Origin of the sequence: Oceanicola sp. 502str15 (assembly GCF_024105635.1) — a bacterium.
Taxonomy (GTDB): domain Bacteria; phylum Pseudomonadota; class Alphaproteobacteria; order Rhodobacterales; family Rhodobacteraceae; genus Vannielia.
This window is the reverse complement of the sequence record NZ_WYDQ01000001.1, coordinates 1,070,780-1,181,001: the sequence shown is the minus strand read 5'-3', so window position 1 is coordinate 1,181,001 and position 110,222 is coordinate 1,070,780. Positions and strand designations below refer to the sequence as shown.

At 66.7% G+C, this 110,222-nt stretch carries 112 protein-coding genes and 1 tRNA gene (2 of these 113 running past the window's edge); 41 read left to right on the top strand and 72 right to left on the bottom strand.

Translation table 11 applies throughout. From position 1 onward, the window contains the following. The 6 genes from GTH22_RS05630 to GTH22_RS05605 all read right to left on the bottom strand — a co-directional run. Positions 1-122, bottom strand: partial view of a hypothetical protein gene (locus GTH22_RS05630; RefSeq protein ID WP_252943795.1) — the 5' portion only. 40 nt of this gene lie to the left of the window's left edge; only the first 122 of its 162 coding nucleotides appear in the window; it begins with the start codon at positions 120-122; its stop codon lies off the left edge, out of view. Positions 123-281: 159 nt separating this feature from the next. Continuing rightward, on the bottom strand, positions 282-2,315 hold the full coding sequence (locus GTH22_RS05625; protein WP_252943793.1) for an ASKHA domain-containing protein: 2,034 nt from the start codon (positions 2,313-2,315) through the stop codon (positions 282-284). Further along, entirely contained in the window at positions 2,312-2,806 is a 495-nt protein-coding gene (locus GTH22_RS05620) for a hypothetical protein (protein WP_252943792.1), read from the bottom strand. Before GTH22_RS05620 ends, GTH22_RS05625 begins: the two co-directional genes overlap by 4 nt. Positions 2,807-3,086: 280 nt before the next feature. Beyond that, positions 3,087-4,067, bottom strand: a complete 981-nt coding sequence (locus GTH22_RS05615; protein WP_252943791.1) for a methyltetrahydrofolate cobalamin methyltransferase — start codon at positions 4,065-4,067, stop codon at positions 3,087-3,089. A gap of 37 nt (positions 4,068-4,104) precedes the next feature. Further along, a complete protein-coding gene (locus GTH22_RS05610; RefSeq protein ID WP_252947584.1) occupies positions 4,105-5,019 on the bottom strand; it encodes a methylenetetrahydrofolate reductase in 915 nt (304 codons plus the stop codon). A 25-nt stretch (positions 5,020-5,044) separates the two neighbouring features. Then, the gene (locus GTH22_RS05605; protein ID WP_252943790.1) at positions 5,045-5,350 is read right to left on the bottom strand and encodes a virulence factor; all 306 of its coding nucleotides are present in this window, start codon (positions 5,348-5,350) and stop codon (positions 5,045-5,047) included. 271 nt (positions 5,351-5,621) lie between these two features. On the opposite strand from GTH22_RS05605, the gene GTH22_RS05600 reads away from it, so the two are divergent. From GTH22_RS05600 to GTH22_RS05590, 3 genes are all read left to right on the top strand, one after another. Next, positions 5,622-6,734: a Ppx/GppA phosphatase family protein gene (locus GTH22_RS05600; RefSeq protein WP_252943789.1), complete on the top strand. Its 1,113-nt coding sequence runs from the start codon at positions 5,622-5,624 to the stop codon at positions 6,732-6,734. Between the two features lie 103 nt (positions 6,735-6,837). After that, complete coding sequence (locus GTH22_RS05595) at positions 6,838-7,566, top strand: RlmE family RNA methyltransferase (protein WP_252943788.1); 729 nt, start codon at positions 6,838-6,840, stop codon at positions 7,564-7,566. Positions 7,567-7,620: 54 nt separating this feature from the next. Beyond that, positions 7,621-9,210 (top strand): AMP-binding protein, encoded by a 1,590-nt coding sequence (locus tag GTH22_RS05590; protein WP_252943787.1) that lies wholly within the window; start codon positions 7,621-7,623, stop codon positions 9,208-9,210. Here the strand turns inward: GTH22_RS05590 and GTH22_RS05585 are convergent. Beyond that, complete coding sequence (locus GTH22_RS05585) at positions 9,207-10,124, bottom strand: glycosyltransferase (RefSeq protein WP_252943786.1); 918 nt, start codon at positions 10,122-10,124, stop codon at positions 9,207-9,209. The genes GTH22_RS05590 and GTH22_RS05585 overlap by 4 nt on opposite strands. Positions 10,125-10,357: 233 nt before the next feature. Then, positions 10,358-11,941 carry a glutamine-hydrolyzing GMP synthase gene (guaA, locus tag GTH22_RS05580; protein ID WP_252947583.1) on the bottom strand — a complete coding sequence of 528 codons (1,584 nt, stop codon included), beginning with the start codon at positions 11,939-11,941 and terminating at the stop codon, positions 10,358-10,360. A gap of 185 nt (positions 11,942-12,126) precedes the next feature. Between guaA and GTH22_RS05575 the strand changes: the two genes are divergently transcribed. Further along, positions 12,127-13,683, top strand: a complete 1,557-nt coding sequence (locus tag GTH22_RS05575) for a trimethylamine methyltransferase family protein (protein WP_252943785.1) — start codon at positions 12,127-12,129, stop codon at positions 13,681-13,683. Between the two features lie 19 nt (positions 13,684-13,702). Here GTH22_RS05575 and GTH22_RS05570 read toward each other — a convergent pair whose 3' ends face one another. Next, positions 13,703-14,035: a DUF6477 family protein gene (locus tag GTH22_RS05570; protein WP_252943784.1), complete on the bottom strand. Its 333-nt coding sequence runs from the start codon at positions 14,033-14,035 to the stop codon at positions 13,703-13,705. 228 nt (positions 14,036-14,263) lie between these two features. On the opposite strand from GTH22_RS05570, the gene GTH22_RS05565 reads away from it, so the two are divergent. Beyond that, a complete protein-coding gene (locus GTH22_RS05565; protein WP_371928383.1) occupies positions 14,264-15,400 on the top strand; it encodes a DUF6456 domain-containing protein in 1,137 nt (378 codons plus the stop codon). Positions 15,401-15,548: 148 nt separating this feature from the next. Further along, complete coding sequence (locus GTH22_RS05560) at positions 15,549-16,463, top strand: hydrogen peroxide-inducible genes activator (protein WP_252943782.1); 915 nt, start codon at positions 15,549-15,551, stop codon at positions 16,461-16,463. A 116-nt stretch (positions 16,464-16,579) separates the two neighbouring features. On the opposite strand, the gene GTH22_RS05555 is transcribed toward GTH22_RS05560, so the two are convergent. The 8 genes from GTH22_RS05555 to GTH22_RS05520 form a co-directional block, all read right to left on the bottom strand. Beyond that, positions 16,580-17,665, bottom strand: coding sequence for a 2'-deoxycytidine 5'-triphosphate deaminase (locus tag GTH22_RS05555; protein WP_252943780.1), 1,086 nt, complete (start codon positions 17,663-17,665; stop codon positions 16,580-16,582). A gap of 67 nt (positions 17,666-17,732) precedes the next feature. Continuing rightward, positions 17,733-17,809, bottom strand: a tRNA-Pro gene (locus GTH22_RS05550). Between the two features lie 77 nt (positions 17,810-17,886). Further along, positions 17,887-18,915, bottom strand: a complete 1,029-nt coding sequence (locus GTH22_RS05545) for a MerR family transcriptional regulator (protein ID WP_252943778.1) — start codon at positions 18,913-18,915, stop codon at positions 17,887-17,889. Positions 18,916-18,990: 75 nt separating this feature from the next. Then, positions 18,991-19,293: an integration host factor subunit alpha gene (ihfA, locus tag GTH22_RS05540; protein WP_252943776.1), complete on the bottom strand. Its 303-nt coding sequence runs from the start codon at positions 19,291-19,293 to the stop codon at positions 18,991-18,993. A 192-nt stretch (positions 19,294-19,485) separates the two neighbouring features. Beyond that, complete coding sequence (locus GTH22_RS05535; RefSeq protein WP_252943775.1) at positions 19,486-20,460, bottom strand: beta-ketoacyl-ACP synthase III; 975 nt, start codon at positions 20,458-20,460, stop codon at positions 19,486-19,488. 18 nt (positions 20,461-20,478) lie between these two features. Further along, positions 20,479-21,573: a phosphate acyltransferase PlsX gene (plsX, locus tag GTH22_RS05530; protein WP_252943774.1), complete on the bottom strand. Its 1,095-nt coding sequence runs from the start codon at positions 21,571-21,573 to the stop codon at positions 20,479-20,481. Between the two features lie 24 nt (positions 21,574-21,597). After that, a complete protein-coding gene (rpmF, locus tag GTH22_RS05525) occupies positions 21,598-21,804 on the bottom strand; it encodes a 50S ribosomal protein L32 (protein WP_140014059.1) in 207 nt (68 codons plus the stop codon). 268 nt (positions 21,805-22,072) lie between these two features. Further along, entirely contained in the window at positions 22,073-22,612 is a 540-nt protein-coding gene (locus GTH22_RS05520) for a DUF177 domain-containing protein (RefSeq protein WP_252943773.1), read from the bottom strand. Positions 22,613-22,735: 123 nt separating this feature from the next. Here GTH22_RS05520 and GTH22_RS05515 point away from each other — a divergent pair, with 123 nt between their 5' ends. Further along, on the top strand, positions 22,736-23,158 hold the full coding sequence (locus GTH22_RS05515; RefSeq protein ID WP_252943772.1) for an outer membrane protein assembly factor BamE: 423 nt from the start codon (positions 22,736-22,738) through the stop codon (positions 23,156-23,158). Positions 23,159-23,277: 119 nt separating this feature from the next. On the opposite strand, the gene msrB is transcribed toward GTH22_RS05515, so the two are convergent. Next, positions 23,278-23,670, bottom strand: a complete 393-nt coding sequence (gene msrB, locus GTH22_RS05510) for a peptide-methionine (R)-S-oxide reductase MsrB (RefSeq protein WP_252943771.1) — start codon at positions 23,668-23,670, stop codon at positions 23,278-23,280. Positions 23,671-23,772: 102 nt separating this feature from the next. On the opposite strand from msrB, the gene GTH22_RS05505 reads away from it, so the two are divergent. Continuing rightward, a complete protein-coding gene (locus GTH22_RS05505) occupies positions 23,773-24,504 on the top strand; it encodes a GNAT family N-acetyltransferase (RefSeq protein WP_252943770.1) in 732 nt (243 codons plus the stop codon). A 78-nt stretch (positions 24,505-24,582) separates the two neighbouring features. Here the strand turns inward: GTH22_RS05505 and GTH22_RS05500 are convergent, their stop codons facing one another. After that, positions 24,583-25,131, bottom strand: a complete 549-nt coding sequence (locus GTH22_RS05500; protein ID WP_252943769.1) for a peroxiredoxin — start codon at positions 25,129-25,131, stop codon at positions 24,583-24,585. Positions 25,132-25,416: 285 nt separating this feature from the next. Between GTH22_RS05500 and GTH22_RS05495 the strand changes: the two genes are divergently transcribed. From GTH22_RS05495 to GTH22_RS05475, 5 genes are all read left to right on the top strand, one after another. Beyond that, a complete protein-coding gene (locus GTH22_RS05495) occupies positions 25,417-25,854 on the top strand; it encodes a GNAT family N-acetyltransferase (RefSeq protein ID WP_252943768.1) in 438 nt (145 codons plus the stop codon). A gap of 136 nt (positions 25,855-25,990) precedes the next feature. Further along, on the top strand, positions 25,991-26,944 hold the full coding sequence (gene lipA, locus GTH22_RS05490) for a lipoyl synthase (RefSeq protein WP_252943766.1): 954 nt from the start codon (positions 25,991-25,993) through the stop codon (positions 26,942-26,944). Further along, positions 26,941-27,468, top strand: a complete 528-nt coding sequence (locus tag GTH22_RS05485; RefSeq protein ID WP_252943764.1) for a hypothetical protein — start codon at positions 26,941-26,943, stop codon at positions 27,466-27,468. Before lipA ends, GTH22_RS05485 begins: the two co-directional genes overlap by 4 nt. Beyond that, a complete protein-coding gene (locus GTH22_RS05480) occupies positions 27,461-27,976 on the top strand; it encodes a hypothetical protein (protein ID WP_252943763.1) in 516 nt (171 codons plus the stop codon). The genes GTH22_RS05485 and GTH22_RS05480 overlap by 8 nt, the downstream gene beginning before the upstream one ends. Before the next feature lie 8 nt (positions 27,977-27,984). Continuing rightward, the gene (locus GTH22_RS05475; RefSeq protein WP_252943761.1) at positions 27,985-29,085 is read left to right on the top strand and encodes a cystathionine gamma-lyase; all 1,101 of its coding nucleotides are present in this window, start codon (positions 27,985-27,987) and stop codon (positions 29,083-29,085) included. A 126-nt stretch (positions 29,086-29,211) separates the two neighbouring features. Here GTH22_RS05475 and GTH22_RS05470 read toward each other — a convergent pair whose 3' ends face one another. Both GTH22_RS05470 and GTH22_RS05465 read right to left on the bottom strand, forming a co-directional pair. Further along, positions 29,212-30,099: a cytochrome c gene (locus tag GTH22_RS05470; protein ID WP_252943760.1), complete on the bottom strand. Its 888-nt coding sequence runs from the start codon at positions 30,097-30,099 to the stop codon at positions 29,212-29,214. A gap of 3 nt (positions 30,100-30,102) precedes the next feature. Continuing rightward, a complete protein-coding gene (locus tag GTH22_RS05465) occupies positions 30,103-30,570 on the bottom strand; it encodes a cytochrome c (RefSeq protein WP_252943758.1) in 468 nt (155 codons plus the stop codon). Positions 30,571-30,870: 300 nt separating this feature from the next. On the opposite strand from GTH22_RS05465, the gene GTH22_RS05460 reads away from it, so the two are divergent. Next, positions 30,871-31,785 carry a tetratricopeptide repeat protein gene (locus GTH22_RS05460; RefSeq protein WP_252943756.1) on the top strand — a complete coding sequence of 305 codons (915 nt, stop codon included), beginning with the start codon at positions 30,871-30,873 and terminating at the stop codon, positions 31,783-31,785. A 128-nt stretch (positions 31,786-31,913) separates the two neighbouring features. On the opposite strand, the gene hpt is transcribed toward GTH22_RS05460, so the two are convergent. After that, a complete protein-coding gene (gene hpt / locus GTH22_RS05455) occupies positions 31,914-32,462 on the bottom strand; it encodes a hypoxanthine phosphoribosyltransferase (protein ID WP_252943754.1) in 549 nt (182 codons plus the stop codon). A 70-nt stretch (positions 32,463-32,532) separates the two neighbouring features. On the opposite strand from hpt, the gene GTH22_RS05450 reads away from it, so the two are divergent. Beyond that, positions 32,533-33,027, top strand: coding sequence for a type II toxin-antitoxin system RatA family toxin (locus GTH22_RS05450; protein ID WP_252943752.1), 495 nt, complete (start codon positions 32,533-32,535; stop codon positions 33,025-33,027). 7 nt (positions 33,028-33,034) lie between these two features. Here the strand turns inward: GTH22_RS05450 and GTH22_RS05445 are convergent, their stop codons facing one another. The 3 genes from GTH22_RS05445 to GTH22_RS05435 are packed head-to-tail and all read right to left on the bottom strand — an operon-like array spanning position 33,035 to position 35,150. Continuing rightward, positions 33,035-33,508: a CinA family protein gene (locus GTH22_RS05445; RefSeq protein ID WP_371928323.1), complete on the bottom strand. Its 474-nt coding sequence runs from the start codon at positions 33,506-33,508 to the stop codon at positions 33,035-33,037. After that, positions 33,505-34,002, bottom strand: a complete 498-nt coding sequence (locus GTH22_RS05440) for a phosphatidylglycerophosphatase A (protein WP_252943751.1) — start codon at positions 34,000-34,002, stop codon at positions 33,505-33,507. The genes GTH22_RS05445 and GTH22_RS05440 overlap by 4 nt, the downstream gene beginning before the upstream one ends. Continuing rightward, positions 33,999-35,150 (bottom strand): bifunctional 2-C-methyl-D-erythritol 4-phosphate cytidylyltransferase/2-C-methyl-D-erythritol 2,4-cyclodiphosphate synthase, encoded by a 1,152-nt coding sequence (locus GTH22_RS05435; RefSeq protein ID WP_252943749.1) that lies wholly within the window; start codon positions 35,148-35,150, stop codon positions 33,999-34,001. Before GTH22_RS05435 ends, GTH22_RS05440 begins: the two co-directional genes overlap by 4 nt. Before the next feature lie 182 nt (positions 35,151-35,332). On the opposite strand from GTH22_RS05435, the gene dusB reads away from it, so the two are divergent. The 11 genes from dusB (at position 35,333) to GTH22_RS05380 (ending at position 48,818) form a co-directional block, all read left to right on the top strand. Beyond that, a complete protein-coding gene (gene dusB, locus GTH22_RS05430; RefSeq protein WP_371928322.1) occupies positions 35,333-36,304 on the top strand; it encodes a tRNA dihydrouridine synthase DusB in 972 nt (323 codons plus the stop codon). After that, complete coding sequence (locus GTH22_RS05425) at positions 36,305-37,396, top strand: nitrogen regulation protein NR(II) (RefSeq protein WP_252943745.1); 1,092 nt, start codon at positions 36,305-36,307, stop codon at positions 37,394-37,396. 13 nt (positions 37,397-37,409) lie between these two features. After that, a complete protein-coding gene (locus tag GTH22_RS05420; protein WP_252943744.1) occupies positions 37,410-38,780 on the top strand; it encodes a response regulator in 1,371 nt (456 codons plus the stop codon). A gap of 55 nt (positions 38,781-38,835) precedes the next feature. Next, positions 38,836-41,121, top strand: a complete 2,286-nt coding sequence (locus GTH22_RS05415) for a PAS domain-containing sensor histidine kinase (RefSeq protein ID WP_256471556.1) — start codon at positions 38,836-38,838, stop codon at positions 41,119-41,121. 23 nt (positions 41,122-41,144) lie between these two features. Beyond that, complete coding sequence (locus GTH22_RS05410) at positions 41,145-42,551, top strand: sigma-54 dependent transcriptional regulator (protein WP_252943742.1); 1,407 nt, start codon at positions 41,145-41,147, stop codon at positions 42,549-42,551. A 168-nt stretch (positions 42,552-42,719) separates the two neighbouring features. Continuing rightward, a complete protein-coding gene (locus tag GTH22_RS05405; protein ID WP_252943741.1) occupies positions 42,720-43,292 on the top strand; it encodes a CHAP domain-containing protein in 573 nt (190 codons plus the stop codon). 162 nt (positions 43,293-43,454) lie between these two features. Continuing rightward, positions 43,455-44,831, top strand: a complete 1,377-nt coding sequence (gene trkA / locus GTH22_RS05400; protein WP_252943740.1) for a Trk system potassium transporter TrkA — start codon at positions 43,455-43,457, stop codon at positions 44,829-44,831. A 13-nt stretch (positions 44,832-44,844) separates the two neighbouring features. Then, the gene (locus GTH22_RS05395; protein ID WP_252943739.1) at positions 44,845-46,374 is read left to right on the top strand and encodes a TrkH family potassium uptake protein; all 1,530 of its coding nucleotides are present in this window, start codon (positions 44,845-44,847) and stop codon (positions 46,372-46,374) included. Between the two features lie 158 nt (positions 46,375-46,532). Continuing rightward, entirely contained in the window at positions 46,533-46,766 is a 234-nt protein-coding gene (hfq, locus tag GTH22_RS05390) for an RNA chaperone Hfq (protein WP_074255556.1), read from the top strand. Next, complete coding sequence (gene hflX / locus GTH22_RS05385; RefSeq protein WP_252947581.1) at positions 46,763-48,046, top strand: GTPase HflX; 1,284 nt, start codon at positions 46,763-46,765, stop codon at positions 48,044-48,046. Before hfq ends, hflX begins: the two co-directional genes overlap by 4 nt. Before the next feature lie 58 nt (positions 48,047-48,104). Continuing rightward, entirely contained in the window at positions 48,105-48,818 is a 714-nt protein-coding gene (locus GTH22_RS05380) for a DUF4241 domain-containing protein (protein ID WP_252943738.1), read from the top strand. A 30-nt stretch (positions 48,819-48,848) separates the two neighbouring features. Here the strand turns inward: GTH22_RS05380 and GTH22_RS05375 are convergent, their stop codons facing one another. After that, entirely contained in the window at positions 48,849-51,311 is a 2,463-nt protein-coding gene (locus tag GTH22_RS05375) for a penicillin acylase family protein (RefSeq protein WP_252943737.1), read from the bottom strand. A gap of 80 nt (positions 51,312-51,391) precedes the next feature. On the opposite strand from GTH22_RS05375, the gene GTH22_RS05370 reads away from it, so the two are divergent. Continuing rightward, positions 51,392-52,264: an NAD(P)-dependent oxidoreductase gene (locus GTH22_RS05370; protein WP_252943736.1), complete on the top strand. Its 873-nt coding sequence runs from the start codon at positions 51,392-51,394 to the stop codon at positions 52,262-52,264. Between the two features lie 6 nt (positions 52,265-52,270). On the opposite strand, the gene GTH22_RS05365 is transcribed toward GTH22_RS05370, so the two are convergent. The 4 genes from GTH22_RS05365 to hemB all read right to left on the bottom strand — a co-directional run bounded on the left by GTH22_RS05365 (position 52,271) and on the right by hemB (position 58,007). After that, a complete protein-coding gene (locus tag GTH22_RS05365; protein WP_252943735.1) occupies positions 52,271-54,424 on the bottom strand; it encodes a DEAD/DEAH box helicase in 2,154 nt (717 codons plus the stop codon). Positions 54,425-54,535: 111 nt separating this feature from the next. Then, complete coding sequence (locus GTH22_RS05360; protein ID WP_252943734.1) at positions 54,536-56,155, bottom strand: tannase/feruloyl esterase family alpha/beta hydrolase; 1,620 nt, start codon at positions 56,153-56,155, stop codon at positions 54,536-54,538. Positions 56,156-56,261: 106 nt separating this feature from the next. Then, a complete protein-coding gene (locus GTH22_RS05355) occupies positions 56,262-56,837 on the bottom strand; it encodes a YSC84-related protein (protein ID WP_252943733.1) in 576 nt (191 codons plus the stop codon). 168 nt (positions 56,838-57,005) lie between these two features. Further along, on the bottom strand, positions 57,006-58,007 hold the full coding sequence (gene hemB, locus GTH22_RS05350; protein WP_252943732.1) for a porphobilinogen synthase: 1,002 nt from the start codon (positions 58,005-58,007) through the stop codon (positions 57,006-57,008). Between the two features lie 142 nt (positions 58,008-58,149). On the opposite strand from hemB, the gene GTH22_RS05345 reads away from it, so the two are divergent. Together GTH22_RS05345 and mfd are read left to right on the top strand one after the other, a co-directional pair. After that, positions 58,150-58,665, top strand: coding sequence for a component of SufBCD complex (locus GTH22_RS05345; protein ID WP_252947580.1), 516 nt, complete (start codon positions 58,150-58,152; stop codon positions 58,663-58,665). 108 nt (positions 58,666-58,773) lie between these two features. Beyond that, positions 58,774-62,217 (top strand): transcription-repair coupling factor, encoded by a 3,444-nt coding sequence (gene mfd, locus GTH22_RS05340; protein ID WP_252943731.1) that lies wholly within the window; start codon positions 58,774-58,776, stop codon positions 62,215-62,217. Here the strand turns inward: mfd and GTH22_RS05335 are convergent. From GTH22_RS05335 to GTH22_RS05325, 3 genes are all read right to left on the bottom strand, one after another. Next, the gene (locus GTH22_RS05335; RefSeq protein WP_252943730.1) at positions 62,214-63,461 is read right to left on the bottom strand and encodes a multidrug effflux MFS transporter; all 1,248 of its coding nucleotides are present in this window, start codon (positions 63,459-63,461) and stop codon (positions 62,214-62,216) included. The genes mfd and GTH22_RS05335 overlap by 4 nt on opposite strands. Next, entirely contained in the window at positions 63,458-64,102 is a 645-nt protein-coding gene (locus GTH22_RS05330) for a DsbA family oxidoreductase (RefSeq protein ID WP_252943729.1), read from the bottom strand. Before GTH22_RS05330 ends, GTH22_RS05335 begins: the two co-directional genes overlap by 4 nt. Positions 64,103-64,165: 63 nt before the next feature. Further along, positions 64,166-65,626 (bottom strand): class I adenylate-forming enzyme family protein, encoded by a 1,461-nt coding sequence (locus GTH22_RS05325; protein WP_252943727.1) that lies wholly within the window; start codon positions 65,624-65,626, stop codon positions 64,166-64,168. 68 nt (positions 65,627-65,694) lie between these two features. Between GTH22_RS05325 and GTH22_RS05320 the strand changes: the two genes are divergently transcribed. Then, positions 65,695-66,315 (top strand): helix-turn-helix domain-containing protein, encoded by a 621-nt coding sequence (locus tag GTH22_RS05320; protein ID WP_252943726.1) that lies wholly within the window; start codon positions 65,695-65,697, stop codon positions 66,313-66,315. 26 nt (positions 66,316-66,341) lie between these two features. Here the strand turns inward: GTH22_RS05320 and GTH22_RS05315 are convergent, their stop codons facing one another. From GTH22_RS05315 to GTH22_RS05305, 3 genes are all read right to left on the bottom strand, one after another. Then, a complete protein-coding gene (locus GTH22_RS05315; protein ID WP_252943725.1) occupies positions 66,342-66,608 on the bottom strand; it encodes a hypothetical protein in 267 nt (88 codons plus the stop codon). Positions 66,609-66,710: 102 nt separating this feature from the next. Beyond that, on the bottom strand, positions 66,711-67,655 hold the full coding sequence (locus GTH22_RS05310; protein ID WP_252943724.1) for an alpha/beta fold hydrolase: 945 nt from the start codon (positions 67,653-67,655) through the stop codon (positions 66,711-66,713). After that, on the bottom strand, positions 67,652-69,433 hold the full coding sequence (locus GTH22_RS05305) for an extracellular solute-binding protein (RefSeq protein WP_252943723.1): 1,782 nt from the start codon (positions 69,431-69,433) through the stop codon (positions 67,652-67,654). Before GTH22_RS05305 ends, GTH22_RS05310 begins: the two co-directional genes overlap by 4 nt. A 263-nt stretch (positions 69,434-69,696) precedes the next feature. On the opposite strand from GTH22_RS05305, the gene GTH22_RS05300 reads away from it, so the two are divergent. The 3 genes from GTH22_RS05300 (at position 69,697) to GTH22_RS05290 (ending at position 72,068) form a co-directional block, all read left to right on the top strand. After that, positions 69,697-70,083 carry an ester cyclase gene (locus GTH22_RS05300; protein WP_252943722.1) on the top strand — a complete coding sequence of 129 codons (387 nt, stop codon included), beginning with the start codon at positions 69,697-69,699 and terminating at the stop codon, positions 70,081-70,083. A gap of 109 nt (positions 70,084-70,192) precedes the next feature. After that, a complete protein-coding gene (locus GTH22_RS05295; protein WP_252943721.1) occupies positions 70,193-70,966 on the top strand; it encodes a 3-hydroxybutyrate dehydrogenase in 774 nt (257 codons plus the stop codon). Positions 70,967-70,970: 4 nt separating this feature from the next. Then, positions 70,971-72,068, top strand: a complete 1,098-nt coding sequence (locus tag GTH22_RS05290; protein WP_252943720.1) for a patatin-like phospholipase family protein — start codon at positions 70,971-70,973, stop codon at positions 72,066-72,068. 83 nt (positions 72,069-72,151) lie between these two features. Here the strand turns inward: GTH22_RS05290 and GTH22_RS05285 are convergent, their stop codons facing one another. The 4 genes from GTH22_RS05285 to GTH22_RS05270 form a co-directional block, all read right to left on the bottom strand. Further along, on the bottom strand, positions 72,152-72,382 hold the full coding sequence (locus GTH22_RS05285; protein WP_252943719.1) for a hypothetical protein: 231 nt from the start codon (positions 72,380-72,382) through the stop codon (positions 72,152-72,154). Between the two features lie 140 nt (positions 72,383-72,522). Continuing rightward, positions 72,523-73,302 (bottom strand): DUF502 domain-containing protein, encoded by a 780-nt coding sequence (locus GTH22_RS05280; protein ID WP_252943718.1) that lies wholly within the window; start codon positions 73,300-73,302, stop codon positions 72,523-72,525. A 76-nt stretch (positions 73,303-73,378) separates the two neighbouring features. Next, positions 73,379-74,296 carry a pseudouridine-5'-phosphate glycosidase gene (locus GTH22_RS05275; protein ID WP_252947579.1) on the bottom strand — a complete coding sequence of 306 codons (918 nt, stop codon included), beginning with the start codon at positions 74,294-74,296 and terminating at the stop codon, positions 73,379-73,381. Positions 74,297-74,298: 2 nt separating this feature from the next. Further along, positions 74,299-75,189, bottom strand: a complete 891-nt coding sequence (locus GTH22_RS05270; RefSeq protein WP_252943717.1) for a PfkB family carbohydrate kinase — start codon at positions 75,187-75,189, stop codon at positions 74,299-74,301. A gap of 188 nt (positions 75,190-75,377) precedes the next feature. Between GTH22_RS05270 and rpsB the strand changes: the two genes are divergently transcribed. Together rpsB and tsf are read left to right on the top strand one after the other, a co-directional pair. Then, positions 75,378-76,232 carry a 30S ribosomal protein S2 gene (rpsB, locus tag GTH22_RS05265; protein ID WP_252943716.1) on the top strand — a complete coding sequence of 285 codons (855 nt, stop codon included), beginning with the start codon at positions 75,378-75,380 and terminating at the stop codon, positions 76,230-76,232. A 118-nt stretch (positions 76,233-76,350) separates the two neighbouring features. Continuing rightward, on the top strand, positions 76,351-77,232 hold the full coding sequence (gene tsf, locus GTH22_RS05260) for a translation elongation factor Ts (RefSeq protein WP_252943715.1): 882 nt from the start codon (positions 76,351-76,353) through the stop codon (positions 77,230-77,232). 401 nt (positions 77,233-77,633) lie between these two features. On the opposite strand, the gene GTH22_RS05255 is transcribed toward tsf, so the two are convergent. The 10 genes from GTH22_RS05255 to GTH22_RS05210 all read right to left on the bottom strand — a co-directional run bounded on the left by GTH22_RS05255 (position 77,634) and on the right by GTH22_RS05210 (position 85,537). Further along, the gene (locus GTH22_RS05255; protein WP_252943714.1) at positions 77,634-78,389 is read right to left on the bottom strand and encodes a LuxR family transcriptional regulator; all 756 of its coding nucleotides are present in this window, start codon (positions 78,387-78,389) and stop codon (positions 77,634-77,636) included. Between the two features lie 276 nt (positions 78,390-78,665). After that, the gene (locus GTH22_RS05250) at positions 78,666-79,460 is read right to left on the bottom strand and encodes an ABC transporter permease (RefSeq protein WP_252943713.1); all 795 of its coding nucleotides are present in this window, start codon (positions 79,458-79,460) and stop codon (positions 78,666-78,668) included. Then, positions 79,457-80,194 (bottom strand): ATP-binding cassette domain-containing protein, encoded by a 738-nt coding sequence (locus GTH22_RS05245; RefSeq protein WP_252943712.1) that lies wholly within the window; start codon positions 80,192-80,194, stop codon positions 79,457-79,459. Before GTH22_RS05245 ends, GTH22_RS05250 begins: the two co-directional genes overlap by 4 nt. A 19-nt stretch (positions 80,195-80,213) precedes the next feature. Further along, positions 80,214-80,840 carry an ABC transporter ATP-binding protein gene (locus GTH22_RS05240; RefSeq protein ID WP_252943711.1) on the bottom strand — a complete coding sequence of 209 codons (627 nt, stop codon included), beginning with the start codon at positions 80,838-80,840 and terminating at the stop codon, positions 80,214-80,216. Next, a complete protein-coding gene (locus GTH22_RS05235; protein WP_252943710.1) occupies positions 80,837-81,586 on the bottom strand; it encodes an ABC transporter permease in 750 nt (249 codons plus the stop codon). The genes GTH22_RS05240 and GTH22_RS05235 overlap by 4 nt, the downstream gene beginning before the upstream one ends. 20 nt (positions 81,587-81,606) lie before the next feature. Further along, a complete protein-coding gene (locus GTH22_RS05230; RefSeq protein WP_252943709.1) occupies positions 81,607-82,581 on the bottom strand; it encodes an ABC transporter substrate-binding protein in 975 nt (324 codons plus the stop codon). A gap of 61 nt (positions 82,582-82,642) precedes the next feature. Beyond that, positions 82,643-82,906, bottom strand: coding sequence for a PepSY domain-containing protein (locus tag GTH22_RS05225; protein WP_252943708.1), 264 nt, complete (start codon positions 82,904-82,906; stop codon positions 82,643-82,645). A gap of 13 nt (positions 82,907-82,919) precedes the next feature. Then, positions 82,920-83,360: a hypothetical protein gene (locus GTH22_RS05220; RefSeq protein ID WP_252943707.1), complete on the bottom strand. Its 441-nt coding sequence runs from the start codon at positions 83,358-83,360 to the stop codon at positions 82,920-82,922. A gap of 20 nt (positions 83,361-83,380) precedes the next feature. Further along, positions 83,381-84,346, bottom strand: a complete 966-nt coding sequence (locus GTH22_RS05215) for a YVTN family beta-propeller repeat protein (protein ID WP_252943706.1) — start codon at positions 84,344-84,346, stop codon at positions 83,381-83,383. 3 nt (positions 84,347-84,349) lie between these two features. After that, positions 84,350-85,537: an ABC transporter substrate-binding protein gene (locus GTH22_RS05210; protein WP_252943705.1), complete on the bottom strand. Its 1,188-nt coding sequence runs from the start codon at positions 85,535-85,537 to the stop codon at positions 84,350-84,352. Between the two features lie 317 nt (positions 85,538-85,854). Here GTH22_RS05210 and GTH22_RS05205 point away from each other — a divergent pair, with 317 nt between their 5' ends. From GTH22_RS05205 to GTH22_RS05195, 3 genes are read left to right on the top strand one after another with little or no spacing between them, the layout of a single operon-like run. Then, a complete protein-coding gene (locus GTH22_RS05205; RefSeq protein ID WP_252947578.1) occupies positions 85,855-86,337 on the top strand; it encodes an SRPBCC family protein in 483 nt (160 codons plus the stop codon). Beyond that, positions 86,321-87,268, top strand: coding sequence for a YncE family protein (locus GTH22_RS22205; RefSeq protein ID WP_305884656.1), 948 nt, complete (start codon positions 86,321-86,323; stop codon positions 87,266-87,268). Before GTH22_RS05205 ends, GTH22_RS22205 begins: the two co-directional genes overlap by 17 nt. Next, positions 87,269-88,075, top strand: a complete 807-nt coding sequence (locus GTH22_RS05195) for a quinoprotein dehydrogenase-associated SoxYZ-like carrier (protein ID WP_252943704.1) — start codon at positions 87,269-87,271, stop codon at positions 88,073-88,075. Between the two features lie 30 nt (positions 88,076-88,105). Here the strand turns inward: GTH22_RS05195 and GTH22_RS05190 are convergent, their stop codons facing one another. The 7 genes from GTH22_RS05190 to GTH22_RS05160 all read right to left on the bottom strand — a co-directional run bounded on the left by GTH22_RS05190 (position 88,106) and on the right by GTH22_RS05160 (position 94,410). Continuing rightward, positions 88,106-88,651: a PQQ-dependent catabolism-associated CXXCW motif protein gene (locus tag GTH22_RS05190; protein ID WP_252943703.1), complete on the bottom strand. Its 546-nt coding sequence runs from the start codon at positions 88,649-88,651 to the stop codon at positions 88,106-88,108. Beyond that, positions 88,648-89,511 (bottom strand): substrate-binding domain-containing protein, encoded by an 864-nt coding sequence (locus GTH22_RS05185; protein WP_252943702.1) that lies wholly within the window; start codon positions 89,509-89,511, stop codon positions 88,648-88,650. The genes GTH22_RS05190 and GTH22_RS05185 overlap by 4 nt, the downstream gene beginning before the upstream one ends. Then, a complete protein-coding gene (locus tag GTH22_RS05180) occupies positions 89,471-89,995 on the bottom strand; it encodes a c-type cytochrome, methanol metabolism-related (protein WP_252943700.1) in 525 nt (174 codons plus the stop codon). The genes GTH22_RS05185 and GTH22_RS05180 overlap by 41 nt, the downstream gene beginning before the upstream one ends. 93 nt (positions 89,996-90,088) lie before the next feature. Beyond that, on the bottom strand, positions 90,089-91,888 hold the full coding sequence (xoxF5, locus tag GTH22_RS05175; RefSeq protein ID WP_252943699.1) for a lanthanide-dependent methanol dehydrogenase XoxF5: 1,800 nt from the start codon (positions 91,886-91,888) through the stop codon (positions 90,089-90,091). A gap of 104 nt (positions 91,889-91,992) precedes the next feature. Further along, positions 91,993-92,415, bottom strand: a complete 423-nt coding sequence (locus GTH22_RS05170; protein ID WP_252943697.1) for a cytochrome c family protein — start codon at positions 92,413-92,415, stop codon at positions 91,993-91,995. Between the two features lie 34 nt (positions 92,416-92,449). Continuing rightward, positions 92,450-93,289, bottom strand: a complete 840-nt coding sequence (fghA, locus tag GTH22_RS05165) for an S-formylglutathione hydrolase (protein WP_252947576.1) — start codon at positions 93,287-93,289, stop codon at positions 92,450-92,452. Next, positions 93,283-94,410 (bottom strand): S-(hydroxymethyl)glutathione dehydrogenase/class III alcohol dehydrogenase, encoded by a 1,128-nt coding sequence (locus tag GTH22_RS05160; protein WP_252943695.1) that lies wholly within the window; start codon positions 94,408-94,410, stop codon positions 93,283-93,285. Before GTH22_RS05160 ends, fghA begins: the two co-directional genes overlap by 7 nt. Before the next feature lie 145 nt (positions 94,411-94,555). On the opposite strand from GTH22_RS05160, the gene GTH22_RS05155 reads away from it, so the two are divergent. Beyond that, positions 94,556-95,158 carry a hypothetical protein gene (locus GTH22_RS05155; protein ID WP_252943693.1) on the top strand — a complete coding sequence of 201 codons (603 nt, stop codon included), beginning with the start codon at positions 94,556-94,558 and terminating at the stop codon, positions 95,156-95,158. A gap of 1 nt (position 95,159) precedes the next feature. On the opposite strand, the gene GTH22_RS05150 is transcribed toward GTH22_RS05155, so the two are convergent. Beyond that, positions 95,160-96,173 carry a quinoprotein relay system zinc metallohydrolase 2 gene (locus GTH22_RS05150; protein WP_252943691.1) on the bottom strand — a complete coding sequence of 338 codons (1,014 nt, stop codon included), beginning with the start codon at positions 96,171-96,173 and terminating at the stop codon, positions 95,160-95,162. A gap of 112 nt (positions 96,174-96,285) precedes the next feature. Between GTH22_RS05150 and GTH22_RS05145 the strand changes: the two genes are divergently transcribed. Further along, positions 96,286-97,092 carry a quinoprotein dehydrogenase-associated SoxYZ-like carrier gene (locus GTH22_RS05145; RefSeq protein ID WP_252943689.1) on the top strand — a complete coding sequence of 269 codons (807 nt, stop codon included), beginning with the start codon at positions 96,286-96,288 and terminating at the stop codon, positions 97,090-97,092. Between the two features lie 16 nt (positions 97,093-97,108). Here GTH22_RS05145 and GTH22_RS05140 read toward each other — a convergent pair whose 3' ends face one another. The 13 genes from GTH22_RS05140 to GTH22_RS05080 all read right to left on the bottom strand — a co-directional run bounded on the left by GTH22_RS05140 (position 97,109) and on the right by GTH22_RS05080 (position 109,141). Continuing rightward, positions 97,109-97,459: a hypothetical protein gene (locus GTH22_RS05140; RefSeq protein WP_252943687.1), complete on the bottom strand. Its 351-nt coding sequence runs from the start codon at positions 97,457-97,459 to the stop codon at positions 97,109-97,111. Continuing rightward, positions 97,456-98,088 (bottom strand): hypothetical protein, encoded by a 633-nt coding sequence (locus GTH22_RS05135; protein ID WP_252943685.1) that lies wholly within the window; start codon positions 98,086-98,088, stop codon positions 97,456-97,458. The genes GTH22_RS05140 and GTH22_RS05135 overlap by 4 nt, the downstream gene beginning before the upstream one ends. Positions 98,089-98,118: 30 nt before the next feature. Continuing rightward, on the bottom strand, positions 98,119-100,383 hold the full coding sequence (locus tag GTH22_RS05130; RefSeq protein WP_252943684.1) for a PAS-domain containing protein: 2,265 nt from the start codon (positions 100,381-100,383) through the stop codon (positions 98,119-98,121). Next, positions 100,383-101,504 carry an FIST N-terminal domain-containing protein gene (locus GTH22_RS05125; RefSeq protein WP_371928321.1) on the bottom strand — a complete coding sequence of 374 codons (1,122 nt, stop codon included), beginning with the start codon at positions 101,502-101,504 and terminating at the stop codon, positions 100,383-100,385. The genes GTH22_RS05130 and GTH22_RS05125 overlap by 1 nt, the downstream gene beginning before the upstream one ends. Before the next feature lie 64 nt (positions 101,505-101,568). Then, the gene (locus GTH22_RS05120; protein ID WP_252943682.1) at positions 101,569-102,294 is read right to left on the bottom strand and encodes a response regulator transcription factor; all 726 of its coding nucleotides are present in this window, start codon (positions 102,292-102,294) and stop codon (positions 101,569-101,571) included. Between the two features lie 175 nt (positions 102,295-102,469). Further along, positions 102,470-103,048, bottom strand: coding sequence for an S-(hydroxymethyl)glutathione synthase (gfa, locus tag GTH22_RS05115; RefSeq protein ID WP_371928320.1), 579 nt, complete (start codon positions 103,046-103,048; stop codon positions 102,470-102,472). Between the two features lie 173 nt (positions 103,049-103,221). Next, a complete protein-coding gene (locus tag GTH22_RS22200) occupies positions 103,222-104,388 on the bottom strand; it encodes a hypothetical protein (RefSeq protein WP_305884655.1) in 1,167 nt (388 codons plus the stop codon). Further along, positions 104,385-105,074, bottom strand: a complete 690-nt coding sequence (locus GTH22_RS05105) for a tetratricopeptide repeat protein (protein WP_252943679.1) — start codon at positions 105,072-105,074, stop codon at positions 104,385-104,387. Before GTH22_RS05105 ends, GTH22_RS22200 begins: the two co-directional genes overlap by 4 nt. Then, the gene (locus GTH22_RS05100; protein ID WP_252947694.1) at positions 105,071-105,979 is read right to left on the bottom strand and encodes a VWA domain-containing protein; all 909 of its coding nucleotides are present in this window, start codon (positions 105,977-105,979) and stop codon (positions 105,071-105,073) included. Before GTH22_RS05100 ends, GTH22_RS05105 begins: the two co-directional genes overlap by 4 nt. Further along, complete coding sequence (locus GTH22_RS05095) at positions 105,961-106,911, bottom strand: VWA domain-containing protein (RefSeq protein ID WP_305884654.1); 951 nt, start codon at positions 106,909-106,911, stop codon at positions 105,961-105,963. The genes GTH22_RS05100 and GTH22_RS05095 overlap by 19 nt, the downstream gene beginning before the upstream one ends. Next, entirely contained in the window at positions 106,904-107,275 is a 372-nt protein-coding gene (locus GTH22_RS05090; protein ID WP_252943678.1) for a hypothetical protein, read from the bottom strand. The genes GTH22_RS05095 and GTH22_RS05090 overlap by 8 nt, the downstream gene beginning before the upstream one ends. Before the next feature lies 1 nt (position 107,276). Continuing rightward, entirely contained in the window at positions 107,277-108,200 is a 924-nt protein-coding gene (locus GTH22_RS05085; protein ID WP_252943677.1) for a DUF58 domain-containing protein, read from the bottom strand. Continuing rightward, complete coding sequence (locus GTH22_RS05080) at positions 108,197-109,141, bottom strand: MoxR family ATPase (protein ID WP_252943676.1); 945 nt, start codon at positions 109,139-109,141, stop codon at positions 108,197-108,199. Before GTH22_RS05080 ends, GTH22_RS05085 begins: the two co-directional genes overlap by 4 nt. Positions 109,142-109,430: 289 nt before the next feature. On the opposite strand from GTH22_RS05080, the gene GTH22_RS05075 reads away from it, so the two are divergent. Continuing rightward, positions 109,431-109,640: a hypothetical protein gene (locus GTH22_RS05075; RefSeq protein ID WP_252943675.1), complete on the top strand. Its 210-nt coding sequence runs from the start codon at positions 109,431-109,433 to the stop codon at positions 109,638-109,640. A 90-nt stretch (positions 109,641-109,730) separates the two neighbouring features. On the opposite strand, the gene phoB is transcribed toward GTH22_RS05075, so the two are convergent. Next, positions 109,731-110,222 carry the 3' portion of a phosphate regulon transcriptional regulator PhoB gene (gene phoB / locus GTH22_RS05070; protein WP_252943674.1) on the bottom strand. The gene runs 201 nt beyond the window's last position, so only the last 492 of its 693 coding nucleotides appear in the window; its start codon lies beyond the right edge, outside the window; its stop codon occupies positions 109,731-109,733.

The following is a 110,222-nucleotide window of genomic DNA, read 5'->3' as shown; positions in this document are numbered from 1 at the left end:
GGCGCCGAAATGCCGCCGCGCGGGGATTTGGAGGATTTCGTCGCGGTCTTGATATCGCCAGCAAAGGCCGGGGCCGTAACGAGGGCGACAAGCGCGAAAGCTGCAAGAACGGGTCTGGTCATGATATGGCTTCCTGTCGAAAGATCGTCTGAAAAGGTCTTGGTCATCACGCAATATCGTGATGCTCAACAGGTGGGCGCGCGCCCGGCGATTTTCCAGACCTGGCGCATAAGGTTTTTTGCGCGCCTCCTGAAAGGCACGCAAAACCAAGGGTTTGCCCGTCAGCCCCGCCTGCGCCGCCGCCGTCCGCCCTCACCACCGCTGCCGCCGGTGTTGAACGAGGGCTCGGGCAGGGGCGCCACTTTCGACAGTTCCGGAAAGGGCGCCGTGGCATGGGGAATGCCGTTGGCCGCCACGAAATGCTCCTGAAAGCGCGGCTCGATCGCGGTCTCTACCTTGGTGATCTCGCGCACGATCTTCTGCACCTCGACCCGCGCCGCCTTGTTCAGCAGGGCAATCCGCGCCCCCGTGCCCGCAGCATTGCCCGCGCTCGTCACCCGCTCTAGCGGCGCATCGGGGATCATCCCGAGCACCATCGCGTGTTTCGGGCTGATATGGGCGCCAAAGGCCCCGGCCAGCACGACCCGGTCGACCTCGTCCACGCCCAGCTCGTCCATCAGCAGCCGTGCACCCGCGTAAAGCGCTGATTTCGCGAGCTGAATCGCCCGGATATCGCCTTGGGTGACGGTAATGCGCGGCCCGCCCTCGGCGGTGCCGTCAAAGATCAGATACACGAAGGTGCGCCCCTGCGGCGTGATCCGCGCCGTGCCCGTGGCCTCCGCCGAGCCGATCAGCCCCGAGCGGTCAAGCAGCCCGGCCATCCGCATCTCTGCCACCGCCTCGATGATCCCCGAGCCGCAAATCCCGGTCACCCCGGTGGTCGCGGTCGCCAGATCAAACCCCTCCTCGGTGTTCCACAGATCGCAGCCGATCACCTTGAAGCGCGGCTCCTTGCTCTCGGGGTCAATCTCCACCCGCTCGATCGCGCCGGGCGCGGCCCGCTGCCCCGAGCTGATCTGCGCCCCCTCGAAGGCCGGGCCGGTGGGCGAGGAGCAGGCCAGCACGCGGCGCTTGTCGCCCAGCAGGATCTCGGCGTTGGTGCCGACATCGACGATCAGCGTCAGCGCCTCGGCCTTGTGCGGCGCTTCCGAGAGCGCAACAGCGGCGGCATCGGCCCCCACGTGGCCTGCGATGCAGGGCAGCAGGAAGGCGCGAGCTTGCGGGTGGATCGCGCCGGGCATGAGCGTGGCGGCGGGCAGCTCCAGCGCATCGGAGGTGGCCAGCGCAAAGGGCGCCTGGCCCAGCTCCACCGGGTCGATCCCCAGCGCGAGGTGGTGCATGACCGGGTTGCAGACCAGCGTGATCTCAAAGATCGAGTCGGTCTCCACCCCGGCCTCCTCGGCGCAGGCGCGGGCAAGGTCGGCCAGCGCGCCGCGCATGGCGGCGGTCATTTCCCTGTCGCCGCCGGGGTTCATCATCGCGTAGCTGACCCGGCTCATCAGGTCTTCACCAAAGCGGATCTGCGGGTTCATCACGCCGCTGCTGGCCAGCACCGCGCCACTGGTCAGATCGCAGAGATGCGCGGCGATGGTGGTGGAGCCAAGGTCGATCGCCAGCCCGTGCAGCGGCCCCTCGTAAAACCCCGGCCAAAGCGCCAGCAGCCGGGGCGCGCCCTCGGCCTGATGAACCGCGCATGTCACCTGCCACTCCCCCTTGCGCAGCACCGGCTGAAGCTGTGAAAGCAGGTCAAGGTCGGCCTGCAAGCCCTTGATGCCCCACGCCTTCTCCAGCGCCGTTGCAAGGCGCTCGAAGTCGCCGGTGGGGGCGTGCATGTCGGGCTCTTCGACCTCCACCAGGTAGAGCCGCGTGGCCGGGTCCATCTCGATGGCGCGGGTGTCGGCGCTCTTGCGGATCACCTGCTTGTGCACCTGGCTCTCCGGCGGCACGTCGATCACCACGTCCTTCTCGATGCAGGCCTGGCAGCCCAAGCGGCGGCCTTCCTTCAGCCCGCGCACCCGGTCATAGCGCGCCTCCACCTCGTTCCAGTCGGTCAGCGCATCGGCCTCCACCGTCACCCCATGCTTGGAAAACTCGCCCGATCCGGGGCTGACCTGGCATTTCGAGCAAATCCCGCGCCCCCCGCAGACCGAGTCGAGATCGACCCCGAGTTTGCGGGCGGCGGCCAGAACCGAGGTGCCGGCGGGCACGCGGCCGCGTTTGCCGGAGGGGGTGAAGATCACGAGAGGGTCGGTCATTGGGGGGTGCATCCATCTATGTCGGCGCGGATCAGCCGGGCAAGGTCATCGGGCCGGTCGGCCCAGAAGGGCGGCAGTTGCAGCTCTGCCTTGTCGCGGGTCGCGGTCGGGCAGGGCCCACCTTCCAGCAACGTGCAGGCCACGGTCTCGCCCGGGCGGGCATGAAAGGTGAGCAGTCCCGGCAGGCCAAGGGCGGGGTTGCGCGAGGTGGTCTCGATCCGCGCCGGGTCAAGCGCCGAAAGCGCAACGGAAAGCACCCGGCTTTCACCGTCAAACCCTTCCGGTTCAATCACTTCGGTGGTGATCTTCATCTCGCAGCCCCCGGTTTCCAGATCGGTGCGATAGGTAAACGCCCCCGCACTCCACAGCGTCGGAAACCCCTCATCCTCACCGCTTCCCGCCGTCTGGCTGCGCCGCGACAGGCCAAGGGCAAGCGCCGCGACGGTGCCCAGAACAAGCAGGGCGGTGAGGGCAATCAGGGCAGGTCGCATCGCAGGGCTCTCCGATGAATCGGCCCATGGATGCCTGCTCGCGCGCTGTCTGACAAGGGGAGGACGCACCAGCGGGTGGGCTGGAAAAACGGGCCGCATTGCCCCCTTAAAGGCACGCCGAGGCGGTGCAAGGGGAGGCGTGAAGGCCCGTTCTGGGCGGCGGGGGCGATGCGGCCCTCCATGTCCATGACGTCCAACTTGAGCCACAGGTTCTAACAGCCGGTTAACCGTAGCCCCCGACAGGCCCGATTTAGCCCTTAAAACTTGCATCAAATCCCGATCAGGCCCGCCGACGCCGACGCCCGCCGCGCCCCGCGCCACTCGCAGCCGAAGCCTTTGAGGCCTCGGCAAAGCTCTCGCCCGCCTCGACCGCATCCAGAATGCGCGAAAACCCAATCCAGGCCCCGCCGTTCGGGTCGTGGTTCATCAGCAGGTTGGCGGCGCGGATCGCCTCCATCTCCACCGCCCGCACCGGGTTCATGATGGCGCTGGTCATGCCCGCGCCGATGGCCATGGGCAGGAAGGCGGCGTTGACCCCGTGGCGGTGGGGCAGGCCGAAGCTGATGTTGGACGCCCCGCAGGTCGTGTTCACGCCCAGCTCGTCGCGCAGCCGCCGCACGAGGGTAAACACCTGGTGCCCGGCAGTCGCCATGGCGCCGATCGGCATCACCAGCGGGTCCACCACGATGTCATGGGCCGGAATGCCGAAATCGGCAGCGCGCTCCACGATCTTCTTGGCCACCGCAAAGCGCACGTCGGGGTCTTCCGAAATGCCGGTGTCGTCGTTGGAAATCGCCACCACCGGCACGTTGTATTTCTTCACCAGCGGCAGCACCAGCTCCAGCCGCTCCTCCTCGCCGGTGACGGAGTTCAGCAGCGGGCGGCCCTCGGCCATTTCCAGCCCGTTTTCCAAAGCGCCGGGCACGGAGGAGTCGATGCAGAGCGGCACATCAACAACGGCCTGCACCTTCGCCACCAGCTCCTTCATCAGCATCGGCTCGACAAAGTTGTTGTCGGCATAGCGCGGATCTTCGGCCATCTTGTTGGTAAAGACCGCGCCCGAGTTCACATCCAGCACCGTCGCCCCGCAGGCCACCTGCTCCAGCGCGTCGCGCTCGACGGTGGAAAAATCGCCCAACTCCAGCTCGGCGGCCAGCTTCTTGCGGCCCGTCGGGTTGATCCGCTCACCGATCACGCAGAACGGCTCGTCAAAGCCGATGGTGACGGTCTTGGTCTTGGACTCGATGACAGTGCGGGTCATGGGGCTCTTTCTCAGGGGTTGGCTCTGGCGCGGCGGCTCAGGCGGATTTGGCGGTGGCGGGCGCACCGTTTTCGGCGGCCCATGTGGCGCAGGTCTTGATCCCGCCCAGCGGGAAGAAATGCACCTGCTCGATGTTGGTGGCCCGGCCCGCAGCGCGGGCGCTCGCGAGGCCGGCGAGCACGTCGGAGGGCTCGAAGGGCAGGACCAGCTTGGTCACATCCTTGGCGCGGCGTTGCAACACCCGCAGGGAGGGGCCGACACCGCAGGCGATGGCGAACTTGATCATGGTCTGCAACTTCGCCGGACCCGCAATGCCAATGTGGATCGGCAGCGAAATGCCCTCGGCGGCAAGGTCTTCGGCCCAGTGCACCACCGGGTCCGCCTCGAAACAGAACTGCGTGGCAATGGCCATATGCGCATCGGAGCGCTCGGCAAAATCCTGCTTCCAGCGAAGGGCTTGCATGACGTTCTTCATGCCGCCGTCCGGGTCGATGTCGCGGTTGCCCTCGGGGTGGCCGGCCACGTGAAGGCGGGTAAACCCGGCGCGGTCGAACAGGCCGGTCTCGAGCAACTGCATCGAGTCGGAAAAATCGCCGTGAGGCTGGCTGATCCCGCCGCCCAGCAGCAGGCCCTGGGTCACCCCGGCCTCGCCCTGGTAGCGCGCGATCCAGTCGGCCAGCGTGGCGGCATCGGGGATAATCCGGGCCGGGAAGTGCGGCATCACCTCAAAGCCCTCACCGGCGATGCGCTTCGCCGTCGCCACCATGTCGTAGATCGGGGTGCCGTCGATGTGGGCGATGTAAACCCGGGTGCCCTCGGGCAGCAGTGCGCGGAAATCCTCCACCTTCTCGGCCGTCCGGGGCATCACCTCGATCGAGTAGCCCTGAATGTAGCTCGCCACATCCCCGTTCATCGGGGCGGGGCTCTTGCGGCGGAAGTTGAGGATATTCATGGCGCGCTCCCAGAAACGGATCATGTCAGGCCGATTTGGCCCAGCCGTCATTGGCGATCAGGGCGCGGATCACATCCGGGCCATGCTCGCTGTCCAAGCGCTCGGCGGTTTCCTTGGCCACGGCATCGGGGTCGCCCTCCGCCGTGCCCGAGGGCACCTTGCGCCACTCCGAGAGGTAGGCATCGCTGTCTTTCGCGCCGATCTTCATGGCGCAACGGTCAATCGCCTGCTCAAAGCGCTCGGGCAGCACCGCCTTCGATCCGCGACGGCCCTTGCCGACGATGACCTGTGCGGGGATGTCCCGCCAGTAAACCACGGTGATTTCGGCCATTCAGCCCGTCCCTTCACTTGCCCAAATGGGCACCTCTCAAATCCCGTCTACGCGGAATCTCCGCCCCCCCACGCGCGAATTTCGACATGGTGAGAAGCGGAAACGACAAGCGCCCGTCGCATTCGACCCTACCGGGGGTTGAGGTGTGGTTAAAGGCGCCGGAGCCGTCGAATATTTCATGTTAATCATGAGCAGACTGCGCTCCGGCAAAACAGTTGCTATCGCTGCGCAATGAGCGTTACGCTGGGCCCAACTCGAAATGGAGGGCGTCATGCCCGCGAAGCGTCCCACTGGTGCGGGCGCGTTCCCCAAAGCGGTCGAACCACCTGCACCGCCGGTTGCCGACCCAGTTGCCACCTATGCGGCGCTGGACCTCGGCACCAATTCCTGCCGTATGTTGGTGGCCCAACCCAAGGGCAACCAGTTTCACGTCATCGACAGCTTTTCGAAGTCTGTCCAGCTGGGGCAGGGGCTTGAGGCCTCTGGCCGGATCAGCCGTGCCTCGATGGCGCGCACCGTGCAGGCCATGCGGATCTGCCGCAAGAAGTTCCAGAAACACCGGGTCGAGCGGATGCGCCTCGTCGCCACCGAGGCCTGCCGCCGGGCCGAAAACGCCCACGAGCTGATCGAGTCGGTCGAGCGCGAAACCGGCCTCGCGCTCGAAATCATCCAGCCCGAGGAAGAGGCCCGCCTCGCCGTGGTGAGCTGTGCGCCGCTGGTCTCCACCCGCACCGAGCAGCTCCTGGTCGTCGATATCGGCGGCGGCTCCACCGAGCTTGTCTGGATCGACATCTCCCGCGTCCCCCGCGCCGACCGGTCCCGCGCCATCATGCGGCTGCACAAGGGCTTCGTCACCGAAAACAGCCCGTTTCCCGCCGCCAAGGTGGTCGACTGGATCTCGATCCCCCTCGGCGTTGCCACCCTGCGCGACCAGTTCCGCGACGTGGCCGGCGATGGCGCCCGCTTTGCCCTGATGTCCTGCTACTTCGAGGACATGCTGGCCGAGTTCACCCCCTATCAGGTCGGCGTCGGGCGCGAGGGGTTCCAGATCATCGGCACCTCGGGCACCGTCACCACCGTGGCCGCCTCCCACCTCGGGCTGCGCCGCTATGACCGCAACAAGGTCGACGGGCTGCGCATGACCACGGCCCAGATCGACTCGGTGATCCGCGGCTACCTCATCATGGGCGACGCCGGACGCCGGGCCGATCCGCGCATCGGGCGCGACCGGCAGGCACTCATCATGTCGGGCGCCGCGATCCTTCAGGCGCTGATGCGCGCCTGGCCCACCGACCGGCTCTCGGTCGCTGACCGGGGCCTGCGCGAGGGGCTGCTCTACGCCCAGATGAGCGCCGATGGGGTGTTGGAGGACGGCCCGTTTTGAGCGGCGCTGGGGTGGCACCGACCCTACCTCCCGCCTGTAGGGCGGGTGAGACCCACCAACCGACGATGCTTGCACCAACCGGAACTCCACGCTAACCCGCAGCATGGCAAAGAAACCCACAGGAAAAAACAGCTCCGGACGGGGCATGCGCGACCTTCGAGTGAAGGTGAAATCCGCGCGCGGCCGCAAGCTGTCCTCCACCCTCTGGCTCGAGCGCCAGCTGAACGACCCCTACGTCCAGCGCGCCAAGAAAGAGGGCTACCGGGGCCGCGCCGCCTTCAAGATCATGGAGCTGGACGACAAGTATCGCTTTCTCGTTCCCGGCGCCCGCGTGGTCGACCTCGGCTGCGCGCCCGGCGGCTGGTGCCAGGTGGCCGTGCCCCGCATCAACGCGCTCGGCGAGCGGGCCGGCAAGGCCCAGGGCCGGATCATCGGCGTCGATCTTCAGGAGGTCGAGCCGATCGCCGGGGCCGAGCTGCATGTGCTTGATTTCATGGAAGACGGGGCCGACGATGAGGTGAAGGCCTGGCTCGGCGGCCCGGCCGATGTGGTGATGTCCGACATGGCCGCCGCCTCCTCGGGTCACAAGCAGACCGACCACCTGCGCATCATCGCCCTCTGCGAAGCCGCCGCCTACCTCGCCTTCGACGTGCTCGCGCCGGGCGGCACCTTCGTCGCCAAGGTTCTCGCCGGCGGGGCCGAGGGCGAGCTGCAAAAGCTGCTCAAGCAGCGCTTCGCCAAGGTCGCCAACGTCAAGCCCGGCGCCAGCCGCGCTGACAGCTCCGAAAAATTCGTCGTCGCCACCGGCTTCAAGGCCCCCGAGGCCGACTGACCCCCTTTTCCTCCGTCGCCGCTGCGGGCATCGTGGCGGCCGGGAGGACATGCGATGATCGACACAGAAGGGCGCAGCATAGGCGCGGTCTTTGCCGAGGCGGCTGGGCGTTGGCCCGAGGCCGAGTTTCTGCTGGCCCCCGATGGCCCGAGCCTCACCTACGCCGAGACCCAAAAGGCCGTATCGGAGGCCGCCGCCGGGCTCACCGCCGCAGGCTACGGCATGGGCCACCGCATCGCCGTCTGCCTCGGCACCTGCCCGGCGCATTACATCCTCAAACTGGCGATGAACCAGCTCGGCATCTCCTTCGTGCCAATCAACCCCGATTACCGCCCCGGCGAGCTGGCCTACGTCCTGCAAGACTCCGCCGCCGCCCTCATCCTCGCCAGCCCCGACCATGCGCCCCTCGCGCAAGCCGCCATGTCGGAAATGGAAAACCCGCCCCTTTTCAGCACCTTCGAGCGCACTCTTGATCTCCCGCAGGCAGCCTCCGCACCGCGCCCGGATGTGATCACACCCCAGAGCGAGGCCAGCCTGCTCTATACCTCCGGCACCACCGGCCGCCCCAAGGGCTGCATCCTCAGCCACGACTACGAGCTGCTGATGGGCGCCAGCTACATCCGCCCGCGCGGCGCCATGGCCATCACCGGGGCCGACCGCGTGTTCAACCCGCTGCCCGCCTTCCACGTCAACGCCGGGGTGCTCACCTTCTTCGGCGTCATGATCGTCGGCGCCGCGCTGATCCAGCCCTCCCGCTTTTCCGCCTCCCGCTTCTGGGAAGACTGCACCCAGACCCGCGCCACCGTGTTCCACTACCTCGGCGTGGTGATCTCGGTGCTGATGGCCGACAAGGCCGCCGACCGCAGCCGCCTCGGCACCCTGCGTGCGGGTCTCGGGGCCGGGGTGGAGCCTGCCCTGCATCTCGGTTTCGAGGAACGCTTCGGCATCCCCCTCGTCGAACTCTGGGGCATGACCGAAATGTGCCGCGTCCTGTCGATGGAAGAGGAGCCCCGCCACCCCCACACCCGCGCCATGGGCCGCCCCCGCGCCGATCTCGAGGTGCAGGTCTGGGACGACAGCGGCAAGCGCGTCGCCCCCGGCACCCCCGGCGAAATGGTCATCCGCCACTCCGCCGCCACCCCCAAACGCGGCTTCTTCTCCGGCTACCTCAACAAGCCCGAGGCCACCGAAGAGGCTTGGAAGGGCGGCTGGTTTCATACCGGCGATACCGTCGAGATGGATGAAGAAGGCGTCATAACCTTCGTGGATCGCAAGAAAAACATTATCCGAAGGGCAGGGGAGAACATCGCCGCCGCCGAGGTCGAAAACGTGCTCTTCGAGCACCCCGCCGTCGAGAACGTGGCCGTCGTGCCATGCCCCGACGAAACCCGCGAAGAAGAGGTGCTCGCCGCCATCCGCCTCGCCCCCGGCCATGCGCCCACCGCCGAAACCGCGCAAGCCATCTTCGCCGCCGCCTTCGCCCGCATGGCCTATTACAAGCCCCCGGGCTGGGTGCTCTTCGTCGAGGAAATCCCGGTCACCGGCACCCAGAAAGTCCAGAAACACGCCCTCTTCGCCCCCGGCGAAGACCCGCGCGCCCGCCCGGGCATCCACGACCTAAGGCACCTGAAGAAACGCGGCTAACGTTCTAGCATTTCAGAGATATCCGGCCCCAGGCACCTCAGCGCCGGCACCATCGCCCTGCGGTAGCGCTCCAGCGCGTCCAGCTTCATCCAGTCCTGCGGGGCCGGAATGTCGCGCCATGGCTTGGCGGACCCCACGTAGTGAAACAGCCCCGGCGCCGCCCGCGCCGCCGCATGAGCTTTGCGCTGCGCCCGGCTGAGCGGCCGCTTGTCGGATTTCGCATTGCCCCACAACAGGTTCCATGCCGGCGCAAGATGGGTGATCCGCCCCTTCATCACGTGGTTGATCCAGTCCTGATCCGCAAAATGCGTCTGGTGCTCCGCCCGAAACCGCAGCGCCGCCGCCAGATCGGCCAGCTCGGCAAAGATCGCCTCATGCGCCGGGTCGCCCCCCTCCAGCACCAGAACGCCGGTGTTCACGTAGCTCGCCCCGTCCAGCAGCGGCTCCATCCGGGCGATATGGGCAAACCAGGGCAGGGTGCGCCGAAACAGCCCCCGGCTGCGATGGGCATGCCAGCGCTCCACCGGATAATCTCGCACCGCGCCCATCGGCCTGCCGCCGAGGTCGGCCTGGTGCAGCGCAATGATATCGTCGCAGATCAGCGTGTCCCCATCGAGGTAGATCACCCGCCGCCCCAGCAGTCCTGGCAGGAAAAGCCGCCCATAGGTCGCCGCCGTCCAATGCTGCTCGGCCTCGATCGCGGGCAGCTCCAACCGGGCGCTGTGCAGCCGCGCCTGCGGAAACTCCGCCCGCAGCCTGTCGAGCGGGCGCTCGATCCCCGTCACCTCCCCGAGATGAAACACATGCACCTCCACCGGTCCCTTCCGATGGCTCAACAGCGAATGGAGAGACACCAGCGTCGGCGCCAGAAACCCTGCGTCGCAGACATAGGCCACGGTCGGGGTGTCGGTCATCTCCATCGGGCGATGACCGCAATGACAGGAAAACGGGGCCGCATGGCCACCGGAAATGCGGGCGCAACGCGCCGCTTGCTGCAGGGCAAATCAATTGACTTTCAATAGGTTGCGGAAAAATGCTCAACCATGAAAACACATGCGGGCGTAAATGCCCGAAAACGCTGGAACAAGATGCAAACTGTCTTCAACTCTGGAGCAGCCCGCGCATCAGGTCAATGCGCGGCGCAGGCTCACTCCCACTCGATGGTCCCCGGAGGCTTCGAGGTGATGTCGTAGGTCACCCGGTTGATCCCCGGCACCTCGTTGATGATCCGCGTCGCGGTTTCGCCCAGGAACTCGTGGGTGAACGGATAATAATCCGCCGTCATCCCGTCGACGCTGGTGACCGCCCGCAGCGCGCAGGCATAATCATAGGTCCGCCCGTCGCCCATCACCCCCACCGTGCGCACCGGCAGGATCGCCACAAAGGCCTGCCAGATCTCGTCGTAAAGCCCGTGTTTGCGGATCTGGTCGATATAGACCGCATCCGCCTCGCGCAGAATGTCGAGCTTGGCGGTGGTGATCTCGCCGGGGCAGCGGATCGCAAGGCCCGGCCCGGGGAAGGGGTGGCGCCCGATGAAGCTGTCGGGCAGGCCCAGCTCTCGGCCCAGCGCGCGCACCTCGTCCTTGAACAGCTCACGCAGCGGCTCGACCAGCTTCAGCCCCATCTTCTCGGGCAGCCCGCCCACGTTGTGGTGGCTCTTGATCGTCACCGAAGGCCCGCCGGAAAAGCTGACGCTCTCGATCACATCCGGGTAGAGCGTGCCCTGCGCCAGATAAGCCACGCCGGTGATCTCGTCGGCATGTTTCTGGAACACGTCAATGAACAGGCGGCCAATGATCTTTCTCTTTGTCTCAGGGTCACTTACGCCCTCAAGTTCACCCAGAAACAGCTTCGCCTCATCGGCATGTATAAGCGGCAGGTTATAATGCTCGCGGAACATGCTCACCACCTCGGCGGCCTCGTCCTTGCGCATCAGCCCGTGGTCGACGAACACGCAGGTCAGCTGCTCGCCGATCGCCTCGTGGATCAGCACGGCCGCCACCGAAGAATCCACCCCGCCCGACAGCGCGCAGATCACCTTGGCATCGCCCACCTGCTCGCGGATCTTGGCCACCGCCTCCTCGCGGTAGGCCCCCATGGTCCAGTCGCCGGCAAACCCGGCCAGCTTCACGAAATTCTGGTAGAGCGTCGCGCCATTCGGGGTGTGATGCACCTCGGGATGGAACTGCACCGCATAAAAGTTGCGCGCCACATCCCCGGTGATCGCAAAAGGCGCGTTGGGCGAGGTGCCATAGACCTCGAAGCCCGGCGCCAGCTTGCTCACATGGTCGCCATGGCTCATCCACACCTGCTCTGGCCCCTCGAGGAACCAGCCCTGCAACAGGTCGATCCGCGCCTCCGAGGGCGTCACCTTGGCGCGGCCAAACTCCGCCGTGCCGCCGCCGCCCGAGATCTTGCCGCCTTCGACCTTGCCGCCAAGGTCCTCCATCATCGCCTGCTGGCCATAGCAGATGCCGAGGATCGGCACGCCAAGCTCGTAGACGCTGGCCGGGGGCCGGGGCGAGCCTGTCCGGGTCACCGAGTCCGGCCCGCCCGAAAAGATCACCGCCTTGGGGGCGAACTCGGCCAGAAAGGCGTCATCCACCGTGTTGAACGGGTGGATCTCGCAATAGACGTTCAGCTCGCGCAGACGGCGCGCGATGAGCTGCGTCACCTGGCTGCCGAAGTCGATGATGAGAAGGCGCTCGTGGTGGCGCTCGGGATGGATCATGCTCATGGGCTCAGGCAATATTGCCCCAGCCCAGCCCGCGCAAGCCCCGTAGGGCGGGACTTGTCCCGCCATGGCCCCGCACATGTCGCTTTTCCCCCCGAGGCGGCGCAATCCGGCCTCGCTGTGCCCAATTCATCCGCTATCAGGCTGCAAAGGCATGCGTTTTTGCGGGAAAGGAATCGCATATGGTCGAAGCGGCGGCAGAGGGCAGGCGGCGCGGGCGGGGCGGTGGCGGAGCCGCGCGTCGGGCCGAGCGCACCGGGATGAAGATCGAGGCGGCCAGGTTCATCACCCGCGCCATCCCCAATCTCGACATTCTCAACGAGGAGGCGCTTGAGATCATCGAGCACAACGCCGAGATCGTGCTTGAAGAGATCGGCGTCGCCTTCGTCGAAAACCCCGCCGCGCTGGCCCGCTGGCGCGAGGCCGGGGCCACCATCGAGGGCGAGCGGGTGCATATCCCCCGCGGCCTTGCCCGCAAGCTCTGCGAAACCGCCCCCGGCCAGTTCACGCAAATCGCCCGCAACCCCGAGCGCAACGTCGAGATCGGCGGCAAGAACCTCGTGCTCGCCCCGGTCTACGGCCCCCCCTTCGTGCGCGACAATTCCGGCGGCCGCCGCTACGCCACCATGGCCGACTTCGATAACTTCGTGAAACTCGGCTACATGTCCAAATGGCTGCACCACTCCGGCGGCACCGTCTGCGAACCCACCGACATCCCCGTCGCCAAGCGCCATCTCGACATGCTGATGAGCCACATCACCCTGTCCGACAAACCCTTCATGGGCTCCGTCACCGAGCCCTCCCGCGCGGTCGACAGCGTCGCCATGGCCGAAATCCTCTTCGGCGGCCTCGAAGGCGGGCTGAACGGGCGCTGCGCGATGACCTCGCTGATCAACATCAACTCGCCGCTCACCTTCGATTCGGTGATGATGGGCGCGCTCGAGGCCTATGCCGAGGCCGGGCAGGCCTGCATCATCTCCCCCTTCATCGTCGGCGGCGCCATGGCGCCGGTCTCGGTGGCGGGCACGCTCACGCAGGTTCTGGCCGAGGTCATGGCCGGCGTGGCCTACTCCCAACTCGTCAAACCGGGCGCGCCGGTGATCTTCGGCGCCTTCGTCACCTCGATCGACATGAACTCCGGCGCCCCCACCTTCGGCACCCCCGAAGCCAGCCAAGTAACCTATGGCGCGGGCCAACTCGCCCGCCGCATGGGCCTGCCGTTCCGCTCCGCGGGCAGCTTCAACGGCTCCAAGCTCCCCGATGCCCAGGCCGCCTATGAAACCTCGAACTCGCTGAACATGGGCCTGCTCTCGGGCGTCAACTTCATGCTCCACGCCTGCGGCTGGCTCGAAGGCGGCCTCGTCTCCTCCTACGAGAAGTTCGTGATGGACGCCGACCAGCTCGGCATCCTCCACCGCCTCGCGGCCCCGGTGCCGGTGGATGACAACGGCCAGGCCATGGACGCCCTGCGCGAGGTCGGCCCCGGCGGCCACTACCTCGGCTGCGCCCATACCCAGGCCAACTACAAAACCGCGTTCTGGAAATCCGAAGTGCTCGACTACAAGCCCTTCGAGACCTGGGAAGAGGAGGGCGGGCGCGACACCGCAACCCTCGCCTCCGAACGCGTGAGCAAACTGCTCGCCGCCTACGAGGCCCCGGCGCTCGATCCCGGCACGCGCGAAGAGCTCGAGGCCTTCATCGCCAAGCGCAAGGAGGTGCTGCCCGACGCGATGGCATAGGGCAGCGCCACATCGGCCCCTAGTGCTCCACCGGGGCCTGCGGCAGCAGGCGGGCCTCGGCCAGAAGCGCGATCATCACCTCGACGTGGCGGATGACCGAATAGGTCGACAGGCCGTGCTGCCGGCCTTCCTCCATCTCCGCCTCGGTCTCGATCAGGTCGCGCACCGCCCGCGTCGGGGCGGGCAGGGTGGCCACCCGCATGATCCGCTTCAGATCCCGGCTGCGCGAGTAGTCGGCAAGCCCCAGCCTCGCGGCCCGAATCAACAGCTTGGGCCGGCGGATGCCCCCCAGCGGCCCCTGCGCCTTGCGGGCCTGGTGCCCGCCGATCGTGATGTTTGGTGCGTCGGTCATGTGAAAAACTCCCAGATGTGAGGGCCTCAGCCTCGCACAACCTAAACGGGTGTTGCGCAATCTCCGATTGAGCGAGCGCAACGTCAGGGATTTTTCATGAATTTTAGACAAATCTTGTTTTCACGACGCATTGTTAACTTCTGAGTAACTAATTCTTCTCTAGGTTGAGCTGGCTGGAGTACATTTATACCGCCGATTGGCCTGAGGGGATTGGGACAGATGACCGGGATTGACGGAGATATGGAGCCCTCCAAAGCCGTGCCCCAATGGGTGCCCAGAAGCGCCCTGCACTACCTGAAACACACCGAAGCGGGCCAGAGCATACGCGGCCTTGCGCGGATGGAAGGGGTACATGCCTCGACCATACTCAGGCAGATCAGGCGGTTTGAACAGCGTCGTGACGATCCGCTTGTCGATGAGGCGCTCGCGCGTCTCGGGCAGGCACATTTCATGCACCACGACGCCACGGGCCAGCCCCGGGCCGCCAAGGAGACCCTGTCCATGAGCCGCCACTTCACCCCCGACCGCAAGATCTGTGACGAAACCACCGTGGCCCGCGAGGGCCGCCGCATCCTGCGCCGCCTCTGCGAAAGCGGCGCCGTGCTCGCCGTCGCCGCCGACCTCGAAAAGGCCGCCGTCGTGCGCAGCCTCGCCGATGGCCGCTCCACCCGCACCGCCGTGGTCGACCGCGAGGTCGCCCAGGCCTTCGCCCTCAAGGAGTGGATCGCCCTGCGCAAGCCGGGCCGCGTCGCAAGCTACACCATCACCGCCACCGGCCGCGCCGCGCTCAAGCGGATGCTGGCCGAGACCGAAGGGGCAGGGGGCGGCGCGCGTGGCTTCGCCGAGGCCATGACCCCCTTCGCCCTCCAGCACGCCGAGATGGAAGAGGCCGACGCCGGCGAAGACCGTCCCCGCAAGCTGCGCTACAACCGCGCCGAAAGCCCGGTCACGGCCCTGTCGCGGCGGCGCGAGAAGGATGGCAAACCCTTCCTCTCCGCCGATCTCGTCGCCGCCGCCGAGCGCCTGCGCGAAGACTTCGAGATGGCCCAGATGGGTCCGCGCGTTGCCCAGAACTGGGACAACTTCCTCACCGGCGGCACCCGCGGCCAGTTCCAGTCCGCCTCCGGCCCCGCCAACGGCCCCGCCGCCAGCCGCGCCCGGGTGGCCGGCGCGCTGCGCGATCTCGGGCCGGGGCTGGGCGACATGGTGCTGCGCTGCTGCTGCTTCCTCGAAGGGCTGGAAGCGACCGAAAAGCGCATGGGTTGGTCGGCCCGCTCCGGCAAGATCGTGCTGCGGATCGCGCTGCAACGCCTCAAGCGCCACTACGAAGAGACCCACGGCCCCGAAGCCCACATGATCGGCTGACCCCGGCAGCGGGTGCACGCTGGGGGCGCGCACCCGCCTGAGGCCGCCCATTGCGGCGCAGCCTCATCCCGTTGCGGTCGCGCCCATCTCGCCGATCCGCGACATAATTGGAAGTTGCATTCTTTCCGCGTTCCGATTAGCTGCCCTTATGAATCTCACCCTCCGCCAGCTCCGCTCCTTCGCCGCCCTCGCCGACACCGGCAGCTTCGTCGGCGCCGCCGAGGTGGTGCATGTCTCCCAACCCGCCCTCAGCCAGCAGATCAAGGAGATGGAGGCCCAGACCGGCTTCCGCCTCGTCGAGCGCCAGCCCCGCCGCGCGGTGCTCACTCCGGCCGGCCACGAGCTTCTCGGCCACGCCCGCACCGTGCTCGCGGCAATGGATACGCTCGAACAGGCCGCCCGCTGGCGCGACGGCCTCGGCGGGCGGCTCTCGCTCGGCGTCATCCCCACCGTCGCCCCCTACCTCCTGCCCGTGGCCCTGCCGCTGATCCGCTCGCGCAACCTCGGCCTCGAACTCCAGGTCCGCGAAAGCCAGACCGACCCGGTGCTCGACGCGCTTGAATCCGGCCGCCTCGACGCCGCCGTGGTCGCGCTGCCCTCGGGCCGCCCCGGGCTGATCGAGGAGCCGCTGTTCGAAGATCGCTTCCTGCTCGCCGGCAATGCCGCCACGCTCGCAGGGCAGGGCGCCGGCATCCGCCCCGACGCGCTCGACCCCGACCGCCTGCTGCTGCTCGAAGAGGGCCACTGCCTTGCCGATCAGGCACTCGAGGTCTGCGCCCTGCGCCGCGCCGACACCCGCGTCGACCTCGGCGCCTCCTCGCTGGCCACACTGGCCGGGCTGGTGGCCGAGGGCTTCGGCTTCACCTTCCTGCCCGAACTCGCCGCCGCCTCCGAACTCGCCGCCTCTCCCAAGCTCGCCCTGCGCCGCTTCTCCGCCCCCGAACCCTCCCGTCGCCTCGGCCTGCTGCGCCGCCGCACCGCCACCGACGACGGCTGGTTCACCGCCCTCGCAGACCTCCTGCGCGACGCCGGCCGCTCCCGGCTCGCAGAGGTGCCGATCTAGGCGCAACTGCTTAATTTTCTTGCTGAAAATACTCAACCCGACAGCGCCACCCGGCACCACACCGGCGCAGGCTCACGCCGCCAGCCCCCCCGTAGGTCGGGACTTGTCCCGACGTGCTAGACGCGGAAATGCTTCGACAGCTTCAGCCCCTGGCCCTGATAATTCGAGGCAATCTCGGCACCATAGAGCCGCTCGGGCCGCTCGGCCATGTGCTCATACACCAGCCGCCCCACAACCTGCCCGTGCTCCAGCACGAAAGGCGCCTCGTGGCAGCGCACCTCCAGCACCCCCCGGCTCCCGGCACCGCCCGCCTCGGCATGGCCGAATCCGGGGTCGAAGAACCCCGCGTAATGCACCCGAAATTCGCCCACCAGCGCCAGATAGGGCGCCATCTCGGCTGCATACATCGGCGGAATCGTCACCGCCTCGCGGCTGACAAGGATGTAAAACGCCCCGGGATCGAGGATGATCCGCCCCTCATCGGTCTCGATCCGCTCCCAGAACTCCGCCGCCGGATATTCCCCGATCCGGTCAAGGTCGATGATCCCGGTGTGCGGCTTGGCGCGATAGCCCACCAGCCCGCCCGGCCCGGGCCGCAGATCGACCGAAAACCCCAGCCCCTCCGAAATCACCGCCGCGCCGCCATCCACCAGCGGCACCTCGCCGTGCAGCGCCCGCAGCGCCGCGTCATCCAGCACCGCCTGGCCCCGGCGAAACCGCAGCTGGTTCAGCCGCATCCCCGGCCGCACCAGCACCGAAAAGCTGCGCGGGCAGATCTCGGCATAAAGCGGCCCCTCGTAGCCCGCCGGCACCCGGTCAAACTCCACGCCCTCGTCGGTGACAAGCCGCGTCAGCAGGTCCAGCCGCCCGGTCGAACTCTTGGCGTTGGCCACCGCCGTCAGCCCCGCCTCAAGGCTCAGGCTCTCCATCAGCGGCACCAAATACACGCAGCCCTTCTCCAGAACCGCGCCCTGCTCCAGCGAAACCTCATGCATCCCGAACTCTGCAAGCCGCTCCGCCACACTCGCGCCCTTGCCCGGCAAAAACGAGGCACGGACCCGGTAAGCCACGGTTCCCAAACGCAAATCAAGGCTCGCGGGCTGGATCTGGGCAGAGGTCACCTCGGGCGTACCCCGCAGGGCCCCCCGCGCAATCATCGCCGCAATCGCCTGTCCGGGCAGCACACCCAAGGGCTCGTTCATCCGCACTGGCTCCCCTTCATGCAACAACGCCCGCAACCCTCTCGGGTGCGGGCGGTGATGAAACTTTTGGTCGGGCTAGCAGGACTCGAACCTACGACCTTCCGTCCCCCAGACGGACGCGCTACCAGACTGCGCCATAGCCCGACGTTCGGGCTTTTTAGACGATTCTGCGGACCATGCAAGGGGAGATCGGGGCGGGTTCGAAGGCAGCGGCGCGGGCCTCAGCCCATCCGCGCCCGCAAGGCCCGCAAGCGGTCGTAAAGCGGGCGAAGCTGGTCGCCGTCCAGCGCCTCCTGCGGCGTCGCCTCAGCGGCGCTCTCGTCAGGCGCGGGCGCTTGCGGGGCAGGCGGAGCAGGGGGCACGAAGGCCACCGGCTCGCTGGCCTCCTCCTCCTGCGGCGCAGGGGCACGGTCAGGCATCTCCGCCGCGCCCACACCCGCAAACCTGTGATCTTCCGGCTCCGGCTCGGCTTCCGCGTCCGCCTCATCCACCATTTCCGCCCCGGTTAGCGGCAAGGGCCCCGGCGTCACCGGCGGAACCGTGGTTTCCCGCCCCGACATCGGCTTGCGAATGAAACTCGGCAGGCCCAGAGCCTCATCCTCCTCCGCCGGCGGCGCTGATTCCCCGGCCGCACTCTCGGGTTCGTCTGGCTCGGAGTCATCGGCAAAGAGATTCTCCACCGCCTCAACCGCATCCTCCGCCGTCTCGACCTCCACAGCCGGGGCAGGGGCCTCGCCCGTCATGTCCACCGCAGCCTCCGGCCCGTCGCGCAGAATATGCACCTCCGCAGCAGGTGCAGGCACCTCGCCGCTCACATCCACCGCGTCAAAATAGCCCTCCGGCTCCGGCTCCGCCGCAGGCGCAGGCGCCTCGCCGGTGATGTCCACCACCGCCGACTTCACCTCCGGCGCCACCTCGGCCACGGGTTCAACCGCTGCCTCCACCGCAGGCGCAGACGCCACCGCCTCCTCGCCATCCACCGGCGGCGACAGGTCGGCCACGGCCTTCACCCCGTTCTCCCGCAAAAACTTCTGTGCGCCCTTGATGGTCAGCCCGTCCTCATGCAGCAGCTTGCGGATCCCGCCCAGCAGCTCCATGTCGGCAGGCCGGTAATACCGCCGCCCGCCAGCCCGCTTCAGCGGCTTCACTTGGGTAAACTTGCTTTCCCAAAAGCGCAGAACATGGGTCTGAACGCCAAGCCAGTCGGCCACTTCGGAGATGGTGCGAAAGGCGTCAGGCGCTTTTCCCATGGGCTGTTGCCTCGCTCTTGTCCCTCGATCTCTCGCGCGCGCAATGCCTTCTAGGGCAGGGCCGCGCCTGCCGGCTTACTTGCGGTTTCCGTCCGCAACCCGGTCTTTCATCAGATGGCTGGGGCGGAAGGTCAGCACCCGGCGCGGGCTGATCGGCACTTCCTGCCCGGTCTTGGGGTTGCGCCCCACGCGGGCCGCCTTGTCGCGCACCGAAAACGTGCCAAAGGACGAGATCTTGACGCTCTCGCCCTTCACCAGGGCATCCGACATATGGGCCAGAACCGTTTCCACGAGCTGGGCGCTCTCGTTACGGCTGAGGCCCACCTCACGAAACACCGCTTCGCTCAGATCCATCCGCGTCAACGTCTTGCCGGCCATGTGTCGTCCCCCGTTGGTTTCGGGGGAGGATGGGGCAGAGGAATTTCCGAGTCAATATCAGCAGCTTGGAAGCTGCTGTTTATTCACCGTTTTTGGCTGATGCCGGCGTATGATGCGGGATTATGCACAGGTTTCGGCCCTGTGCGCGCCGCTTTGCGCGCCCCTCCGGGGTGAGTCGCGGCCTGCCCGTGGCTACCAGCGCAGCACCACCGAGCCCCAGGCCAGCCCGCCGCCGATCGCCTCGCAGACCACGATCTGCCCGGGCTGGATCTTGCCCTCCGCAACCCCGACCGACAGCGCCAGCGGGATCGAGGCGGCAGAGGTATTGCCGTGGTCCTGCACCGTCACAACCACCTTGTCCATCGACAGGCCCATCTTGCGGGCGGTGGCCGTGATGATCCGCAGGTTGGCCTGATGGGGCACCAGCCAGTCCACATCGGCATCGGTGAGCCCGGCCTTCTCCACCGCGGTATGCGCGGTGGCCGCCAGCTTCTCGACCGCATGGCGGAACACTTCCTTGCCTTCCATCCGCAAAAAGCCCGTGGTCCGCGTGGTCGACACCCCGCCATCCACGTAGAGCAGCTCGCGATAACGCCCGTCGCTGTTGAGATCTGTCGACAGAATCCCCCGGTCCGCAACCGTGCCCTCGCCCTCGGCGGCCTCCAGCACCAGCGCGCCCGCGCCATCGCCAAACAGCACCGCCGTCGCGCGGTCTTCCATGTCGAGCAGCCGCGAGAAGGTCTCGGCCCCGATCACCAGCACCCGCTTGGCCTGTCCGCCCAGAATGAGCCCCTGCGCGTTGGAAAGCGCAAAGACGAATCCCGCGCAGACCGCCTGGATGTCGAAGGCAAAGCCGTGCTGCATGCCCAGTTCGGCCTGCACCATGGTCGCGGCGGAGGGAAAGGTGAAATCGGGCGAGGAGGTCGCCACCACGATGGCATCTATGTCCGCCGGCTCCAGCCCGGCCTGCTTCAGCGCGGCCCTCGCGGCCTCTGCGGCCATCTGGCTGGTGGTCTCTCCCGGCGCGGCAAAATGACGGCGCTCGATGCCGGACCGCGACACGATCCACTCGTTCGTCGTATCCAAGCGCTCTTCAAACCAGGCATTCGGCACCACCCGCTCGGGCAGATAATGCCCGACGCCCCTTACAACGGCCCGAACCACCATGCTCTCAGATGCCTTTTCTCATTCGTTATGCGGCGCATCCTGCCCCGCGTGGCCCACACTTGCAAGGCGGGCGGCCAGACGCTCGCTGAAGCGGCTCTGGGCCAGGGTGAAGGCCAGTTTTATCGCCGCCGAAACGCCGGTGGCATCGGCTCCGCCATGGCTCTTCACCACGGTGCCGTTGAGGCCCAGAAACACGCCGCCGTTCACCCGGCGTGGGTCGATCCGCTTGTTGAGACGCTTCAGCGAGGTGAGCGCGAGCAGCGCGGCAAGCCGGCTGAGCGGGGTGTGCTTGAAGGCCTCGCGCAGGAACTGACCGATCAGCTTTGCGGTGCCTTCGCCGGTCTTCAGGGCGATGTTTCCGGTGAACCCGTCGGTCACGATCACGTCAACCCGGTCGCTCGGAATGTCGCCGCCCTCCACGAAGCCGATAAAGTCGAAGTCGTTCTTCGCGGCGGCATCCTCGATCAGGTCATGGGCCACCTTCAGCTCGGCGCGGCCCTTGTGCTCCTCGGTGCCCACGTTCAGCAGGCCCACCCGCGGCCGGCTCAGGCCCATGCCGTTGCGGGCATAGCTCATGCCCATAAGCGCATATTGCAACAGGTCCTGCTGGTCGGCCCGAATGTCGGCGCCCACGTCGAGCATGATGTTGAAGCCCTGAGGGTTGCGCGAGGGCCAGAGGCAGGCAATGGCGGGGCGGTTCACGCCCTCGATCTTGCGCAGCCGCAGCATCGACACGGCCATCAGGGCGCCAGTGTTGCCGCAGCTCACCGCCACCGAGGCCTCGCCCTTTTCCACCGCCTGAATGGTCGACCACATCGAGGTGTCCTTGCCATGGCGCATCACATGGCTCGGCTTGTCGTCCATCCGCACAACGCCCGTGGCATCGCGGATCACCACCCGGCTCGCCAGCCTGCGCTTCTCCACGAGGGGGCGCAGCTCGGCGGCGGGGCCGTGCAGGATAAAGGCAATATCGGGATTCTTGGCAGCAGACTTCGCGATCCCGGCCACCACCGCGGCCGGGCCGGCATCGCCGCCCATCGCATCGACAGAAATAACAACCCGGCCCGAAAGGGCCGGGAGCTGAGGGGCATCGGATGGGGCGGCGTCACTCATGTCCGCGCGCGCGATCCTTCACACTCAAGCAGCGTCTTCGTCGAAGTCGATCTCGTCGGCCGCGGCGACAACTTCCTTGTCGGCATAGTGGCCGCAGGCACCGCACACGTGGTGCGGACGCTTCAGCTCGCCGCAGTTGGAGCACTCGGCGGGATTGTCGGCCACCAGCGCATCGTGCGAACGACGCATGTTGCGGCGCGACTTGGTGATCTTATTCTGTGGGACAGCCATGTCACAACCTCGGGTCTGGGCAGGGCGGGTCTCGCCCCTGCATCTTCGGGAATCTCGTCCGGCGCGTCATACGCCGCCCCGCCGCACCGATCAAGCGCCGATCGGCAGGGAGGCGGCAAAATACGAAACTTTTGCACAAACGCAAGCAGAGAGTTCCCCCACGCGCCCCAAACCGCACCCGGCATGGGGCCTCGCACGCCACCCCTGCATTTTCTTGCTGCAAATATCTCCCGCCGGAGGCCCAAAATCTCTTCCGGCGCGGCGGTGGCTACTCTTCCATCCGCTTCTTCAGCTCGGCGAGGCCCGCAAAGGGCTTCACCTTCTCCTCGGTCATCGGCTCGGCGCCGGGCTCGGTGAACACCGCCTCGCCCAGCTCCACCCCCTCGGCCCGCGGAAAGGCGGGCAGGGCGAGCGCCAGCGCCTCCTGCATCACCTCGTCGAGATCGACATTGGCCGGCAGCGGCTCGGCCTCGTCATCCTCGGGCATTTCCGCCTCATCCTCGTCGGGAAAGGTGAAATCGGCCAGATACCGGCGCACCACCTTCTCCTCGATCCGCGTCGTCACCGGCTCCAGCGTCACCACGCAGCTCTGCACCACGGTCGCGCCAAGCGCCCCGTCGAGCCGCCAGTCCTGCTTGCCCACCGGCGTCAGCGTCCCGGCAAAGCGCAGCTTGCGCAGCGCCAGCAGGCCCAGCGCCGTGCCGATCCGGTCCAGCTCCCCTGCATCGGGCACCCGCTCGAAGGCGGTCGGCTGCCCCGTGCCCAGATCCGAAAGCCGGATCACCCCGGCCCCGCGTCCCTCTGCCATGCGCTTCCTTTCTTGATGTAACCTCGATCCTTCTGTAAGCCGATTAACAGACAAAAGAAACTGAGGCACGAGGGGATGATGGCGGCTTTGAGGAGGGCAGGCCCTGGCGCGGCAAAAGGGCTGATGCTTCTGGCGCTCGTGCTGTCGATGGCCGCATGCAGCGCCCGGATGCGCAATCACGGCTATACGCCGTCGGATGCGGATCTTGCGCAGATACAGGTGGGCGTGGACACCCGCGAAAGCGTGATCGAGGCGGTGGGGTCTCCCGCCGGCTACGGCGTGCTGCGTGAAACCGGCTACTACTACCTGTCGGCGCGCACCCGCACATGGGGCCCGCGCGAGCCCGAATTCGTCGATCGCCAGCTTCTGGCGATCTCCTTCGATCCGAGCGGACGGGTGAGCAACATCGAGCGCTTCACCCTGCGCGACGGCAACGTGGTGGCGCTCTCGCGGCGCGTGACCGACAGCAACATCAAGGGCGTGAGCTTCCTGCGCCAGCTGCTCGGCAACCTCGGCCGCTTCCGCGCCGAAGACTTCCTCGACTGATCCGGCAGGCGGGTGGGCCACAGCCCACCCCTTGCAAACCCGCTCACCCACCTCGCAAAACCCGTAGGGTGGGTGCAACCCACCCCCTCACAAGGGATGGTGGGCCAACCAAGACAACCTCACTCCTCCGGCTCGAACTCCAGCGCCACGCCGTTCAGGCAATAGCGCAACCCCGTCGGCTCCGGCCCGTCGGGAAACACATGCCCCAGATGCGCCGCGCAGCGCTCGCAATGCACCTCGGTGCGGGTCATGAAAAACTTCCGATCCACGCTCTCGCCCACCTCGGCCCCCTCGATCGGGGCCCAGAAACTCGGCCACCCGGTGCCGCTGTCGAACTTCTGCGCCTGGTCGAACAGCGCCGCCCCGCAGCAGACGCAGCGAAACCGCCCCGGCTCCTTGGGAAAATTATCGTGGCTAAAGGCCCGCTCGGTGCCATGCTTGCGCGTCACCTTGTAGGCCAGCTCCCCAAGCTGCGCCCGCCATTCCTCATCGGATTTCTCGATCTCGGCCATCTGCTTCGCTCCATCTTCCGGTCACAACTTGCGCCTATGCTCGCGCCGGACATATCTAGGGTCATAGCCGAAAAGCGCAATCATGCGCGGGGAGCTGGGGTGATGCGCGAGCTGACAAAGGGCCGTTACCGGGTGCGCCTGGCCGGGGAAGATGACCTCCCGGCCATCTTCGCCCTGCGCGGCGAGGTGTTTCGCGGCGATGCGGGCGCCGCCGACGCCGATGCCTTCGATGCCCGCGCCATGCATGTTCTGGTCGAGGATCTGGCGCAGGGACGGCTGGCCTGCTGCTTCCGCCTGCTGTCGCAATCCGGCGGCGCCGAAATCGCCAGCGGCTACACCGCCCAATTCTACGACACCGCGCCCCTTGCCGGCTACGAGGGCCGGATGCTCGAAATGGGCCGATTCTGCATCCACCCCGGCTTTCGCGGCGACCCCCACGTGCTGCGCACCGCCTGGGTCGGCATGACCGACTACATCGACACCCACGATGTGCGCCTGCTCTTCGGCTGCTCCTCCTTCCACGGCACCGACCCGGCAGTCCATATCGACGCGCTCACCCTGCTGAAACAGCGCCATGTCGCGCCGCCCCGCTGGCGCCCCGCGATCAAATCCGCGCAGGTCCACCGCTTCGCCGATCTCCCCGCCCACGCGCCCGACAAGCGCCGCGCCCAACTCCAGATGCCGCCGCTCCTGCGCAGCTTCCTCATGCTCGGCGGCTGGGTCTCCGACCATGCGGTGGTCGATGACGACCTCGGCACGCTTCATGTCTTCACCGGGCTCGAGATCGCCGCCATCCCGCAAAACCGCGCCGCCGCCTTTCGCGCCACCGTCTGACCCGCGCATGAAAAAAGGGCGCAGGATCTCCCCCGCGCCCCTTGGGTGGGGGAAACCCCACCAATCGCCAATCGGCGCTTAGGCAGCCACCGCCGCGTTGGCCTCTTTCAGCCAGGTCAGCACCGTCTCGGGAGACGACACGCCATAGGGGTCTTCCCCATGGTTGTCGCACAGCCCCGGCTCCTCGAACCAGGCTTCCACCACGCCGTCCCTCACCACGGCGGCATAGCGCCAGGAGCGCAGCCCGAAGCCGAGGTTGTCCTTGCGCACCAGCATCCCCATCCGGCGGGTAAACTCGCCCGATCCGTCAGGGATCACGCCCACGTTCTTCAAGTCCTGCGCCTTGGCCCACTGGTTCATCACGAAGCTGTCGTTGACGCTCATGCAATAGATCGCATCCACACCCTGCTCGGCGAAATCGGCAAAGCCGTTCTCGAAACCGGGCAGCTGGTAGGTGGAGCAGGTCGGGGTGAAGGCACCGGGCAGCGAAAACAGCACAACCCGCTTGCCGCCAAAGTAATCCTCGGTGGTCTTGTCTTCCCAGCGGAACGGGTTGGGGCCGCCGATGGCCTCGTCGCGCACCCGGGTGTGGAAGGTGACAGTGGGGAGTTTCATTCCGGTTTTCATGGGTTTGCCTCGCAATGTTCATCCAGCGACACCCATGGGGAGAGCCGACCGGACCCGTTAAATCCAATCTGCCGCCCCACCGGGGCAGCCCTCCTCCTGCGACCTGCCTAGAATGATTCCAACCGGCCCGCAACCGCCCCCCGGACGGCCATGCACCCCGCGCATGGCTTGCCCCGCACCCCATGCAAACCGCCCCCGCAGGGCCCCGCAAATGCCCCCGCCAAAACCTCTCCTCACCGGCGCGCGACGCGTGGACACTTCCGCCCCGCCGCTCTAGGTTGCCCCATGTCCACAAGCTACCGCCCCGGAACCCCGGAAGACGCCACCGCCTGCGCTCGCATCATCCGTGGTTGGGGCGAAGAGGTCGACTGGATCGACCCGATGGACGACCTCGCCCCCATGTCCGCCTTCTGGGCCAAGATCTTCGCCCGCCACCCGGTCTGGATCGCGCTGGAAGCCGGCGAGGTGGTCGGCTTCTCCAACCGCGAAGAGCGCCACCTCTGCGGCCTCTATGTCGACCACCAGGCGCGGGGCAGGGGCGTCGGCAAGCGCCTGCTCGATCTCGCCCGCGAGGATCAGCCCCGCATGATCGCCTGGTCCTATGAAGACAACCGCGCCGCCCGCCGCTTCTACCGCCGCGAAGGCTTCGTCGAACGCTGCCGCGAGGTCGAGGAGGGCACCGGCCTGATGAACGTCGAGCATCTCTGGACCCGGCCCGCCTGATCCGCCCCGCCTCCCGCCCGGGCACATGCCCGGCAAAACCCAGCCCTGCGCCCCCCGCATGGCTCCCCCGGCAGGTCTTTCCCCGGCAGCCCCCACGCGCTATCTAAGGCAAAACGCGCCCCGAAAGGCCCGAAGCATGACCGACCAAAGCCCGCCCCGCCTGCGCCACCCCGAAAAGGCCCGCAGGCCCGACAATCCCCAGCCCCGCAAGCCGGACTGGATCCGGGTCAAGGCGCCCACCTCCAAGGGCTACCACGACACCGCCAAGATCATGCGCGAGAACCGCCTGACGACCGTGTGCGAAGAGGCCGGCTGCCCCAACGTGGGCGAATGCTGGAGCCAGGGCCACGCCACCATGATGATCATGGGCGAGGTCTGCACGCGGGCCTGCACCTTCTGCAACATCGCCACCGGCAAGCCGCCCGAGGCGCTCGACGTGTTCGAGCCGGGCCGGGTGGCCGATGCGGTCAAGAAGCTGGGGCTGAACCACGTGGTCATCACCTCGGTCGACCGCGACGATATCGAGGACGGCGGCGCCGAACACTTCGCCATGACCATCCGCGCCATCCGCAAGCAGGCACCGGGCACCACCATCGAGATTCTCACGCCCGACTTCATCCGCTGTGACCCGAAGGTGCTGGAACTCGTCGTCGAGGCCCGCCCCGATGTGTTCAACCACAACCTCGAAACCGTCCCCGGCCTCTACCCCGAGGTCCGCCCGGGCGCGCGCTACTTCCACTCCCTGCGCCTGCTGCAAAGGGTCAAGGAGCTGGACCCGTCGATGTTCACCAAATCGGGCATCATGGTCGGGCTGGGCGAAAACCGGCAGTCGGTCATCCAGGTGATGGAAGACATGCGCGCCGCCAACATCGACTTCCTCACCATCGGCCAATACCTGCAACCGACGCCCAAGCACCACGCGGTGGACCGCTTCGTGACCCCCGAGGAATTTGCCTCCTACGAAAAGGCCGCCTACGGCAAGGGCTTCCTCATGGTCTCGGCCAGCCCGCTCACCCGCTCGTCCTACCACGCGGGGGATGACTTTGCCCGCCTGCGCGAAAACCGGCTGGCCAAGCTCGCCGGGGCATGAGGCGGCCCTCTTTCGCTCTGCTGCTCGCCGCAACCCTGGCCGCCAGCCCGCTTGCGGCGGCGCCCCGAGAAATCGGCGACTGGCGGCTGAGCGCGCACAGCACCGCAACGCCCGGCGCGGTGCAATGCTCCGCCGCCCTGAAGGATGAGGCCGGCGCCGTGCTCGCCCTCTTCGGGCCGGGCGACGTGGCAGGCCCGCGCCTCACGCTCACCCTCGCGCCCGCGCTGCGCGACACCATCCCGCTGCCCGACGGCCCGCTCTCGCTTGCCTTTCGCGCCGCCGGCCAGCCCGCCATCCTGCTCGACGGGCAGATTGCGCCCCTCGGCCCGCTCTTCGAGTTCACCCATTCCTTCGCCAGCGCCGAAGAGGCGCTCACCTTCGGCCGCGCCACCGCATCGGGGCGGCTCACCGTCTTCCATCCCGAGGCCGGGGTGATCGCCCGCTTCACCACCGCCGAGGCCGCGCCGGCCATGCAGGCCCTCGCCCGATGCACCCCCGCCACGGAGGCCCCGCCCGATGAGTAGACTGACCGCCCTCGCAACGCTCCTCGCCCTGCTGCCGCTCCAGGCCAACGCCGAGGGCTGGACGCTGCACAAACGCCCCGCCGCCGGGCCCGGTGCGGGGCAATGCGCGATTCAATCCCGCGGCGAGAACCGCTCCCTCATCGAGCTGTCGATACGCGATGCCGCCCGGCGCAAGTACGATTTCCGCCTCGCGCTCTTCATGGAGACGGGCGCGCGCAACACCATCCCCCATCCCGATGGCGAGATCTTCCTGTCCTTCGCCTCCTCGGGTCAGAAAAGTACGCCCATCACCGGCAGGCTGCGCACCTCGGGCGAGACCGGCATTTTCCTGCACGACTTCGCCAGCCTCGACGAGATGCGCCATTTCGTGACCGAGATCGCCCGCGGCCCCACGCTCTTCGTCGCCGGGCCCAACGCGACACCCCACACCGACCTTCTCGCCCGCTTCACCCTGTCCGACAGTGACAAGGCGATGAACTGGCTGCTGTCCTGCAACTTCATGCCGTAGGCCCCGTGATGACCGATTCCAAAGCCGCCGAACTGCTGCACCTGCGCGGCCAGAGCCTTGCCAAGGGCGATCCCATCGCCCCGCCGATCACGCTGGCCTCGATGTATCACCTGCCGGGCACGCCGGGCGGCGTGCCGGGCTACGGGCGCTCCGACCAGCCCACATGGGAGGCCACCGAGCACCTGCTGTCGCACCTCGAAGAGGCGCCCGCGCTGCTCTTTCCCTCCGGCATGGGCGCGATCTCGGCCGCGCTCTTCGCCACGCTGAAGGCGGGCGACCGGCTGCTGGTGCCCTCGGACGGCTATTACAACGTGCGCAAACTGGCCGACGAGTTTCTCGCCGGGTTCGGGGTGGAGGTGGTCGAACGCCCCACCACCGGCTTTGCCGAAGGCGGCTTCGCGGGGTTTTCCGTGGTCTTCATCGAAACCCCCTCCAACCCCGGGCTCGATTTGATCGACCTCGCCGCCACCTGCGCGGCGGTGCGCGGGGCAGGGGGCCTCACCGTGGTCGACAACACCACCATGACCCCGCTCGGCCAGCGCCCGCTGGAGCTTGGCGCCGACGTGGTGGTCGCCTCCGACACCAAGGCGCCGGGCGGCCATTCCGACACGCTGATGGGCCATGTCGCCGCCCGCGACCCCGCGCTGATGGAGCGCGTCCGGGCCTGGCGCACCGTGGCAGGCGGCATTCCCGGCCCCTTCGAGGCCTGGCTGCTGCACCGTTCGCTCGAAACCCTGCACCTGCGCTTTGCCGCCATGTGCGCCAGCGCCGAGGCCATCGCCCCCCGCCTCGCCGCCCATCCGGCGGTCACCCAATGCCGCTACCCCGGCCTGCCCGAAGACCCCTCGCACAATCTCGCCGCCGCGCAGATGGCGACCAACGGCTTTCTGATCGGCCTGACCCTCTCCGATGAGGCCAAAGCCGAAGCCTTCATCGACAGCTGCCCCTTCCTGCGCCCCGCCACCTCCTTCGGCGGCGTCCACAGCTCCGCCGAGCGCCGCGCCCGTTGGGGCGATGCGGTGGCCCCGGGCTTCGTGCGCCTCTCGGTCGGGACCGAGCCGGTGGAGCCGCTTTGGGCGGCTCTGCGGGAGGCGCTGGACGGGCTTTGAGGTCGCTTGGGGTTTGGGCCGCAGGCGTCGCGTTGGGGCCGTGCTGTTGGAGTGGGGGCCAGCCCCCACACCCCCGGAGATATTTTCAGCAAGAAAATGAGCAGGGGCGGGGCAAAGTGACCGCGGTCAGTTCGTTATGGCGGGGACAACCTTGAGATAGGCGGCAATCGCGGCGCGGTCCTCGTCGGTCAGCTTGGCGGTGCTTTCCACCACCACTGCCATTTCGCCGCCTGCGGTGTCGAACTCGGGCGTGAAGCCGCTCTTGAGGTATTCGGCAATATCACCCTCCGACCAGTCCAGCCCGCCGGGGGTGATGTTGGGGATGTTGCCCTTGCCGTCGGGCGAGGGGGCGCCGGCGAGCCAGTCGCCGGTCCAGCCGCCAAGCGCGTTGCGCGGGGTGTGGCATTCGCCGCAATGGGCCATGGCCTCGACAAGGTAGCGCCCGCGGGTCTGTTCTTCGGTCAGATCGCCCTCGACCTTCCAGCCCTCGCGCATGAACAGCAGCTTCCAGCCGCCGAGGCTGCGGCGGATGTTGAACGGAAAGCCGACCTCATGGGGCTGGCTCGGGGTGGCATCCGCGGGCAGGGTTTGCAGGTAGGCGTGGATATCGGCCACGTCCTGCATCTCCGCCATGTCGTAGGAATTGTAGGGAAAGGCCGGAAACAGGTGCTCGCCGCCGCGCCCCACGCCCTGTTTCATCGCCCGGGCCAGCTCGCGCAGGCTCCAGCCGCCGATGCCCTGCTCGGAGGGGCTGATGTTGGGCGCCAGGAAGGTGCCGAAGGGCGAGGGAAACTTCTGCCCCCCCGCCAGCACCAGCCGCGCCTCGCCCTCGGCGCCCGGCGCGGCATGGCAATTGGCGCACCCCGCAGCCCAGAACAGGCCCTCGCCACGCGCCGCATCGCCCGTCAGCCCGGCCACCTCCTCCTCGGAGATATCGCCCGGGATGGTCACGACCCAGAACACGGCGGCGCCCACGAGCGCCACCGCAATTCCCCATCTGATCACCGGACGCATTGCTTATTCCGGGGCGCGATAGGCCTTGTGGCAGGCCCCACAGGCCTGGCCCATTTCTCCCATCGAGGCCTGCAGCGCCTGCAACCCTTCGCCGGCCGCCGTCTGCGCGCCCTCGGCGGCGGTCACCAGTGCGGCACCCTTGGCCTTGAAGTCGTCGTAGTCCTCCCAGATCGCGGGCAGGGCACGGCTGCCCTCGGTGGTCTCGCTGTCGATCCCGGCTTCCCACATTTCGTCCGCCGTCACCTTCACAGCCGCGTCATGCACCGCCGTCGCGGCCTCGCTGGCCACCGTGGAGTCAAAATCCATCTCGCCCTTGGCCATCTTGCCGAGGGTGCCGAGGTTCTGGCCCATCACCTTCATCAGGTCTTCACGGGCTTTCTGCTGTTCCATCGCATGGCTGGCGGCAAAAGCGGTTCCGGCGGCAAGGGATGCGGCCAGGACAAGGCTGATGCGCTTGGCTGTGGTCTTCATGAAATCCTCCAACTGTTGGTCTACCGTGTAAGGGTCAGTGAGCCCGAGGCTACACCAGCACCCGCGCCCGGCCTGTCTGTCATTTCCGCAGCCGATCGGTGCGGTCATGCACAGACTGGCCTCCGCCTGCGCACCACGGCAAGCAGTTTCTCCGCTCCGGGGCCTATCTCTCTCAGATGTTATCTCCATGACATGAAAATGACTTTCACCTTCGGCCCCCGGCGCGGTTTTCCTTTTCACATCGCCCCCGGCTGCTAGACTTCGGCCGATTTCAGACCGCGCATTCAAGGAGCCCTCCGCATGAAGCCCTTTCTCACCGCCACCTTCCTCCTGCTCGCCACCCCACTCGCCGCCCAGAGCGCCGAAGAGGTCGAGGCCGCCCGGCAGGCCTATAACGATGGCCATTGGGCGCTCGCCCTCACCGTGCTGATCCCCGCGGCAGAGGCCGGCCACCCCGATGCGCAAAACGTCTATGCCATTGCCCTGAAGGACGGCGAGGGCGTGGAGGCAGACCCGGAGGCCGCGGTGGAATGGTATGAGAAAGCCATTGCACAGGGCCACCAGAAGGCGATGAACAACCTCGCCCACCTCTACCAATGGGGCGCCGGCCCCGTGGCGCAGGACTTCGAAAAGGCCCGCGCGCTCTATGAGCAGGCGGTCGAGGCGGGCTACGGGCCGGCAGGCAACGGGCTGGGGCTGATCTATGAAAACGGGCAGGGGGTCGAGGCCGACATGGCCCGCGCGGTCGAATATTACACCCTCGGGGCCGAGGCGGGCGAGCGCAACGCCGCCTACAACCTCGCCAATTCCTACCGCACCGGCAACGGGATCGAGGCCGACATGAGCCTTGCCCTCAAGTATTACACCCAGTCCGCGCTGGCCGGTCATCCGCCGGCCTGGAACGCGCTCGGCCTGATGTATCAGCACGGCATGGCCACCGAGCCCAACGCCGAGGCCGCCTACCTGGCCTTCCGCGAGGCGGTGAACGGCGGGCTCGGGCTGGCCGGGGTGAACCTCGGCGAGTTCGTCACCTCCACCGAAGGCTGGTGGCAAGATCCGGTCGAGGGCTACGGCTATTGCCTCTGGGGCATCAACAACGCCGCCGATTCCGATCGGGAGAACTTCATCCAATCCTGCGAGCCGCTGGTCGAATATCTCTCGGTCGAAGAGGAAGACGCCGCCAAGCGCTTTGCCGAGGGCATCGGCGCCGAGTGAAATCTTGTGATCACAACACCGCGCGCTCCGTAGATTAATGCGCGCTATGTCATTTGACGTCTGCACAGGCTGTGTACGGCCTGTGCACGCATTGTGCCTGTGACATTTTCAAGATTAACGGGGCGAAATTAACCTTCTTCGCCGGTGAAGCGCACCTTGCCGATATAGGGCAGGTCGCGGTTTCTCTGGGCAAAGTCGATCCCGTAGCCGACGACAAATTCGTCAGGAATTTCAAAGCCGATCCAGTCTGCCTTCAGGTCGATCTCGCGCCGGGTCGGCTTGTCGAGCAGGGCGATGGTGCGCAGCTTGGCCGGCGCGCGGGCCTTCAGCATGTGAATCACGTGGTGCAGCGTAAAGCCGGTGTCCACGATATCCTCCACCAGCAACACGTCGCGTCCCTGGATCTCGCCGCGCAAGTCCTTGAGAATACGCACTTCCCGGCTGCTTTCCATCCCGTCGCCGTAGCTCGACGCCTCGATGAAATCCACCTCCACCGGCAGTTCCAGCTCGCGCACGAGGTCGGCAATGAAGACGAAGGAGCCGCGCAGCAGCCCGATCACCGTCAGCTTGTCGGTGCCCTTGAACTCGGCCTCGATAAAGCGGGCCAGCTCCTCGATCCGGGCGGCAATCGCCTTCGCCGAAATCATCTGGTCAATCACGTGCGGGCGGTGCGGCATGTCTTCCCCTTGCATTCTCCGGCGCGTTCGGGCTCATTCTGGCGCAATCCGCTGCCATGTTACAGGCCTCATGACCCGTCATTCCGAGACCCGCCAACTCCCTTATTCCGTTCAGGAAATCTATGATCTGGTTGCCGATGTGGCGTCCTATCCCAAGTTCCTGCCCTGGACCGCGGCCGCCCGCATCCGCTCGCAAAAGCCGGTTGCGGCCGACGAGCTGGAGCATGGCCAGCAGCGTTTCGGCCCCTGCGAGATCATGGAGGCCGATCTGGTCATTTCGTTTAAGGTTTTTCGTGAGACCTTCCTCAGCAGGGTCTGGCTCTTCCCCGAGGCAAAGCGCATCGAGACCCGCTACATCGACGGCCCGTTCAAGCATATGCGCTCGGTCTGGCAGTTGAAGGCGGTGAAGGGCGGATGCGAGGTTCATTTCGAGGTCGACTTCGAATTTCGCAACCGGATCCTGCAAGGCGCAGCCGGGATGTTCTTCAACGAGGCCATGCAGCGCATCGTGCGGGCCTTCGAGAAGCGGGCCGATGAGCTTTACGGGGTGAAGAACGGCTCATAACGCGCTGTTATTGCGGAGATAGTTTCGATATCATCAGGCGCAGGGCATGGTTAACGGTAGCTTGACGCACCGCGCTGCGTCCCAGCGGTCCAAACTCCACCGTCTCTGTGATCACAAACGTGCCCCAAGCCAGCCCAAAGCACACCCGCCCCTCCGGCTTTTGCTCCGATCCGCCCGGTCCGGCAATGCCGGTAACGGAAACCGCAAGCGTGGCCGTCGAGCGCTCCAGCGCCCCCCGCGCCATCTCGCCCGCCACTTCCTCCGACACCGCGCCGTGGGCTTCAAGTGTCTGATATTTCACGCCAAGCATCTCCTGCTTGGCGGCGTTGGAATAGGTCACAAACCCGCGGTCGAACACGTCGGAAGAGCCCGCAACCTCGGTGATCGCCCCGGCAATGAGCCCGCCGGTGCAGCTTTCTGCCGTGGCCAGGGTGGCGCCGGATTTGCGCGCAATCTCAAGCAGTTCCAGCGCAATGCTCACATCAACACCCCATGCGCCAGCGCCGCCAGCGCCACCACCACCAGGGCCGCGAACACGCCCGCAATCACATCGTCCAGCATCACCCCAAGCGCATCCCCGCGTCGGTCGGCCCAGCCCACAAGCCAGGGTTTGGTGATGTCGAACAGCCGGAAAAACACGAAGGCCGCCACCCATCCCGGCCACAGCCGATACAGCTCCGCGCCCATCATCGTGGCCCCGTAAACCACTGGAAACAGGGCAATCCACTGGCCAGCCACCTCGTCGATGACAATCTCCGAAGGGTCATGATCGGCCCGCCCGCGCGTCTCCTCCGCCGTTGCCCAGAGCCCCAGCGCAAAGGCCGTGAGGGTCGCCACCGCCAGCCCCCAGAACCCAGCGTAATGCGCAATCCCGTAGCCCACCGGCAGCGCCGCCAGCGAGCCCCAGGTGCCGGGGGCAGGGCGCAGGTGGCCGACCCAGAAAAACGTGGCGATCCCGTGGGTTAGAGCCTTCATGCCGGCACCAGTACAACAGTGGCCATCGCCGCGATCCCTTCTTCCCGCCCGGTGAACCCGAGCCGCTCCGAGGTCGTCGCCTTCACCGAGACCCGCCCCACATCGCACCCCATGATCCGCGCCATCTCGCCCCTCATCGCCGCCGCATGTGGCCCGATCTTAGGCCGCTCGCAGATCAGCGTGAGGTCGATATTGCCGAGGGCAAACCCGCGCTCGGCCGCCAAGGCCACGGAATGCTTCAGAAAAATCTCGCTCGCCGCGCCTCTCCATTGCGGGTCGGAAGGCGGAAAATGCTGTCCGATATCCCCCTCGGCCAGCGCCCCGTAGATCGCATCCGTCACCGAATGCATCCCCACATCGGCGTCCGAATGCCCCTGCAACCCGCGCCCATGCGGCACCTTCACGCCGCAAAGCACCACATGGTCGCCATCCCCGAAGCGATGCACGTCAAACCCGTTGCCAACCCGGATATCCATCTGATCTTCCCTCAAAATCCGTTCCGCCCGGGCAAAGTCCTCGGGGTGAGTCACCTTGATGTTGCGGTCCTCGCCCGCCACCAGCGCCACCCGCAGTCCCGCGGCCAGCGCCACCTCCACATCATCGGCCGCCGTAGCGTCATGTGCCCCATGCGCCGCCCGGATCGCCTCGAGCGTAAACCCCTGCGGCGTCTGCGCCCGCCACAGCCCGTCCCGCCGCTGCGTGCCCTCCACAAAGGCCCCCTCGGCGCGCCAGAGCGCATCGGTCACAGCCAGCGCCGGGGCCGCGCCATCGCAGGTTTCCAGCGCCGAAATCACCCGCGAAATCAGCGCCTTCGACACCAGCGGCCGGGCCCCGTCATGGATCAGCACATGGGTCGTTTCCGCCGGCAGTGCCGCCAGCCCCGCCGCCACCGATCCGGCCCGGCTTCCGGCCCCGACCACCCGCGCCACCCCCTCGGGAAGCGCCGTTCTGGCCAGGTCGTGGTCATCCGCGCCGATCACCACCGTCACGCTTGCCAGTTTTTCATGCGTTGCAAAAACACCCACCGTGCGGGCCAGTAACGGCATTCCGCCAAGGCTCTGGTATTGTTTTGCAATATCACCACCAGCGCGGGTTCCACGCCCGGCGGCGACGATCAGGGCTGCGATATGGGAGGCGGGCGTAATCACGCAAACCCTCTACGCTTTGCCGGTTGCGGGGGCAATACAAAGCGCTTTCAAAGCCGAGACTGCCTAAAAATGCATCGCTTTACGTCTGGACCGGCAAAACCTGCGCCAGAGCCTTTGCAATCCGCCCGATCCGTCCGATATGTAGCAATAGTTGCTCAAGGATTAAGCATTTGTCCGTTTCCGTGGCAGAACTAGCCCTGACCCCACCCGTCCTGCTGGCCCCGCTGGCCGGCATCACCGACCTGCCGTTCCGCCAGTTGGTGGCGCGCTTCGGGGCCGGGCTGGTGGTATCCGAGATGGTCGCCAGCCAGGAAATGGTCCAGGCCAAGCCCGGCGTGCGCGAACGCGCCGAGCTGGGCTATGGCGAACAGGCCACCTCGATCCAGCTCGCCGGGCGCGATGCCACCTGGATGGCCCGCGCCGCCGCCATGGTCGAGGAGAACGGCGCAAGGATCATCGACATCAACATGGGCTGCCCCGCCAAGAAGGTCACAGGCGGGCTCTCCGGCTCGGCCCTGATGAAAGACCTCGACCACGCCCTCAGCCTGATCCGCGCCGTCATCGGGGCCGTCAGCGTGCCCGTCACCCTCAAATGCCGCCTCGGCTGGGACGATGGCCAGATCAACGCCCCCGAACTCGCCGCGCGCGCCGAGCAGGAGGGCATCGCCATGGTCACCGTGCATGGCCGCACCCGCTGCCAGTTCTACAAGGGCCGGGCCGACTGGGCCGCGATCTCCGCCGTCAAACAGGCGGTGACGATCCCGGTCATCGCCAATGGCGACATCACAGATGCCACCTCCGCTCGCGCCGCCCTCAAGGCCTCCGGGGCCGATGGGGTCATGGTCGGACGCGGGGCGCAGGGCAAGCCGTGGCGTCTGGCCGAGATCGCCCATTCGCTGGGGCAGGGGCCGCGCCCCGCCATCCCCAAGGGCACCGCGCTCACCGCCATGATCCAGGACCACTACAGCGACATGATCGACTTCTACGGCGCCCCCCTCGGCACCCGCGTCGCGCGCAAGCACCTCGGCTGGTACATGGACGAGGCCGCCACCCCGCCCGAGCTGCGCCGCCGCATCCTGACCGAAACCGACCCCGCGGCGGTGCTCGACCTGATCCCGTCGATGCCCGCCACGCAACAGAGCGAGGCCGCCTGAATGCCCGGAGAAGATCTCATCTGGGTGTCGCTCCCGGTCCCCGCGCTGATCCTCGACGACAAGGATCAGATCGTCGCTATCAACCCGGCGGCCGAAACCTTCCTCAACACCTCCCTGCGCTCGCTCGAAGGGGCCCATGTCTGGGACAAGATCATGGTCGCCGCCCCGCTCGAAGACGGGTTCGATCGGGTGCGCCGCAACCAGTCGGCGCTCTTCGTCAACGATGCCGAAGTGGGCACCGGCGAGCGCCCCCCGATGCATTGCAACCTCCAGATCGCCCCGATGAACGACGACACCGGGCGGCTGCTCATGCTGATTTCGCCCCGCGAGATCGCCGGCAAGCTCGGCCGGGCGCATTCGGTGCAGGCCACCGCCAAGAGCGCGATCGGCATGGCCGAAATGCTCGCCCATGAAATCAAGAACCCGCTGGCCGGCATCACCGGCGCGGCACAGCTCATCTCGATGAACCTCTCCAAGGACGACCTCGAGCTGACCGATCTGATCGTGGCCGAGAGCCGGCGCATCGTGAAGCTGCTGGAGCAGGTCGAGCAGTTCGGCAATGTCCGCCCGCCGATGATGAAGGCGGTGAACATCCACGACATCCTCGACCGCGCCCGCAAGTCCGCAGAGGTCGGCTATGCCGCCGGGATCACCTTCATCGACGATTATGACCCCTCGCTGCCGCCCACGCTGGGCGATGCCGACCAACTGCTGCAAGTGTTTCTCAACCTCTTCAAGAACGCCGCCGAAGCCTCTGAAAAGATGGGGCCGAAGCACGAGGGCACCATCAAGATCCGCACCTTCTACGACCTGTCGCTGCGCCTGCGCGGCAAGGACGGCAAGGGGGCCGCGGTCCCGCTTCAGGTCGAGATCACCGACAACGGCCCCGGCCTGCCCGAAGAGATCGCCGACGAGGTCTTCGAGCCCTTCGTCTCGGGCCGCGAAAACGGCACGGGGCTGGGGCTGGCGCTGGTGAGCAAGATTGTGGGCGAACATCATGGCTGGGTGCAGGTCGATTCCGTGCCCGGCAAAACCGTTTTCCGCGTGTCGCTGCAAGTGGCGCCGGATTTGAGCAATAGCGAATACTATTAAGGAGCAAGGGCCGATGGACGGAACGGTACTGGTCGCAGACGACGACCGCACGATACGCACGGTGCTCACCCAGGCGCTCACCCGCGCCGGGTGCCGGGTTCATGCCACGTCTTCGCTGGTCACGCTGATGCGCTGGGTCGAGGAGGGCAAGGGCGACCTGGTCATTTCCGACGTGGTCATGCCTGACGGCAACGGGCTGGAAACATTGCCAAAAATATCCGCTGAGCGGCCCGGTCTTCCGGTCATCGTGATCTCGGCGCAAAACACCATCATGACGGCCATCCAGGCAGCCGAGGCCGAGGCCTACGACTACCTTCCCAAGCCCTTCGACCTGCCCGACCTGATGAAGCGCGCCTCGCGGGCGCTCGAAAGCAAGCGGCGCCTCGCCTCGCAGAAGAGCGAAGCCCACGATGTGCCCCAAACCGACAGCGACCTGCCGCTGGTGGGCCGCACACCCCAGATGCAGGGGCTCTATCGGCTGGTCGCCAAGGTCATGAACACCGATCTCCCGGTGCTGATCACTGGCGAGAGCGGAACCGGCAAGTCCTTGATTGCGCGAGCAATTCACGACTTTTCCGACCGTCGCTCCCTGCCGTTCGTGGTGGTCTCGCCCGCTGATCTGCAAGGCGCCGACGGCCCGGCGCAGGTGGTGGCCCGCGCCCGTGGTGGCTCGCTTCTCTTCGACGAGATCGCCGACCTCGATGACGAGGCCCAGGGCCGCATCGTGCGGATGCTCGATGCCTTTGGCGACACCGCCCCCCGGGTCATGAGCACCTCGCAGGGCAACCTGATGGACCGGATGGAAAACGGCGGCTTCCGGCAGGATCTGTTCTACCGTCTCGGCGGCGTCACCATCAACGTGCCCGCCCTGCGCGAGCGGGTCGACGACATTCCGCTGCTGGCCGAGCACTTCCTCGCCCGCTCCGAGCAGGGCAGCGCGCCCCGTCGCATCGCCCCGCAGGCCATGGACCTCGTGCGGGCCTACAGCTGGCCGGGCAATGTGCGCCAGCTCGAAAACACCATTCGCCGCCTCGTGGTCACCGCCACCGAGGAGCAGATCGGCCTGGCCGACGTTGAAGCCGTGCTCTCCTCCCAGCCCGAAATCGAGCCTCTGGTGGGCGGCGGCGATGGCGAAAAGCTCTCCTCCTCCGTCGCCAAGCACCTGCGCCGCTACTTCGACCTGCACGGCGGCGCGCTGCCCCCGCCGGGCCTCTACACCCGCATCCTCAAGGAGGTCGAACTGCCCCTGATCGAGATCGCTCTGGATGCGACAGGGGGAAATCAGGCCAAATGTGCCGATTTGCTGGGCATCAACAGAAATACCCTCCGCAAGAAGATAAATGACCTCGATATTCAGGTGACACGCCGCCGCAAATTGATGTAAAAGGGCAACATAGCCGTGGCACAAGGGTCTCAGGCCCTCGGGAAGATCACGGAATATGGCGGTATGTCCCTTCGGGGGCACAAGATATGTGAGGCTAGCGGTGGGCTCCTCCGCACGAGCGTTTGGGTGGGAACGCCTGATAAAACTGCGCAGATTGCGTCGCTTGCGCAATGCGGCGACGCTTGCGCTGGTGGTTCTCGGCCCGGCGCTGGCAATCGGCACGTACCTGACTCTCGGCCCCTTCGGGCAGGGCGCCAACTCGCCTGCGCTGCGGGCGATTCTGCTGGCCGATATCGTCTACGTCCTCATCGTCGCCGCCCTCGTGCTCTGGCAGGTCGCCAAGCTGGTCGCCGCCCGTCGCCGCAAGTCGGCCGGCTCCCGGCTGCACCTCCGCCTCACCGGCGTCTTCGCCCTGATCGCCGCCGTGCCCACCATTCTCGTGGCGGTCTTTGCCGGCCTCACCATCAACCTCGGGCTTGAAAGCTGGTTTTCCGACCGGGTGCGCGAAGTCGTCGGCGCCTCGCTGGAGGCCGCGCAGGCCTACAAGGGCGAGCATCGCCACGATCTCGAGCAGGATGCCGTGGTGCTCGCAGGCTACCTCAACGTCGCCCGCGCCGCCCGCGGGGCCGTGAGCGACGGGCAGATCCGACAGGTGCTGGGGCAGGGGCAGGCCCAGGTGCAGCGCGGGCTCCGCGAGGCCTTCGTGATCGACGGCACCGGCGAAATCCGCGCCCGGGGCGAGCGCAGCTACCTCTTTGATTTCGAGAAGCCGACCGAGGCCCAGCTCGACTCCGCCCGCGAGGGCGAAACCGTCATCATCGAAGACTGGGAGAACGGCGAATTCCGCGCCCTCCTGCGCCTCAACGCCTTCCCCGACCGCTACCTCTACGTCTCCCGCGATGTCGACGGCCAGCTGCTCGGTCTGCTGGATGACACCGAAGAAACCGTGACCGTCTACAACCAGCTCGAACAGGAGCGCGGGCGCAGGCTGTTCGAATTTGGCGTTATATATCTGGGGTTTGCCCTCATCCTCATCCTCGCATCTGTCTGGCTCGGCCTGTGGTTCGCCGAGCGCCTCAGCCGTCCCGTGGGGCGTCTGACCGGGGCGGCGCAACGGGTGGGCGAGGGGGATTTCGACGTTCGCGTCATCGAGGAATCCGGCGACGACGAAATCGCCATGCTCGGCCGCATCTTCAACCAGATGACCCGCCACCTGAAGGGCCAGCGCGACCGCCTGCTCGATAACTCCGCCCGTATCGAGGAGCGCCGCCGCCTGTTCGAGCAGGTGCTGTCCTCGGTCACCGCCGGCGTCATCGGGCTCGACCCGGCAGGGCAGATCGAGTTCATGAACCGCTCCGCCCTGACCCTGCTGGATCTGGAATCCGAGGCCGACCCGCATGTCGCCGTGGGGCAGGTCGTGCCGGAGTTCGCCGGGCTGCTGGAGCGGCTGCGCACCGGCGAAAAGGAAGTGACCCGCGAAGAGATCCGCCTCAACCGCAAGGGCAAGCTCGAAACCCTGCTGGTGCGCATGGCGCGGCGGCGTGGCGAGAACGGCGAGGTCGAGGGCTACGTGGTGGCCTTCGATGACGTGTCCGAACTGGTGACCGCGCAGCGCATGGCCGCCTGGGGCGACGTGGCCCGCCGCATCGCCCATGAAATCAAGAACCCGCTGACCCCGATCCAGCTGTCCGCCGAGCGCATCCGCCGCAAGTTCTCGCCCATGGTCGCTGATGAAGCCGAAAGCCTCGAGCAGCTCACCGGCGTCATCGTCCGCCAGACCGGCGACCTGCGCCGCATCGTCGACGAGTTCTCCAAATTCGCCCGCATGCCCGAACCCGACCGCAAGCCCGTCGACCTCTCGACCGTGCTGCGCGACGCGGTGCTGTTGCAACGCGAACACATGGGCGAGGCCATCAAGTTCGACGACAGCACCGGTGGCGTGGTGGCCGAGCTTGATGAGACCATGGTGAGCCAGGCGCTCATCAACCTCATCAAGAACGCGGGCGAAGCGATTGAAAGCCTTCAGGAAAAAGGAGCCCCTGAAGGCCATTCACCCGAGGTGCGGGTGCAGCTCTATACCGAAGGCTCCGAGGCGGTGGTCGAAGTGGCCGACAATGGCATCGGCCTGCCCGAAGACCGCGACCGCCTGTTCGAGCCCTATGTGACAACAAGAGAGAAGGGCACCGGCCTCGGCCTGCCCATCGTGAAGAAAATCATCGAGGAACATGGCGGCAGCCTTGAGCTCAACGATGCCGAGCCGTTCACGGAAGGGGCGCACCGCGGCGCCCTCGCCGTGGTGCGGCTTCCGCGCAGCGTCGAGATCAGTGCAGCCGCCGAATGAAAAGAGAGGAAGGAAGAGCAGAGATGACCGATATTCTGATTGTAGACGACGAGCGTGACATTCGCGAATTGGTGGGCGACATCCTCCGCGACGAGGGGTTCCAGACCCGCCTCGCGGGCAATTCCGATGACTGCATGGCGGCAATCAACGAGGCGCCGCCGGCCCTGATGATCCTCGACATCTGGCTCAAGGACAGCCGGATGGACGGCATCGACATCCTAAAGGCCACCAAGCGCGACAACCCCGATATCCCGGTGGTCATCATCTCGGGCCACGGCAACATCGAAATCGCCGTGGCGGCGATCAAGCAGGGTGCCTACGACTTCATCGAGAAGCCCTTCAACATCGACCAGTTGATGGTGGTGATCCGCCGCGCGATGGAAACCTCTCGCCTGCGCCGCGAAAACAGCCAGTTGCGCCGCAAGGAAGTGTCGGTCACCGATATGGTCGGCAGCTCGACGGCCTTCAAGGCCCTGAAGAGCCAGCTCGACAAGGTCACAAAGTCCAATGGCCGGGTCATGCTCACCGGTCCCGCCGGGGCGGGCAAGGAGGTGGCCGCGCGCTACATCCACGCCAATTCCTCCCGCGCTTCGGCCCCCTTCATCTCGGTCAATTCCGCCTCGATCGAGCCGGACCGGATGGAAGAGGTGCTCTTCGGCCGCGAAAGCGATGCCCGCGGCGTGGAGCCGGGCCTGCTGGAAGAGGCCCACGGCGGTGTGCTCTATTTCGACGAGATCGCCGACATGCCCCTTGGCACCCAGAGCAAGATCCTGCGCGTGCTGGTTGATCAACAATTTCAAAGGGTTGGCGGCTCCGACAAGGTGCGCGTCGACCTGCGGGTCGTCTCTTCGACCAACCGCGACCTCGAGGCCGAAATCGCCCGCGGCACCTTTCGCGAGGAGCTCTATCACCGGCTGAACGTGGTGCCGATCCGGGTGCCGGGGCTGGAAGAGCGGCGCGAGGACATTCCCGAACTGGCCCGCCATTTCATCGCTGAGGCCAATGCGGGGCAGGGCCTTTCGGCCCGCGAGCTCTCCGAAGAAGCCGAGGCGCTGCTCCAGACCATGCATCTGCCGGGCAACGTCCGCCAGCTCAAGAACATCATCGAACGCGCCCTGATCCTTGGGGAAACCACCGATCCGATCGACGCGCGCGAGCTGCATGGCGGCGAAGCGCCCGATGATGACGAGGGCCGGGTGGTGCTGTCCGGCGGTCTGGCGACCCTTCCGCTGCGGGAGGCGCGCGAGCTGTTCGAGCGCGAGTATCTGCTGACCCAGATCAACCGTTTCGGCGGAAACATCTCGCGCACCGCAACCTTCGTGGGCATGGAGCGCTCCGCCTTGCACCGCAAGCTGAAGTCGCTCGGCGTCGTCACCTCCACCAAGGCCGGTGCACGGATTGCCCATATAGAGAGCCAGGCCGCCGAATAGGCCTTAAAAAACGCCAGTCCACGGCCCTCATCCCCCGTTCGGAGGGGGATAAGTGGCGGATTTTCGCCAGTTTCCGTGTGTAAGCCCGATACAGTTAACACGCGAACTTGAAAATTGTTCCTAATTCGGTGAACAAACTCTCAAGCAAAAACAAAATCTGAGGGACCGATGAGGCTGGGGACACTGAAACGGGCAAAAGCCCTGCGACTTCCGATGCTTTGCGCCGCGCTGCTTCTGACCGCCGCCTGCGGCGCACAGCGCACCACCGAGACCTTCTCCACCATGACCGCACCGCAGCTCAAGCCCGGGCTGCTCGACCACGCCATCTCGGAGGCCCGCAGCCTTCGTGCGCGCGGGGCTCGCGTCTGGTGTGTTCCCTTCGCCCGCAACGCGAGCGGTGTCGAGATCCGCGGCAACGCAAACACCTGGTGGGGCAGCGCCCATGGCACCTACGCCCGGGGCCGGACCCCGCAGGTTGGCGCCGTGATGGCGTTTTCCGGCACCCGCAAGCTGCCGATGGGCCATGTGGCCGTGGTGTCCAAGGTGATCTCGGATCGCGAAATCGAGATCAACCACGCCAACTGGAAACGCAACCAGATCTCTCTCGGCATGTCGGTGATCGACATCTCCGAGCAGAACGACTGGTCTTCGGTCAAGGTGCAGAGCCAGCCCAACGCCTATGGGCGCGCCTACCCGATCGACGGGTTCATCTACCCGGTGCAGGTGTCGAGCGCGATCTGATCCGCTCACGCCCCGCGCAACAAAGCCAAGCCGTCCTCCCGGGCGGCTTTGTGCTTTGAAGGGCAGGGGGCACGGGCCCATTGCGCCCGTTGACCCGGCCAGAGCCCCATGCCAAGCAAGGCATCGAAGAGAAGCGGCAGGCCCCGGAGGGCACAAAGAGCCATGAAGGTCATTATCTGCGGCGCGGGCCAGGTCGGTTGGCAGATCGCGCGGCACCTCTCGGGCGAACGCAACGACGTGACGGTGGTGGACAACAACGCCGAACTGGTGCGCCGTGCGACCGACTCGCTGGACGTGCAGGGCATCCATGGCCACGCCAGCTATCCCGACATCCTCGACCGGGCCGGCGCGCGCGACGCCGACATGATCATTGCCGCGACCCACTCCGACGAGGTCAACATGGTCACCTGCCAGGTGGCCCATTCGGTGTTTTCGGTGCCCCGCAAAGTCGCCCGCCTTCGCTCGCAGAGCTATCTCACCGCGATCTACTCCGACCTCTACCGCCGCGATCACATGCCGATCGACGTGGTGATCTCGCCCGAGCGCGAGGTGGCCGAGGCCGCGCTGCAACGCCTTGCCGCGCCCGCCGCCTTCGACACCGAACGGTTTCTGGGCGGGCGGGCCCAACTGCTCGGCATCCACCTCGATGACGACTGCCCGGTGCTCAACACGCCGCTGCGCCAGCTGACCGACCTGTTCTCGACCCTGCGCGCCATCGTCGTGGGCGTGCGCCGCAAGAACAAGCTCTTCGCGCCCAACCCCGGCGACCAGCTCTTTGCCGGCGACCAGGTCTATGTCTGTGCCAACACCGACGACACCACCCGCACCATGGAGATCTTCGGCAAGGTGCTGCGCAAGCAGGAGCGCGTGGTGATCGTGGGCGGCGGCAACGTAGGCCTCGCCGTGGCGCAGGCGCTCGAAAAGCGCACCGACCGGATCCGCGCCAAGGTGATCGAGCGCTCGCGCCCCATTGCCGAACGTGCCGCCGATGCGCTCGAGCGCACCATCGTGCTGCACGGGGACGGGCTCTCGCGCGAGCTGCTGATGGAGGCCAACATCGACAAGGCCGACGCCGTGCTCTGCGTCACCGATGACGACAAGGTCAACCTGCTGACCGCCGTGCGCGCAAAGGCCAATGGCTGCCCGATGGCGATCTGTCTGGTCAACGACCCAACCCTCGTGCCGCTGATGAACCCGCTCCACGTCGATGCGTTCATCAACCCGCGGGCCACCACCGTCAGCTCGATCCTGCGCCACATCCGTCATGGCCGTGTCCGCGGGGTCTATTCCATCGGCGATGCCGAGGCCGAGGTGATCGAGGCACAGGTGCTCTCGACCTCGCCGCTCTCGGGCCAGCGCATCCGCGACATCGACTTCCCCGAGGGGGTCTGCGTGGGTGCGTTGATGCGCGGCGAGAAGTACATCAAGCCGGTCGCCGAAACCCGGATCGAGGAAGGCGACGTCATCGTCATCTTCGCCATGGCCGACGACGTGCCGGAGGTGGAGCGGCTGTTGCAGGTCTCCATCGACTTCTTCTGAGCCCCGCCCGCTGATGCGCCGCGTTCTGGAACTGCCGCTGATCGTGATCCTCATGGGGATCTGCGCGCTGATGATGTACCTTCCGGTGTTCCACGCGGTCACGGTGCGCGACTGGCTCTCGGCACGCAGTTTCTTTTACGCCGGCACCCTGTTTCTGACCCTGGTCATCTTTCTCGGCGTCGCCACCTACCACATGAAGCCCCGCAGCCTCGCCCGCAGCCACCTGACAGCGCTGGTCGCGGCCTATGGCCTGCTGCCCTTCATGCTCGCCTGGCCGTTCTACGAAGCGGTGCAGAACACCTCCTTTTTCAACGCGTGGTTCGAGATGGTCTCCTCGCTCACCACAACCGGGGCCACCCTGTTCGAGCCCGAGCGGCTGCGTGACACGCTGCATCTGTGGCGGGCCACCGTGGGCTGGATGGGCGGGCTCTTCATCTGGGTCACGGCGGCGGCCATCATGGCCCCGCTCAACCTCGGTGGCTTCGAAGTCACCTCCATGGCGCGCCCCGGCTCGGGCGCAAAGCGTGACCGGGTGCTCGATGCCGACAAGCAGACAGACCCGCGCGAGCGCCTCCTCAGGCTCTCTCTGCAGATGGGGCCTGTCTACATCGCCCTTACCGGCGTGCTCTGGATCGCGCTGGTGGGCGCGGGCGAAGACCCGCTGATCGCCATTTGCCATGCCATGAGCGTGCTTTCCACCTCGGGGATCTCCCCGGTTGGCGGGCTGTCGGAGGCGCAGTCGGGCATGGTCGGCGAGGCCCTGATCCTGTGCTTCTTCGTCTTCGCCTTCAGCCGCAAGTCTTTCTCGCCGGGCTATGGCATGGGGCTTGATCGGGTCAACGCCGTTTACAAGGATATCGAAGCCCGCATGGCGATCTATTGCATCATCCTCGTGCCCTCCGCCCTGTTCCTGCGGCACTGGATCGGCGCCTTCGAGGTCGATGACGTGGCCGATGTCGGCGCGGCCCTGCGCGCGCTCTGGGGCGCTGTGTTCTCGGTCGCGAGCTTCCTCACGACGACCGGGTTCACCAGTGGCGAGTGGGGTGGCACCGAAACATGGTCGGGCCTGCAGACGCCGGGCATGGTGCTGATGGGGCTGGCGCTGGTGGGCGGCGGCGTGGCCACCACGGCGGGCGGGGTCAAGCTGCTGCGGGTCTACGCGCTCTACAAGCACGGACACCGCGAGATCGAGAAGCTGGTGCATCCCCATTCGGTCAGCGGCGCCGGGGGCACCTTCGGCCGGCACATCCGGCGGCAGGGCGCCTATATCGCATGGCTCTTCTTCATGCTCTACGCGCTCTCGCTGGCAGGCGTTTCGGGCATGTTGGCGGCCACCGGGCTCAGTTTCGAGCAGTCCATGATCCTGTCGCTTTCGGGCCTCTCCACCGCCGGGCAACTTGCCGAGGTCGGGGGCGATGCGGCGATCAGCTACGTGCAGATCAGCGACACCGCAAAGGCCATTCTGGCCGGCGCAATGGTGCTGGGCCGGGTCGAGGCCCTGGCCCTGATTGCCCTGCTCAATCCCGAATTCTGGCGCGCCTGACACCGCCGCACCACACCCCCGGGGACTCCCTGAATTTGGGGGGTGGAATCTTGCAGATTCAGCCTCCATAGTGCTGACGTTGACGGGGGCTCCAAGTCCGAGGCAGGGCTTCCGGTAACGTGCGTGACCGAAGCAACGACAAGAACAAGGCAATTGAAATGGCCAGTGACAAACAAAATTTGCAGGATGCATTTCTCAATCATGTGCGGAAGACAAAGGTCCCGGTGACGATCTTCCTCATCAATGGGGTGAAACTTCAGGGCGTGATTACCTGGTTCGACAACTTCTGCGTCCTCCTGCGCCGCGACGGACAATCTCAGCTTGTCTACAAGCATGCGATCTCCACCGTCATGCCGGCCCAACCCATCAGCCTCTACGAGGGTGAAGAATAGCGGAATTTCACGATACCGCGGAGCAGCCCACACGGGCGCTTGTGCTCCACCCGGACATCCAGACAGACCCCGAGCGCCGCGAGGCCGGGCCAGCCCTTGAAGAGGCGATGGCCCTCGCGCTGGCGCTTCCGGGGCTGGAGGTGGTGGCCGGAGAGGTCGTGAACGTGCGCCAGCCGCAGCCCGGCACGCTCTTCGGCACCGGCAAGATGGACGAGATCAAGGCGCTGATTGACGGCCATGACATTGCGCTCGTGCTGGTCGACGGGCCGGTGACGCCGGTGCAGCAGCGCAATCTCGAAGAGGCCTGGAAGGTCAAGCTGCTTGACCGCACCGGGCTGATCCTCGAAATCTTCGCCGACCGCGCCGCCACCCGCGAAGGCGTGCTTCAAGTCGAGCTGGCCGCGCTTTCCTACCAGCGCACCCGCCTGGTGCGGGCCTGGACCCACCTCGAGCGGCAGCGCGGCGGCCTCGGCTTTGTCGGCGGCCCCGGTGAAACCCAGATCGAGGCGGACCGTCGCGCGATCGACGAGGCGATGACGCGCATCCGCCGTCAGCTCTCCAAAGTCACCAAGACCCGCGCCCTGCACCGCGCTTCCCGCGCCAAGGTGCCGTTCCCCGTGGTCGCGCTAGTGGGCTATACCAACGCCGGAAAATCCACGCTTTTCAACCGCCTGACCGGCGCGGACGTGATGGCGAAGGACATGCTTTTCGCCACGCTCGACCCCACCATGCGGGCCATCGAGCTGGCCGGCGGGGTCAAGGTGATCCTCTCCGATACCGTGGGCTTCATCTCGTCGCTGCCCACCGAATTGGTCGCCGCCTTCCGCGCCACGCTGGAAGAGGTGCTGGAGGCCGATCTCATCCTGCATGTGCGCGACATCGCCAGCCCCGCCACCGAGGAGCAGGCCTCCGATGTGGCCCGCATCCTCACCAGCCTCGGCGTGCGCGAAGACGTGCCGCAGCTCGAACTCTGGAACAAGTCCGACCTGCTGGAGCCCGAACAGGCCGAGGCCCTGCGCAATCAGGCGAGCCGCCGCGACGAGGTGCTGGTGATCTCCGCCGTCAGCGGCGCAGGCCTCGACGAGTTGCAGGAGGCCGTCACCGCCGAACTGGAAGGCGCGCGCATCACCGAGCGTCTGAAGCTCGCCTTCGCCGATGGCCGCCAAAGGGCATGGTTGCACGAGCACGACGTGGTCGAATCCGAAGTCCAGACCGAGAAGGGCTGGACCTTGGATCTTCGCTGGTCGCCGCGCCAGAAGGCCGAATTCGACCGGCTCTAGCGGGGCGCGAACATCGCGAACCGCCCGCCCGGGCGGGCCGCGCAGGAACGGAGGCGGAATGCTCAAGAGCCAAAGACACTATTACTGGATCGGCGGCGGCATCTGGGCTGCCCTCATGCTGGGCGGTGGCATCTTCGTGGTGGTGACAAGCCTGCGCGGCGACGGAACCGCGCTGTCCGACGCGCTCGACATCGAAACCTTCGAACAGGCCGCCATCGTGACCGAGCCACCCGGGCCTCAGAACGTGCTCGTGACCGAAGCGGGCGAGGTCGATATCGGCCCCTCCGGCCTCACACTCACCGACCCCGTGGCCGAGCCCGACCGCCCGCCGTTCGACATCGACGTGCCCGAGGGCCGGTATCAAACCCTGATCTACCGTCACGAGGATGACCCGCGGGTGATCGGCATGGTGGCCCTTCGCCTGTCCGACGCCCCCGTCACGTTCTGGGAGCGGCCGGGCCGCAAGAGCCATCCGCTCGACTTCGAGTTCGGCGTCGATGAGCTGGTGGCCCTCGGAGATGCCGAGGCCGTCGCGGCGCTCGATGCCGATGCGGTCAAGGCCGCCCTCGAACAGGGTACAGGCCCCGTGCCCTACGCCACGATCAGGTCCGAGGGCCGCGACGTGCTGCTCTTCGATCCGAGCTTCGAGACCTTCTCCGCCGACACCTACGCCGGGTATGACGCAGATGGAAATCTCGCCATTCTGGTCAAGGACTACGGCTACTTCGGCTCCCGCGCCGCGCTGGAAAAACCGACCGAAGAGCGCCCGTAGGGCGGGACTTGTCCCGCCGTTCCGCCGGCCTCACTGCGCCGGCGTCAGCACCGTCACCCCCACGTTGGCTGCCCGCGCCAGCTCCGGGTCGAGCGACATCGGAATGTACTCGCCCCGCCGCCACAGCGCACCGAGGTCATCGTAGTGGCGCGACAGCGGATGCCCTGACTGCCCGGTTGCCGTGATGAACACCGAACTGTCCGGGTCGGAAAAGTCGTAGACCCCTCGAAACCCGGCACCATGGACGTTGGCATAGGGGTCCGGCTCCGTCCCCTTGGTGCGCCCGCGCAGCAGGGTGAAATCGCCGCCCGAGGTGCTCTGGTGGATGTTCACGATCCACTTCAGCACCGGCACGTCGCCCAGCACCGCATGGTCGTGCAGCGCTTCATGGGCATCGCCCCATCGCAGGCTCTCCAACTGGGTGCCGTAGCGCTCCGCAATCCACAGCAGAGCCTCGTCCAGCGCGATGCGGGCAATATCGGTGCAGCTCTCCTGCGCGGTCGACTGCACCACGTCGCACCACACCGCCGCCCCGTCGACATCGCGAAACACACGCTCGAGGAACAGCGGCTCGGGATGGACGAACTCCGCCGAAAGCGGCCCGAGCTCGTCGCGGATCAACCGGCCCTGCAAGTGCCGTAGCCAGGCCGCAAAGATCAGCGGCTCTGGCAGGTGTTCGCTCATCTCACCGTTCCAATTGGCCAGAAGCTCCAGCGCCTTCTGCCGCTGCCGCTCCGGCGTGCCCTCGGGGGCGGCTTCGCCGGTGAACCAGAGGTCGCGGGCGATGAGCGGCAGCAGGGTGCGGGCGGTCACGCTCACGGTGTCGAGCTGCGCGTCGATGAAGCTCTCGCGGGTGTGCACCTCGCGGGTCTGCATCAGCCGGGTCCAGCGCTGGATGCGCTGCGTATCCCCCCAGTTGAAACTGACGTGTTCGGGGAAGGGGCGATCCACGGTCTTGTTGTTGGTATTGCCCAGAATACCGCCTTCCGGGTCGATGAACTCGGGGTTCCGGTCGTACGGAATGCGCCCCGCCCAGCGGTTGGTGGCCTTCCACCCCAGCGCAGGCATCCGGCCCTGGCTGTCATGGGCCGGGTTGCGGCTGGGCATGGCCCCGACCATCTTCAGCGCCACCCGCCCGGGCTCCGCGAGCGTGAGGTTCTGGGCCGGAGCGATGTACAGCTCCATCGCGGCAATCGCTTCTTCGATCGAGTGCGCCTTCTGCAGCCCCAGCGCCGCCTGCATCGAGGTGTCGCGCGGCGAGAGCGCCGTCCATCCCAGCGCGCCCACATGGCCCGCCGGGGTGACACTGGCGAGGTTGTAATGCGAGCCCGGCAGCACCGGCCCGTTCTCGGTGCGCCTCAGGGTGATGGTGATCGGCTCTGCATCCTTGATCCGGATGATCGAACTCTTGGTCGAGAAGGGCTTCCATCCGGTCGGGGTGCGATATTCCTGCGGGTTGGCCGGGTTCAGCTCTTCCATGAACACGTCCTGATCGTCGAGGTAGGCCGAGGTGATCCCCCAGGCCAGTGCATCCGAGCGCCCCGAGAGCACGAAAGGAATGCCCGGGATCGTCCCCCCGATGACACCGCCGGTCGAAAGCTCGATCCGCGCCAGATACCAGACCGTCGGCGCGGTCAGTTCGAGATGCGGATCGTTGGCCAGGATCGAAGCCCCCGCCGCAGAGCGCTTCGGTGCCGCCGCCCAGGCGTTGGACGCGCCGGCAAATATCCGCGGTTTGATCGGCGACATGCGATCGAGCGCATAGGTTTTCCACGCCGCCTGCGGCCCGTCAATCGGCATCAGGCTGGCGTAATCGGGAAGGGCGGCGGCGCCGGGGCCGGGCACGTCCGGCAGGATGTCCGCCAGCCGTTCCTCGGGCAGTTGCAGCGACACCCGCGCCCGCAGGACCTCTTCCGAGAGCTGGCCGGTGAGCTGCAGGGCCATGATCTTGCCGAGCGCCACCGTATCGGCAGGCCGCCATGGCGCGATCTCGCGGGAGAACAGGAAGAACTCGGGCGCCCCGCGCCCCAGCGCGCCTTCGTTCACCGTGGCGATCCAGGCGTTGATACCGGCCGAATAGGCTTCCAGCGCCGCCCGCGTCTCTGCATCCAGCGAAGACACGGAGGCCGAAGCCGCCTCGTACAAACCAAACCGCCGCAACAGCTCGTCGGTCTTGGCCGTGCGCACCCCGAACAGCTCCGAGAGCCGCCCCTGCGCCGCGCGCCGCGCCATTGTGATCTGCCAGAGCCGGTCCTGCGCATGGGCAAAGCCGAGGCCAAAATACACGTCCTCATCCGAGGAGCCGAAGATATGGGGCACGTTGGCGTTGTCGCGCACGATCTCGACAGGCCCCGAAAGCCCCTCGACGGTGAGGCGGGCGTTGTAGTCGGGGATCGAGCGCGAGGCGAGATAATAGGTGACGCATCCGATCAGAAACGCCAGCAGCAACCCGCCCGTGACAATCCGCAAGAGCCAGCGAAAGATCCGTGCCATGTATGTCCCTCGGTTGACCTTCAGCCCCTGCGGAGTAATCAGGGTGCAAGCGTAATGGAACCCTGCGGGAGGATAAAGACATGGCGAAGGTGGCATTTCTCGGACTTGGAGTGATGGGCTACCCGATGGCGGGACATCTGGCGAAGGCAGGGCACGAGGTGACGGTCTACAACCGCACCTTCGCCAAGGCCGAGAAGTGGGTGGGCGAACACGGCGGAAAGGCCGCCCGGACACCGGCCGAAGCCGCTGCCGGTCAGGATTTCGTCATGGCCTGCGTCGGCAATGACGACGACCTTCGCGCCGTCTGCGTGGGCGAGGGCGGCGCGCTGGCCGCGATGAGTGCCGGCACTGTCTTCGTCGACCACACCACTGTCAGCGCCTCTGTCACCCGCGAGATGTATGCCGCCGCCGAATCCGGTCAGGTGAGCTTTGTCGATGCGCCGGTGTCTGGCGGGCAGGCGGGCGCCGAGAACGGGGCGCTTGCGGTGATGTGCGGCGGCGACGCCGGGACCTACGAGCGTGCCGAAAAGATCATCGCCGCCTACGCGAAGAATTGCCAGTTGATGGGCGAGAGCGGCGCCGGGCAGCTCACCAAATGCGTCAACCAGATCTGCATTGCCGGGCTGGTGCAGGGCCTTTCCGAAGGGCTGAACTTTGCCATGAAGGCCGGTCTGGACACCAAGGCCGTGGTGCAGGTCATCAAGGACGGTGCGGCGGGAAGCTGGCAGATGGCCAACCGCTACGAAACCATGGTGGACGACCACTTCACCCATGGCTTCGCCGTGGACTGGATGCGCAAGGATCTCGATATCTGCCTGTCCACCGGCAACGAGATCGGCGCCGCCCTGCCGGTGACGGCTGTTGTCGACCAGTTCTACAAGGACGTTCAGTCCATGGGCGGCGGGCGGTGGGATACCTCCTCGCTCATCAAGCGACTGAAAGCCTTCGACTGAGCGCGGTCAGCTCTTTCCGCGCTTCGGCCCGGAGGGTTTGCCGGCAGGCTTGCCCCCGGGTCGCCCACCGGGCTTGCCGCCCGGCTTCCCAGCAAACTTGCCGCTCGGCTTCCCGCCGGGTTTGCCGCTGAACTTGCCACTTGGTTTGCCTCCGGGCTTCCCGCCCGGCTTGCCCAAGGGCTTGCCCCCGGGTTTCCCGCCAGGCTTTCCATCAAACCGACGCGGCGGACGATCGCCCCCGGTGCCATCGGCATCGCGGGCGCGGTTCTTCTTGCTGTCGGCCCGGCCCGGAGGGGGCGGAGGGCCCTTGCGGTGCGGTTTGCCCATCGGGGCGCTCGGATCAGCCGCCCCGGAGCGATATCCCGAGGCTGCGGAGCCGTGGCGCGCCTTGCGGGGCTTGTCCGCACGCGGTTCGCTGTCGCTTTCGGGCGCAGGCGTCGGTGCGGGCGCGTGAACCGGGGGCGCATCCTGAACGGGGGCTGGAGCCGGGGCAGGGGCCTCACGCGGCGGTTCCGCCCGTGCGGCGCGTTCTTTCTTCGGACGCGCGGGCTTGTCGAACTTCGCGGGCTTGCGCTGCGGGCGATCCACCCCTTCAGGCGCGGCATCCAGCTTCACCAGCCGGGTGCGCCCCTCCAGTGTCATCTCCGACCCGAGGTGATCGAGCAGGCGCTTCACCGCGCTGTCCCGCACCTGCACATAGCTTTCGTCCGGCCCGATGCGGATTGCGCCAAGATCGTCCCGGGTCAGCCCGCCGCCCTTGCAGATCATCGGCAGCAGACGCCGCGGCTCGGCCCCCTGGTTGCGGCCCTGCGACAGCGAGAACCAGGTAGACGCGCCGAACTCCTCGCGGGGTTTGGGCTTCTGATCGTCGCCCGAAAGCTCCTCGGGGGCCGAATGCTGGCTGGCGTAATGGCGCAGGAAGGCTGCGGCGAGCTGCTCGGGGCTGAACCGCTCGGTCAGCCGCGTGATGGCCTCTGCCTCTTCCTCGCGCGGGCCGTCCTCCCAGACCGGATCATCCAGCATCCGCTCCGCATCCCGCGCCTGCACGGCCTCCGCCGAGGGCGGATCGGCCCATTTGGCGGTGAGCTGGGCCATGCCCAGCACCCGAAGCGCCTTCTTGCGCGAGCGCGGGGTCACAACCAGCACGCTCACCCCCTTGCGCCCGGCCCGGCCGGTGCGGCCCGAACGGTGCAGCAGGGTTTCATGCGAGCCCGGAAGCTCGGCATGCACCACCAGATCGAGGTTGGGCAGGTCGATCCCGCGTGCGGCCACATCCGTCGCCACGCAAACCCGAGCGCGCCCGTCCCGCATGGCTTGCAGCGCGTTGGTGCGCTCCTGCTGCGAGAGTTCGCCCGAGAGCGCAACAACCTTGAAGCCCCGGTTGGCCAGCCGCGTGGTGATGCGTCCCACGGTTGCGCGGGTGTTGGCGAAAACAATGGCGTTGGGCGCCTCGTAGTAGCGCAGCACGTTGATGACGCAGTGCTCGAGGTCACGCTCGGCCACGGCCATCGCCAGATATTCGATATCGGCGTGCTGCGAGGCTTCGGACTTGCTCTCGATGCGCACCGCATCGCGCTGGTAGCTCTTGGCCAGCTCGGCAATGGCACGCGGCACCGTGGCCGAGAACAGCAGCGTCTGGCGCTCTGCGGGCGCCTCGCCCAGAATAAACTCCAGCTCCTCGCGGAACCCGAGATCCAGCATCTCGTCGGCCTCGTCCAGCACCACGGCGCGGATCGCCTGCATTTCCATGGAGCCGCGCATGATATGGTCGCGCAACCGGCCCGGCGTGGCGACGACGATATGCGCCCCACGCGCCAGCGCACGCCGTTCGTCGCGCATGTCCATCCCGCCCACGCAGGAAGCCACGACCGCGCCGGCCTTGGCGTAGAGCCAGCCCAGTTCGCGCTTCACCTGCAGCGCAAGCTCGCGGGTCGGGGCGATGACAAGCGCCAGCGGCGCCTCTGCGGCGCCAAACACCTCGGCCTCGCCCAACAGGGTCGGGGCGATGGCAATGCCGAAGCCCAGCGTCTTGCCGGATCCCGTCTGGGCGGAAACCAGAAGATCCGCCCCGGCATAGGCCGGGTCGCCCACGGCCTCCTGAACGGGGGTGAGAGTGGTGTAGCCACGTTCGGCTATGGCATCGGCAAGAGCTTGTTTCACAGAAAGGGTCCGGGGAGAGGAGCGTAAGAGCGCGTCTCTACAGGCCTGCGGGCGCGCTGTATAGCGGTTTAATACGCAGGACCGCTTTGAGGGGGCCCTGCGTGGTTTGTCTCACTCCGCGCAGTGGAAGGCATCGCCCTCATGGCGCAGGACTTGCGGCCATGGGCAAAGCACGCGCTCCTTGCCTGCGTTTTCGCCCGCTTCCGGGTTATCGGCCCGAAACGCCGTTGGCACCGCCTCCGGCGCGCTGTCCTCCTCGACCCACGCAATCAGCGCACCCAGCAGGTCGGCGCTGTCGGCTGCGTTGCCGCCCCTGCCATGGGGCATCCCGGGGATGGCATAGAATCGCGTGAACTCCGGGGCCGCCGAGTTGTTTTCCCTGAGCTTGCCGTACCAGTCGGAGGTATCGTTGAACGAAAACACCGGATCGGCGGTGCCATGAAACACCACCAGTTTGCCGCCCGCAGCCTGCAATTCTGACAGATCGGGATTGTCGGCATTGGGCGGGCTCATCACCTGCATGGGGCTTTCGGGGAACTCCGCCGTCAGCGCATCGACCTTCGGCGGCTCCATTTCAAAGTCGTAGCCCAGCAGATAGGCCTCAAGCGCCTCGGGGCTGCCTTCAACCAGGGTGGGCGGGGTCGAGAAGACATGGGCGAGTGACCCCGCGCCCATCACCGCGATGATCGGCTTCATGCCCCAGGGCGGCACGGTGCTTTCGATCTTCCAGAACCGCCAGTTGCCCGAAGCGATGCCCGGATCCCACGACCAATCGCTGTATAGCACCTCGCCTGCGCCATTGGTCGGCCCGTCGTGGATGGCCACCAGCGCGGCAACCTGATCCGCGCTCAGGCAATCGCTGTTCTGCCCGGCAGCGCAGACCAGCACGGCCGGGCCGAAGGCCTGCTGGCAGGCGGAGGTATCGGCAACCACACCGTCTTCCAGCCCGTCGAGCCCATCGCAGGCGGCGTTGATCTTTTCGGCCACGAGCGACAGATCATCCTTGCTGAAGCTCTCCGCCAGGCTCGGCGCGACCGAGCGGAATTGCTGCACATCCCAGGCATGCTGAATCGCGGCGCGGGGCAGGCGGAAACCGGGATAGCCCGCCAGTATGCCGTCAAAAGCCTCGGGCATCCGTTCGGCGGCAACCATCGCGTGGCGCCCCCCGTTGGAGGTGCCATAGCCATAGACATGCGCCGGGGCCTCTCCATAGAAAGCCTCCGTCAGTGCCAGCGCCACGGGGTGCAGCTTGGCAACGGCGCCATAGCCGTAATCACGGCGCGCCTCGAAATCGAGACCGAAGAGGTTACCCCCCACCAGGCCGGCATCGGGGTTGGCCTTGCCGTCATGGCCCGCATTGGAGCTGACCACCGCAAAGCCACGCTCCAGTGCCGGCGTGCCAACGCCGGTGCCCGTGCCAAGCGCCGCAACAACCTCGCCATCATTGCCGCCGTTGAACTGGTGCATCAGCCGACCCTCCCACCCTTCCGGGAGCCGCAGCTCGAAGCCGATGGCATAGGCCTTGCCGTCTGCCCCCGTGCGCTCGCCGAGGCTGCCGCGCAGCAGGCATTGCGCCACGCCGGATTTCTCGTCGCCTTCGGGCAGGGCAACCGCCTCGCGGATCGTCACACCGGCGGGGGCCGCCCCGGCCATGTCGGCACAGTCGGTTGCGGCCAAGGCGCCAACGGGTGTCAGGGCCACAAGTCCTGCGGCCAACGTCAGTTTCTTCATCTGATAGTCCTCCCGCCCACAGGGTACGCCCGCGCGCGCGGAACTGTCATGACAAAAAAGGGCGCCCCGAAGAGCGCCCTCTGAAAATGGGAATTCCGGCCCGCGATCAGGGCAGGATGCGGTTGTACTTGGTGCCTTCCAGCGTCGCCCCGAGGATCAGCCCGGCCTGTCCGAAAACCACGGCGATGACCGGCGCCAGCGCGGTGAGGGTCTCGGCAGAGAGGTTGCCGGCGTTGTCGTTCAGCGCGTATTCGGCATCCGCGCCCACCGACCATCCGGTGGAAGTGCGGAAATCGCGCAGCGCGGCCGGGGTCATGAAAAACAGGGCGTGGGCGTATTGCTGCGCGCCGATCTGAAAGCCGATGTTGGCCTGAAGCGCGGCGTAGTAGTCGACGGTCGCATTGTTGATCCGCAGAGCGCCTCGGCCGTAGCTGCCGCCCACCCCGAACCCCGCCTTGGTGACGAGCGGCATGTAGAGCACGCCGGAAGATTTCTGCTCAAGATCGGCGGTGCCGGGGTAGCGCGAGAAAAGGTAATTTCGCGTGCTGTCCACCCGCGCGTCGATCTTGGCACCGTTGTTGGTGCCCACGCCGTTGCCGCAAGCCGAAAGCGCGGTGGTCGCGCCGAGCCCGGCCAGAAACACACGTCGGTTGAAGGGAGTCCGATTGGGGTGGTTGCTCATGATATCCGCCTGTCCTTAAGCCTCGATCCGGCTGTTTTACGCCGGTTTTAACTATCTATAGGGGCCTTGAGCTGGCTTGTCACCACAAGTTGAGGCGAAATGGGCGGTTTTTGGCCGCCTGAAAGCGGCTCGGCCGTGCATGGGGCAGGGACAGGCGCTGGCGCGCCGTCAGCCTGCCTTCAACCGGCGCGCCATACGGGGGGCGTAATAGGTGAGCACGCCCATGCAACCGGCGCGTTTGAACGCCATCAGGCTCTCTACCATCACCTTCTCGCCGTCGATCCAGCCGTTCTGCGCGGCGGCCTCGATCATCGCGTATTCGCCGCTCACCTGATAGGCGAAGGTGGGCGCGCCAAAGCTGTCGCGGACGCGCCGGATGATGTCGAGATAGGGCAGGCCGGGCTTGACCATCACCATATCGGCCCCCTCGGCCAGATCGCGTTGCACCAGCCGCAAAGCCTCGTCGGAATTGGCCGGGTCCATCTGGTAGGTGTTCTTGTCTCCGGTGAGCGCGGCGGAAGCGCCGACGGCATCGCGGAACGGGCCGTAGAAGGCGGAGGCATACTTTGCAGCGTAGCTCAGGATCGAAACCTTGGTGTGGCCTGCGGCTTCAAGGGCGGTCCGGATCGCGCCGATGCGGCCATCCATCATGTCGGATGGGCCGAGAATGTCGGCTCCGGCATCCGCCTGGGCCAGCGCCATCTTCACCAGCGCCTCGACTGTCTCGTCATTCACGATCTCGCCGTCCACGACAAACCCGTCGTGGCCGTTGATGTTGTAGGGGTCGAGCGCGATGTCGGTCATCACCGCGATCTCGGGGGCGGCCGCCTTGATGGCACGGATCGCCCGGTTGGTGAGGTTCTCCGGATCCCAGGCCATGGCGCAATCCTCGGTGCGCGCCTCGGGGCCAGTGTAGGGAAAGAGGCAGATCGCCGGAATGCCGAGCTCGGCGGCCTCCTGCGCGGCCTCGGCCACGAGGTCCACCGTCAGCCGCTCGACGCCCGGCATCGAGGGCACCGCCGTGCGCTCGCCCTCGCCGTCGCGCAAGAACACCGGCCAGATCAGATCATCCGCCGTCACCGCGTTTTCGCGCACCAGACCACGCAACGCAGGGGTGGTGCGCGTGCGCCGCAAACGGGCGGCAGGGAAGGGGGCGACAGTGGGACGCATGGGTTTGCCTCGTATTTCAGCCACACAAAGGGCCGTGCCATGGATTTTGCGCCGCGACAAGGCTTCCATTCCCGGCAGAGGTGGCTAGATTGCGCCAACTTCGACAACAGGCCGATAGCGGCCGGAGGGGCAGACACAGGTGCTGGACTGGTACGAGACCGTCTTCGAGCTGATCGACATGCGATCCTTCTCGAACCTGTGGTACTGGATTGCCCTCGCGGTGATGTGGTCGACCTCCTCGCACTTCGTGCTCGGCGTTCCTTGGGACCTGGTGCAACGCGCCAAGCGCAACGGCGGCGATGCCGAGGCCGACCTGCACGACATGGTGCGCGTCAACGTCAACCGCATCCTCTACATCGCGGACCAGGCCGGGCTCTGGCTGATCGGCATCATCTTCTTCACTCTGTCGTCGCTGGCGATCATCGGCTTCTGGTATGGCTCCGAATTCAGCCAGGCGGTGTTCCTGCTGGCCGCGCCGATGAGCCTTGTCCTCGGGCTCGGGGTGCGCTGCGCCCGGGGCATCCGCGCCGCCGACGGTGACGGTCTCTACGACCGGATGCACCGCCAGCGCTTCATCACCCAGGTCATCGGGATGCTGTCGATCTTCGTCACCGCGATGTGGGGCATGTTCCAGAACCTCTCGATCGGGGCGATCTGAGGCAGGCGGAGCACCGTGGGGGGCCAGCCCCCCACACCCCCCGGAGATATTTGACCCAAGATGAAGAGCAGTTGACACCGGCCCACAGCGGGGTAGGTCAGCCTTCTGATGGCTGACACGACGCGCATAACACTGGGCGGCGCGCCCGAGGGATTCGACGCGCTATTGATCGCCCGCGAGCTGGAACGTGGTGCGCCGGTGGTGCATTGCGCCCGCGACGACAAGCGCCTGGCCGAGATGCGGGCGGCCCTGGCCTTCTTCGCGCCCAACGTGCCGGTGATCGAATTTCCCGGCTGGGACTGCCTGCCCTACGACCGGGTCTCGCCCAATGCCGACATCTCGGCCCGCCGCATGGCCACGCTCTCGGCGCTGGCGGGCGGCATGTCGGGCAAGTTCGTGCTGCTGACCACGTTGAATGCGGCCACCCAGCGGGTGCCCGCGCGCGATCTGGTGGCGCAATCGAGCTTCGTGGCCACAGTGGGCGAGCGGGTGGACGAGGAAGCGCTGCGCGGCTTTCTGGTGCGCATGGGCTTCAGCCAGGCGCCCACGGTGCTGGAGCCGGGCGACTTTGCCATCCGCGGCGGTATCATCGACATCTACCCGCCCGGCGACGGCGGGCCGGTGCGGCTGGACCTGTTCGGCGATGTGCTCGACGGCGCCCGCCGGTTCGACCCGGCCACCCAGCGCACCACCGAAAAGCTCACCCGGATCGAGCTTTCGCCCGCCTCCGAGGTTGTGCTCGACGAGGCCTCGATCACCCGGTTCCGGCAGAACTACCGGATAGAGTTCGGCGCCGCCGGCTCGGATGATCCGCTCTACGAAGCGGTCTCGGCGGGTCGCAAGCACGCCGGCTTCGAGCATTGGCTGCCGCTCTTCCATGACCACCTCGACACCCTGTTCGATTACCTTCCCGATTCCGCAGTCGTGCTGGACGACCAGTTCACCCCGGCCCAGCTGGCCCGGTGGGAAAGCATCGTCGACAGCTATGACAATCGGCGCGAGGCGGCATCCTCGAAGGCGCGGGTGGGCGGAAGCTACAAGGCGGCGGCCCCCGGGGCGCTCTACCTCGACGAAAGCGCCTGGAACAGGGCGATGCAGGGGCGCCGGGTGATCCAGCTTTCGCCACTCCCGCAGGGGTCCGGGCCCGGTGTGCTGGATGCAGGCGGGCGGATCGGGCGCAACTTCTCGCCCGAGCGTCAGCAGGAAACCGTCAGCCTTTTCGGGGCCTTGAAGGACCATGTTGAAGCGCAGCGCCGGTTGGGCCAAGTGGTAGTCGCCTCCTATTCCGAAGGCGCGCGCGAGCGGCTCTCGGGGCTGATGTCCGACGAGGGGCTGGAGGGCGCAACCCCGATCACCGACTGGCGCGATGTGCCGGAGGGCAAGGGCGGCGTCTACCTTGCGATCTTGCCGCTCGAACACGGCTTCACCGAACCCGGCCTCACCGTGATCTCCGAGCAGGACGTGCTGGGCGACCGGCTGATCCGCGCGCCCAAGCGCAAACGTCGGGCCGACAACTTCCTGACCGAAGCCCAAAGCCTGAGCCCCCGCGATCTGGTGGTGCACGTCGATCATGGCGTGGGGCGCTACATGGGGCTGGAGGTGGTCAACGCCATCGGGGCCGATCACGAGATGATCCACCTCGAATATGCCGATGCCGCCCGCCTCTACCTGCCGGTCGAAAACATCGAGCTGCTCTCGCGCTACGGCCACGAGGAGGGCCTGCTCGACAAGCTGGGCGGCGGCGCATGGCAGGCCAAGAAGGCCCGCCTCAAGGAACGCATCCGCATCGCCGCCGACAAGCTCATGCGCACCGCCGCCGAGCGCCTGCTGCGCAAGGCCCCCGTGCTCGAGCCGGTGCCCCACGCCTGGGAAGAGTTCTCGGCCCGCTTCCCCTATACCGAGACCGACGACCAGCTTAAGGCCATTGCAGAGGTGCTTGAAGACCTCGAAGCCGGCCGCCCGATGGACAGGCTGATCTGCGGCGATGTCGGTTTCGGCAAGACCGAAGTGGCCATGCGGGCCGCTTTCGTGGCCGCCATGCAGGGCAAGCAGGTCGCCGTGATCGCCCCCACCACGCTGCTCGCCCGCCAGCACGCCAAGGGCTTTGCCGAGCGCTTCCGGGGCTTCCCGCTGAAGGTGCGCCAGCTGTCGCGCTTCGTGCCCCCCGCGCAGGCCAGCGACACCCGCAAGGGGCTGGCCGATGGCACCGTGGATATCGTCATCGGCACCCATGCCGTGCTGGCCAAGACCATCCGCTTCAAGGATCTCGGCCTGCTGATCATCGACGAAGAGCAGCACTTTGGCGTCGGCCACAAGGAGCGCCTGAAGGAGATGCGCTCGGATATCCACGTGCTGACGCTCACCGCCACGCCGATCCCGCGCACACTTCAACTTTCGCTCACAGGTGTCCGGGATCTCTCGATAATCGGCACCCCGCCGGTGGATCGCCTGGCCATCCGCACCTATGTTTCGGAGTTCGACCCGGTCACGGTGCGCGAAGCCCTGCTGCGCGAACATTATCGCGGCGGACAGAGCTTTTATGTGGTGCCGCGCCTCTCCGACCTGCCCGAGATCGAGACCTTCCTCAAGGAGCAGGTGCCCGAGGTCAGCTATGTGGTCGCCCATGGCCAGATGGCGGCGGGCGAGCTGGATGACAAGATGAACGCCTTCTACGATGGCAAATACGGCATCCTGCTGGCCACAACCATCGTTGAAAGCGGGCTCGACATCCCGACCGCCAACACCATGATCGTGCACCGCGCCGACATGTTCGGCCTCGCCCAGCTCTACCAGATCCGGGGCCGGGTGGGCCGCGCGAAGACCCGCGCCTACGCATATCTCACCACGCGCCCGCGCATCCCGCTCACCACCACGGCCGAGAAGCGCCTGCGTGTGCTCGGCTCGCTCGACAGCCTCGGCGCGGGCTTCACGCTGGCGTCGCAGGATCTCGACATTCGCGGTGCCGGCAACCTCGTGGGCGAGGAGCAGTCGGGCCATGTGAAAGAGGTGGGTTACGAACTGTACCAATCCATGCTCGAGGACGCGATTGCCAAGATCAAATCGGGCGAGGCCGAGGGGCTGCTGGACGACGACGGGCAATGGGCGCCCCAGATCAACCTCGGCGTTCCTGTCCTGATTCCAGAACCTTACGTGCCTGATCTTGATGTGCGCCTCGGGCTCTACCGGCGCCTCTCGTCGCTCGCCACCAAGGTCGAGCTGGAGGGCTTCGCCGCCGAGCTGATCGACCGTTTCGGCCCGCTGCCCAAAGAGGTGAACACCCTCATGCTGATCGTGCGGATCAAGGCGATGTGCAAGCGCGCCGGGATCGCCAAGCTCGATGGCGGGCCCAAGGGCGGCACGGTGCAGTTTCACAATGACAGGTTCGCCAACCCCGCCGGTCTGGTCGAGTTCATCCAGGCCCAGAACGGCATGGCGAAGATCCGCGACAACAAGCTGGTGGTGCGCCGCGACTGGGCGAAGAACTCCGACAAGATCAAAGGCGCCTTCGCGATCGCCCGCGACCTTGCCGAGAAGATCAAGAAAGCCGGTTAAGCCGCTGTTTCGGCGTCATCTTCCGGCTTCCGTTCACCCATCATGAGCATCAGGGCTAGCGAGATGAGCCCGCAGATCAGACAGCCGATGATGATCGGCGTCACACTGCCATGAAGCATCAGCCCGATCGGCACAGCCACCACAACCGATGTCGCCGTGGAGAGCGCTCCGATAACCGATGAGGCCGTACCCGCCAGCCGCCCCATCGGCTCCAGCGCCAGCGCGTTGAGGTTCCCCATCGTTAGGCCCATCTGGTAGAAGATCGAGATCACCCAGACCACGTAGAGCGCAAAATGCGCGGTGTCGCCCATGGGCACGAAGAGGGTCAGCACCACCACCAACGCCGAAAAGGCGCTGACAACGATCAGCGTGCGCAGCACCATGCCACGCATCCCGACCCGCATCACGAAACGCGCGTTGACGAGCGAGGAGGTGCCCGCACAGAGCGCGATCAGGGCGAACCACACGGCAAAGCTGTCGGCTTTGTCGAAGACCGTCTCGAAGATCGGCTGGGTGGTCGAGATGATGGTGATGAGTTGGGCAAAAATGAAGACCTGCACCGCCACCGTGTAGCGCACCGTGCGGTTGGAAAGCACGGTTTTCACGCCGGCCGCTATCGTGCCGACCCGGAAGGGCACGCGGCGTTCGCGGGGCAGGGTCTCGGGCTGGCGTATGGCCAGCCAGAGGGTCGAGGCGCTGATGAAGACCACGAAGGCGAGGAAGATCGAGCGCCATCCGCCGAGCGCGATGATCTCCTGTCCGATCAGCGGCGCGAAGGCCGGAAACAGCGAAAACACGAGGAAGATGAAGGAGGTGAGCCGTGCCATCTCGCGGCCCGAATAGAGGTCTCGCACAATGGCCAGGCCCACGATCCGGGGGCCGGCCGCACCGAGGCCCTGAATGACACGCGCCGCAAGAACCATTTCGAGCGAGGGGGCCATCCAGGCCAGGAGCGCGCCGCCAATGTAGAGCACCGCGAAAAGCAGCACCGTGTTCTTGCGACCGAAACTGTCGGAGATCGGCCCTGTGATGAGCGTGCCGAGCCCCATGCCCAGCATGAAGCTGGTCACGATGAGCTGCACCCGGTTCGGGTTGTCGGGCGAAAGCTCGTCGGCGATCTCGGGCAGGGCGGGCAGCATCGCATCGGTCGAAAAGGCGATGGTGGCAAAAAGCATCGCCATCAGGGCCAGAAACTCGGTCTGGCTCAACTTTCGGGCCGCCGGTGCGGCCGTCTGGTTCGTCATTGAGGTCGTCCGATCTGGCTGTTGATCTCGTCGATCAGCTTCAACCAGAGATCGGGCGGCTGACAGCCCGGCACCACGTGCTGATTGGCAATGATGTGGGTCGGCACTCCGGTGATACCGCGCTCGCGGGCATGGGCATCGCGGGCACGAATGTTGTCGGCATCCGCGTCACCGCTCAGGAGCCGCTGGATCACCGCGGCATCACAGCCCGCAGAATCCGCGATATCGGCCAGCACCTCGTGGTCTTCAATGTCGCGGCCCTGCATGAAGTAGGCATCGAAAAGCATTGAAACGACAGGAACTTGCCGCTGCTCCAACCCGGCCCAATGGATCAGCCGGTGGGCATCAAGCGTGTTCGGCGTGCGCTCGATGGCGGCGAAGTTCAGCATCAAACCGGCCTCTTCGGCGGCCTCCGCGATCCGGCCATAGATCTCTGCCGCCTGCTTCTTGCCGCCGAATTTGCCTTCCAGATAGGCCCGCCGGTCCATCCCGCCCTTGGGCATGTCCGGGTTCAGCTGAAACGGGTGGTACTCGATGGTGAACGGATGCTCCCCGGCCTCGCCAAGCGCCCTGTCGAGGAGGGTCTTGCCGATGAAGCACCAGGGGCAGATCGGGTCGGAGAAAATGTCGAGTTGGATCATGGGGTAGATGTGTCACGCAGATGAGGGAGGGGGAAGTGTCTTATGGCCGCAGGAAAGGTGCGTTCATGCAGGGTCCAGGGGCAGATCACGCAAGAGCTTGCGGTTGAGCTTGCCATTGGCATTGGTCGGAAGCTGCGCGATCGGGGTAAAGATGCGGGGGCATTTATAGCGCGCCAATCGGCTGGCCGCGAAGGCTGAAAGGTCTTCAGTGTCAAGTGCTTGCGGCGCGACGTAAAAGCACCTTACAACCGTCGTGCCCGGCTTCACCTCCACCTCCACTGCCGCTGTGGCCGTCAGCTCTGGGTGGGCCGTCATGGCAGCTTCCACCTCCAGCGGAGAGACCCTGTAGCCGCCCGCGTTCATCATATCGTCATTGCGGCCCAGGTAGGTGATCGCGCCGTCCTCGGCTTCGGCCACCGTATCGCCGGTCATGAACCAGTGGCCCTCGTAGCGGCTCGCGGTTTCATCCGGCGCGTCAAGATAGCCCAGCATCAGGCCGGGATCGCTGCGGTGGATGCCAAGCTGCCCGTCGGCCCCCACGCGAAGGCGGCGACCGGGTTGCGGGTAGCCAGTCGCGCCCGGCGGAGCGGGGCGGGCCGGGCAGCCGGAAACATAGGTGGAGCATTCCGACATCCCGAGCGCCTCGTAGACCTCGCAGCCGGTCGCTGCCTTCCATGCTTGGGCCAGCGCATCGGGCAGCTTCTCACCGGCCGAGAGGCCATGGCGCAGCCTGGGGGCGGAAATCGCGCCATGCTGCCTGAGCATCTGCCGGTAAACCCCCGGCGCCGCAGCAAAAATCGTGGCGTCGTGACGTGCCATCAAAAGCGGCAACTGCTCTGGCCGGGTGCCGGAAGCCAGGATCACCGCGGTCGCGCCGCGCGCCCAAGGGTCCATCAGCCCAGTGCCGAGCGTGTAGGTCCAGTTGAAGGCCCCGGCATGCAGCAGCCGGTCGCTTGGTTGAAGGTCATACCAACCCTCCCACATCATCCGCCGCGCCCAGACAGCACGATGGGCGTGCATCACGCCACGGGGGCGGCCGGAGGTGCCGGAGGTGTAGATGATATAGGCCAGCCGCTCGGGGTCGCCCATCTGCGGTGGCTGGTGGCCTTCGGCGCCATGAAGCTCCACCTGCGGCATGACCGGGGCAGGGTGCTCGGGCAGGGTCACGCCATCGCCCGCTATCACCAGCGCCGGTGACAGTTCGGCGGCAATTGCCGTTATCTCGGGGCCGGTCAGCGCGGCCGAGGTCGGAACCGGCACCATGCCGGCCCAGATCGCCCCGAGATAGGCCAGCGGAAACTCCACCGTGTTCCCCAACCGCAAGAGCACCCGGTCCCCCGGCACGAGGCCGCGCGCCGTGAAGGCGGCGGCAATCGCGGCAACCCGCGCTTCCAGCTCGCCATAGCGCCAGCGCTGCGCCTTTGAGGCGCCGGCAATCACGAGTGCGGTCTTGCCCGGTGTCTCCTTCGCCGCCGAAAGCACGTAGGCGGCCATGTTGAAGGGGCTGGGGCAGGGGGCTGACATGGCCTGCTTGCTAGCCCCGCCTTGTGCCGCTTGCAAGAGCCGCCCCTGCGCCCTAGAACCTGCGCTCCATGGGGAATGATCCAAAGAGCCTGATCCGCATTGCGCGGGAAAGCGGCCAGCAGGCCGAGGCGGAACCGCTCGATCTGGGCGAGCGGGTGCGCAGCCTGCGCACCGCGCAGGGCTGGACGCTGGAACAGGCCGCCCGTCAGGCCGGGCTGGCCCGCTCGACGCTCTCCAAGATCGAGAACGGCCAGATGTCCCCCACCTACGATGCGGTGAAAAAGCTCGCCGAAGGGCTGAAGATCTCGCTGCCCCAGCTTTTCACGCCCCCCAGCGACGAGCGGGTGAACGGGCGGATGGCCGTGACCCGGTCCGGCGAGGGCGATCATCAGCTCACCCCTACCTACGAGCACGATCTGCTCGGCTCCGCGCTGACCCAGAAGAAGATGCTGCCCTACCGCGCCCGCATCCGTGCCCGGCAGATGGAAGAGTTTGATGGCTGGGTGCGCCATGACGGCGAAGAGTTTCTCTACGTGCTGACCGGCGTTGTCACGCTCTACACCGAGTTCTATGCGCCGGTGGACCTACGCCGCGGTGACAGCGCCTATTACGATGCCACCATGGGGCACAACGTTGTGTCGGTGAGCGATGAGGATGCAACCATCCTGTGGGTCACATCCCTGTCCTGAAGCTGTGTGAAGGGCCTATGCCGTGCTCAGGCTGCCTCCGCCGCGGCGATCCTGCGCCCGCCGAAGCGTCGCAACATGTCTTCCACGCCTTCATCCGCCTCCCGCAGGGTCAGATCGTGGGTCGCGGCGAGGTAGGCAACAAAGAGCGAGCGGTTTCCACGAAAGCGCTGCAGAGCAACCGCATCGACGTGGGGATAGAGCGTTATGATCTTCGGCAAGGCCTCCGCCCAGTTCTCGAAGAGCTGTTTCCAAGCCATCGAATATCCTCCCAGATCGTCCAAAGCGTAGCCCATTTACCGATTCCCATCAATTCGCGTGGTGGTTGATGAGGCCAGAGCCTAAGAACGCTTGCTTAACGCGCAGTTAACGGACGCAGTGCATCCGCGCTGCGCCCCTCAGCGGATAAACTCGGCGATGGTTTCGGCCAGCCCGGCGGTGATCGGAAGCGACGGGTCTTCGTAGGTGGCATAGGGCTCACCGGCGACATCGTCCTTCAGCATGTGGGTCATCTGCGGAAACATGCGCAGCTCCGCGCCCGGCGCGGCACCCGAGAGCGCCGTGGCGTCCACCGTCGTGATCTGCACGTCCCGCTCGCCCTGGATCACCAGAACGGGGCCGGCGTAGTCGCGGGCCAGGAGCACCGGATCTTTTGCAAAGAGGTTGATCAGAAAGGCCTGGATACTGTCGCGCCACGGCTGGCGCAGAACCAGGCTCAGACTGTCCACATCCACCCGCTCTCCACGCTCCAGTGTCGACAGGATGCGCTCCATCTCCGCCTCGTAGGGCTTGGCCTGAGGCTGGCGGGCAAGCTGCTCGCGCAGGATCACCGAAAGCCGCCGCCCCGGCGCGGCCAGCAGCACCAGCCCGCAAATACCCTCGGCCCCGCCCGACGCCGCCGCGAGCGACACCAGCCCGCCCTCGGAATGCCCCGCCAGCCAGACACATTCGCGCCCGAGCCTCCCGGCCAGCACCCGGGCCCAGCCCGCGGCATCCTCGGCATAGGCCTCCACCGTCACCGCCTCGGGATCGGCGATGGCCGTCTTGCTGCCGAAAAGCCCGCGCTTGTCGATGCGCAGGCTCGCAACGCCTTCCGCCGCCAGTGCCTCGGCCAGCAGCCGGTAGGTCTGCGCCCCGCGCCCGGTGGAAAACCGCCCGTCCCGGTCGATCGGCCCGGAGCCGGGCACGATCACAACCCCGCTCTGCGCGGCCTCCGGCAATAGTAACTCGCCCTGCAGCGGCCCCTCGGGGCCGGGGATCTCGAGGGTTTCGGCAAGAGCCGCTTGCCCTGCGTTCAGGCCGACGGTGAGCGTCAGCGCCGCCAGCAGGGCAGGGCGGATCACTCCTCCTCCCACCACCAGACGTCAGGCAGGAACCCGGCCCAGTCGCCATAGGCGGGGAGGTGGTCGGCGTTGTAATGCATCTCCTTCTTGAAGGCGAGGCGCGCCTCGGGGCTGTACCAGATCGGGATCACGTAGCGCCCCGCCGTCAGCACCCGGTCCAGCCCGTGCACGGCAGCCAGAAACACCTCGCGGTCGTCAGTCTCCAGCATGGCCTTCACCATCGCCTCCGCGGCAGGAGAGTTCATGCCCATCCAGTTGCGGCTGCCCGGCTCGCTCACGCCCTGCGCCCCCCAGTAAAGGATCTGCTCGTTGCCCGGCGACATGCTCAGCGGTCGCGTGTACCAGGTCATCTCGAAATCATAGGCGTCGGTGCGCTCCTTGTATTGCGCCCGGTCGATCGCCTCGATCGTCACCTGCATCCCCAGCCGCTTCAGGCCTTCCACGTAGAGCTCGGCGATGTTTGCGGGCTGCGGAGCGCCGCTCTGCAACAGGATCTCGAAGCCGAAGACCGCCCCCGCCTCGTTGCGCAACACCCCGGCGTCATCCACCGCCCAGCCGGCCTCGTTCAGCAGGTCCAGCGCGGCGCGGATGTTGGCCCGGTTGCGCGCAGAGCCGTCCCCCTCGGGCAGCGTGTAGCCCTCCATGGTGCCGGGGGGCAGATCCTCGGCGAAGGGCGCCAGAAGCTCGGCAACCTTGCCGCTCGCCGGGCCGGGCTCCATCGCCAGCTCGGAGTTGCAGAAGTACGAGCAGATCCGCGGATCGCCGCCGTCGTTGAGCTTGTCGGAGATGAACTCGTAGTTGAAGGCGAGGATCATCGCCTCGCGCACGCGCCAGTCCTCGAACAACGGCAGGCGGGTGTTCATTACCAGCCCGGTAATGCCCGAGGGTCGCTGGTGCGGGATCAACGCCTTGACCACATCGCCCGACTGCACGGCCGGAAAGTCATAGGAGCTGTTCCACTTGGCCACGTTGTTCTCGCGATTGTAGCTGAGTTCCCCGGCACGGAACGCCTCGAAGGCCACGTCGCCATCGCCGAACCACTCGTAGCGCAGAGTCTCGAAGTTGTGCTGCCCGCGGTTGAACGGCAAATCCTTGCCCCACCAGTCGGGGTCGAGCTTGAGCGTCACGGAGCGGCCCGGGTCGATGGTGTCGATCACATAGGGGCCCGAGCCGACCGGAACACGCATCGAGGCCTCGTCGAAAGTGATGCCCTCCCAATCGTCCTTCTTCAGGATCGGGCGCATCCCCATCAGCAGCGCAAGCTCGTTGTCGGCCTCGTTGAAGGTAAAGCGCACCCCGCGCTCCCCAACCTTCTCGACGCTGGCAACCTTGGCCCAGGCGGTGTGGTAACGCGGGTGGCCGAGCGTACCGAGGGTCTCGTAGGACCAGATCACATCGTCCACCGTCACCGGCGAGCCGTCGCTGAACTTCGCTTCCGGCCGCAGGGTGAACTCCACCCACTCGCGGTTCGGCCCGGTCTCGATGGTTTCCGCCAGCAGCCCGTAGAGCGTGAAGGGCTCATCGTAGCTGCGGCCCATCAGGGTCTCGAACCCGAAGATCCGCCACACGTAGGGCGCCCGGCCTTTCAGGATGAAGGGGTGCATCGAGTCGAAGCTGCCGATCTCGCTTTGCACATATTCGCCGCCCTTCGGCGCGTCCGGGTTCACGTAGGGCAGCGAGGTGAAATCGGGCGGAAGCGCCGGCTCACCATACATGGCGATTCCGTGTTTTGGCTCGGCAAAGGCGAATCCCCCGACGGAAACCAGTGCCAGGGTCATGCAAACCCGTGATGCTGCTTGGAAAAAATCATAAGCCATATTGGCAACAATCCCTGTCTGCCCTTGTTTCTTTGACCCGAAACCTAACGGCGGAGTTCAGCCTTTTCAAACTTTTACCTTGGACATACGCGCTGGAACGCGTATAAAGAGGGCACTGCTCGATAGGTTTCTTGCCTGTATGAAACCTGCCTCAATAACTTGCGCCCGCCTTGTGCGGGCGCTTTTTTTTGGCCATATCGGAGGGTCGAAATCGGAGAGGTTCGATGACGCGGAACGAGTGTATCGCCGCCTATCACGAATACATCGACTGCCTCAATCGTCAGGATTGGGCAAAGCTCGGCAATCACGTTCACGAAAGCGCGTGCCACAACGGCCGCCCGCTCGGGCTCACCGGCTACCGCGAGATGCTCGTGGGCGATTTTCGCGCCATCCCCGACCTTCGGTTCAACATCGCCCAGCTTGTCGCGGAGCCGGGCCACATCGCCGCAAGGCTCGCCTTCGATTGCACCCCCGTGGGCGATCTCTTCGGGCTGCCCGTCAACGGGCGGCGGGTGCAGTTCTGCGAGCATGTGTTCTACGCCTTCCGCGAGGGACGCATCCACACCGTCCACTCGCTGATCGACACCCAGGCCATCGCCGCCCTGCTCTGAACCCGACAAACTGACGCAGCCCCGGAACGTCTTTCGACATTGGCCGTTTCTTTTGCAGGTGCAGCATCTATGCTTCGCACCGACAGAATTCCAAACAAGGAGAAGAGAGATGTCTCTCACTGGCAAAACCGCCGTCATCACCGGGTCCAACTCGGGGATCGGGCTGGGAGTCGCGCGTTCGCTGGCCGCCGCTGGCGCCAACGTGGTGCTCAACTCGTTCACCGACCGCAAGGAAGACCACGCGCTGGCCGAAGAGATCGGCAAGGCCCATGGCGTCGAGGCGCGCTACATCAAGGCCGACATGTCCAAGGGCGAGGAGTGCCGCAAGCTGATCGAAGAGGCCGGCGCCTGCGACATCCTCGTGAACAACGCCGGCATCCAGCACGTCGCCCCGATTGACGAGTTCCCGGTGGAGAAATGGGACGCGATCATCGCCATCAACCTCTCCTCCGCCTTCCACACCACGGCTGCGGCCCTGCCGCTGATGCGCAAGGCAGGCTGGGGCCGGGTCATCAACATCGCCTCCGCCCATGGCCTGCGCGCATCGCCCTACAAATCGGCCTATATCTCCGCCAAGCACGGCATCGTCGGCATGACCAAGACGGTCGGGCTGGAAACCGCGAAAGAGCCGATCACCGCCAACGCCATCTGCCCCGGCTACGTGCTCACCCCGCTCGTCGAGGCGCAGATCCCCGACACGGCGAAGGAATACAACATGAAGGAAGACGAGGTGGTCGAGAAGGTCATCCTCGAAAAGCAGCCCTCCAAGGAGTTCGTCACCGTCGAGCAGCTTGGCGGCCTTGCCGTCTTCCTCTGCTCCGATCACGCCTCGCAGATCACCGGCACCACGATTTCCGCCGATGGTGGCTGGACGGCGAGCTGAGCCCATGGCCAAGAAAAAGAAGGTCGCCATCAACCTCGCGCTTCAAGGGGGAGGGGCCCATGGCGCCTTCACCTGGGGCGTGCTCGACAGGCTGCTCGAAACCGGCGAGTTCGAGGTGGCGGCGATCTCCGGCACCTCTGCCGGGGCGGTGAACGGCGCGGCGCTGAAGGCCGGGCTTGTGCGCGGGCTGGCCGACGGAAGCGTCGAGGAGGGCAATCAGGTGGCCCGCGACAACCTCGACTGGCTCTGGGAGCGGATGGGCGCCTTGCCCGACAACGCGCTCACCCACTGGCTCGCCCCCTTCGCGCCCTCCGCCGAGGTGGTGAGCCGGATGCTCGAATATTCCCCCGCCTACCTGATGCAGGAAACGGCCGCGCGCATCGCCTCGCCCTACAGCCTCGGCCCGCTTTACGACAATCCGCTGCGCAAGGTGGTCGAAACCTTCGATTACAACCACGTCTGCCATGAACGCGGCCCGGACTTCTTCGTCTCGGCCACCAACGTGCGCACCGGGCGCATCCGGGTGTTTCGCGGCGACGAGATCACCCCCGAGGTGATCCTCGCCTCCGCCTGCCTGCCCACCGTCTTCCGTGCGGTGGAGGCCAAGGACCCGGTCACGCTGACCGAGGAGTTCTGGTGGGATGGCGGCTACACCGGCAACCCGGCGCTCTTCCCGCTCTACGCGGCGCACCTGCCCGATGACATCATCATCATCAACATCAACCCGCTGGAGCGCGAGGAAATCCCCCAGACCCCGCAAGACATTGCAAACCGCGTCAACGAAATCAGCTTCAACGCCTCGCTGATGAGCGAGTTGCGCGCCATCGCCTTCGTTCATCGGCTGATCGAGAGCGGCACCGTGCCGGAAGGGGCCATGAAGAACGTGCGCGTTCACATGATCTCCGACGACGATCTGATGAACGACTTGTCCGTCGCCACCAAGACCGTGCCCAACCCCTATGTCATGAGCGAGCTGAAAGAGGCCGGTCGCCGGGCGGCAGCGCGGTTTCTGGGGGAACACGCCGGCAAGGTCGGCAAGACCAGCTCCATCGACCTCGCCGCGATCTATGGCGATGGCCTCGGGCGCACCTTCGACAGCTAGGGCGCGGCACCCCTCAGGGGCAAACAACGCGAAAGGGCCGCGACGGATAACTCCGCGCGGCCTCGACCGGTCTGCAAGGTCGTTTATTGTGCGACGGCGATCCCGAAGAGGATCAGCGCCGTGATCGGTACGATGATGTCGTGGCTGCCCGCCGCTGCGGTATCGGCGGCAATCGCGTCACGGCTCACCAGCGGCTCTTGCGAGGTGCCGGCATCGGCTGTCACGGTCGGCTCCATCACCGGCTCATTCATGCCACCGGCAAAGGCCGGGGCGGAGAGGGCAACGGAAAGGAGGCCTGCGTACATGAGTTTCATAGGGATTTTCCCACTTTTTTTGTCTGCTCAAGGCGAACTTAGGCATAATCCTGCGACCTGCAACAAACTGCATCGGCTCACCCACAAGATGTGGCGGTAATGTCGCAATATTGCCGCAATGGGTGGCGGGCGGTGCCCTGTCAGGCCGCGCCCTTCTTCTTTTCCACCTCTGCCACCTTCTCGGCCGCGCCGGGCAGGGTGGCCGCGATCTTGTCGGAGGGGTAGACCAACCCGGCCGAGATCACCAGCTTGGCAGCATCTTCCACCGTCATGTCCAGAATGATCACATCCGAGCGCGGCACGAAGAGCAGGAAGCCCGAGGTCGGGTTGGGCGTGGTCGGCAGGAAGACCGATAGCATCTCCTCGTCGGGCGGCACCTTCTTGGCCACTTCGCCCTTTGCCTTGGTCGAAATGAAGGCAATCGCCCAGATGCCCGGGCGCGGATATTGCACCAGGCAGGCCTTGTCGAAATTGGTCTCGGTCTGCGCAAACACCGTCTCGGCGATCTGCTTCAAGCCGTTGTAGATGGAGCGGACCACCGGCATCCGGTCGACGAGGCTCTCGGCCCACCGCAGAAAGCTGCGGCCCATGAAGCCCTTGGCCAGCCAGCCGACGAAGATGGTGAAGAACAGGAACACCACCACCCCGACACCGCGAATGTTCACCCGGATCGGCTCGCAGCCGTCGCAGTTGAAATAGCGGTTGATGAGGGTTTCGGGGTGATAGGCCCCGGGCACGAAGGGCATCACCACGCCATCGACCCATCCCACTACCGTCCAGATCAGCCAGATGGTCACGGCAACGGGCCCGACGACGACGAGGCCGGTCAGGAACGACGAGCGCAGGCCCGAGAGCCAACCGGGGCGCCGGTAGGGTTTCGGGTCAAGCGGGTTTTCGGGCGGCGGTGGCGTCTTTGCCATCGGGGATTGGGCACTCCTTGGGCGGTTGCATCAGAAGTATGCGCGCGAGAGGGGCGGGACAAGGGAGGTGAGGCGATCAGCCCCGCGAATTCGCACGAATTCCGGCGATTTCGCCTGCGATTTCAGCAGCCAGCCGGGCGTTGTTGCGCACAAGGGCGATATTCGCGGTCAGCGAGCGCCCCTCGGTGGCATGAAAGATCCGGTCGAGCAGAAACGGCGTCACGGCCTTGGCGGCAATGTTCTGCGCCTCCGCCGCCGCCAGCGCCTCTGCGATCACCGGGGCAAGTTCGTCGGCGGAAATCTCGGCCTGCACCGGGATCGGGTTGGCCACGAGCTGCCCGCCATCCAGACCCATCTGGCCGCGCACCACATGAGAAGCGGCCACTTCCCTCGCGCTGTCCGCCCGCAACGGCGAGGGCAGGCCGGATCGGCGCGACCAGAAGGCCGGAAACTGGTCCTGACCCATGGTGATGACCGGAACGCCAAGGGTTTCAAGCACTTCCAGCGTCTTCTTCAGGTCCAGGATCGCCTTCGCCCCGGCCGCAACCACGCTCACCGGCGTCTTGGCCAGCTCCTGGAGGTCCGCCGAAATGTCAAAGCTCAGCTCCGCCCCCCGATGCACCCCGCCGATGCCGCCGGTGGCAAAAACCTCGATCCCCGCCAGCCGAGCGCCGATCATGGTGGCGGCCACGGTGGTGGCCCCGGTGCCGCCGGACGCGACGCAATGGGCAATATCGGCCCGAGAGAGCTTGGCCACGTTCTTCGCCTGGCCCAGAGCCTCGAGCTGCTCTTCCGTCAGCCCGGCACAGACCTCGCCCTCCAGCACCGCGATCGTGGCCGGAACCGCGCCGCCAGCGCGAATGTCATCCTCCACCGCGCGGGCGGTTTCCACGTTCTGCGGGTAGGGCATCCCATGGGTGATGATGGTGCTTTCGAGCGCCACCACGGGGCGACCTTCTGCAATGGCATCAGTGACTTCTTCGGTGATCTTCAACTTCACAGGCGGGTTTCTCCGGAAACATAGGCGGCCGTGACGGCCTGGGCATGAGCAAGCGCCTCGGCCCGGCCGTCACCGGCGGCCTCGGCGGCGATATGAGCGGCCATGAAGGTGTCACCCGCGCCGGTGACGCGTTCCACCATCACCGGCGGCGGGCTGGCCACATGCACGCCCGCCTCCGAGGCATCGCAGGTCGCCGCGCCACCGTCCGTCACCAGCACCCGGCCCGCGCCCCGCGCCACCAGCGCCTTGGCGGCGCTCTCGGCATCGGCAAAGTCCCGTTGGGCCAGCAAACCCGCTTCCTCGCGATTGAGATAAAGCGTGGTGCCCGCATGGCCGAGCAGCGGCAGCAACCGCTCCGCCTTGCCCGGCGAGGCCGGCGCAACCCGCAGGTCGGCGGCGGCAAACAGCGGGCTGGCGGCGATCTCGGCCAGCAATGTCTCGGTCAGGTTGCCATCCAGCGCGATCAGCCCGGGGTAGGGGGCCTGCGCCGACCCCAGCCGCCCGTCGCCCAGCGGCGCCAGAATCCGCGCTCCCGCCGCCTCGAGCGAATGGGCATCGGCCAGCGCCGCCACCAGCCCGCCCGCGCCCTCGATCGCCATGTAGGTATCGGTTGGCAGATCATCGGAGCGATGCACCATGCCGGTGTCCAGCCCCAGCAACTCGCAGCGCGCCACCAGCTCGTCGCCCGGCCCGTCGCGTCCGACCGAACTGAGCAGCACCGGCGAAAGCCCGGCCCGCCGCAGCGCCATCGCGATATTCAGCGCCACGCCGCCGGGAATCCGGCTGATCCGCCCCGGCACATCCGCCCCCAGCCGCATCGAGGCGGGGGTGCGGCCGATCACGTCCCAGAGGACGGAGCCGATGCAGAGGATGGAAGGCGCAGACATGCCCGCGTTGTGGCAATCTGCGTGCATATAGGCAAGGGGCTTGCCAACCCCCGCGAAGCTCTCTATACGCGCGCTCACTTCACAGGCGGGGTTTGGGCCTTGCGGGGAGACATCCCGCACAGGTCCGCCGGTTGGGCACATGCCCTCACAGCCCCGCCGAGGCGCAAACCGGAAAAGGAACATTGGACATGGCGCTCCCTGAATTCTCCATGCGTCAGCTGCTTGAAGCTGGCGTTCACTTCGGCCACCAGACCCAACGATGGAACCCCCGCATGGGCGAGTTCATCTACGGTGACCGCAACGGCATCCACATCCTCGACCTGACGCAGACCGTCCCCATGCTGGACGCCGCGCTCAACGTCGTGCGCGAGACCGTTGCCAAGAACGGCCGCATCCTCTTCGTCGGCACCAAACGTCAGGCACAGCGCCCGATCGCCGAAGCCGCCGAGAAATGCGCGCAGTACTACATGAACCACCGCTGGCTCGGTGGCACGCTGACCAACTGGAAAACCGTTTCCCAGTCGATCCAGCGCCTCAAGGCCATCGACGAAGAGAGCGCCATCGGCTTCTCCGGCCTGACCAAGAAAGAGCGCCTGGGCATGGAGCGCGAGCAGCAGAAGCTTCAGGCTTCGCTCGGCGGCATCCGCGAGATGGGCGGCCTGCCCGACCTGCTCTTCGTCATCGACGTGAACAAGGAAGACCTCGCCATCGCCGAAGCCAAGAAGCTCGGCATCCCGGTCGTGGCCGTGGTCGACACCAACTGCTCGCCCGATGGCATCGACTACATCATCCCCGGCAACGATGACGCCGCCCGCGCCATCGCGCTCTACTGCGACCTCGTGGCCCGCGCCGCGCTCGACGGCATGACCGCCCAGATGGGCGCCGCCGGCGTCGACATCGGTGCGCTCGAAGAAGCCGCCGTGGAAGAGGCCCTTGCCGCCGAAGCCGAGGCCGCCGCTGCTGCAGCGCCCGCCGAAGAAGCCGAAGCGCCCGCCGAGGCCCCGGCCGAAGACGCCGCGGAAAAGACCGCAGCCGAGAGCTGAAACAGATCAGGGCAGGGGGGCCATATGCGCCCCCCGCCCGAACTGTCATCAAACCGACAAACGGGCGGTGCACTACCGCCCGGACCGACTTCAATAAGATCTCCCGAAGGAGCATGACATGGCAATTACCGCTGCACTGGTAAAAGAGCTGCGCGACAAGACCGGCGCTGGCATGATGGACGCCAAGAAGGCGCTGACCGAGGTTGACGGCGACATGGAAGCCGCCATCGACTGGCTGCGCACCAAGGGTCTGGCCAAGGCCGCCAAAAAGTCCGACCGCACCGCCGCCGAGGGCCTCGTGGCCGTCGAGGTCGAGGGCGGCAAGGGCGTCGCCGTCGAGGTGAACTCCGAAACCGACTTCGTGGGCAAGAACGCCGAATTCCAGTCCATGGTCGCCGGCATCGCCAAGGCTGCCCTCACCGTTTCCGACATCGAGGCCCTGAAGGGCGCCGACATGGGCGGCAAGACCGTGGCCGACACGCTGACTGACAAGATCGCCACCATCGGCGAAAACATGTCGCTGCGCCGCATGGCCTCCGTCGAGGGTGCCTCCGTGGTCAGCTACGTGCACAACGCCGCTGCGCCCGGCATGGGCAAGATCGGCGTGCTCGTCGCGCTTTCCGGCGAGAACGACGAGTTCGGCCGCCAGGTCGCCATGCACGTCGCCGCCGCCGACCCGCGCCCGGCCGCTCTGAACGAAGCCGAGCTCGACCCGGCCATCGTCGACAAGGAGCGCACCGTGCAGATGGACATCGCCCGTGAAAGCGGCAAGCCCGAGCAGGTCATCGAGAAGATGATCGAAGGCCGGATGAAGAAGTTCCTCGCCGAGATCACGCTGCTCAACCAGGCTTTCGTCATCAACCCCGATCTGACCGTGGCCGAGGCCGCCAAGGAAGCCGGTGTCGAGATCACCGGGTTCGTTCGCCTCGAAGTGGGTGAAGGCATCGAGAAGAAGGAAGAAGACTTCGCCGCAGAGGTTGCCAAGGCAGCCCAGGGCTAAGCGTCCCGAGACCAAACAGGAAAGGCCGTCGATCCCACAGGGTTCGGCGGCCTTTTTCTTTGCCCGAAGGCCTGTGGTACGGCCCTGGGAAGGACCGCACCACAGAAAACGAACGAAGTGCACTGCGTCATATTGGGGATGAGGACAGGCAAGCCCCCGTTCGAAGTGCCGGCCCGGCGGGCGAAAATACGCCACCAGGCCGACGATCCGGTTTCCCGGAGCGGCTCGGGCTCCCCAGTATCGTGAGGCCGCCTCTGCCGCGAGTTCCTTGGCTAATGCCACCACTCACGGAACGACTTCAAAATGCCAAGTACCGTTAGGGAAGGGAAGCGGGGGCAGGGCGGGTCGCCGTTTTATTCACGGTAGTTTCACGCCCATGCCCAAAGCCGTGAAGACCGCGCTCAAGCCCCGGCTTCAACGAGATAAATCTGGTTCAGCATGCTCGCTTTCAGCACCGCCTGCGCCGTGGTTTCCACCCCAAGCGCCTCACGGGCCAGCCGCAGGTGCTTTTCCACCGTCGAGGGCGTGAGCCCCATGATGAGCGCGATATCCGCCGTGGTCTTGCCATCGCCAACCCATTCCAGCGCCTCGCGCTGGCGCGGGGTCAGCGGGCGTCGATCAATCAGTTGCGGCAGGTTGGCAATCTTTAAATGGGCAACGTTGTTCAACGCCCAGATCTCCCGGCCATCCCGGGCCCAGATCTCGTCCACCTCGTCCTGACCAACGCCCGGTTGCGGCACAAGGCTGATCCCGGCACGGCTGCGCAGGTTCGACATCGGAAAGCTCAGCGTGATACCGGCGCGCAGCTCATAGGACTCGTTGAGCCTCTGCACCCGCTGCTCATCGGCGTCCATCAGCCCGGCCGCGGCCCGGTCGGCCACCCAGCGCCACGAACTGGCCCCGGCATGCTGGATGCCCCAGCGCACCATCGGCGCGTGATAGTAGAGCCCGGTGTCGAGGAAGGCCGCCATGTAGTTCGGATCGAGCGTCGACAGAATGGTGATGTCGGCACGATCGCCCAGGTTCAGGCCCGAGCGGTGGGTGGTGTAGCCGTAGAACAGACGCGGAAATCCGTAATGCGCCATCGTCTCCTTGAGACAGGCCCACAGCTCATCGACATCGCGACAAGCGACAATCTTTTCAACGGCATTCAACATCAGCGCACAAACCGCAGCACGGGCCAGCATCCCGTGCAAACGTCCCTCGTTATCCCCAGTGCTTGACCTATGGTCTACAACGCAGGATGTCGAGAAATCCGGCGGAGTTCTGTGCGCATTTTCAGGGGAGTGGTTAATTCGTGAATAAGTTGAGTCGTCTTTTCCTGAGGGAGAGTTTTGCGCGAATACCGTAGGTTAACCAACATACCTCAACCCGCTTACATTACATAATACCGATTATGGGATAACCGTATACGACCTTAGGCGTAGTCCGCATCACCCCCCTTTCCGCCGCATCAGCCCCCGCGACGGGTCATACCCAACCAGCGCCCCGGCAAAGAATACCACGAAGCACCCGACCACCACCGCCAACGCCCAGAGGTTTGCCGCGCCATAGAGCGAAAAGCGGATCAGCTCCACCGCATGTGTGAACGGGTTCCACGCGCAGATATCGCGCAGCAGATCCGAGCTTTCGGCCATCTTCCACAGCGGGTAAAGCGCCGAGCTCAGGAAGAACATCGGGAAGATCACGAAGTTCATCACCCCGGCGAAGTTCTCGAGCTGCTTCACCGTCGACGAAATCAGCATCCCCAGCGCCCCGAGCATCAGCCCCGACACCACCAGCGCCGGCAGAACCAGCAGATATCCCTCCCAAGGCAACCGGATACCGTAGAGCGCCGCAATCCCCAGAAACGCATAGACTTGCAGGATCGACACCGCCACGCCCGCCAGCAGCTTGCAGAACAACAGCCACCAGCGCGGCAGCGGCGAGGTCAGCAGCAGCCGCATCGACCCCATCTCCTGATCGTAGACAAGGCTCAGAGAGCTCTGCATCCCGTTGAAAAGCTGTATCATTCCGCACAGGCCCGGCAGGATGTAGACCTCGTAGGTGATGTAGGTCTGATACGGCGGAATGATCGAAACCCCGAGCGCAGCCCGAAACCCGGCCGCAAAGATCACCAGCCACACCAGCGGGCGCACAAGCGCCGAAAGGAAGCGGGAGCGCTGATGCACGAAGCGTGCCGCCTCGCGCCGCACGATCGCCCAGAGCGCTGTGAGATAGCCACTCACGCGCCCTGCCCCACGGCCGCGTCACGGGCCGTCATCCGCATGAAGGCGTCCTGCAGCGTGCCGCTGCCGGCCAGTGTTTCGGCCCGGTCCTGTGCCAGCACCCGGCCCTTGTGGAGCACCACCACATCATCTTGAGGCGCGATCTCATCCACCAGGTGCGTGCACCAGAGAACGCTTAAACCTTGACCTGCAAGCATATGAACATGCTCGGTAATCGCGATCCGGGATGCGGTGTCGAGCCCCACCGTCGGCTCGTCGAGCAGCAGCAGTTCCGGCCTATGCACCAGCGCCCTCGCAATCTCCATCCGCCTGCGGTGCCCGCCATTGAGGTTGCGCACCTTCTCCCCGGCCCGCTCCCGCATTTCCAGCCGGTCCAGCGCCCCGTCAATGCTGGCCTGCGCCGCGCGTCCCGAGAGCCCGTGCAGCGCCGCGAAGTAGCTCATGTTGCGGGCCACTGTCATATCGAGATCAAGCGTCGGCTGTTGAAACACCACGCCGATCTTTGCCAGCGCCGCGCGCGGTTCGCGGGCCATGTCGTGCCCGGCCACCCGGATCACGCCCTGCCGTGTCACCAGCAGCCGGGTGAGCAGCGCAAAGAGTGTCGATTTCCCGGCGCCGTTCGGCCCCAGCAGCGCACAGAACCGCCCCGCCTCCAGAGAAAAGCTCACCCCGTCCAGCGCCCGCTTCGGCCCGTAGCTGAACGATACGTCTCGCAGGGTAAGCGCCTCGCTCACGCCGGAAAAATTCGCTTTGTCAGGGCTTTACGCATCTGAGGTGATCCTTTTCCTCAGGATGCAGCACCGCGGGCCTGCCTTCAAGATGCGCAATCCTCCCCGCCAGCCGCTCCGCCTCTTCGCGGGCATGGGTCACAAGCAGCACCGCCGGGCGCACTTCAGCGATGAGCGCCTCTGTCAGCCGCATCATCCCCTCGGCCAGCTCGGCGTCGAGCGACACAAAGGGTTCGTCCATCACCAGAAACTCCGGAGCCCCCGCAAAGGCCCGCGCCAGCGCCAGCCGTCTCTGCTGCCCGAGCGAAAGCTGCCCCGGAAACAACTCGGCCCTGTCGCCGATCCCGACCCGCTCCAGGGCCTCCCGCCCTTCCGCCTCGCTCAAGCCCCGGTGCACCAGCGTCAGGTTCTCCAGCGCCGTCCGCCAGGGCAGCAGCGTCGGCTCCTGAAACACCACCCCCATCCGTTGCGGCCGCTCCACATGCCCCTCGAACTTCCGGTCGATCCCGCCGACGATCCGCAGCAGCGTACTCTTGCCCACGCCCGAAGGCCCTAGCACCGCAAGGCTCTCGCCCTGCCCCAGCTCGAAGCGCACCCGCCCCAGAACCTGCGTGTCGCCAAACCTCTTGCTGTGGATATCGACCGAAATCATGCCGCCCGCCACCGGCGCACGCGGCGCTCCCAAGGCTGTAGCGCCAACCATTCAACGGCCAGCATCACCGCGATGAAGGAGAAGGCGTAAACCAGCACCATCGCCACGTCGAAGAGCTGAAAATACAGGTGAATCTTGAAGCCGACGCCCGAGGAGCGCCCGAGGAACTCGACCACCAGCACGATCTTCCAGATCACCGCGATCCCCGAGCGGGCCGCTGCCGCCATATAGGGCGCAAGCTGGGGCAAGACCACGTGGCGCAACCGGTCGATGAAGGGCATCCGGTAGACCGCGGCCATGGCGTCGAGGTCGGGCGAAAGCGCCCGCGCCCCCTCTCTTATGACCGTGGTCACATTCGGGATCTTGTTCAGCGTCACCGCCGCAATGGCCGCCGCCTCTGTCAGCCCGATCCAGAGATAGCAGAGCACGATCAGCACCAGCGCCGGCAAGTTCAGAAACACCACCAGCCAAGGGTCGAGCCATTGGTTGACCCACTCGCTGCGCCCCATCACCACGCCCAGCACACAGCCGACAGACATCGCCAGCACAAAGGCCCAGGCCACCCGCAGCAGCGTATGACCAAGGTGATACAGCAACTCCCCCGAAGCCAGCGCCTTGCCGAAGGGCGCGATCAGCGCCCAGGGCTGGGGCAGCACGGTGGGGTCGGCGGTGAGCGCCGCCGCGACGATCCAGAGGCCGAGCAGCCCCAGAAGCGACAGCGCCGTCGCGCCGACCCCGCGTGTCATCTACGCGCCCTTCTCATGGCCTACTCGTCATCAAGAAACAGCCCCTCGGGCAGCGAGGTCGCCTGCCCCACCAGTTCCTCTCCGCCAAGCTCGGCCATCACCTTCAGCAGCGCATCGGCCCCGGCCCGGCTCACCGGCTGGTCCAGCGGAATCCCGGCGATGAAATCGGCCTTCAGGGTCTCGAATTGCGCATCGTTCTGCACGTTCATCTGGTCTCGTACCGCCTCCCATGCGGCATCGTCGCTGGCTAGCAGGTCCTTCGCATCGCGGCTGGCCCGGTAAAGCGCATGGCCAAGGTCGGGGTGCTCGGCCAGAAAGCTCTCTTTCAGCACATAGCCCAGCAGAGGCGTCTCCGGGTCAAGCCCCAGCCCCCGGCTGGCGGTATCGACCGAAATCAGCTCGCGCATCCCGGCGGCTTTCATCTTGGCAAGGAAATGCCAGAAGTTGATCGCCCCCTGCGTCTCGCCCGAAAGCCCGCTCTTGAAGATCAGCGGCGGCGCGCCGAACACCTGCTCGGTCTCGGCCTTCAGGTCCATGCCGTATTCCTGCTGCGCATAGGCCCGCAGGATCAGCCAGCTCTTGTCGAGCGGCCCGCCGGCAATGCCGATCTTGGCGCCCTTCAGGTCTTCGAGGCTCTGCGCGGTGCTGTCTTCCGGCACCACAAGCCCGCCAACCGCCTTGGAGTAGGGCACCACGACATAGTCCTTGCCCGCCGCCCGCTGCCGCGCCACCCAGATCCAGTCGGCCACGGCCACATCGGCCGCGCCGCCCTCCAGCGCCACGCGGGTCGCGCCATTGTCGGCATAGCTCTGGATCTCGAGGGTGAAGCCGTTCTTCTCGTCCAGCCCGTTCTCCTTGATCGTGGTCAGCTCCCAGTTGACCGTCCCGATCTCCAGCGTCGCCAGCCGGATGACAGGCAGATCCTGCGCCAGCGCACCCATCGCTCCGGCAATCACCGCGACCCCGGAAAGGGCAAGTGTTCTCAATGTCTTCATGGCATTTCCTCCCTTTGTTACGCCCCCTGCCCGCGTCATGCGTCGGGGGCAGAGCGGCGGCCTATTCGGCCCGGCGCCCGGTTTCGTTCAGATCCGCATCAAGCGTGATGTCATATTGCTGACCGCCCTCACAGATCACATCGTCCAGATCGTAGCCACCATCCTCTTCCATCTCGATGTCCTCTTCGGCCATCTGACACTTCATCTCGGTGAGCTTCATCATGATCTTCTCGACCGTCTCCGCATCGGGCCCCTCGCCATGGGCCTCGGCAAAGGCCGGGGCAGCAAGGGCAAGGGCAGCAATCAGGGTCAGCGCATGTTTCATCCGGGTCTCCTCCCTACTGGATGTTGAACGTGACCATCTGGCTCTCCCCGGTGCTTCCGGGAATGCGCAGCACGTGGCTGCCTGGCTTGATGGCGACAAAAGAGATTTCGGCGGTTCCGGCAGCGTCAAACTCAAGGCTCTCAACCGCCATCGGGCGAATTTCGATCTGGTTGATGACGATCTCGTTCATCCAGATCGCGCGGAAAAAATCCGGCCCGCTGATCGCCAGTTCCGCCGAGCCGTCGGCGGTGATCATCAGCTTGTAATAGGCCCCCGATTGCAACGTGTAGCTGCCCTCCGCCGAAAGCGGCTGCCCCGAGGCCAGCGTCAGCTCGATCGGCTCGCCCCGGTTGCAGCTCGCCAGAAGCCCGGCAAAGCCGAGATCATTGCAAAGCGGCGCGGCCCCGGCGGGGGCAGCCATCAGCAGGGCGAGGGCGGCAAGATGTCGTTTCATCGCAAAATCCTTCCCAAATCTCATTCCGGCGTCACCACGGCGCCCCAGGGCTGTTGCCCCACCTGCACGGACTTGATCGCCTCCTGCGCCTCCACGTCGATGATCGTCACATCGTTGGAATTGCCGTTTGTGGTGATCAGAAATTCCTCCCCCGGCGTGAAGGCCAACTGCCACACGCGCTGCCCGACGAGGATGTATTTCTCCACCTCCATCGTCTCGATGTCGATCACCGCCACCCGATTTGCCGGGCCAAGCGCCACGAACAGCCATTTGCCGTCCGAGGTGGCCTTGGCTCCCACCGGTTGCAGCCACTCCGGCAGCACGCCCGCCACCTCGAAACCGATCTTCTGTTTCAGCTCCGGGGCCTCACCCGTCATGTCGATCGCGCTCACCGTGCCGCCGATCTCTGAGGTCACGAAGAGCCATTTGCCATCGGCGGTAAACTCGGCATAGCGCGGGCGCTGGTCGACAAGGATGTTATGCTTGATCGCATAATCCCCGGTGTCGATGAAATGCGCCATGTTGGTGGTTTCCGAGGTGTTCACCACCCATTTGCTGTCAGCCGAAATCCCCATTCCCTCGGGTTCCACCCCCACCGGCACCTCGGCCAGCACGGTGTGGCTCTCGGTGTCCACCACGGTCACAAGGTTGTCGTCCTCATTGGCGATATAAAGCGGGTTGCCGGAGGGGTGCAGCACAAACAGCTCCGGGTCCGGCCCGCTCGGCAGGGTATAAAGCTCCTCATAGGTCTCGGTGTCGAACACCCGCACCAGATCGTCATCGCTGGCGCAGACATAGAGCAGCTTGCCATCGGGGCTCATGGTGATCCCGCGCGGACGGTTTCCGGCGGCAAATTCCTCCAGCACCTCCCAGCTTTCGCTGTCGAGCACCGTCACAGTGTTGCCCCGCTCGTTTGAAACAAACACCTTGCCCGCCAGCGCCGGGCCGGCGGTGGTGATGAGCAGGGCAGCCAGCAGCATTCTCATGATCTATCCTCCAAAGGCCGTGCAGGCGCTCTCCGGCGCGTCCAGCCCGAGCGTGTCGAGCGGCGAAACCTGATGCAGAAAGCCCTCCTGCGGTGAGACGCTGGCTGTGATCCGCCCGTCAAACAGCAGGATCGGCTGGCGCAATTGCCCGTTCCACGAACGGAAAGTCAGCGGCACGCCCTTGAAGGCGGCCACCTCGAAATCGGGGCCGAGCAGGTAGTCGCGCAGCGCGGCAGGCTCGTTGGTGTTGGCCCGCGTCACCGCCTCGCCCACCACCCGCAGCGCCAGCCACACCTGATAATCCTCCTCGCGCATGTAGCGGCCGGAAATCTCCTCAAAACGGTTCTGAAACTGGCTCGCGCCCCAGGCTTCCTGCGCGCCATGGAAGGTCACCGGACGCAAGCCCCCTGCCCCCATCACCGGCGCGGGCGTCCAGAGGTGAAATGGCAGATATGGGGCAAAAAGGTCGGAGCCATCGGCGGCGATCACGATGTCATGGTCCTCCGCACCCTGGCTGAAGACCGGAATCTGCCGTTGCACGAGCACGTGGCCGGAATCCGTGCGCCTCGCGCCGCCGGTATCCTCGAACTCACGCTCCTCCACGATCCGCGCGCCAAACTTGGTGGCCGCGCGGCGGTAGGCCTCCGCCTGCGCCAAGTCCGCCGGGTTGGAGCCGTGGATCAAAAACCACTCGGGCCACTTCTTCCACACCGCGAACTGCGCCACCGCATCGGCCTTCATCGCCATGGAGGGCGCGATATGCAGCAGGTTGGCGCGGCATTGCTTCGAGCGCAGCGCCACATCATCGGCCCCCGCGTTCAGTACCAGCCGCCCCTCGCCCGCCATATCGGCCAGCCGCAGCACATCCTCGCCCCGCGCCAGCACCACGATGATCTTCACGCCGCGCTCCAGCAGCGCCGCAAAGGCCGCATCCGCCTCTTCCGGCGGGGCCGAGACGGTTTCGGTGCTGTAGCTGTGGCCCAGAAACCCGCCGGTGGTCATGTTGTCTTCGGTCGCCAGCACCGCCCCGGCAAAGCCCATGTCCTCGGGCACCGTCTCGAAACGCGAGATCGGCGCCAGCGTCGGGTAGTCGATCCGGAAGACAGCCGCCGCCACCTCCACCGCCCGCGCGGCGGAGGCCGTCACGGCCACGGCCCAGAGGGCCAGCAGCGCGGTGCAAAGGTATCGCAAATTTTCCTCCCTGCGCCGCCGTTCCTCCGCGGCGCTGTGCCCAGAGTGACAGACACCAGCCCCTGCCCCTACCGATACTTTTGGCGCATTGCGCACCATCGCATACCCCGTAGCATTCTTGCGAAGACCGTGCCCCGCCGGTGGCCCGAACCTCGTGGTTCAGGCGCCGCATTCGCCAATTTGCCCCGGAGGAGCGGGGCGGCGAGATCCGTCCGGCGCGGTCACCCAAGGGAGGAAAGACACCCGTGCCAAACCGCACCCGCCGCGCGCTGATCCTTGCCGCGCTCACCGCCCCCGCGCTCGCCGCGCTGCCCGCCATGGCCCACGGGCCTACCCGCCAGAAGGTTACGCTGACCATGGAAGTCCCCGCCGCGCCCGCCGAGGTCTGGGAGGTGATCGGCAGTTTTCAGGATATGTCCTGGCACCCGGCGGTGTTTTCCACCACCGGCGAGGGCGGCAACGAGATCGACGCCACCCGCCGCCTCGTGCTGGGCGAAGAGGGCGGCGGCACCATCGACGAGGTGCTCTACAAGTACGACCCCGAGAAGATGACCTATTCCTACCGGATCACCGAGGTCGCGGTCGAAGTGCTGCCCGTCACCAACTACTCGTCCCACCTCACCGTCAAACCCGGCGCCAATGGCGGCTCGCTGATCGAATGGCGCGGCGCCTTCTATCGCGGCTACCCCAACAACGATCCGCCCCCCGAGCTGAGCGACGAGGCCGCCATCGCCGCCGTCTCCGCCGTCTATCAGGCCGGGCTCGATGCGCTGGCCGAGCGCTTTGCCGGCTCCAACTAGCCTTACCCGTTCCCTCCCCACCCTCGCCGCGGCGCTGCTTATCCACCCAGCCGCGGCGGGGGATCTTGCCTTTGTCACCAACCAGTCGTCTTCCGACCTCTCGGTGATCGACCTCACCACCCGGACGGAACGCGCCCGCATCCCGGTGCCGGGCCAGCCCGCCGGGGTGGTGGCCCATGGCGGCATGGTCTGGGTCGTCGCGCCCGAGGCCAAATCCGTCCGGCGCTTCGCCGCGGATGGCACACTTCAGGCCGAAACCACCCTCAAAGGCGGCCCCACCGGCATCGCGCTCGATCCCGCGCGCGAGCGCATCTTCGTCTCCGACTGGTTCAATGCCCGCATCTGGGTGCGCGACGCCACCAGTCTCGCCCCGATCACCGAGCTTGCCACCGGCGCCGCTCCCGCCGGGCTGGAAATCTCGCCCGATGGCCGATGGCTCGCGGCGGCGGTGCGCGATGCCCATGAGGTTGCCATCTTCGAGGCTGAAACCCTCGCCCCCCACGCCACCCTCCCCGCCGGAACCCGTCCCTACGGGCTGGGGTTCGATCCGTCCGGCAGGCTCTGGGTCGGCAATGTCGGCTCCAACGATGTCAGCGTCATCGACCCCGCCGCCGCCCAGCCCATCGCCAACCTGCCGGTGGGCGAGCGGCCCTATGGCATCGCCTTCGCCCGGGGCCGCGCCTTCGTGACAAACCAATATGCCGATACGGTTTCCGTGATAGACTTGGCCAGCCTCGCCCCGCTCACCACCCTCGATGTGGGCGAATACCCCGAAGGCATCGACGTGGCCGCAGGCGGGGCGCAGGTGGTGGTGGCGGGCTGGTTCTCCAACACGCTCACCGTGATCGACGCCGCCAGCCTCAAGGTGCTGGCCGAAATTCCCACCGGCGATGGCCCCCGCGCCTTCGGCCGTTTCGTGATGGAGGATTAGATGAAACGCCTGCTCCTGCCCGCGCTCCTCGCGCTCGCCAGCCCGGCCCTCGCGCTTGATCCCTCCTGGCCCGACCTTCAGGCCGCGCTCTACGAGGGCCGCGCCCTGCTGCCAGGCGACGACGTCATCGCCATCGACGCCCCCTACCGCAGCGCCGACGATGCCCGCACCCGCATCGCCGCGCAGGTCGCCGCGCCCGAAGGCCGCCAGCTCGCCTCCCTCACCGTCATCCTCGATGAAAACCCGATGCCGGTCTCGGCGGTGTTCTCCTTTACCGAGCCCCTGCCCCGCTTCACCTTCGAGGCCACCTTCCGCGTCAACGGCCCCACGCCGCTGCACATGGTGGCCGAAACCACCGATGGCGCGCTCTGGGTGTCCGAAACCTTCGTCAAGACTTCCGGCAAGGGTGCCTGCTCGGCCCCGCCCGGCACCGACCCGGAGGAGGCGCTGGCCACCCTCGGCAACATGGAAATCGCGCTCTCTCCCCTGCCCTCCGAGTCCGCGCTCGACCGTCTCGGCGCGCTGGCCCACGGGCAGAAACAGGTCGACATCGACGTGAGCCACCCCAGCCATTCCGGCATGCAGATGGACCAGATCTCGCTGCTCTACATCCCCATGCGCTACGTCGAAAACCTTGATGTCGAGCTCGACGGCGGCGCCTATGTCGACATCACCGGCTCGATCTCGCTGTCAGAAAATCCCTCGGTCTCGCTCTCCGTGCCCCGCGCCGCGGGCCACATCGGCGTCACCATGACCGACACCGACGGCACCACCACCCACGCCGAACGCGCCCTGGCGGACTACTGAGCAAGTCCGGCACTGAAACGAAAGGCGCGCCTAGCCGCCCGGCGCCGGCGTGACCACCTCGAGCGGAAAGTCGTAGAACGCCCAGCCATCGGTGCCCTCCGGCAGCCAGTAGACTTCCGAATACCCCCACTCCAGCGCCCGCTTCGCCGCGTTCCAGCTCATCCAGCAGTCCGCAAGACAGAAGAACACCACCGGATGCGCGGTGTTGCCCTCCGTGGCGCTCTCCAACCCGTCACGAAAATACTGCGCTGTCACCTCGGCAATCGCGCCATAGCCCACGTTCGGCAGCCAGATCGCGCCCGGAATGCTCTCACGCGGCTTTTCCCGCCAGATCGTGCCCTCGGGCAGCCCCTCGGGCTTGGGCGCGCGGGGCAGCACGTCGATGAAGGCAACGCCGCCGACAAGCCACAACTCGTGCGCGCCCTCCGGCCCCAGCACACGCCCGCCCGCGAGGGTCTCGGGCACCGGGGCGCGATAATCTTCCATCCGGTAATCGTCGGGTTCCCTCACCTGCGCCATCGCCGGCGCGGCGAGCACCGCCGCCACGACAAGCGGCAGCAGCGCCCGGGGCCTCATTGCCCCGCGTCCAGCATCCCGTCGCCCATATCGGCGAGCAGCGGCACGCCCGCATCCCGCAGGATGGCGTTGATCTCGTCCTGATGACGCCGGATCAGCGAATTCAGCTTGCGCTGCCAAACCTTGTCGCCCTGCCGCACCCCCATGGTGATGCGGAAGAACAGCCGCGGCGGCAGCTCCTCCTTCAGCAGCGGGATCACCTTGAACCCCGGATGCGCCTGCTTCACCAGCGGCCCGCCAATCGGGCCCCAGAGAATGGCCGCGTCGATATCGCCTTCTTCAAGGTCGTTCAGCATGTCGACGGTCGGAGATTCCACCCGCCTGTCCACCGTCAGGTTGTAGGCTTTCGCCCGCCCGATCAGCCCGTTGCGGGCCATGTGGGTGGCCGGAGGGCTGCCGGCGACAATGCCGATCCGCGCCTCCTTCAGGGCCGGGTCCGAAAGCGCCTCCACCGCCGCCAGCGGCCCGCCCTCGGGCACGATCAGCACGTAGACCGAGGTCATGTAGTGGTTTGTGTTCAACACCAGCTCATGGCCCTGCGCATAGCCCATCACCACGTCGCAGCGATTGGCCCGCAGGGTCTGGCGGATGAAGCCGGTCGCCATCGGAAACCATGTGTATTCCACCGGCAACTCCAGCTTGGAGGCAATCAGATCCGCCAACTGGTTCTCGTAGCCGCTGCCATCCTCCATCGACATCGGCGCATTCGCCGGGTCGGCACAGACCCGCAGCGCGGTCTTGCTCACGAGGTCCGAGGTCTGCGCAACGGCGGAAGAGGCCAGCAAAGCCAGCCCCGCCGCCCATGTCAGCGCCCTTGCCCTACATGCCAAGGCAGGCGTTCTCCGCTTCGCGGATCGCATCGGTCTTGTCCTCCCGGCCGCCGGGGCGACCACGTGGCACGGCCTCGGTGCCGCGCGCCTTGAGGTAAACATAGATGTCGTCGAGATAGCACATGACATTGGGGTTATCGCCGAAGGCGGGCATCACCGAGTTCTCGGAGGCATTCACCTTCTGGCGCCCATTCACCACCACATCGACGAAGTCGTAGTAATCCATGTCGATGGCGGAATCCTTCAGCGCCGGGGCGTAGGAAGACCCCATGCCCTCCGGCCCGTGGCAGACGTGGCATTCCGAATGGTAGCGGCGAAAGCCCGAATAGGTCAGCCAGTCCACCTTCTTGCCATCCTCCGTCACGTTGTAGGTGGGGATGTCATCTTCGGTGTAGTAGCGGCCGTCTTCCTCATAGGCGACGGAGATGTTGTCGGTCTCGGCCTCCTGCGCGGCCAGCGGAGCGGCCAGGGCTGCGATGAGTGCAGAGGCGACAAGGGTGCGCATCGGTTGCATGAATGTCCTCGGAGTGGTTGGTGTGAAGCGGCTGGCGCTTCGGGTTGGTCGGTGCCGCCACACCGAAGGGCGGCGGCACCGTAAGCCGGGGTATCAGTCCGGCAGGGAGAACACGGTCAGCTGACCGCCGAGCGCGGTGTAGTCGCTCAGTGCCGCATAGCCGCCCACGGCGCCAAGGCCGTCGTTGGGGTTGGTGAGGCCAGCCGCAAGGCCGATCCCTGCCCAGCCACCGATGCCCGAAAGAACCGCGACATACTGCTTGCCGCCGTGCTCGTAGGTCATCACGTTGCCGATGATGCCGGAGGGAGTCTTGAACTTGTAGAGCTCCTCGCCGGTATTGGCATCAACCGCCTTCAGGTAGCCTTCCAGCGTCCCGTAGAACACCACGTCACCCGCGGTGGCCAGAGCGCCCGACCACACCGAGAACTGCTCGGGCAGCGACCACTTGATCTCGCCGGTGGTGTTGTCCCATGCGATGAAGTTGCCCATGCCGCCATGGCTGTCCGGCGCGGGGTACATCGACAGGGTGGCGCCCACGTAGGGCTGGCCCGCGGTGTAGCTCACCCGGAACGGCTCGTAGTCCATGCACACGTGGTTGGTGGGCACATACATCAGCTCGGTCTTGGGGCTGTAGGCCGCCGGCTGCTGGTCCTTGGAGCCAAGTGCCGCCGGGCAGATGCCGGTGGAGTTGACGTCCTCGCCGTTCTGCTCGGTGGAGTATTGCGCCACCACTGCAGGCCGACCGTAGGTGTCGGAGGCCGGGTCCATGTCAACGCCCGTGGTCCAGTTGACCACCGGGTCGAATTTCTCGGCCACCAGCAGCTCCCCGGTCACGCGGTCGAGCGTGTAGCCCAGACCGTTCCGGTCGAAGTGGGTGAGCAGCTTGCGCTCCTCGCCGTCGATCTCCTGCTCGGTCAGGATCATCTCGTTGATCCCGTCGAAGTCCCACTCGTCATGCGGGGTCATCTGGTAGAACCACTTGGCCACGCCGGTGTCGATGTCGCGCGCCATGATGGTCATCGACCAGCGGTTGTCACCGGGCCGCTGGGCCGGGTTCCAGGTCGAGGGGTTGCCGGTGCCGTAGTAGAACAGGTTCTCGTCCATATCGGCCGAATACCAGCCCCAGGTCGTGCCGCCGCCGATCATCCACTGATCGCCTTCCCAGGTGTTGGTGCCGGAGTCGGTGCCAACCGGAGTGCCCAGATGGGTGGTGTTCTCGGGATCGACGAGAATATCCTCATCGGGGCCCATCGAATAGGCACGCCAGACCAGCTCGCCGGTCTCGAGGTCATAGGCCGTGGTCGAGCCACGCACACCGAACTCGCCGCCGGAGATGCCGACGATCAGCTTGTCCTTCACCGGCAGCACGGTGGCGGTGTTGGTCTCGCCCTTGGAGGCGTCGCCATTCATCACCGACCAGACTTCCTCGCCGGTCTGGGCATCGAGCGCCACAACCTTCGTGTCGGCCTGGTGCAGGTAGATCTTGCCGTTGGCATAGGCCACGCCACGGTTCACCGTGTCACAGCACATCACCGGAATGACGTTGGGATCCTGCTTGGGCTCGTACTTCCAGATGATCTTGCCATCTTCGTTGAGATCGAGCGCGTAAACGATGTTCGGAAACGGCGTGTGCACATACATCACGTCGCCAATCACCAGCGGGCTGCCCTCATGGCCGCGCAGAACCCCGGTCGAGAAGGTCCAGTTGGCCTGCAGGCCGCCAACGTTCTCGGCGGTGATCTGGTCAAGCTCGGAGTAGCGCTGGTTCTTGTAGTCGCCGGTCTGGATCGCCCATTGCGCGGCGTTGTCCATATCCGCGATCAGCCCGTCGTTGGCCAGCGCGCCACTGGCGCACATCGCTGCGACGGAGGTCAGAGCAAGTAGCTTTCTCATAGTCTCATCTCCCATTTGGTTGGTATGCCGCCAGTGCCCATCTCACTGGCTGGCGGAATGGCCCGGCAATTCGTGTCCTCCTCGCGCCGGGCAAGAAATTCTGGTCAGGAACCCTCCCCTTCTTCTGCTGCCGCACCGTCCTCTGCGAAGGTCGCGAGGTAGGCGAGCACATCGGCCACATCCTGTTCCTTGCGCAGTCCGGCAAAGGTCATCTTGGTGCCCTTCATGAAATCCTTGGGCTTGGTCAGGAAGGCGGCGAGGTTTTCCTCGGTCCACTCCAGGCCACCGGCGGCGGCCTCCTGCATGGCATCGGAATACTTGAAGCCCTCGTGGCTGCCGGCAGCGCGGCCGATGATGCCGTTCAGCACCGGGCCCTGCTTGTCCTTGGCATCCGCGCCCACGGCGTGGCAGGCCTGACATTTGCGAAACACCTTCTCGCCCTTGGCGGGATCACCTGCCATGTCCTGTGCTCCGGCCACGGAGGCGGCAAGCGTCAGGCTGGCGGCGGCGAGCAGTCTTGCGATCATTGTAGGTCTCTCTCCCTGTTGGTCCTGCGGCCCATCAGCCGCACAATCTCTCCGCATGCCAGGCAACATGGTCGCCCGCGAAGGTCGTCACGAAAAAATACGAGTGGTCGTAGCCGGGCTGCATCCGGATCGCGCCGGGTTGCCGCCGCTTCACCATCGCCCCGGCCAGCGCCTCGGGCTTGAGCAGGTCCAGAAACTGGTCGCTCGCGCCCTGATCCACGAGAATCTCGCCCTTCCAGCCCTTCTCTTCGAGCAAGATGGTGGCATCATGGTCGGCCCACGAGCTCTCGTCGTCGCCGAGATAGGCGCTGAGCTGCTTGCGGCCCCAATCCGAGCGCGTCGGGTTGGCGATCGGGGCAAAGGCCGAGAGGCTGTCGAACATCTCGGCATTACGCATGGCAATCGTAAGCGCCCCGTGCCCACCCATCGAGTGGCCCGTGATCCCGTGGCGGTCCTCCAGCGGGAAGTTCTCCATGACCAACCCGCGCAGCTCGCCGGTGATGTAGTCGTACATCCGAAAATGCGGCGACCAGGGCTCGCGCGTGGCGTTCACATAAAACCCCGCCCCCTGCCCCAGGTCATAGGCCTCGTCATCGGCCACACCCTCGCCGCGCGGCGAGGTGTCGGGAAAGATCAGCGCCAGCCCGTGCTCGGCGGCATGTTCCTGAAACCCACCCTTGGTCATGGCGTTCTCATGGGTGCAGGTGAGGCCGCTCAGGTACCACAGCACCGGCACCGGCCCCTCCTCGGCCTGGGGCGGCAGGTAGACCGCAAAGGTCATCTCGCAGCCGCAGGCGTTGCTAGGGTGCTTCGCCACGATCTGACGCCCGCCGAAACAGGCCGTCTCGGAGATCACCTCCAGCGCCATCAATATTCCACCACGGCGCGGATGGACTTGCCCGCGTGCATCAGCTCGAAGCCCTCGTTGATGTCCTCGAGCTTCAGCTTGTGGGTGATCATCGGGTCGATCTCGATCTTCCCGTCCATGTACCAGTCGACGAACTTGGGCACATCGGTGCGCCCCTTGGCGCCGCCAAAGGCCGTGCCCTTCCAGACCCGCCCCGTCACCAGCTGGAACGGGCGGGTGCTGATCTCGGCGCCCGCGGGCGCCACGCCGATGATCACGCTCACGCCCCAGCCCCGGTGCGAACATTCCAGCGCGTCGCGCATCACCTTCACGTTGCCGGTCGCGTCGAAGGAGTAATCCACGCCGCCGATCTGGTCGAAATCCGTCTTGGTGATGTCGACGATCGCCTGCACCGTGTTGTCTACCTTGGAAGGGTTAACAAAGTGCGTCATGCCGAATTTCTTCGCCATTTCCTGCTTGTCGTCGTTCAGATCGACCCCGATGATCTTGTCGCAGCCCGCCATCCGCAGGCCCTGGATCACGTTGAGGCCAATCCCGCCGAGACCGAAGACCGCCGCCGTTGACCCAATCTCAACACCTGCCGTGTTAATGACGGCGCCGATGCCGGTGGTCACTCCGCAGCCAATGTAGCAGATCTTGTCGAAAGGGGCGTCTTCGCGCACCTTGGCCAGCGCGATTTCGGGCATCACCGTGTGGTTCGCAAAGGTGGAACAGCCCATGTAGTGATAGATCGGGGTGCCATCGAGCATCGAGAACCGGGTCGTGCCATCGGGCATCAGGCCCTGGCCCTGCGTGCCGCGAATGGCGGTGCAGAGGTTGGTCTTGCCGCTGAGGCAGGAGGCGCATTGCCGGCATTCCGGGGTGTAGAGCGGGATGACATGGTCGCCCGGCTTCAGCGTGGTCACACCCTCGCCGACCTCCAGCACAACCCCGGCGCCCTCATGGCCCAGAATGCTCGGAAACAGCCCCTCCGGGTCGTCGCCCGAGCGGGTGAACTCGTCGGTGTGGCAGATGCCGGTGGCCTTGATCTCCACCAGAACCTCGCCCGCCTTCGGGCCCTCGAGGTTCACCTCCATGATCTCAAGCGGTTTGCCGGCCTCAAGGGCCACGGCAGCACGTGTCCGCATCAATTTCCTCCCAGAACTTATCGGCACATCTGTTTCCGATGAGGCTAGGAGCAGAGCCTATAGCGAACAATGCAGACCAAGGTTGGTATTGGGGTCGGTAGACAACGGTGCGCTTTGGAATACAGTGAGCGAAGGGAGGACAGGCATGAAAACAAGGGCTCTCACCGCGCTGCTTTTCGCGCTCACCGCCACGCTGCCCGCCGGGGCCGCGGATTTCTCCGATCCGACATGGCCCTGCATCCAGCGCAAGATCGAAAGCCTCTCGCCCGGCCTGATGTGGCCCGCCGCGCCCGACACCCCCGCGCTCTCGCCCGAGCAGGAGGCCGCCGTGACCGAGCTGGTCGGCTATCTCACCCTGCGCCGCCTGCCGCTCGAAGAAACCCGCCCCCAGCTCGACGCCTTCACCAAGGCCCATGGCACCGACCCGGCCCTGATCGGCCATGTCTTCACCCGCGCCTTCGCCAAGCTCAACACCCTGCGCAGCCGGATCATCGAGGGCATCGGCGAATACTCTCTCGGCCAGATCGACCTCGCCGCCCGGATCGACGCCGCCCGCAGCCAGATGAGCGCGGAAATGGCCAAGGAGGCGCCCGATTACGACCTTGTCGACAAGCTCGAAGAGCAGGTCGACTGGGACGAGCGCATCTACACCGACCGCCGCACATCGCTCACCTATGTCTGCGAAACTCCGGTGCTGCTGGAAAAGCGGCTCTACGCCATCGCACAGATGCTACAGAGCGAACTCTAGGCTATTCCCACTCCAGCTCAGTGAAGGCCACCGTGGCGTTGCGCTTGTTATAGGCGTCGAACAGCGCCCAATGCGCCGCCTCGCCCTGCGCGATATGCTCCACCGCCTCGCCCAGCCGCTCGCCCGCCGCCACGGCGGCGCGGGTGTCATCGCGCAGCACCTCCAGATAACGGCGCATCGGGGCCAGCGCCGCGCCCATCGCCAGCACCGGGCCGCCATGGCCGGGCACCACCCGTGCCCCCTGCCCCTCCAGCGCGTCCAGCACCTCCAGCCAGCCCAGCACCGAGCCATCAAGCGCGGGCGTGTGCCGGTCAAACACCAGATCCCCGGCGATCACCACATCGCCCAGCCTCACCGTCAGGTCGGTGCCGGTATGGGCGCGCGGCCATGCGCGCACCTCCAACAGAACATGACCAAGGTCAATTTCCATCGCCGCATCCACCGGCACCGTCACCTCCGGCACCGAGGAGCCAACAAAGCCCGCCCCGATCAGCCCGGCGAAACTCTCTTCGTAATTCTCCGCCCGGTCGGCCAGCGCCCGCGCCAGCCCGGCATGGCCCACCACCTCGGCCCCGGCAAACACGCCGGCCCCGAACAGGTGGTCGGGGTGCATATGGGTCAGCACCACATGGCTGACCGGCAAGTCCGTCACCTCGCGCAGCGCCCGCCACGTCGCCTCGCCCACCCAGCGCGCGCCGCCGCTGTCGATCACCGCAACCGCCTCGCGCCCCACCACGAACACCACGTTGGACACATCGCCCCGGTTCACCCCGTCCGGCTCGGCCACCGCGCCCATGTGCACGAAAAGCCCCGGCGCGACCTCCTCGAAATCCAGCACCTCGCCCCGCGCCGCGCAAAACGGCGCCCCCGCCCGCCATGCGCCCTCGGGCAAGGCCAGCCGCCCCAGCGCCGCCTCGCAGCCCGCGCGGGTTGTGGCCTCGGCGCCCGGCACAAGCGCATCGCGGCAGATCTGCGGTTCACCCAGCAGGCAAAGGGTTACAAGCGCCTCGAACATGGCCCCAGCCTCCCCCCTCGCCGCCCCCCGCGCCACGCCGACCATCGGATCAGTGCCCGGGCGGGCAAAACCTGCTATACTCGCGCCATAGCGCGTCACCGGGAGGAGACTCATGCGCCTTGCCATAGCAGCCCCCGCCGCCCTTGCGGCCCTCATCGCCCTGCCCGCCCTCGCGGCAGAAGACAACCCGCTGACGCAGAGCGAAAGCTGGGAGGCGCTCCAATATGACGTGCTGGGCGAGGCCACCCCCGCCGATGGTGCCGGCCTTTTCACGGTCGATGCGCCCTACCGCGCCAATGACGCCGCCACCGTCCCGGTGCATATCGTGCAAACCGATACCGCCCCGGTCATCGAAAAGGCCATCGTCGTGGTCGATGAAAACCCGGCCCCCGTTGCCGCCACCTTCACCTTCGGTGCCCAGATGCACCCGCTCGATCTGGAGCTTCGGGTGCGGGTCAACCAATACTCCAACGTCCGGGTCATCATCGAAACCGCGCAGGGCCTCGCCATGCAGGGCCGTTTCGTGAAGGCCTCTGGCGGCTGCTCGGCCCCCGCCACCTCCGATCCCGAGGCCGCGCTTGCCAGCATGGGCCAGATGCGCCTGCGCAGCTTCGGCCCCGCGCCGCAGATGAGCACGCCCCGCCGGGAAGCCCAGATCATGATCCGCCACCCCAACTACTCGGGCCTCCAGCGCGACCAGATCACCCAGCTCTTCGTTCCCGCCCATTTCATCGACACGCTCGAGGTGCGCCAGGGCGACGATCTGCTCTTCACCATGGAGGGCGGCATCTCGATTTCCGAGAACCCGGTGTTCCGCTTCAGCTATTCCGACAACGGGGCCGCCGACATCGTGGTGCGGGCCACCGATACCGAGGGCAATGTCTTCGAGGAGCGTCTGCCCAAGGACGAGGCAAGCTGAGCACGCGCCGCGCAGCTCAGAAACAGAGGATCTCCGCCTCCGCCTGCGACCGCCTCAGCTCCGCCACCAGCGCCTCGGCACTGGCAGCACTGCGGAAGATCGCCATGCGCTCGCCGCCGACCTGGCGCATCGACAGCACGGTCTCGGCCTCCACGTAATCCTCATAGGGCAGGATCGAGGCGACAACGTCGATCGAACAGGCGCATTTTTCCAGCACCTCCCGGCTCTGGCCATTGGTCTGCATGCAGGCAAACACGTAGTCGGCCCGTGCGGCGGTGGGGTAATCGTTCAGCCGCTCCGCCACGCTCTGCGCCCCGGCGGGCAGGGCCATCAGCGCGGCGCAGCTCAAGGCCAGCAGGCGCCTCATTCGGCCAGGCCCTCCAGCACCATCTGCGAGCCATAGGTGTCCCCGGCCTCCGCCCCGAGGCTGCGATACCACCCCGGCGCGTCTTCCGACATCACCACCGTCATCGTCAGCGTGCCGAACCCCTTCATCCGCTCGGCATTCGGGTCGCCCTCGAAGGGGTGCATAACCACCGTCACCACGCCATCCGCCTCGGTGATGTCGGCGGGCGAGATCAGCGCCTCCTTCACCCGGTTGCGGATGTAATAGGGGCTGCCGCCGGTGCTCTCGGCCATGTCGCGCACCACCGTCTCGACGAAATACATGATCACCGGGTTGCCCACGCTGGCCGGAAACTCTCCGAGCCCGCGGTGCTTGCCGTCCTGCACGAACTTCAGCTGCGCCTTCTCCGGCGCCCCGCCGTCCAGCGACAGCACGATCTCGCCGGTGTCGCGTGCTGCCGCATCGGGCAACAGGGCGTTGCTCACCTCGCGGCGATAGCGCAGCGCCTCCCCGGTTTCGAAGCGGTCGAGCGTTCCCTCCTTGAACAGCAGGTCATAGGCCGCGGTGTCCATCGGGTCCGCAGCCCGAAGCGGCGCCGCAAGCGCCAGCGCCACGAGCCCTCCACCAAGTGCCAGGCATAGCTTTCGCATAGGTCGGTTCCTCCCGGCTCAAAGCCTATCTCACGGGGCCGCGCCGTCACGGGATACTTTTGTCGGTGCCATCCCCTGCCCCATCGCCGCCCGCGCCTTCCAATGCATCAGCGGCCGGAGGCGCGACAGGTCGACAGGTTTGGGCAGTACCGCAAAATCCTGTTCCACCCCGGTCTGCGCCAGCTCGGGCGAACGGTTGGCGGTGATCATGATCGCCGGCACCTGCTGCCCGGTCGCCGCGCGCAGCGCCCGGATCGCCTCGGTGCCGGTGTCGGCCCCGTCAAGCTGGTGGTCGGCCAGCACGATATCGGGCGCAAGCCCGAGGTCGCGCACCATCTCCAGCGCCTCCGCCGTGCCCCGCGCCGCCAGCACGCTGGCGCCCCAGCGCTCGAGCTTGCGGGTCGTGGCATCGAGCACCGCGGCATCGTTCTCCACCACCAGCACAATCAGGTCCATCTCCGGAAAGTCGCCCTCCCCCGGCGACATCACCGCTTCCGCAATCGGCGCCTGCGCCGCCACCGCCTCCATCTCGATCGAAAAGACCGAGCCGACCCCGGGCTTGGAGCGCACGCTCACCCGGTGGCCAAGGTGGCGGCAGGTCCGGTCCACGATCGACAGGCCAAGCCCCATGCCGCTGCCCGGCGGCACATTGTCGGCGCGGGTGAACTCTTCGAAGATCCGCCGCTGGTCCTTCCGGCTGATCCCGATGCCGGTATCCCAGACCTGCAACTCCACCCGGTTTCCCGGCCGCCTCCGGCAACCCACCAGCACCCGGCCCGTCTCGGTGTACTGGATCGCGTTCACCACGAGGTTCTGGATCGAGCGGAACAGGTAGCGCTGGTCCGAGCGCACCCAGAGGCTGGACGGCACCGCGCTCAGCCGCACCCCCTTGCGGGCGGCAAAGGCCTGCTGGTCCTGCGTCACGGTCTGGATCACCGACGACAGCGAAAAATCCACCGGATCGAGCGTGCCCGCCGAGCTTTCGAGCCGCGAAATGTCGAGCAGCGCGTGCAGCAGTTGCTCCATCGAGGCAAAGGCCCCGTCGAGCCGGTCCACCGTGTCGCCCATCGGGCTGTCGCGCGACATGTCGTAGAGCGTCGAAATCAGCAGCTTGGCGGCGTTGATCGGTTGCAGCAGGTCATGGCTCGCCGCCGCCAGAAACCGGGTTTTCGACGAGTTCGCCGCCTCCGCCTCCTCCTTCGCCAGCCGCAGCGCCTCCTGCACCCGGGCCAGCTCCTCGAACTGGGTCGTGAGGCGGGCATTGGCGCGGGTCAGCTCGGCCGTGCGCTCGCTCACCCGCCGCTCGAGCAGCTCGGTGGCGCGGTATTCGAGGGTCACATCCTTGATATCGACAAGAAATCCCCGGTCGGGCAGCGCATGGGTGTGCATGTCGAGCACCCGCCCGCTGGCATGGCGCAGGGTCTGGCGCAGCCGCCCGTCGTTGCCGGCCCGCTCCATCCAGCCGTCAAACAGCGCCATGTTCTCACTGTCGATCAGATAGTTCTCACGGATGAACTCGACGACCTCGGTAAAATAGGTGCCCGACTGCACCAGCGTGAAGGGCAGGCCCAGCAGCTCGCGAAAGCGGTCGTTGTGCAGCGTCACCGTGCCCTCGGCGCTCACCGTGCACAGCCCCAGGGTCATGTGATCTATCGCCGCCTGCAGGTAATGCGCCTGAAGGTCGATGAGCTGCGCCTTCTCGCTGCGGTTCTTGCGCACGATGTCGGTGATCTCGGTCTGCAGAACGATCACCGTCTCCCCGCCGGTCCCCTGCTGGCTGATCTGAAACCACCGATCCCCCCGCAGCGCGATCACGAAGGACGACAGCGCCGCGCCCGTGCCCCCCTCGCGCCGGGTCCGCAGCGGCGGGGCAATCTGCTCCTCGTCGGGCTCCAGATGGGCCGACTGCTCCATCGCGTCGAAGTATTGCGCCAGCGTCAGCCCGGGCAGGATGCGCTCCGACAGGTCCGGAAGCAGCGAGCGGAACAGCTCGTTGCACACCCGCAGCCGCCCCTCCTCGAACAGCGCAAATCCTCCCTCCATGACCGAAAGCGCATCGGCCAGGTTCTTCTGGCTGCGCTCGCGGTCATGGCGCAACTGGCTGAGTTCGCTGGAGGCGCGTTCAAGGTCGCGGGTCTTGGCCCAGACCTGCCCCTGAAGCGCGATGGCCGACTGAAACGCACCATAGGCCTGGCTGCCCACCTCGTTCTGGCGGCCCGCACGGCGCACCAGCGCGGCGATGATCTTGGCCTGCTTCTCGACCTGCACCTCCAGCGGATCGTCCGGGTCGATCATCAGTGCAGCGCCCGTTCCCGGGGCTCGAAGAAGGCCACCCCCACGAAGGTCTGGTTCACATGCACCCCGCAATGCTGCTCGCCATAGGTGTTGAACCCGAGCACCCGGTTCTCGCGCAGCACCTTCGATGCGGGGCCGGTCAGCTGCTTGTGGTCGATCTCGATGCGCCGCAGCACGCAATCGAAGCCGAGGATGAAATCGGGCGCCCGGCCCCGCCCGTCGCGCAGGTCGAGCTCCTTGGCCATGGTGCGCACAATCTCCTGCCCCTCGCCGAGCGTCAGCAGCAGCCCCTCGTCGATGGCACTCAGAAAGCTCAGCGCACCCCCCTCCTGCACCTCCTGAATGGCGCGCACGTGGTAGAGCGCCGAGTTGCGCACCAGCACCGGGTTCTCGGCAAAGACCTGCGGCGAAAGCTGGTCGCGCGGCACCCCCACGAGGCGGGCATATTCATCGGCCGCCGGGGCGCCGTTGATCTCATGGACCAGCCGCTCCTCCGGCTCGGCGCCGGTCACAACCATCTGGTGGCCGGTGGGCAGAAAATGGTCAAACCCGATGCCGGTGAACTCGAGGTCGGTCTCCAACACCAGCAGCAGCGCCGCATTGGTATGAAACCTGCCGCCATGCAGCACCGAGGTCTGCCGAAAGTTCAGCCCGTTGGCCGCCGAGCCGCCGAACACCGGCATGTCGTCCAGCCCCGCCTCCAGCGCCGCCACCAGCATGTCTTCCTGCTTCGAAAGCCCGTCGCAGATGGTCAGCGCCAGCCGGTTCCAATGCGCGGTGCGCTGGAACCGGGCCGCAAGCAGCCGGGCATCGGTGGTGATGTTCTGGATCGACAGCGGCTTGAGCGGCGCGATCAGCTGCGAGGCGCAGCGAAAATGGCTGCGCGGAAAGGCCAGCGCCAGCAGCGCCTCGTTCTCGTAGCCCGCCGGGGTGATCTGCCCCGCCGTGGTGCAGCCAAACACCGGGCTGCCCGGCAGATGCGCCGCCAGCCCCGCCTCGACCTGTGCCAGATCGAGGCCCTCGGGCACGAAAAGCAAAATGAAACAGGTCTCGCCCACGTCCAGCGCCGCGGCAACCTCGGCCACCGCCTCCGCGCCATCGGTGGCGTGGGATACGGCCACGCCCACAAGCGCGTCGGCCCCCTTCTGTGGCCAGTCTCCCTCTGGCGCCCGGCCGAAGCTCACTTCAGTTGCTCAGAAAGGCCCGGGCATCGCTCTGTGCATCTGCCCCCGCGCCTTCGAGGTTGGCCCCCTCCACCAGTACCGCCGCCTGGGTGCGGTTCTGCACCCCGAGCCGGCGCAGCAGCGCGGTGATATGCGCCTTCACCGTCGCCTCCGCCAGATCCATCTCGTAGGCAATCTGCTTGTTGGGCTTGCCCACGCAGATCAGCTTCATGATCCGGGTCTGCTGCGGGGTGAGTTCGGCAATGCGGCGGGCAATCTCCTGGCTGTCGCGCTGGCGCTCAGGCGCGCGGCGCACCCGGGTGAACCCCTTGGGCAGGTAGGTCATCCCGCTGCGCACGTCGCAAAGCGCGGCCCGCAGCTCGGCCATCGGCGCATCCTTGGGCACGAAGCCCGCCGCGCCCGCATCCAGCACCGCCTGAATCACCTCGTCCGATGTCAGCGACGAGATCACCACCACCGGCACATCGGGCAACTCCTCGCGCAGCCGCAGAAAGCCGCTGATCCCGGTCACATCCGGCAGCTTCAGGTCCAGCAGCACCATATCGGGCGAAAACGCCTTGCCGAGGGCCTTCAGCCCATCGCCCAGCGTGGTCGCCGTCACAATCTCGCAGCCCTCGAAAACGTGGTGCAGCGCGGTTTCCAGCGCCGCGCCGTAGAGCGGATGATCGTCGATCACCAGCACCGATCGGACCTGGCCGGCTTGTCGCCCAAGCGCCTCATGTCTCATGGTTAGTCCTCCCTCTTCGGGAGGCTAACAGGAAAAAATCCGCCTGTGCAACAATGTCGCACAGGTTGAATGGCTTGGCTGATTTCCGCCTCAGGATGCAAGTCTCCACCCGGAGCCGGGCCCTCGCCCGCCTCCGGCTGTCTGCCTTGCCCGAATGCCCGCGCGGGGCACAGGGTCAGGCGGTTTCAAGCACCCCGTTCGTCTTCGCCACATGGGTCGCAATCGCGTCCATCAGCGGCGGCGACAGGCAATCATAGGGCTCCAGCCCCAGCTCTCTCAGCCGGGCGCGGATGCCGTCCATCTTCTCGGGGTTCACGCCGCTCTCGATGATCGACGAGCAGAAGGCCGCAAACTCCGGCGCCGACCAGCCGGACTGGTCGCTCAGTTCCGTATGGACAAAGTCGAGCCCGTGGAACGGGTGGCCAGTGTCCTCGATCCGGCCATACATATGCGCCCCGCAGCCCGAACAGGCATGGCGCTGGATCGCCGCCGACGGATCGACCACCGAAAGCTTGTTGGCCCCCGAGGTCACGCTCAGCGCATCCCGGCCCACAACGGCCACCTGGCTGAAGGTGGCACCCGACGGCTTCCAGCACTTGGTGCAGCCGCACACGTGGTTATGGGCGGTCTGGGATTTGATCTCCACCACCACGGGGTCGCTCGCGCACAGGCACTTCAGCGTCCCCCCCGAAAAATTCGCGCTGCCGGGCTTCACGCCCCCGTCAACAGCCGGATGTATATTCACAGCACTCATGGCAGGCTCCTCCTCCTTGCCTCCGAACAGTCTGGACCACAGACTCATGGATCTTTCCTCCCCCGATCGGCACCGCCCTGTCCCATCTTGCGGTGGTCGGTGACTGTGCCTGATGGTGACGGCGCACCGGGGCGCTGGCAATTTAGCCATCAGTATCGGTCGGGGCGCAGGGCTCAGGGCTTCGAGCGGGCCAGCAGAGCGCGCGCAATCGGCCCCGGATCGGGTGCCTCGCCCACCTTGCCAAAGAGCGCGCCGTCGAGCCGATCCAGCGCCGCCCGTGCGCCCGCCCCGGCCCCGCCACGTCGCACCAGCGCCGCACCCGCCCGCCGCAGCCCCGCCAGATCCCCGGACCGCGCCGCGCGCCGGATCTGCCAACGCAGCGGGTCGGCCACGGCGGGCCGCGCCCAGTGCCGCCCCCAGAGCAGCAGAACAAGCCCCAGCACCAGCCCCGCCCCCGCCACGCCAAGCACCACGCCCCCCCGCGCAACCCCGGACGCCTCAGGCGGCGTGGGAACGGCCCCGAGTGGCGCGGTATAGGCCACCCGCTGCGCCCCGATCCGCACCCGCCGGCTCTGGCGGTTCACCGCGTCATACCACTCGAACTCCATCGGCTCGGTGATCGCCGAAACCCCGTTGCCCGGCTGGATCGTCCAGCGCCAATAGGCGACCGAAACCGGCCCCTCCGGCGAAAGCTCCACCAGCCGCTGCTCGGGATGGGCAAAGACCAGCCCGCTCGGTGAGCGCAGCTCCGGCATCGGCGGGATCATCTGCGGCGCGGCACCCGTCGCCGCCACCCGCACGATCCGCAGCACCCCCGCGCCCGGGTCCAGCTGGTCCGGCGCGTTCGACCAGCTGTCGGAGACCGCAAGCCGCCGCGCCGGGAACCACCACGCACTCTCCGGTGCGGGTCGCACGCTCAGGCGCACCGGCGGCGAGGTTATGTCATGGTCGAACCAACCGTCATTCTCGTCGATCAGCGTCAGGTGGTGGGTGAAGGCCGCCACCTCCAGCTCGCCCGCGGCTTCCGGAAACAGCGCCATCCGCCGCCGGAAGTTCTTGACCGGCTGCCCCCGCTCGCGGGTTTCGTACCATTGGTCCTCGCCAAGCTGCATCCATGCAAACCCCTCCAGCTCGGGCTGGGCCAGCGTCTCGCGGGCGATGTGGCGGCGATAGATCCCGTGGATCGTCAGCAGCACCATCTCGCCCGCAAAGGGCGCGCCGCCCTCGGCCGCCGCCATGTCTTCCATCGTCACCGTCAGCTCGACATCGCCGGGGCGCACCTCCCGGCTCTGCGCGAAGGCCGCGCACCCCATCAGCAGCCACAGGATCAGGGCCCTCATTGCGCGTCCTCCGGTTCGGGCTGCCCCTCGCCCGCCCGCGCACGGCGCTTGTGCTCGTGGCGGATCCGGGCCGCAAGGTAGTCTCCGGGCACATCGGCCAGCGTCTCCAGCCAGCGCTCGTCGGCGGTGATGAACTTGTCGTCGAACACCTTGCGCGTCTCGCGCGCGCCGCGTCCTTCCAGCTCCGGAAGGCCGATGAGCGCACCCACGTTCGTCACCTCCGTCCCGCTCCCCGCCGCCCGCGCATTGCCCCGCGCCTCGAAGCTTTCCACCGCCGGGTCGGTGCCGTCGCGGTCCTCGAACCATTCCACCACCGAGCCCGCCTCCAGCGCGAGGCCGGCATAGAAGGCCGCCACGAGGTCAAAGTTCGCGCCCGCCGTCTGGTCGCCCCCGGCGCGCGCCATGTCATAGGCTTCCAGCGCCGCCGCGTAGCGCCCGGCCCGCGCCAGCGCATTGCCGCGGTTGAAGGGCTGGCCGGCCTGCGCAAAGGCCTCCGCCGCCGCGTCGAACCGCCCGGCCCGGTAGAGCGCCACGCCCCGCCACCCCGGATCGCCCAGCAGCGGCACCGCGGCTGCGGGCAGCCCTGCCGCCAGCAACACCCGCCCGAACGGCGCCCTGCCCCCCAACAGCAGCGCCAGCGCAATCAGCGCCGCGGCAGCGCAGGCCAGGACTCGCCCCGCGCTCATGCCAGCCTCCGCCGAAAGCCCGCGAGCAGCGGCAACAGCGCAAGCAGCAGCAGGTAGCGCCCGTGGTCAGCCAGAAACAGCAGCGGATAATCCGCCCGCTCCAGCCGCGTCCGCCCCGCCTCCGCCAGAAACGCCCCCAGCGCAACGCCCTCCCGGGGCGAAAACACCTCCCCGCCACCGGCCCGGGCCAGCACTTCCGCCGGGGGCACCCCCTCCGGCGCAACCACCGAAACCCGGGCCCCCGCGCGCACCAGCGCCGCCGCCGCCTCCAGCGCCTCCGGCCCCAGCCCGCCACCATCGCTGAACAGCACCACATCCGCACTCACCAGCCGCGCCTCCCGCAGCACCTCGCCCGCCTTCTCCAGCCCCAGCCAGGGGCGCGAGCCCTTGTCGGGCACCGTGCCGGGGCCGACGAGCTGCCATGTCTGGGCCAGCTCCCGATGATCTGCCGAAAGTTCCGCCCCGTGGTAGGCATCGCCCGCCACCACCACCAGCGCCGCAGGCCGCGCGCCAAGGCCCGAAATCGCGGCGCGCCCGGCGGTGAGCATCTGGCCCCAAGCCTCCGCACCGGTCATCGAGGGCGAGGCGTCGAGCACAAGGATCACCCCGTCGAGGTTGGCAAAGGCCGCCGCCTCGCGCCGCTGGGTCGCCGGGCCACTCAGCCCCAGCACCACCAGCCCCGCCGCCGCCATCGCCCAGAGCCCGCGCGCGCCCCGCCGCCCCGCTTCCACATGCCCGAGCCTGCGCAGCGCCGCCATCATCTCGGGGCGCACCACGCGCTCCCAGTCCCCCAGCCGCGCCCTGCGCCGCCACAGCACCACCGCCAGCGCGGCAATCACCGGAAGCGCCAGCAGCCACCACGGGCGCAGCAGGATCAGGCCGCCCATCACGCGCCCCTCCGCCATGCCAGCCCGAGGCAGAGCAGCAAGGCCAGCCCCGCAGGCCAGATCCAGAACTCCCGCCAGACCTCCGCCGCCAGCCCGTCGCTCGCCGTCGCCTCCAGCCGGTCCAGCGCCCGGCCGACCTCCTCGAGGTCTTCCGTGGTGCGCACCCTGAAGGTCTCGCCCCCGCTCAACTCCGCCACCGCCGCCAGCGTGATGGCATCCACCACGCCGCGCTCGCCCTCCTCGGCCTCCGCAAGGTCGCGCGGGCCCATGGCAATGGTATGCACCCGCACCCCCATCTCCGCCGCCAGCACCGCCACGCCCCGCGGGTTGGTCGCGCCCGCGTTGTTCACCCCGTCCGACAGCAGGATCACCACCTTCGAGGCCGCATCGCTCGTGGCCATCCGCTTCAGCGCCAGCCCCAGGGCGTCGGCCATGTTGGTCGCCCGCCCCGATATCCCGATTTCCGAGGTCTCGATCCGCCGCGCCACCGCCTCCGTGTCGAAGGTGTAGGGCGCGGCGTAATAGGCCTCCGAGCCGAACAGGATCAGCGCCACCCGGTCGCCCGCACGCCGACGGGCAAATTCCGCCCCCACCCGCTGCACGGCCTCCAGCCGCGAGATCGCCGCGCCATCAAGAAAGAAGTCCTCCCGCACCATCGAGCCCGACAGGTCGATCGCGATGGCAAGGTCGCGGCCGGTGATCCTGAGCGCCGACACCGGCGAAAGCTGCCTCGGCCCGGCCAGCGCCACCACCAGCAGCACCCATGCCAGCGCCGCCAGCCACGGCAGCCCCTGCCGCCCCGCGCCCGGACGGGCCAGGCCAAGCCCCGCCGCAACCTGCTCGGGCACGACCAGCGCCGCCCCCGACCCGCCCCGTGCGGGCAGCAGGGCCCAGACCAGCAGCGGGATCGGCAGCAGCGCAAACCACCAGGGCTGGGCAAACTCAACCATGCGCCCGCAACCTCTCTGCCAGCCCTTGCGGCATCCCCCCCGGCAGGTAGAGATCGCCCCGGTGCGCGGCAAACCCCGCCGGGTCGGCCTCGCGCCAGAGCCGCAGCAGCGCCACCTCCCGCGCCGCCTCCGGCAGCGCCTCTGCGGCGGCCAGCCGCTGCGCGAAACCGGGTGCAGGTGCAGGGCGCGGGCGTCGGCGCAAAACTGGGCGCAGCGCCACGGCAAGGCACAGGCCAAGCGCCAGCCCGATCCCGGCGCCCGCCGCCAACTCGCTGCCAAACCCGCCCGCCGCATCGCCGGGCAGCCGGATCTCCGCCAGCCCGGCCTGCACGGCCTCTTCGGTCAGCGCCTGCCCCTCGGCCATCTCACCGCCCCCACGCGGCATGGAGCCGCCCGGCCAGTGCCGCCACCGGCTCCGCCGCCTCGATCCGCAGATGGGCAAAGCCCTCCGGCGCGGCCCGCAGGCCCTTCGCCGCCTCCGCCGCCGCGCCCGCCGCAGGCTGCGCCGCGCCCGTCACCATCCGCACCGCGCCCCCCTGCACCCGCAGCGGATAGCGCCCTTCCGGCAAGCCACCCGGCCCCCGGTCCTGCACCTCGATCAGAAAGGGATGCCGCTTCTGGGCCAGCTCCCCCAGCCGCGCCGCCAGCGCCCGGCCCGGCGCATCGAAGCCGCTCGCCAGCATCAGCTCCGCGCCCCGCGGCGCCACCCGCTCCAGCGGCAGCAGGCGGCCCTCCAGCTCGGGCTCCTCGCGCTGCCCGTCAAGCGCCGCCGCCAGCGCCGCCTCATGGGCGCGCACCATCGCCCCGATCACCCCCAGCATCCCCCGCGTCCGTCCCCGCGCGCCCACAATCTCCGGCCCGCCCGCGCCGATGGTCATCAGCCCCACGCGCCCGCCTTCCTCCACCGCCCGCCAGCCCACCAGCGCCAGCGCCTCCGCCGCCGCCACCGACCGAAACGCCCGCCCCGTGCCCCAAAGCATCGAGGGCCGCAGGTCCAGCACCAGAAACGTCACCCGGTCGCGCTCTTCCTGAAATCGCCGGATATGCAGCACGCCGGTGCGCGCCGTGGTGCCCCGGTCCAGGTGGCGCATGTCATCGCCCGCCACGTATTCGCGCGTGTCGGCAATCTCCTGCCCCGCCCCCCGCCGCTTGCTCAGAAACCCGCCCGGAATCGCCGCAGGCGGGGCCGAAAGCGCCCGCTCGACCGCAAGGTCGCGCAGCGCGATCAGCGCCTCCGCGCCAAGCCAGACGCCTGGCACCCCTGCCATGGCATCGGGCGCACGGCTCACAGCGGGTCCGTGGCCGCCAGCAGGTCGGCCACCAGCGCCCTCGGGCTGCGCCCCTCCGACTGCGCCTGCCATGTCAGCACCAGCCGATGGGCCAGCGCGTCTTCGGCCAAGGCGTCCACATCCTCGGGCAGCACATGGTCGCGCCCCTTCAGCCAGGCCCGCGCCTTCGACGCCGCCGCAAGCGCCAGCGACCCCCTCGGGCTCGCCGGATGCGCCAGCTCGCCCACGAAGGGCGCGGCCCGCGTCGCCGTCACCAGCCGCACGATATAGTCGCGGATCGGCCCCGAAAGATGGGTGGCCATCGCCGCCTTGCGCGCCTCGCGAATGTCCTCCACCGCCGGCATCGGCTCCACCTCGCCCTGCCCCTCGGCTTCCACCAGGTCAAGAATGCGCCGCTCGGTCTCTGCATCCGGCAAGTCGAGCATCACATGCAGCAGAAACCGGTCGAGCTGCGCCTCGGGCAGCGGAAAAGTGCCCTCGTGCTCGATCGGGTTCTGGGTCGCCACCACGAGGAAGGGATCGGGCAGCGCATGGGTGGCATTGCCGCTCGTCACCTGCCCCTCGCCCATCGCCTCCAGCAGCGCCGATTGCACCTTGGGCGGGGCGCGGTTGATCTCGTCGACCAGCACCAGGTTGTGAAAGATCGGCCCGGGCACGAACTCGAAATCCCCGGTCTGCGGCCGGAACACGGGCGTGCCCGTCAGGTCCGAGGGCAGCAGGTCGGGCGTGCATTGCACCCGCGCGAAACTGCCGTCGAGCGCGCCCGCAAGCGCCTTTACCGCCCGCGTCTTCGCAAGCCCCGGCGCGCCCTCCACCAGCAGGTGTCCGCCCGCCAGAATGCCGGTCAGCAGGCGTTCGATCAGGCGCTCATGGCCAACCAGAACATCCGCCAGATGCGCAGACAGGCCGGAAAGGCCGGGGCCGCCAGCTGTTCTGTCCATATCTCCTCCCGTCGCAGCCCGTCCCATGAGCTGCCGGGGGCAGCCTAGCCGCGCGCCCGCACGGGCGGGAACACAGCCCATGGTCTAGGTTCCGCGCCGCCATGGGCGATGCCAGATTGATCCCGTCGAGGCGCGGGAGGTGCCTCAACCTTGGGCATTTGCCGTTCGAGGCCGCCTCTGTGCACGCCAAATTAACGTCATCTTCAGGGAAAATCCGGAATCCTTTTGCACGAGCGAGGCCCTGCGCCACGCTCGACACACGTCGTTTCTTACCGGAAAGTCACCTCCCATGATCGAACTGGCCTTTGTCACCTGCCTCGCCGCAAGCCCCACCGATTGCGAAAACCGCAGCCTGCTGTTTCAGGAAGGCACACCGATGTCCTGCATGATGACAGCGCAGCCGCACCTGGCCAAATGGGCCAACGAGCACCCGAACTGGACCATCTCGGGCTGGAAATGCCGGGCCTTCAAACCCGGCAAAGGCGCCTACGACATCTAGGCAACCGGGCCCGCCCGCGCTTTGGGAGGAGCGCAGCGGGCCTCACGCCCTTCAAGCCGCCACCCGGGCCGAAGCCCGGCGCCCTGCGGCCTACCCCAGCGCGTATCCCGCGCCGCGCACCGTGCGCAGCAGGTCGTCGCCGCCATGGGCCCCGAGCGCCTTGCGCAGCCGCCCGATGTGCACATCGACGGTGCGGGTGTCGACATAGATGTCGCGTCCCCAGACCCGGTCGAGCAGCTGCTCGCGGCTCCACACCCGTCCGGGCTTTTCCATGAAGGTCGAGAGCAGCCTGAACTCCTTCGGCCCCAGCTTCAGCTCGCGCCCGTCGCGCTCCACCTTGTGGGTCTCGGCGTCGAGCATGATGTCCTCGTACTCCAGCCGCGCGCCCACCGTGGCAGGCCGCGTGCGTCGCAGCTGCGCCCGGATGCGGGCCATCAGCTCGATCACGCTGTAGGGTTTCACCACGTAATCGTCGGCGCCGGTCTCCAGCCCGCGCACCCGGTCCACCTCCTCGGCCCGCGCCGAGAGCATGATGATCGGAATGGCGCGGGTCTCGTTCTTCAGCTTCAGGCGGCGGCAGAC

Excerpts from the sequence above, each read along its gene's own strand:
- GTH22_RS05075 (WP_252943675.1), top strand. The coding sequence starts at position 109,431 with ATGATCGAACTGGCCTTTGTCACCTGCCTCGCCGCAAGCCCCACCGAT.
- rpsB (WP_252943716.1), top strand. The coding sequence starts at position 75,378 with ATGGCGCTCCCTGAATTCTCCATGCGTCAGCTGCTTGAAGCTGGCGTT.
- GTH22_RS05600 (WP_252943789.1), top strand. The coding sequence starts at position 5,622 with ATGCCCGCGAAGCGTCCCACTGGTGCGGGCGCGTTCCCCAAAGCGGTC.
- GTH22_RS05335 (WP_252943730.1), bottom strand. The coding sequence starts at position 63,461 with ATGACGAACCAGACGGCCGCACCGGCGGCCCGAAAGTTGAGCCAGACC.
- GTH22_RS05225 (WP_252943708.1), bottom strand. The coding sequence starts at position 82,906 with ATGAAACATGCGCTGACCCTGATTGCTGCCCTTGCCCTTGCTGCCCCG.
- GTH22_RS05475 (WP_252943761.1), top strand. The coding sequence starts at position 27,985 with ATGACCGATTCCAAAGCCGCCGAACTGCTGCACCTGCGCGGCCAGAGC.
- GTH22_RS05095 (WP_305884654.1), bottom strand. The coding sequence starts at position 106,911 with ATGGTTGAGTTTGCCCAGCCCTGGTGGTTTGCGCTGCTGCCGATCCCG.
- GTH22_RS05235 (WP_252943710.1), bottom strand. The coding sequence starts at position 81,586 with ATGACACGCGGGGTCGGCGCGACGGCGCTGTCGCTTCTGGGGCTGCTC.
- GTH22_RS05380 (WP_252943738.1), top strand. The coding sequence starts at position 48,105 with ATGCTCAAGAGCCAAAGACACTATTACTGGATCGGCGGCGGCATCTGG.
- GTH22_RS05300 (WP_252943722.1), top strand. The coding sequence starts at position 69,697 with ATGACGCGGAACGAGTGTATCGCCGCCTATCACGAATACATCGACTGC.
- GTH22_RS05145 (WP_252943689.1), top strand. The coding sequence starts at position 96,286 with ATGCGCCTTGCCATAGCAGCCCCCGCCGCCCTTGCGGCCCTCATCGCC.
- GTH22_RS05625 (WP_252943793.1), bottom strand. The coding sequence starts at position 2,315 with ATGACCGACCCTCTCGTGATCTTCACCCCCTCCGGCAAACGCGGCCGC.
- GTH22_RS05270 (WP_252943717.1), bottom strand. The coding sequence starts at position 75,189 with ATGTCTGCGCCTTCCATCCTCTGCATCGGCTCCGTCCTCTGGGACGTG.
- GTH22_RS05505 (WP_252943770.1), top strand. The coding sequence starts at position 23,773 with ATGCGCGAGCTGACAAAGGGCCGTTACCGGGTGCGCCTGGCCGGGGAA.
- GTH22_RS05215 (WP_252943706.1), bottom strand. The coding sequence starts at position 84,346 with ATGAGAATGCTGCTGGCTGCCCTGCTCATCACCACCGCCGGCCCGGCG.
- GTH22_RS05610 (WP_252947584.1), bottom strand. The coding sequence starts at position 5,019 with ATGAATATCCTCAACTTCCGCCGCAAGAGCCCCGCCCCGATGAACGGG.
- GTH22_RS05285 (WP_252943719.1), bottom strand. The coding sequence starts at position 72,382 with ATGAAACTCATGTACGCAGGCCTCCTTTCCGTTGCCCTCTCCGCCCCG.
- GTH22_RS05405 (WP_252943741.1), top strand. The coding sequence starts at position 42,720 with ATGAGGCTGGGGACACTGAAACGGGCAAAAGCCCTGCGACTTCCGATG.
- hfq (WP_074255556.1), top strand. The coding sequence starts at position 46,533 with ATGGCCAGTGACAAACAAAATTTGCAGGATGCATTTCTCAATCATGTG.
- gfa (WP_371928320.1), bottom strand. The coding sequence starts at position 103,048 with ATGAGTGCTGTGAATATACATCCGGCTGTTGACGGGGGCGTGAAGCCC.
- GTH22_RS05105 (WP_252943679.1), bottom strand. The coding sequence starts at position 105,074 with ATGAGCGCGGGGCGAGTCCTGGCCTGCGCTGCCGCGGCGCTGATTGCG.
- msrB (WP_252943771.1), bottom strand. The coding sequence starts at position 23,670 with ATGGCCGAGATCGAGAAATCCGATGAGGAATGGCGGGCGCAGCTTGGG.
- GTH22_RS05150 (WP_252943691.1), bottom strand. The coding sequence starts at position 96,173 with ATGTTCGAGGCGCTTGTAACCCTTTGCCTGCTGGGTGAACCGCAGATC.
- GTH22_RS05135 (WP_252943685.1), bottom strand. The coding sequence starts at position 98,088 with ATGCGAAAGCTATGCCTGGCACTTGGTGGAGGGCTCGTGGCGCTGGCG.
- GTH22_RS05320 (WP_252943726.1), top strand. The coding sequence starts at position 65,695 with ATGGGGAATGATCCAAAGAGCCTGATCCGCATTGCGCGGGAAAGCGGC.
- GTH22_RS05220 (WP_252943707.1), bottom strand. The coding sequence starts at position 83,360 with ATGAAACGACATCTTGCCGCCCTCGCCCTGCTGATGGCTGCCCCCGCC.
- GTH22_RS05605 (WP_252943790.1), bottom strand. The coding sequence starts at position 5,350 with ATGGCCGAAATCACCGTGGTTTACTGGCGGGACATCCCCGCACAGGTC.
- GTH22_RS05295 (WP_252943721.1), top strand. The coding sequence starts at position 70,193 with ATGTCTCTCACTGGCAAAACCGCCGTCATCACCGGGTCCAACTCGGGG.
- ihfA (WP_252943776.1), bottom strand. The coding sequence starts at position 19,293 with ATGGCCGGCAAGACGTTGACGCGGATGGATCTGAGCGAAGCGGTGTTT.
- GTH22_RS05410 (WP_252943742.1), top strand. The coding sequence starts at position 41,145 with ATGACCGATATTCTGATTGTAGACGACGAGCGTGACATTCGCGAATTG.
- GTH22_RS05450 (WP_252943752.1), top strand. The coding sequence starts at position 32,533 with ATGACCCGTCATTCCGAGACCCGCCAACTCCCTTATTCCGTTCAGGAA.
- GTH22_RS05520 (WP_252943773.1), bottom strand. The coding sequence starts at position 22,612 with ATGGCAGAGGGACGCGGGGCCGGGGTGATCCGGCTTTCGGATCTGGGC.
- GTH22_RS05460 (WP_252943756.1), top strand. The coding sequence starts at position 30,871 with ATGAAGCCCTTTCTCACCGCCACCTTCCTCCTGCTCGCCACCCCACTC.
- GTH22_RS05290 (WP_252943720.1), top strand. The coding sequence starts at position 70,971 with ATGGCCAAGAAAAAGAAGGTCGCCATCAACCTCGCGCTTCAAGGGGGA.
- GTH22_RS05120 (WP_252943682.1), bottom strand. The coding sequence starts at position 102,294 with ATGAGACATGAGGCGCTTGGGCGACAAGCCGGCCAGGTCCGATCGGTG.
- GTH22_RS05620 (WP_252943792.1), bottom strand. The coding sequence starts at position 2,806 with ATGCGACCTGCCCTGATTGCCCTCACCGCCCTGCTTGTTCTGGGCACC.
- GTH22_RS05570 (WP_252943784.1), bottom strand. The coding sequence starts at position 14,035 with ATGACCGACGCACCAAACATCACGATCGGCGGGCACCAGGCCCGCAAG.
- plsX (WP_252943774.1), bottom strand. The coding sequence starts at position 21,573 with ATGAGTGACGCCGCCCCATCCGATGCCCCTCAGCTCCCGGCCCTTTCG.
- hpt (WP_252943754.1), bottom strand. The coding sequence starts at position 32,462 with ATGCCGCACCGCCCGCACGTGATTGACCAGATGATTTCGGCGAAGGCG.
- mfd (WP_252943731.1), top strand. The coding sequence starts at position 58,774 with ATGGCTGACACGACGCGCATAACACTGGGCGGCGCGCCCGAGGGATTC.
- GTH22_RS05190 (WP_252943703.1), bottom strand. The coding sequence starts at position 88,651 with ATGAGGCCCCGGGCGCTGCTGCCGCTTGTCGTGGCGGCGGTGCTCGCC.
- hemB (WP_252943732.1), bottom strand. The coding sequence starts at position 58,007 with ATGCGTCCCACTGTCGCCCCCTTCCCTGCCGCCCGTTTGCGGCGCACG.
- GTH22_RS05195 (WP_252943704.1), top strand. The coding sequence starts at position 87,269 with ATGAAACGCCTGCTCCTGCCCGCGCTCCTCGCGCTCGCCAGCCCGGCC.
- GTH22_RS05415 (WP_256471556.1), top strand. The coding sequence starts at position 38,836 with ATGGCGGTATGTCCCTTCGGGGGCACAAGATATGTGAGGCTAGCGGTG.
- GTH22_RS05485 (WP_252943764.1), top strand. The coding sequence starts at position 26,941 with ATGAGGCGGCCCTCTTTCGCTCTGCTGCTCGCCGCAACCCTGGCCGCC.
- GTH22_RS05590 (WP_252943787.1), top strand. The coding sequence starts at position 7,621 with ATGATCGACACAGAAGGGCGCAGCATAGGCGCGGTCTTTGCCGAGGCG.
- GTH22_RS05170 (WP_252943697.1), bottom strand. The coding sequence starts at position 92,415 with ATGATCGCAAGACTGCTCGCCGCCGCCAGCCTGACGCTTGCCGCCTCC.
- tsf (WP_252943715.1), top strand. The coding sequence starts at position 76,351 with ATGGCAATTACCGCTGCACTGGTAAAAGAGCTGCGCGACAAGACCGGC.
- GTH22_RS05420 (WP_252943744.1), top strand. The coding sequence starts at position 37,410 with ATGGACGGAACGGTACTGGTCGCAGACGACGACCGCACGATACGCACG.
- GTH22_RS05560 (WP_252943782.1), top strand. The coding sequence starts at position 15,549 with ATGAATCTCACCCTCCGCCAGCTCCGCTCCTTCGCCGCCCTCGCCGAC.
- GTH22_RS05515 (WP_252943772.1), top strand. The coding sequence starts at position 22,736 with ATGCTTCTGGCGCTCGTGCTGTCGATGGCCGCATGCAGCGCCCGGATG.
- GTH22_RS05370 (WP_252943736.1), top strand. The coding sequence starts at position 51,392 with ATGGCGAAGGTGGCATTTCTCGGACTTGGAGTGATGGGCTACCCGATG.
- GTH22_RS05360 (WP_252943734.1), bottom strand. The coding sequence starts at position 56,155 with ATGAAGAAACTGACGTTGGCCGCAGGACTTGTGGCCCTGACACCCGTT.
- GTH22_RS05255 (WP_252943714.1), bottom strand. The coding sequence starts at position 78,389 with ATGTTGAATGCCGTTGAAAAGATTGTCGCTTGTCGCGATGTCGATGAG.
- GTH22_RS05375 (WP_252943737.1), bottom strand. The coding sequence starts at position 51,311 with ATGGCACGGATCTTTCGCTGGCTCTTGCGGATTGTCACGGGCGGGTTG.
- GTH22_RS05500 (WP_252943769.1), bottom strand. The coding sequence starts at position 25,131 with ATGAAAACCGGAATGAAACTCCCCACTGTCACCTTCCACACCCGGGTG.
- GTH22_RS05325 (WP_252943727.1), bottom strand. The coding sequence starts at position 65,626 with ATGTCAGCCCCCTGCCCCAGCCCCTTCAACATGGCCGCCTACGTGCTT.
- GTH22_RS05495 (WP_252943768.1), top strand. The coding sequence starts at position 25,417 with ATGTCCACAAGCTACCGCCCCGGAACCCCGGAAGACGCCACCGCCTGC.
- GTH22_RS05205 (WP_252947578.1), top strand. The coding sequence starts at position 85,855 with ATGGCCCACGGGCCTACCCGCCAGAAGGTTACGCTGACCATGGAAGTC.
- rpmF (WP_140014059.1), bottom strand. The coding sequence starts at position 21,804 with ATGGCTGTCCCACAGAATAAGATCACCAAGTCGCGCCGCAACATGCGT.
- trkA (WP_252943740.1), top strand. The coding sequence starts at position 43,455 with ATGAAGGTCATTATCTGCGGCGCGGGCCAGGTCGGTTGGCAGATCGCG.
- GTH22_RS05280 (WP_252943718.1), bottom strand. The coding sequence starts at position 73,302 with ATGGCAAAGACGCCACCGCCGCCCGAAAACCCGCTTGACCCGAAACCC.
- GTH22_RS05480 (WP_252943763.1), top strand. The coding sequence starts at position 27,461 with ATGAGTAGACTGACCGCCCTCGCAACGCTCCTCGCCCTGCTGCCGCTC.
- GTH22_RS05585 (WP_252943786.1), bottom strand. The coding sequence starts at position 10,124 with ATGACCGACACCCCGACCGTGGCCTATGTCTGCGACGCAGGGTTTCTG.
- GTH22_RS05355 (WP_252943733.1), bottom strand. The coding sequence starts at position 56,837 with ATGAGCAACCACCCCAATCGGACTCCCTTCAACCGACGTGTGTTTCTG.
- GTH22_RS05535 (WP_252943775.1), bottom strand. The coding sequence starts at position 20,460 with ATGGTGGTTCGGGCCGTTGTAAGGGGCGTCGGGCATTATCTGCCCGAG.
- GTH22_RS05160 (WP_252943695.1), bottom strand. The coding sequence starts at position 94,410 with ATGCGGACACGTGCTGCCGTGGCCCTTGAGGCCGGCAAACCGCTTGAG.
- GTH22_RS05330 (WP_252943729.1), bottom strand. The coding sequence starts at position 64,102 with ATGATCCAACTCGACATTTTCTCCGACCCGATCTGCCCCTGGTGCTTC.
- GTH22_RS05305 (WP_252943723.1), bottom strand. The coding sequence starts at position 69,433 with ATGACCCTGGCACTGGTTTCCGTCGGGGGATTCGCCTTTGCCGAGCCA.
- GTH22_RS05555 (WP_252943780.1), bottom strand. The coding sequence starts at position 17,665 with ATGAACGAGCCCTTGGGTGTGCTGCCCGGACAGGCGATTGCGGCGATG.
- GTH22_RS05240 (WP_252943711.1), bottom strand. The coding sequence starts at position 80,840 with ATGATTTCGGTCGATATCCACAGCAAGAGGTTTGGCGACACGCAGGTT.
- GTH22_RS05575 (WP_252943785.1), top strand. The coding sequence starts at position 12,127 with ATGGTCGAAGCGGCGGCAGAGGGCAGGCGGCGCGGGCGGGGCGGTGGC.
- GTH22_RS05440 (WP_252943751.1), bottom strand. The coding sequence starts at position 34,002 with ATGAAGGCTCTAACCCACGGGATCGCCACGTTTTTCTGGGTCGGCCAC.
- GTH22_RS05140 (WP_252943687.1), bottom strand. The coding sequence starts at position 97,459 with ATGAGGCGCCTGCTGGCCTTGAGCTGCGCCGCGCTGATGGCCCTGCCC.
- guaA (WP_252947583.1), bottom strand. The coding sequence starts at position 11,941 with ATGATCCATCCCGAGCGCCACCACGAGCGCCTTCTCATCATCGACTTC.
- GTH22_RS05155 (WP_252943693.1), top strand. The coding sequence starts at position 94,556 with ATGAAAACAAGGGCTCTCACCGCGCTGCTTTTCGCGCTCACCGCCACG.
- GTH22_RS05100 (WP_252947694.1), bottom strand. The coding sequence starts at position 105,979 with ATGGCGGAGGGGCGCGTGATGGGCGGCCTGATCCTGCTGCGCCCGTGG.
- lipA (WP_252943766.1), top strand. The coding sequence starts at position 25,991 with ATGACCGACCAAAGCCCGCCCCGCCTGCGCCACCCCGAAAAGGCCCGC.
- GTH22_RS05395 (WP_252943739.1), top strand. The coding sequence starts at position 44,845 with ATGCGCCGCGTTCTGGAACTGCCGCTGATCGTGATCCTCATGGGGATC.
- GTH22_RS22200 (WP_305884655.1), bottom strand. The coding sequence starts at position 104,388 with ATGAGGGCCCTGATCCTGTGGCTGCTGATGGGGTGCGCGGCCTTCGCG.
- GTH22_RS05185 (WP_252943702.1), bottom strand. The coding sequence starts at position 89,511 with ATGCGATCCGCGAAGCGGAGAACGCCTGCCTTGGCATGTAGGGCAAGG.
- GTH22_RS05315 (WP_252943725.1), bottom strand. The coding sequence starts at position 66,608 with ATGGGCTACGCTTTGGACGATCTGGGAGGATATTCGATGGCTTGGAAA.
- GTH22_RS05080 (WP_252943676.1), bottom strand. The coding sequence starts at position 109,141 with ATGGACAGAACAGCTGGCGGCCCCGGCCTTTCCGGCCTGTCTGCGCAT.
- GTH22_RS05545 (WP_252943778.1), bottom strand. The coding sequence starts at position 18,915 with ATGGGAAAAGCGCCTGACGCCTTTCGCACCATCTCCGAAGTGGCCGAC.
- GTH22_RS05425 (WP_252943745.1), top strand. The coding sequence starts at position 36,305 with ATGCCCGGAGAAGATCTCATCTGGGTGTCGCTCCCGGTCCCCGCGCTG.
- GTH22_RS05130 (WP_252943684.1), bottom strand. The coding sequence starts at position 100,383 with ATGATCGACCCGGACGATCCGCTGGAGGTGCAGGTCGAGAAGCAGGCC.
- GTH22_RS05230 (WP_252943709.1), bottom strand. The coding sequence starts at position 82,581 with ATGAAGACATTGAGAACACTTGCCCTTTCCGGGGTCGCGGTGATTGCC.
- GTH22_RS05090 (WP_252943678.1), bottom strand. The coding sequence starts at position 107,275 with ATGGCCGAGGGGCAGGCGCTGACCGAAGAGGCCGTGCAGGCCGGGCTG.
- GTH22_RS05465 (WP_252943758.1), bottom strand. The coding sequence starts at position 30,570 with ATGAAGACCACAGCCAAGCGCATCAGCCTTGTCCTGGCCGCATCCCTT.
- GTH22_RS05180 (WP_252943700.1), bottom strand. The coding sequence starts at position 89,995 with ATGCAACCGATGCGCACCCTTGTCGCCTCTGCACTCATCGCAGCCCTG.
- xoxF5 (WP_252943699.1), bottom strand. The coding sequence starts at position 91,888 with ATGAGAAAGCTACTTGCTCTGACCTCCGTCGCAGCGATGTGCGCCAGT.
- GTH22_RS05615 (WP_252943791.1), bottom strand. The coding sequence starts at position 4,067 with ATGACCCGCACTGTCATCGAGTCCAAGACCAAGACCGTCACCATCGGC.
- GTH22_RS05470 (WP_252943760.1), bottom strand. The coding sequence starts at position 30,099 with ATGCGTCCGGTGATCAGATGGGGAATTGCGGTGGCGCTCGTGGGCGCC.
- GTH22_RS05595 (WP_252943788.1), top strand. The coding sequence starts at position 6,838 with ATGGCAAAGAAACCCACAGGAAAAAACAGCTCCGGACGGGGCATGCGC.